This window comes from Parasediminibacterium paludis, from assembly GCF_042651445.1.
Lineage (GTDB): Bacteria > Bacteroidota > Bacteroidia > Chitinophagales > Chitinophagaceae > Parasediminibacterium > Parasediminibacterium paludis.
Window position 1 is genome coordinate 288,357 of the sequence record NZ_JBHSDC010000029.1, and the last position, 115,343, is coordinate 403,699.

At 37.7% G+C, this 115,343-nt stretch carries 93 protein-coding genes and 1 tRNA gene (2 of these 94 cut by a window edge); 49 read left to right on the forward strand and 45 right to left on the reverse strand.

The features are described 5' to 3' along the window. On the forward strand, positions 1-614 hold the 3' portion of the coding sequence (locus tag ACFOW1_RS15105; protein WP_379015423.1) for a glycosyltransferase. It extends 526 nt beyond the left edge of the window; 614 of the gene's 1,140 nt are visible here — the last part of the coding sequence; its start codon lies beyond the left edge, outside the window; its stop codon occupies positions 612-614. Between the two features lie 205 nt (positions 615-819). Further along, positions 820-1,899 carry an ABC transporter permease gene (locus tag ACFOW1_RS15110; protein ID WP_379015424.1) on the forward strand — a complete coding sequence of 360 codons (1,080 nt, stop codon included), beginning with the start codon at positions 820-822 and terminating at the stop codon, positions 1,897-1,899. Between the two features lie 100 nt (positions 1,900-1,999). Here the strand turns inward: ACFOW1_RS15110 and fabD are convergent, their stop codons facing one another. After that, positions 2,000-2,893: an ACP S-malonyltransferase gene (gene fabD / locus ACFOW1_RS15115; protein WP_379015425.1), complete on the reverse strand. Its 894-nt coding sequence runs from the start codon at positions 2,891-2,893 to the stop codon at positions 2,000-2,002. Between the two features lie 120 nt (positions 2,894-3,013). Here fabD and recO point away from each other — a divergent pair, with 120 nt between their 5' ends. After that, complete coding sequence (recO, locus tag ACFOW1_RS15120; protein ID WP_379015427.1) at positions 3,014-3,754, forward strand: DNA repair protein RecO; 741 nt, start codon at positions 3,014-3,016, stop codon at positions 3,752-3,754. Here recO and ACFOW1_RS15125 read toward each other — a convergent pair. From ACFOW1_RS15125 to rsfS, 8 genes are all read right to left on the reverse strand, one after another. Then, a complete protein-coding gene (locus ACFOW1_RS15125; protein WP_379015428.1) occupies positions 3,729-4,037 on the reverse strand; it encodes a hypothetical protein in 309 nt (102 codons plus the stop codon). The two genes, recO and ACFOW1_RS15125, sit on opposite strands and share 26 nt — an antisense overlap. A 113-nt stretch (positions 4,038-4,150) precedes the next feature. Next, positions 4,151-5,335, reverse strand: a complete 1,185-nt coding sequence (locus ACFOW1_RS15130; RefSeq protein WP_379015430.1) for an amidohydrolase family protein — start codon at positions 5,333-5,335, stop codon at positions 4,151-4,153. Between the two features lie 68 nt (positions 5,336-5,403). After that, positions 5,404-6,498 (reverse strand): mechanosensitive ion channel family protein, encoded by a 1,095-nt coding sequence (locus ACFOW1_RS15135; RefSeq protein ID WP_379015432.1) that lies wholly within the window; start codon positions 6,496-6,498, stop codon positions 5,404-5,406. Positions 6,499-6,507: 9 nt separating this feature from the next. After that, entirely contained in the window at positions 6,508-7,329 is an 822-nt protein-coding gene (locus ACFOW1_RS15140) for a hypothetical protein (RefSeq protein WP_379015434.1), read from the reverse strand. After that, complete coding sequence (locus ACFOW1_RS15145) at positions 7,317-8,075, reverse strand: UDP-2,3-diacylglucosamine diphosphatase (protein WP_379015435.1); 759 nt, start codon at positions 8,073-8,075, stop codon at positions 7,317-7,319. The genes ACFOW1_RS15140 and ACFOW1_RS15145 overlap by 13 nt, the downstream gene beginning before the upstream one ends. Before the next feature lie 28 nt (positions 8,076-8,103). Beyond that, positions 8,104-8,733 (reverse strand): LutC/YkgG family protein, encoded by a 630-nt coding sequence (locus tag ACFOW1_RS15150; RefSeq protein WP_379015436.1) that lies wholly within the window; start codon positions 8,731-8,733, stop codon positions 8,104-8,106. 6 nt (positions 8,734-8,739) lie between these two features. Then, entirely contained in the window at positions 8,740-10,797 is a 2,058-nt protein-coding gene (ftsH, locus tag ACFOW1_RS15155) for an ATP-dependent zinc metalloprotease FtsH (protein ID WP_379015437.1), read from the reverse strand. Between the two features lie 66 nt (positions 10,798-10,863). Beyond that, positions 10,864-11,265 carry a ribosome silencing factor gene (gene rsfS / locus ACFOW1_RS15160; RefSeq protein ID WP_379015438.1) on the reverse strand — a complete coding sequence of 134 codons (402 nt, stop codon included), beginning with the start codon at positions 11,263-11,265 and terminating at the stop codon, positions 10,864-10,866. Positions 11,266-11,281: 16 nt separating this feature from the next. On the opposite strand from rsfS, the gene ACFOW1_RS15165 reads away from it, so the two are divergent. After that, positions 11,282-12,154: a biotin--[acetyl-CoA-carboxylase] ligase gene (locus tag ACFOW1_RS15165; protein ID WP_379015440.1), complete on the forward strand. Its 873-nt coding sequence runs from the start codon at positions 11,282-11,284 to the stop codon at positions 12,152-12,154. A gap of 72 nt (positions 12,155-12,226) precedes the next feature. Here the strand turns inward: ACFOW1_RS15165 and ACFOW1_RS15170 are convergent, their stop codons facing one another. Continuing rightward, positions 12,227-13,129: an OmpA family protein gene (locus ACFOW1_RS15170; protein ID WP_379015441.1), complete on the reverse strand. Its 903-nt coding sequence runs from the start codon at positions 13,127-13,129 to the stop codon at positions 12,227-12,229. Positions 13,130-13,674: 545 nt separating this feature from the next. Here ACFOW1_RS15170 and ACFOW1_RS15175 point away from each other — a divergent pair. The 16 genes from ACFOW1_RS15175 (at position 13,675) to ACFOW1_RS15250 (ending at position 41,626) form a co-directional block, all read left to right on the forward strand. Next, on the forward strand, positions 13,675-14,289 hold the full coding sequence (locus ACFOW1_RS15175; RefSeq protein ID WP_379015442.1) for a Crp/Fnr family transcriptional regulator: 615 nt from the start codon (positions 13,675-13,677) through the stop codon (positions 14,287-14,289). A 771-nt stretch (positions 14,290-15,060) separates the two neighbouring features. Then, entirely contained in the window at positions 15,061-20,700 is a 5,640-nt protein-coding gene (locus ACFOW1_RS15180) for a beta strand repeat-containing protein (RefSeq protein WP_379015444.1), read from the forward strand. 60 nt (positions 20,701-20,760) lie between these two features. Continuing rightward, a complete protein-coding gene (locus ACFOW1_RS15185; RefSeq protein ID WP_379015445.1) occupies positions 20,761-22,494 on the forward strand; it encodes a hypothetical protein in 1,734 nt (577 codons plus the stop codon). Positions 22,495-22,496: 2 nt separating this feature from the next. Next, a complete protein-coding gene (locus ACFOW1_RS15190; RefSeq protein ID WP_379015446.1) occupies positions 22,497-23,942 on the forward strand; it encodes a fibronectin type III domain-containing protein in 1,446 nt (481 codons plus the stop codon). A 36-nt stretch (positions 23,943-23,978) separates the two neighbouring features. Continuing rightward, positions 23,979-27,521: a hypothetical protein gene (locus tag ACFOW1_RS15195; RefSeq protein ID WP_379015447.1), complete on the forward strand. Its 3,543-nt coding sequence runs from the start codon at positions 23,979-23,981 to the stop codon at positions 27,519-27,521. A gap of 95 nt (positions 27,522-27,616) precedes the next feature. Beyond that, on the forward strand, positions 27,617-28,528 hold the full coding sequence (locus ACFOW1_RS15200) for a hypothetical protein (protein ID WP_379015448.1): 912 nt from the start codon (positions 27,617-27,619) through the stop codon (positions 28,526-28,528). Between the two features lie 10 nt (positions 28,529-28,538). Next, the gene (locus ACFOW1_RS15205; protein ID WP_379015449.1) at positions 28,539-30,581 is read left to right on the forward strand and encodes a hypothetical protein; all 2,043 of its coding nucleotides are present in this window, start codon (positions 28,539-28,541) and stop codon (positions 30,579-30,581) included. A gap of 74 nt (positions 30,582-30,655) precedes the next feature. Continuing rightward, positions 30,656-31,186: a hypothetical protein gene (locus ACFOW1_RS15210; RefSeq protein WP_379015451.1), complete on the forward strand. Its 531-nt coding sequence runs from the start codon at positions 30,656-30,658 to the stop codon at positions 31,184-31,186. Between the two features lie 118 nt (positions 31,187-31,304). Further along, on the forward strand, positions 31,305-31,718 hold the full coding sequence (locus tag ACFOW1_RS15215) for a hypothetical protein (RefSeq protein WP_379015452.1): 414 nt from the start codon (positions 31,305-31,307) through the stop codon (positions 31,716-31,718). Next, positions 31,712-31,903 carry a hypothetical protein gene (locus tag ACFOW1_RS15220; RefSeq protein ID WP_379015454.1) on the forward strand — a complete coding sequence of 64 codons (192 nt, stop codon included), beginning with the start codon at positions 31,712-31,714 and terminating at the stop codon, positions 31,901-31,903. The genes ACFOW1_RS15215 and ACFOW1_RS15220 overlap by 7 nt, the downstream gene beginning before the upstream one ends. Before the next feature lie 708 nt (positions 31,904-32,611). Next, the gene (locus tag ACFOW1_RS15225) at positions 32,612-34,969 is read left to right on the forward strand and encodes an ATP-dependent helicase (RefSeq protein WP_379015456.1); all 2,358 of its coding nucleotides are present in this window, start codon (positions 32,612-32,614) and stop codon (positions 34,967-34,969) included. 35 nt (positions 34,970-35,004) lie between these two features. Next, positions 35,005-35,439, forward strand: a complete 435-nt coding sequence (locus ACFOW1_RS15230) for an IPExxxVDY family protein (RefSeq protein ID WP_379015458.1) — start codon at positions 35,005-35,007, stop codon at positions 35,437-35,439. An 85-nt stretch (positions 35,440-35,524) separates the two neighbouring features. Next, a complete protein-coding gene (locus tag ACFOW1_RS15235; protein WP_379015460.1) occupies positions 35,525-37,729 on the forward strand; it encodes a YhdP family protein in 2,205 nt (734 codons plus the stop codon). Next, positions 37,719-37,970 (forward strand): hypothetical protein, encoded by a 252-nt coding sequence (locus ACFOW1_RS15240; RefSeq protein ID WP_379015462.1) that lies wholly within the window; start codon positions 37,719-37,721, stop codon positions 37,968-37,970. Before ACFOW1_RS15235 ends, ACFOW1_RS15240 begins: the two co-directional genes overlap by 11 nt. Before the next feature lie 142 nt (positions 37,971-38,112). Continuing rightward, complete coding sequence (locus ACFOW1_RS15245) at positions 38,113-38,841, forward strand: carboxypeptidase-like regulatory domain-containing protein (RefSeq protein ID WP_379015464.1); 729 nt, start codon at positions 38,113-38,115, stop codon at positions 38,839-38,841. 364 nt (positions 38,842-39,205) lie between these two features. Next, complete coding sequence (locus tag ACFOW1_RS15250; RefSeq protein ID WP_379015465.1) at positions 39,206-41,626, forward strand: hypothetical protein; 2,421 nt, start codon at positions 39,206-39,208, stop codon at positions 41,624-41,626. 66 nt (positions 41,627-41,692) lie between these two features. On the opposite strand, the gene ACFOW1_RS15255 is transcribed toward ACFOW1_RS15250, so the two are convergent. Both ACFOW1_RS15255 and ACFOW1_RS15260 read right to left on the reverse strand, forming a co-directional pair. Beyond that, the gene (locus ACFOW1_RS15255) at positions 41,693-42,595 is read right to left on the reverse strand and encodes a diacylglycerol/lipid kinase family protein (protein WP_379015466.1); all 903 of its coding nucleotides are present in this window, start codon (positions 42,593-42,595) and stop codon (positions 41,693-41,695) included. A 107-nt stretch (positions 42,596-42,702) separates the two neighbouring features. Then, positions 42,703-43,005 carry a hypothetical protein gene (locus ACFOW1_RS15260; protein WP_379015468.1) on the reverse strand — a complete coding sequence of 101 codons (303 nt, stop codon included), beginning with the start codon at positions 43,003-43,005 and terminating at the stop codon, positions 42,703-42,705. Between the two features lie 154 nt (positions 43,006-43,159). Between ACFOW1_RS15260 and ACFOW1_RS15265 the strand changes: the two genes are divergently transcribed. From ACFOW1_RS15265 to pheS, 16 genes are all read left to right on the forward strand, one after another. Further along, on the forward strand, positions 43,160-43,537 hold the full coding sequence (locus tag ACFOW1_RS15265; RefSeq protein ID WP_379015469.1) for a hypothetical protein: 378 nt from the start codon (positions 43,160-43,162) through the stop codon (positions 43,535-43,537). 176 nt (positions 43,538-43,713) lie between these two features. Then, positions 43,714-44,598 carry a hypothetical protein gene (locus ACFOW1_RS15270; protein ID WP_379015471.1) on the forward strand — a complete coding sequence of 295 codons (885 nt, stop codon included), beginning with the start codon at positions 43,714-43,716 and terminating at the stop codon, positions 44,596-44,598. Positions 44,599-44,659: 61 nt separating this feature from the next. Further along, entirely contained in the window at positions 44,660-45,034 is a 375-nt protein-coding gene (locus ACFOW1_RS15275; protein ID WP_379015472.1) for a hypothetical protein, read from the forward strand. Between the two features lie 251 nt (positions 45,035-45,285). Continuing rightward, the gene (locus ACFOW1_RS15280; protein ID WP_379015473.1) at positions 45,286-47,559 is read left to right on the forward strand and encodes a TonB-dependent receptor domain-containing protein; all 2,274 of its coding nucleotides are present in this window, start codon (positions 45,286-45,288) and stop codon (positions 47,557-47,559) included. Between the two features lie 93 nt (positions 47,560-47,652). Continuing rightward, the gene (locus ACFOW1_RS15285) at positions 47,653-49,248 is read left to right on the forward strand and encodes a hypothetical protein (protein WP_379015475.1); all 1,596 of its coding nucleotides are present in this window, start codon (positions 47,653-47,655) and stop codon (positions 49,246-49,248) included. Between the two features lie 49 nt (positions 49,249-49,297). Further along, positions 49,298-49,708, forward strand: coding sequence for a hypothetical protein (locus ACFOW1_RS15290; RefSeq protein ID WP_379015476.1), 411 nt, complete (start codon positions 49,298-49,300; stop codon positions 49,706-49,708). 112 nt (positions 49,709-49,820) lie between these two features. Further along, positions 49,821-50,276 carry a MarR family winged helix-turn-helix transcriptional regulator gene (locus ACFOW1_RS15295; protein ID WP_379015477.1) on the forward strand — a complete coding sequence of 152 codons (456 nt, stop codon included), beginning with the start codon at positions 49,821-49,823 and terminating at the stop codon, positions 50,274-50,276. A gap of 51 nt (positions 50,277-50,327) precedes the next feature. Beyond that, entirely contained in the window at positions 50,328-51,041 is a 714-nt protein-coding gene (locus ACFOW1_RS15300; RefSeq protein WP_379015478.1) for a pirin family protein, read from the forward strand. 12 nt (positions 51,042-51,053) lie between these two features. Next, positions 51,054-51,914, forward strand: a complete 861-nt coding sequence (locus ACFOW1_RS15305; protein WP_379015479.1) for a pirin family protein — start codon at positions 51,054-51,056, stop codon at positions 51,912-51,914. A gap of 50 nt (positions 51,915-51,964) precedes the next feature. Beyond that, positions 51,965-52,492: a YceI family protein gene (locus ACFOW1_RS15310; protein WP_379015481.1), complete on the forward strand. Its 528-nt coding sequence runs from the start codon at positions 51,965-51,967 to the stop codon at positions 52,490-52,492. Between the two features lie 58 nt (positions 52,493-52,550). Beyond that, positions 52,551-52,916, forward strand: coding sequence for a hypothetical protein (locus ACFOW1_RS15315; protein ID WP_379015482.1), 366 nt, complete (start codon positions 52,551-52,553; stop codon positions 52,914-52,916). 28 nt (positions 52,917-52,944) lie between these two features. Further along, positions 52,945-53,655, forward strand: coding sequence for a pirin family protein (locus ACFOW1_RS15320; protein WP_379015484.1), 711 nt, complete (start codon positions 52,945-52,947; stop codon positions 53,653-53,655). A gap of 82 nt (positions 53,656-53,737) precedes the next feature. Then, positions 53,738-54,289: an NADPH-dependent FMN reductase gene (locus ACFOW1_RS15325; RefSeq protein ID WP_379015486.1), complete on the forward strand. Its 552-nt coding sequence runs from the start codon at positions 53,738-53,740 to the stop codon at positions 54,287-54,289. A 51-nt stretch (positions 54,290-54,340) separates the two neighbouring features. Continuing rightward, complete coding sequence (locus tag ACFOW1_RS15330) at positions 54,341-56,188, forward strand: amidophosphoribosyltransferase (RefSeq protein ID WP_379015487.1); 1,848 nt, start codon at positions 54,341-54,343, stop codon at positions 56,186-56,188. Positions 56,189-56,210: 22 nt separating this feature from the next. After that, the gene (locus ACFOW1_RS15335) at positions 56,211-56,705 is read left to right on the forward strand and encodes an FKBP-type peptidyl-prolyl cis-trans isomerase (RefSeq protein ID WP_379015488.1); all 495 of its coding nucleotides are present in this window, start codon (positions 56,211-56,213) and stop codon (positions 56,703-56,705) included. A gap of 81 nt (positions 56,706-56,786) precedes the next feature. Beyond that, positions 56,787-57,818 carry a phenylalanine--tRNA ligase subunit alpha gene (gene pheS / locus ACFOW1_RS15340; RefSeq protein ID WP_379015490.1) on the forward strand — a complete coding sequence of 344 codons (1,032 nt, stop codon included), beginning with the start codon at positions 56,787-56,789 and terminating at the stop codon, positions 57,816-57,818. A gap of 31 nt (positions 57,819-57,849) precedes the next feature. Here the strand turns inward: pheS and ACFOW1_RS15345 are convergent, their stop codons facing one another. Continuing rightward, positions 57,850-58,923 carry an acyloxyacyl hydrolase gene (locus ACFOW1_RS15345; protein WP_379015491.1) on the reverse strand — a complete coding sequence of 358 codons (1,074 nt, stop codon included), beginning with the start codon at positions 58,921-58,923 and terminating at the stop codon, positions 57,850-57,852. A gap of 667 nt (positions 58,924-59,590) precedes the next feature. Between ACFOW1_RS15345 and ACFOW1_RS15350 the strand changes: the two genes are divergently transcribed. Next, positions 59,591-60,364 carry a fatty acid desaturase gene (locus tag ACFOW1_RS15350; protein WP_379015493.1) on the forward strand — a complete coding sequence of 258 codons (774 nt, stop codon included), beginning with the start codon at positions 59,591-59,593 and terminating at the stop codon, positions 60,362-60,364. A 416-nt stretch (positions 60,365-60,780) separates the two neighbouring features. Continuing rightward, positions 60,781-62,373, forward strand: a complete 1,593-nt coding sequence (dnaB, locus tag ACFOW1_RS15355) for a replicative DNA helicase (protein ID WP_379015494.1) — start codon at positions 60,781-60,783, stop codon at positions 62,371-62,373. A 153-nt stretch (positions 62,374-62,526) separates the two neighbouring features. Here dnaB and ACFOW1_RS15360 read toward each other — a convergent pair whose 3' ends face one another. Next, positions 62,527-62,907 (reverse strand): DUF4783 domain-containing protein, encoded by a 381-nt coding sequence (locus tag ACFOW1_RS15360; RefSeq protein WP_379015495.1) that lies wholly within the window; start codon positions 62,905-62,907, stop codon positions 62,527-62,529. A gap of 102 nt (positions 62,908-63,009) precedes the next feature. Here ACFOW1_RS15360 and gpmI point away from each other — a divergent pair, with 102 nt between their 5' ends. The 3 genes from gpmI (at position 63,010) to ACFOW1_RS15375 (ending at position 65,778) form a co-directional block, all read left to right on the forward strand. Next, on the forward strand, positions 63,010-64,530 hold the full coding sequence (gene gpmI, locus ACFOW1_RS15365; RefSeq protein ID WP_379015496.1) for a 2,3-bisphosphoglycerate-independent phosphoglycerate mutase: 1,521 nt from the start codon (positions 63,010-63,012) through the stop codon (positions 64,528-64,530). Positions 64,531-64,541: 11 nt separating this feature from the next. Next, complete coding sequence (locus ACFOW1_RS15370) at positions 64,542-65,045, forward strand: heme-binding domain-containing protein (RefSeq protein ID WP_379015497.1); 504 nt, start codon at positions 64,542-64,544, stop codon at positions 65,043-65,045. Between the two features lie 103 nt (positions 65,046-65,148). After that, entirely contained in the window at positions 65,149-65,778 is a 630-nt protein-coding gene (locus ACFOW1_RS15375) for an RluA family pseudouridine synthase (protein ID WP_379015498.1), read from the forward strand. A gap of 18 nt (positions 65,779-65,796) precedes the next feature. Here the strand turns inward: ACFOW1_RS15375 and ACFOW1_RS15380 are convergent, their stop codons facing one another. From ACFOW1_RS15380 to ACFOW1_RS15415, 8 genes are all read right to left on the reverse strand, one after another. After that, positions 65,797-66,345, reverse strand: coding sequence for a thioredoxin family protein (locus ACFOW1_RS15380; RefSeq protein ID WP_379015500.1), 549 nt, complete (start codon positions 66,343-66,345; stop codon positions 65,797-65,799). Next, entirely contained in the window at positions 66,335-67,318 is a 984-nt protein-coding gene (locus ACFOW1_RS15385; RefSeq protein WP_379015501.1) for a MerR family transcriptional regulator, read from the reverse strand. The genes ACFOW1_RS15380 and ACFOW1_RS15385 overlap by 11 nt, the downstream gene beginning before the upstream one ends. 17 nt (positions 67,319-67,335) lie before the next feature. Next, positions 67,336-69,759 carry a penicillin-binding protein 1C gene (gene pbpC / locus ACFOW1_RS15390; RefSeq protein WP_379015503.1) on the reverse strand — a complete coding sequence of 808 codons (2,424 nt, stop codon included), beginning with the start codon at positions 69,757-69,759 and terminating at the stop codon, positions 67,336-67,338. A 75-nt stretch (positions 69,760-69,834) separates the two neighbouring features. Then, the gene (locus ACFOW1_RS15395) at positions 69,835-70,158 is read right to left on the reverse strand and encodes a hypothetical protein (protein ID WP_379015504.1); all 324 of its coding nucleotides are present in this window, start codon (positions 70,156-70,158) and stop codon (positions 69,835-69,837) included. A 515-nt stretch (positions 70,159-70,673) separates the two neighbouring features. Further along, the gene (locus ACFOW1_RS15400) at positions 70,674-71,051 is read right to left on the reverse strand and encodes a hypothetical protein (RefSeq protein ID WP_379015506.1); all 378 of its coding nucleotides are present in this window, start codon (positions 71,049-71,051) and stop codon (positions 70,674-70,676) included. A gap of 828 nt (positions 71,052-71,879) precedes the next feature. Further along, positions 71,880-72,743, reverse strand: coding sequence for a hypothetical protein (locus ACFOW1_RS15405; protein WP_379015508.1), 864 nt, complete (start codon positions 72,741-72,743; stop codon positions 71,880-71,882). A gap of 79 nt (positions 72,744-72,822) precedes the next feature. Beyond that, positions 72,823-78,384 carry an alpha-2-macroglobulin family protein gene (locus ACFOW1_RS15410; protein ID WP_379015509.1) on the reverse strand — a complete coding sequence of 1,854 codons (5,562 nt, stop codon included), beginning with the start codon at positions 78,382-78,384 and terminating at the stop codon, positions 72,823-72,825. Between the two features lie 114 nt (positions 78,385-78,498). Next, the gene (locus tag ACFOW1_RS15415) at positions 78,499-78,993 is read right to left on the reverse strand and encodes an Lrp/AsnC family transcriptional regulator (RefSeq protein ID WP_379015510.1); all 495 of its coding nucleotides are present in this window, start codon (positions 78,991-78,993) and stop codon (positions 78,499-78,501) included. A 217-nt stretch (positions 78,994-79,210) separates the two neighbouring features. Here ACFOW1_RS15415 and ACFOW1_RS15420 point away from each other — a divergent pair, with 217 nt between their 5' ends. Continuing rightward, positions 79,211-80,668, forward strand: coding sequence for a CoA-acylating methylmalonate-semialdehyde dehydrogenase (locus ACFOW1_RS15420; RefSeq protein ID WP_379015512.1), 1,458 nt, complete (start codon positions 79,211-79,213; stop codon positions 80,666-80,668). A 172-nt stretch (positions 80,669-80,840) separates the two neighbouring features. On the opposite strand, the gene ACFOW1_RS15425 is transcribed toward ACFOW1_RS15420, so the two are convergent. The 4 genes from ACFOW1_RS15425 to ACFOW1_RS15440 all read right to left on the reverse strand — a co-directional run bounded on the left by ACFOW1_RS15425 (position 80,841) and on the right by ACFOW1_RS15440 (position 86,727). Further along, on the reverse strand, positions 80,841-81,278 hold the full coding sequence (locus tag ACFOW1_RS15425; RefSeq protein WP_379015513.1) for a hypothetical protein: 438 nt from the start codon (positions 81,276-81,278) through the stop codon (positions 80,841-80,843). Between the two features lie 338 nt (positions 81,279-81,616). After that, positions 81,617-84,739, reverse strand: a complete 3,123-nt coding sequence (gene infB / locus ACFOW1_RS15430; RefSeq protein WP_379015514.1) for a translation initiation factor IF-2 — start codon at positions 84,737-84,739, stop codon at positions 81,617-81,619. Positions 84,740-84,937: 198 nt separating this feature from the next. Further along, a complete protein-coding gene (gene nusA, locus ACFOW1_RS15435; RefSeq protein WP_379015515.1) occupies positions 84,938-86,197 on the reverse strand; it encodes a transcription termination factor NusA in 1,260 nt (419 codons plus the stop codon). 59 nt (positions 86,198-86,256) lie between these two features. Then, on the reverse strand, positions 86,257-86,727 hold the full coding sequence (locus ACFOW1_RS15440; RefSeq protein WP_379015516.1) for a ribosome maturation factor: 471 nt from the start codon (positions 86,725-86,727) through the stop codon (positions 86,257-86,259). Positions 86,728-86,910: 183 nt separating this feature from the next. Between ACFOW1_RS15440 and ACFOW1_RS15445 the strand changes: the two genes are divergently transcribed. Beyond that, on the forward strand, positions 86,911-87,156 hold the full coding sequence (locus ACFOW1_RS15445; RefSeq protein ID WP_379015764.1) for a DUF4834 family protein: 246 nt from the start codon (positions 86,911-86,913) through the stop codon (positions 87,154-87,156). Positions 87,157-87,195: 39 nt separating this feature from the next. Here ACFOW1_RS15445 and ACFOW1_RS15450 read toward each other — a convergent pair whose 3' ends face one another. Then, a complete protein-coding gene (locus tag ACFOW1_RS15450; RefSeq protein WP_379015517.1) occupies positions 87,196-87,810 on the reverse strand; it encodes an HAD family hydrolase in 615 nt (204 codons plus the stop codon). Between the two features lie 124 nt (positions 87,811-87,934). On the opposite strand from ACFOW1_RS15450, the gene ACFOW1_RS15455 reads away from it, so the two are divergent. Beyond that, positions 87,935-88,008 (forward strand) — tRNA-Ile (locus ACFOW1_RS15455). A 214-nt stretch (positions 88,009-88,222) separates the two neighbouring features. Here the strand turns inward: ACFOW1_RS15455 and ACFOW1_RS15460 are convergent. From ACFOW1_RS15460 to ACFOW1_RS15545, 18 genes are all read right to left on the reverse strand, one after another. Beyond that, positions 88,223-88,549 carry a helix-turn-helix domain-containing protein gene (locus tag ACFOW1_RS15460; RefSeq protein WP_379015518.1) on the reverse strand — a complete coding sequence of 109 codons (327 nt, stop codon included), beginning with the start codon at positions 88,547-88,549 and terminating at the stop codon, positions 88,223-88,225. 30 nt (positions 88,550-88,579) lie between these two features. Further along, positions 88,580-88,873, reverse strand: a complete 294-nt coding sequence (locus ACFOW1_RS15465; protein ID WP_379015519.1) for a hypothetical protein — start codon at positions 88,871-88,873, stop codon at positions 88,580-88,582. 28 nt (positions 88,874-88,901) lie between these two features. Beyond that, on the reverse strand, positions 88,902-90,104 hold the full coding sequence (locus ACFOW1_RS15470; protein ID WP_379015521.1) for a hypothetical protein: 1,203 nt from the start codon (positions 90,102-90,104) through the stop codon (positions 88,902-88,904). Beyond that, complete coding sequence (traN, locus tag ACFOW1_RS15475) at positions 90,101-90,943, reverse strand: conjugative transposon protein TraN (protein ID WP_379015523.1); 843 nt, start codon at positions 90,941-90,943, stop codon at positions 90,101-90,103. Before traN ends, ACFOW1_RS15470 begins: the two co-directional genes overlap by 4 nt. Before the next feature lie 49 nt (positions 90,944-90,992). Continuing rightward, positions 90,993-92,312, reverse strand: coding sequence for a conjugative transposon protein TraM (gene traM, locus ACFOW1_RS15480; RefSeq protein ID WP_379015524.1), 1,320 nt, complete (start codon positions 92,310-92,312; stop codon positions 90,993-90,995). A gap of 11 nt (positions 92,313-92,323) precedes the next feature. Beyond that, a complete protein-coding gene (locus tag ACFOW1_RS15485) occupies positions 92,324-93,067 on the reverse strand; it encodes a DNA-methyltransferase (protein ID WP_379015525.1) in 744 nt (247 codons plus the stop codon). Positions 93,068-93,149: 82 nt separating this feature from the next. Further along, positions 93,150-93,527, reverse strand: coding sequence for a hypothetical protein (locus tag ACFOW1_RS15490; RefSeq protein WP_379015526.1), 378 nt, complete (start codon positions 93,525-93,527; stop codon positions 93,150-93,152). Between the two features lie 126 nt (positions 93,528-93,653). Continuing rightward, positions 93,654-94,271, reverse strand: a complete 618-nt coding sequence (gene traK / locus ACFOW1_RS15495) for a conjugative transposon protein TraK (RefSeq protein ID WP_379015527.1) — start codon at positions 94,269-94,271, stop codon at positions 93,654-93,656. Between the two features lie 39 nt (positions 94,272-94,310). After that, positions 94,311-95,525 carry a conjugative transposon protein TraJ gene (traJ, locus tag ACFOW1_RS15500; protein WP_379015529.1) on the reverse strand — a complete coding sequence of 405 codons (1,215 nt, stop codon included), beginning with the start codon at positions 95,523-95,525 and terminating at the stop codon, positions 94,311-94,313. Positions 95,526-95,536: 11 nt separating this feature from the next. Continuing rightward, a complete protein-coding gene (locus ACFOW1_RS15505; RefSeq protein ID WP_379015530.1) occupies positions 95,537-96,169 on the reverse strand; it encodes a tellurite resistance TerB family protein in 633 nt (210 codons plus the stop codon). A 5-nt stretch (positions 96,170-96,174) separates the two neighbouring features. Next, complete coding sequence (locus tag ACFOW1_RS15510) at positions 96,175-96,819, reverse strand: hypothetical protein (protein ID WP_379015532.1); 645 nt, start codon at positions 96,817-96,819, stop codon at positions 96,175-96,177. Between the two features lie 21 nt (positions 96,820-96,840). Further along, positions 96,841-97,518: a conjugal transfer protein TraI gene (locus tag ACFOW1_RS15515; protein ID WP_379015534.1), complete on the reverse strand. Its 678-nt coding sequence runs from the start codon at positions 97,516-97,518 to the stop codon at positions 96,841-96,843. 23 nt (positions 97,519-97,541) lie between these two features. Continuing rightward, positions 97,542-100,007 (reverse strand): TraG family conjugative transposon ATPase, encoded by a 2,466-nt coding sequence (locus ACFOW1_RS15520; RefSeq protein WP_379015535.1) that lies wholly within the window; start codon positions 100,005-100,007, stop codon positions 97,542-97,544. Between the two features lie 36 nt (positions 100,008-100,043). Next, positions 100,044-100,367 carry a DUF4133 domain-containing protein gene (locus ACFOW1_RS15525; RefSeq protein WP_379015536.1) on the reverse strand — a complete coding sequence of 108 codons (324 nt, stop codon included), beginning with the start codon at positions 100,365-100,367 and terminating at the stop codon, positions 100,044-100,046. Between the two features lie 11 nt (positions 100,368-100,378). After that, positions 100,379-105,976 (reverse strand): helicase-related protein, encoded by a 5,598-nt coding sequence (locus ACFOW1_RS15530; RefSeq protein ID WP_379015537.1) that lies wholly within the window; start codon positions 105,974-105,976, stop codon positions 100,379-100,381. 21 nt (positions 105,977-105,997) lie between these two features. Continuing rightward, the gene (locus ACFOW1_RS15535) at positions 105,998-106,432 is read right to left on the reverse strand and encodes a DUF1896 family protein (RefSeq protein WP_379015539.1); all 435 of its coding nucleotides are present in this window, start codon (positions 106,430-106,432) and stop codon (positions 105,998-106,000) included. A 46-nt stretch (positions 106,433-106,478) separates the two neighbouring features. After that, entirely contained in the window at positions 106,479-106,817 is a 339-nt protein-coding gene (locus ACFOW1_RS15540) for a DUF4134 domain-containing protein (RefSeq protein ID WP_379015541.1), read from the reverse strand. A gap of 91 nt (positions 106,818-106,908) precedes the next feature. Then, on the reverse strand, positions 106,909-107,400 hold the full coding sequence (locus ACFOW1_RS15545; RefSeq protein WP_379015542.1) for a hypothetical protein: 492 nt from the start codon (positions 107,398-107,400) through the stop codon (positions 106,909-106,911). Positions 107,401-107,945: 545 nt separating this feature from the next. On the opposite strand from ACFOW1_RS15545, the gene ACFOW1_RS15550 reads away from it, so the two are divergent. The 5 genes from ACFOW1_RS15550 to ACFOW1_RS15570 form a co-directional block, all read left to right on the forward strand. Next, complete coding sequence (locus ACFOW1_RS15550) at positions 107,946-108,266, forward strand: DUF6660 family protein (RefSeq protein ID WP_379015544.1); 321 nt, start codon at positions 107,946-107,948, stop codon at positions 108,264-108,266. 240 nt (positions 108,267-108,506) lie between these two features. Then, entirely contained in the window at positions 108,507-112,820 is a 4,314-nt protein-coding gene (locus ACFOW1_RS15555; RefSeq protein WP_379015545.1) for a CusA/CzcA family heavy metal efflux RND transporter, read from the forward strand. A gap of 11 nt (positions 112,821-112,831) precedes the next feature. Then, positions 112,832-114,049 (forward strand): efflux RND transporter periplasmic adaptor subunit, encoded by a 1,218-nt coding sequence (locus tag ACFOW1_RS15560; protein ID WP_379015546.1) that lies wholly within the window; start codon positions 112,832-112,834, stop codon positions 114,047-114,049. A gap of 15 nt (positions 114,050-114,064) precedes the next feature. Continuing rightward, positions 114,065-114,796 carry a ZIP family metal transporter gene (locus ACFOW1_RS15565; protein ID WP_379015547.1) on the forward strand — a complete coding sequence of 244 codons (732 nt, stop codon included), beginning with the start codon at positions 114,065-114,067 and terminating at the stop codon, positions 114,794-114,796. Between the two features lie 36 nt (positions 114,797-114,832). Further along, positions 114,833-115,343, forward strand: partial view of a DUF1345 domain-containing protein gene (locus ACFOW1_RS15570; RefSeq protein WP_379015548.1) — the 5' portion only. The gene runs 158 nt beyond the window's last position; 511 of the gene's 669 nt are visible here — the first part of the coding sequence; it begins with the start codon at positions 114,833-114,835; its stop codon lies beyond the right edge, outside the window.

Here is a 115,343-nt window from a genome sequence, read left to right on the forward strand (position 1 = left end):
TAGCTGCGTTTCAGTGTATAGATTTTATGGCCTTGCAAGGCATTACGGCTGCATCCGTATCGGCGGGCTTTCATGCAATGTGTAATGGTGCCAATTTAGCGTTTAAGAAAACCGTGTTTTACGAGGTAGAAGGGTATAAACACGTAGATAAAATAGCGAGTGGTGATGATATGTTTTTAATGAATAAGATACAAAACAAATACCCAAAACGTATTGGTTTCCTGTATCATCCGCAAGCGGTAATAGCTACTTTGCCGATGCCTACGGTACGTAGTTTTTTAAACCAGCGAATAAGATGGGCTAGTAAAACCAATAGCTATCAAGATATTCGTATTGTAGTAATACTATGGGCTATTTTAATATTAAATATAGGGCTAATGATGATGCCAATATTGGCATTCTGGCAACCAATGGTATTATGGTATTGGTTAGGGCTGCTTGCTACAAAAACCTTTGTAGAGGCTTTATTTGCTTTAGATATTGCGGCTTTTTTTAAAATAGAAATGCGCCCTTGGCACTTGCTATTACAATTTCCCCATATCGTATACACTGCTATGGCAGGTACATTTGGATTATTTGGCAATTATCAGTGGAAAGGGCGAACCGTGAAATAGTTAGGAACGGCTGAACCATTTTTTATCGCTTTCTGGCATCCATGCATAAATAATCATAGCAACCATTACAATCAATAAAATTGGTAGAAGTAGCATGTTTTTCATGTTATTTATTTTTATGTTTGACTTGTTCCGTGAATTATCGTTTAAATCATTCAAAAAAATTTGTTAGCGTAAATTTTTAATAAGCAATTATCTTCATCTTGTGCAAAAAATTAAAAATAATAGTGCTTTCAGTAAACGCCTTTTTAAAAAGAAAGGCGCTACAATTGGTTTGATACTAATCGTAATTAATTTGCTGCTTGCCGTATTCGCTTATTTTTTAGCCCCAGATAATTCTAGTAATGCTAACCGTATAATTCCTCAAATAGGTAGTAAACAACCTGGTTTTAGCATAGAATTTTTAAGAATACCCAAAGAGCAACAAGTGCATACCTCTTTTTTCACGCAATTGTTTAATGGTACTATCGATAATGTACAGTTTGTACCAGTAGCTAGCTATGCTATAAAAAGTGATAGTCTAGTGTACGAGCAATTTGTAGATGATGGTATTACAGAGCGCAAAACCATAAAAAATAGCATAATTATTAGTCAAAATATTACGAAACAAACCTATTTTTTAGGTACTGATAAATTTGGTAGAGATATTTTAAGCAGGCTAATTGTAGGTACAAGAGTGAGCCTTGGTGTGGGTTTAATTGCGGTGCTTATTTCCTTATCAATAGGTATTTTCTTAGGGGCAATAGCTGGCTATTTTAAAGGTTGGGTAGATGATACGGTGATGTGGTTTACCAATGTTATTTGGAGCATTCCTACGTTGTTATTGGTATTTGCCATTACCTTGGTATTGGGAAAAGGTTTTTGGCAAGTATTTATTGCTGTAGGTTTAACCATGTGGGTAAATGTGGCCCGTCTGGTACGTGGGCAAGTATTAGCCGTAAGAGAATTAGAATACATAGAAGCCACAAGGGCGCTTGGTTATAGCCATACAAGAACCATTGTAAAACATATTTTGCCCAATATTTTGGGTCCCGTAATGGTAATTGCGGCTAGTAATTTTGCCTCGGCCATAGTGATAGAAGCGGGGTTAAGTTTTTTAGGCGTAGGCGTACAGCCGCCACAGCCTAGTTGGGGGTTAATGATAAAAGAGAATTACAACTTTATTATTACACACAACCCTATGTTGGCTTTAGCCCCAGGCATTGCCATTATGCAACTAGTGCTAGCTTTTAACTTATTAGGCAATGGCCTAAGAGATGCTTTGAATGTAAAAGCTAAGTTATAGGGGCATCACATAAGTATATGCGTTTGTGCTAATGCAATAAAAAAGGTTACTTAACTGATAAAGTAACCTTTTTATTGATAATTATATAGATTTAATAAAATCAGTTTACACCAGCAACCACAGACTCTTTGTGTATTTTCTGCACCAAACCTTGTAATACTTTACCCGGACCTACTTCTGTAAAGTTAGTAGCACCGTCTGCCACCATGGCTTGTACACTTTGTGTCCAGCGAACAGCACCAGTCAATTGGTCAATTAGGTTTTGCTTGATTTCTAAAGGATTGGTAACGGCTTCTGCCACCACATTTTGATACACAGGGCAAGTAGGCATATTGAAAGTTGTTGCTTCAATAGCAGCGGCTAATTCGGCTTTTGCAGGTGCCATTAATGGGCTGTGAAACGCACCACCAACAGGTAATACCAACGCACGTTTTGCGCCAGCAGCTTTCAAACGTTCGCAAGCTATTTCTATGCCTTTTAATGAGCCACTAATTACCAATTGGCCAGGACAATTATAGTTAGCAGCTACTACTATTTCGCCAGTTTCTGCTTGTATTGCTGCGCAAATGTCTTCTACTTTATCATCGGCTAAAGCCAAAACTGCCGCCATGGTAGAAGGGTTTATTTCACAAGCTTTTTGCATGGCATTGGCACGAATACTTACGAGCTTTAAAGCATCTTCAAATGCTAGCGTACCATTTGCCACCAATGCCGAAAACTCACCTAAAGAGTGACCAGCTACCATATCGGGTGTAGCACCATCAATAGTTTTGTAGGCAATAACTGAATGTAAAAACACGGCAGGCTGTGTAACATTGGTTTGCTTAAGGGCTTCATCGGTACCAGTAAACATAATGTTGCTGATAGAAAAGCCTAAAATATCGTTTGCTTGTTCAAATAATGTTTTGGCTAAAGGGTTTGTCTCGAATAGATTTTTACCCATGCCACTGAACTGAGAACCTTGACCAGGGAAAATAAAAGCTTGTTTACTCATAAAAAAAATTGAGGAACAAAAGTAAGGGAGTAGCTTGCAATATTTGTGACTGAAATGATTTGAATGATAGCAATGATGGCTTGAATTTGCTCATTTACAAATAAGAAAGTATCGTTAATTATGCAACTACATAATACCAAAGGCATCGTGCTGCGCACTGTAAAATATGGCGATACAAGTGTCATTGCGACTGTTTACACTGAACTGTTTGGTGTGCAGAGTTATTTGGTAAAAGGCGTGCGTCAATCGTCTAAAAAGTCGCAAGGAAAAGCGAGTTATTTTCAACCTGCGTCTATGTTAGATATGACGGTTTATCATAATGTGCAAAAACATTTACAATTTGTAAAAGACTATTCTTGGGCTTATTTGTACGAAACAGTTTTATTTGACGTAGTAAAAAATACGGTAGCCTTGTACGTGGTAGAGTTGTTGCAACATAGCTTAAAAGAACCTGAAGCAAACCCCGAATTATTCTATTTAATTGAAGATACATTAAAGCAATTAGATAGAGGAAATGCCACACTTACGGCGAATTTGCCGCTCTATTTTACACTGCATTTGGCGGGCGAATTGGGCTTTGAATTGCAAGGTGCGTATAGCTTAGAAACACCTGTATTAGATCTTGTAGAGGGTAGATTTACTGAAGATATACCTGTACACCAGCACTATATTTCTGGTGAACTAGCTGCTATCACAAGCGAGCTAACTAACATTCTTTTTTACAATAGCCTTGAAGATATAAAGCTGAATAAAGTAGTTCGCAGACAGTTATCGGATGCGTATTTACTATTTTTATCGCTACATATTAGCGACTTTGGCGAGCTACGAAGTTTGCCTATTTTGCAGGAGATATTGCGTTAGTATTTAAGGTTTCTAAGGGTCTGCGTTTTACTTTCATGAATAAGAATAACAGCCTGATACAACCCACAATGGCTAAGCAAAAGCCGTAATTCATGAGCATATTCTGCCCATCAATATCAAAATTCGTGATGGCTGCTTTTTCGTAAGTGATGGTTAGAAATTTGTTTGGGAAGCCATAAGTGTCTTGTCTAAATAAGAAATCTGTGCCGATATTGGCAGAGAGGGCTGTAACAACAAAGAAGGCGATAGTGGCTAGCAGCACAACTATAGATACTTTCTTCATACAAATAGTTTTTCGTGTATTGGATATTAATCACAAAAATAGTAAAATAATTTACACATGCGCTAGCTTCCGATAATTGTTTAGCTTATTAACGGTTTTTTGACCATTTAATTTTACGCTGGTAAAATAAGTTTCGCTTGGCTATTTGTAGTAATCCCTCCGTTATTACTAAGACTATCTATTAATACAACACCAGGTTGTTTACCTGCATTAAAACTACCCAATTTGCTGGCCATATTCAATGCTTTAGCACCATTAATGGTTGCCCAACTTAATAATTCAGTCAACGGAATGTTTGGAAAATACTGCGAGATGGTTTGTATTTCGCTTAGTATAGACAACTGATGATTACTGGCTAAACTATCTGTGCCCAATACGATATTGCAATTATTTTGCCTGAATAAGTTGATGGGCGGTAGTTGATTTTCGATGTATTGGTTGGCATTGGCGCAAAGGCAAAACACATAGTCTTGCGCTTGTTGACGTAAAAAATCAATATCGGCTTGGCTTGTAAATGTATCGTGTACTAATAATAGTTTTTTGGGCGATTGGATTTGTGGAATAACTGTTTGTAAGCTATTTTGCCCTGATGGTTTGAAGAATGTACTAATATCTGAACCGATGGCTTGGTATAATTTATTAAACAAACCTTCGCCTGTTAAGAAAAATAGATTTTCATCTTTCGTTTCTTGGTTATGAATAGATGAAATATGCTGTGCGGTAACGCTATCAATTAATTGAAATAGTTGTGGTGAAACAGAATAAGGTGCATGAGGAACCATTACAGTACTTTCAGGAAAATGTGTTTTAAAGGCTTGATACACAGCCATAGCCGTTTCAAAACGTACCTGTGCGATGGCTGGCGAAAAGCCACTCACTTCAATAAAATTGTGGTACTGTAAGTTGCCCCTCAACTTTTGAGAAAGCGTTAATGCATTATTACTAATATCGCCCACAGCCACAATGCCATTGTCTTTCATAGCGGCTTCAGCGTTAGCAATTGCTTCTAAAATATCGACTTCGCTACTATGTCTAAGCTGTAAAATATTCAGAATAAAATCTACCAAACCAGTGTGTTCAGGTATCATACCTTTCATGTGGCTGAGTTCTAAATGGCAATGGCAATTAATAAACCCTGGGGTTAGTAAACCCCGAAATTGTTGAATATCATCGCCAGCTTCTGAGGCAGTAGTAATTGTTTCAACCATGCCTTTTTCGTTGGTAATTAATACGGCATCGCTGTTTAATATTTCTGTTCCAGAAAAAAGAAAATCTGCTTGGTATTTTAAAAAGGCCACATGAAAGTTTTTAGGCTGTAAAGTTGCACCGTAATTGGTGTACGATAGCTACTATTTTGGTAAAAGCATTAGGGTTGTTTAATATTGGTGATGCCAACATTTGTACCAGCTAGGATAATATTGTGGGTGCTAAGAAAACTGATAATTTCGAGGTTTATTTTTTCACGCAGCATATTAAAATCTGCCAAAGTTTGATTGATCCTTGTATAATAATTTACCTCGAAAATATGCGCATTTTTACCTGTCTCTTTAAAAAATACTGATATATTCTCAATTTCAGGTTTTCGAAGAATTTGCTGAATGCTCGGCGTAATTATTTGTAATTGTTCAGCGGTAGTCGTCAAGCTAATTTCCAATTGTAAAAAGCCTTTACGTTGGGTGCGAAGGCTGATATTATCTACAATGCTGTCAACCATTTGCTTGTTGGGTACAGATATATAGGTTTTTTCATCGGTTCTAATTCTAGTGCTACGTAAGCCTATTTTTTCGATAGTACCGCTGAATACATTTACTTTAACGTTGTCGCCCACAGTAAATGGCTTATCGAAAAAAATGATGAACGATGCGATTAAATTTTCTAAACTTTCTTTTGTGGCGAGTGCAATGGCTGCACCTGCAATGCTTAAACCAGTAATAAGGTTGCCAATATCTTTATTAAACGAAAAGCGTAGGATGAGTAATACACCCACAATAATGAGAATCGCTTTGAAAAAATCTTTAAAAAAGATGATTAATTGGTTGTCTGTTTGGTCGGCTGTTTGAATAGCTTTCTCGTGCAATACCATAGCCATAAAATCTATAACACGAAGGCATAGCCAAATAAATGATAGAATCAAAGCCATATTACACGCAGCATCTACAATTTGAAACAGCGATATTTTATAAACCTTCACGTTTAACTCAACAGGGTACTGCAATTTATCCAATGCTATAAAGGAAACAAGTAACAGTAAAAACAAATCTAGTGGCGGGATAATAAGATTGACGAAAGCTGCTTTTCGTAGATTTTTATTGCTACGAGATACTAATTTATTGTACAATAAAACAGCACAACGTTTAGAGATAAAACGCTTGAAAATGAGTGCTGCTACAATGCTAAACAGTACTTCTGAATATTGTAAAATGGTATTGCCTAAAAAGCTATAATTTAAAAAGTTGGGCATGGTTGCAATTTACTGAATGCTATAAATTTCTAGTCCTTCTTTAGTTAAAACATAGGCTTTGTTTTGGAGTAATAACAGTTTTATAGCATTTGTAAAGTTTGTGGGCAGCTTGAAATTGTTGTACTGGAGTTGCTTCGGGTTTGCCATATAGTAATAAATACTATCGTGCCCACGCAAATAATTGTCGGTGACTTGAACATCTTGCCAATCGGTAATTGGATATTGATTTTTAAGTCCGCCATAATAATCGAAAACGGTCCAACCTTTTTTGCTGTTATACAAGTACAACAGACCATTCATATCTATAATAGATTGCGGTGTAGCGTTGTCTTCAAAGAGTAATCTAAAATCACTGGTTTCTAACAATAGATTACCGCTTTCGTCTATTTTTTTGAGTGTATTATCTACCTCGTCAAACAGCCAAATATTGTTATCGTAGCTTTGTGCAATGGCTTTTACCTGAAAAATATTTTGTCCCCTTAGTTGAATACTATTTCTGTTGTTCAGTTGTTGACCTAGCATTACTATTGTTGCAAAATCTTTATAATATACCAATACTTTTAATGGGTTACTCACATCAATGGTATAAATGTTACCGTAGCGTTTTACGTCGTTAAATATGCCTACACTGTCAAAATTGTTGTTGAGTTTTTTAATTTGATTGGTGGCGGTAATGAGGAAAATATTACCCAAATTATCTACAGAGAAATTATTAAAACTACCATTAATACTTTTTATATGTTGTATACGCAAAGTGGTATCCGTTAAAGCTTTCAACTGAAAACTATAACCACAAAAAACAATTGCTAAAAATATGTTTAGTCTACCCATTTGTGAAGTTGTACATCAATACCATCAAACGATGCGTAGGTAAAGTTAGTAATCCAATCACCAATATTGATATAACGGCTTGTTTCAGATAATATATAATCGATAGGTAAATGTCTGTGGCCAAATACAAAGAAATTAAAGTGCTGTTTAGCCAACATTTCTTTACAGTAAATAAGTAGCCACTCTTTGTCTTCACCCATAAAAAAAGCTTCGCTAGTGCCTGTACGTTCTTTGCTTTTTAAGCTGAAATAATTGGCCAAACCCATGCCCCAAGAGGGATGTAACTGGCCGAATAACCAATTGCAAATAGGGTTACGAAATACTTTTTTTAAAAATTTATAGCCATGGTCGGCAGGGCCAAGACCATCGCCATGACCAATATAAAACGATTTACCATTGAAATGGTAGGTTTTAGGATGATGATGTACGGGAATATTAAACTCTTGTTCAAAATAGCCATTCATCCACATATCGTGGTTACCCACAAAAAATTCAATTTGAATACCGCTATCTGTTAACTCTGCAAGCTTCCCAAAAATACGAGAGTAACCTTTTGGAATGACTGTTTTGTACTCATACCAAAAGTCGAACATATCGCCAACGATAAAAATAATTTGTGCATCATGTTTAATCGCATCTAAGAAAGCGACAACTTTTTTTTCACGTACTAGGCTTGCAGCCACATTGGGTGCGCCTAAATGAAAATCTGATAAAAAGTAAATTTTTTTAGCGGGTTGTAAATCCATGTAATTTGTATAGGTATTTCAGTAGGTTTTATCCATCAATTAAAAAGCAAAATACTTCTTTTGGGCCATGCACACCTACCACCAATGTTTTTTCAATATCAGCAGTGCGGCTAGGGCCAGTTGCTAACGTTATTAAAGATGGCAAATTTGCCCCGTATTTGGTTTTAATGAGTTGTAAACCATCTTTGATGTCGTACACTAATTGGCTTGTGTAGGCAATGCAAATGTGAACAGGTGCGTATACACTTGTGCTTCTACCACTTTGCTGTGCAGCACTCAATATCATACTGCCGGTTCTTGCTACAAGGCTTTCGCAAGTGGTAATTGCCGCATCGCAACTGGCTAAATCTGTAGCAGTAAAGTTGGTAAAACCACTTGCAGATAATTGTTGCTTTAAGTTGTCTTCGTTACATAAAATATGGCTCCAATTTCTTGCAGTAGCGAGTATTTGTAAATTACTAGCCATTTCATTTAAATTGGCACAAAAAGAAAACTTACCTAGTAGTTTGGTAAAGTTTTCAGCAAACTCTATCTCTAATTCTTGAACTGATGGTAAAAATACGTTATCACTCGTATTACCACCAGCAAAAGGAACAGGCACTGGATTGACCAATGCCTGTCTTATTTTATTTAAAATGTTTTCTCTCGAATTAGTCATCTCAAGTTATGCAATTGTATTATCACCTTCAATAGGAATAATGGTAGATTCTGGTGGTGCTATAACAATTTCAGGTTCTGCTTCCAGAATTTTTTTAGATTCAAAAGGTCTTTTGCCAATTAACTCTTCTACATCGCTTTTGTGCAGTACTTCTTTTGAAAGTAGCGCTTTTGCTAGTATTTCAACTTGCTCTTTTTTATCAGTTAAAAGTTGCAATGTTTGCGTATAGGCTTTATCAATAATGTTTTTGACTTCTTCATCTATTATTTTACCAGTGCCTTCGCTGAAAGGTTTGGTAAATGAATTTTCGGTTGTAGGGTCGTAGAAACTTACGTTGCCAATTTTATCGCTCATACCGTAGGCTGTAACCATACCATAAGCCATACGAGTAATTTGCTGTAAGTCGTTACTTGCACCAGTTGATATTTTTCCGAAGAAAATTTGCTCACTTGCTCTACCGCCTAAAGTCATACAAATTTGATCCATCAATTGGTCTACATTGTACAAATATTGCTCAGTAGGTGTGTATTGTGCATAGCCTAAGGCAGCCGTGCCTCTTGGTACAATAGTTACTTTTAACAAAGGATATGCATGTTCTAAAAACCAACCACATACTGCATGACCTGCTTCGTGGTAAGCAATGATTTCTTTTTCGTGTGGGGCGATGATTTTGTTTTTCTTTTCGAGACCACCAATTACTCTATCAATGGCATCTTGAAAATCAATCATTTCAACAGATTGTTTGTCTTTACGAGCCGCAATTAACGCTGCTTCGTTACATACATTGGCAATATCGGCACCAGCAAAACCCGGTGTTTGTTCAGCCAGTTTTAATACATCTAGCGTTTCAGATACCTTGATAGGCAATAAGTGTACCTTAAAAATCGCTTCACGACCTTTTACATCTGGTTTGTCTATGGTAATTTGTCTATCAAAACGACCTGGACGTAATAATGCTGAATCTAATACATCAGGTCTATTAGTAGCCGCTAATATGATAATACCAGTATCGCCGCCAAAACCATCCATCTCAACAAGCAATTGGTTTAACGTGTTTTCGCGCTCATCATTACTCATCATCATGTTTTTACCACGCGCTCTACCGATGGCATCAATTTCATCTATAAAAATAATACAAGGTGCTTTTTCACGCGCTTGTTTAAACAAATCACGTACACGACTAGCGCCTACACCTACAAACATCTCAACAAAGTCGCTACCACTAAGGCTGAAGAAAGGCACTTGTGCTTCACCTGCCATTGCTTTTGCCAATAACGTTTTACCAGTACCAGGAGGGCCAATTAATAATGCGCCTTTTGGTATTTTACCACCAAGTGCGGTATATTTTTTTGGATTTTTTAGAAAATCTACAATTTCCATTACCTCTACTTTCGCTTCGTCTAGGCCAGCTACATCGGTAAATGTGATATTTACTTTGGTGCCGCCTTTTTCGAATAAAGTAGCTTTTGATTTACCGATATTAAAAATACCGCCAGGACCACCACCCCCGCCTGGGCCACCGCCCATTTTGCGCATTAACAACACCCAAAGCCCTACAAACATAATAACGCTAATTAAGATGTTTACAATGCCACTATTAAACCAATCTGGGTCTGTAATTGCATTCGCTGGTATAGGATCAATTTTATTGTCATCGTAAAATTTGGCGAGTCTTTGTTCAAAAGATGTCCAATCTGTTACCTTAAAAAAGAAAGCAGGCGCCGTTTTTGCTTTTTCGGCATCAAAACGTTTATTAATTTTATCTACATAAAATTTTTTGCCAATACTATCTGCTTTGATATAAATTTTTACAGTATTGGTGTTGGTTACTTTATCCAATTTAGCTACATCACCGTTTTTGAGCATACTGCTAAAAAATTCTTCTGGTGTAGTGGCTATTGCTTCAGGCTTCATACCAATAAATTGGAAGCCGATTAAAACTGCAAAAACAATTGCATAAATCCAATATAAACTAAACTTTGGTGTTTTGCGTTCTGGCTTTTCGTCATTACCATTTACTGGTTGAAAAGGGAATTTTGGTGGTTGTTTATCTTCTTTTGCCATAAATACTTGCTATAAGAATAAATAATGCTTTAACTATTAAAAATGTTTAAAAGGCTATGTGAAAGTTTAGTCATCATGGCCTTGAGCTATTGCATCGCTCCACATATCTTCTAAGTTGTAAAATTTACGTTGTTCGGGATGCATCACGTGTACTACAATGCTAATATAATCTACTAAAATCCATTGAGACGATGCTTTACCCTCATTTTTATAGGGTATTTCGCCACATATTTCTCTTACATTGTGTTCTATAAAATCTGCAATAGCTTTTACTTGTGTGGTAGAGGAAGCTTGACAAATAATAAAAAAATCTGCTACAGCTTCTGGTATTTTACGTAAATCGAGACTAACAATATGTTCGCCTTTTTTTTCTTTGATTGACGTAATAATTGCTTTGAAAAATTTTGAGTTGCGCGTAATGCGTGTTACACTTTTTGGACGGGTTTCTAATACTGACAACTGTGACAACAATAAATGAATTTAAATGAATGTAATTTGGGTGACGATTGAGCGGTTGTTTTATTCTAAAACTGCTGTAAAACTAAGCATCAACTTCTCAACTTCTCACTTCTATCTTTGCATCAAAAATAATACTTCTTTGTCACCCATCATCACTAAAAACAAAATAGGGCAACCCTTTGTACAATTTGAAGCAATTTATAGTACCAATAGTTATGCCATTGACAGTTTGCAAGCTAATTTGGCTGCACATGGTACCGCTTACTTTGCCCATCATCAAACTGCTGGCAAGGGGCAACGCGGTAAAGAATGGCATACACAACCGAGTAGTAACATCATTTTATCTGTAATTGTAGATAGTACAGCACTTGGCATACACCAACAATTTCAACTTAGTGTGGCTGTTGCGCTTGCTTGCCACGATTTTTTTAGCCAATATGCTGGCGATGAAACGACTGTAAAATGGCCGAATGATATTTATTGGCGTGACAGAAAGGCAGCAGGTATTTTAATAGAAAATATTATAAAAGGTAATGTGTGGCAATGGGCTGTGGTAGGAATTGGTATCAATATTAATCAAACAAGCTTTGGTGAATATGCTAAAAATCCTGTTTCACTAAAGCAGATAACAGGCGAACAATTTGATACCGTTAAGTTGGCAAAAGAACTTTGTAACGAGCTAGACCATCGTTATCAACAGTTATTGAATAGAGATTTTACTACTTTATTATCAGAATACAATCAATACTTATATAAAGCTGGGCAAGTTGTAAAACTAAAAAAAGACACGGCTACTTTTACTTGCACCATTAAACAAGTAAATAGCAATGGACAACTTGAAGTCATTGGTGCTGCAAAAGATTGTTTTGAATTTGGCGAAGTGGAATGGGTGATTTAATCTTTTACATTACTGAAACTAAAAACGCCTCACAAATTGTGTGGCGTTTTTAGTTCTACTTTATTTGTATAATTATTTTTTCTCTAATAGTTTAAAGAATTGGTCAAGTTGTGGTAAAATAACGATTCTTGTTCTTCTATTAGCGGCTCTTCCTTCGGCAGTGGTATTGTCGGTTACTGGTAAGTATTCGCTTCTACCGGCTGCTGTCATACGTTTAGGGTCTAAACCGTAACTAGTTTGTAATAATCGTACAATTGTGGTTGCACGCTTTACACTTAAGTCCCAATTGTCTTTTAATTCGCCAGTACCTTTATAAGTGACATTATCCGTATGACCTTCCACCATAAATTCAATAGTTGGTTGTGCATTTAATACTTTCGCTACTTTGCCAAGCACTACTTTCGCTTTATCTGTTACGTCATAACTACCACTTTTAAAAAGTAATTTGTCCGAAATATCGATAAATATTGCACTTTTATCTACTTTAATATTAATATCGCCATCATCTAGGTTGCCAATAGCGCCTTTCAAGTTCATCACTAAAGCCATGTTTAACGAATCTTTTTTAGCAATACTGCTTTGAAGATCTTGGATATACATGTCTTTCATACCAATGTTTTCCATCGATTTCTTAATGCTTTCTGCCTGAGCGCCAGTAATTACAGAAAGGTCTTTTAACTGACCAAGTACTTGATTGTTGTTTTGTTTCAAATAATCTACTTGTTTATTAAGGCCATCTATTTCTGTTTGTAGTTGTTTGTTTTTTGCTGTTAAATCATCGGCAAGTTGCCCTTTTTGTTTGCTAGCTTCAAGGCAAGCAGTAAGGTCAGATTCTTTTTTCAGATAGGCTTTGTTTAAATCGTCGTACTTAGCAGCAGCTTGTGCCTGCATCTCTTGTACTTTTTTCTTTCCTACACAAGAGAATAAAGTGGCCGAGCTTATAGCTACGGCAGTAATGGCTAGTTTATAATTCATGTTTAACGTTTTGATAAAGGCAGTAAAAATAATGCCAAAGTGGTTTCAATTATCATAAAATTCGCCTAAAAATTGTGCGTTATATTTTAACGGTAAAGCTTGGGTTTTACTGAGATAAAAATCTAATGATGAAGAAAATTGATTTTTCTATGGCTGTATCTAAAAAAATAATAGACCAATCGGTTGCCCATATTAGCCTTTTAAATAAAAAATTTGTTACATAGATATTTCAAGTATTTAAAGGCTTAGCTGTTGTATTTTTTCGATACCTTTTATCTAAAAATCTGTTTGCATTGAAAGCATAATGTGTTGAGGAATTTGCCTATCACTCCATTAAATAGTTTATTATTTTACAATGTAAATTTTAAAATATTTAATACATTTTTTTTGCTACAAAGAAATGTTTTGACACTTTTGTGTAAATCCTAAAAAATGGAGATGTTAAAAGCAACAATGCTGTCAATATCTTACTTCTAAATACATATTATAGAATATTTATTTAAAATATTTCATAAATAAGTTTTAGAACACTAACCCTGAGAAAAATGAGCCAACCAAAACACGCAACACCTGAACAAGCGCGCCCTTTTTTAGAAGCATTTAAATTTTTTTACCAAATTAACGATGCTTCGGCTAATTTTTTTATGCGAAATACGTACCCTATTTCTATCAAGAAGGGTACGATGCTGCACAAAGCTGGTGATATATGCAATCATATCTACTTCATTACAAAAGGCGCCGTAAGGGGTTATGTCAACGATAATGGTAAAGAAAAAATTACTTGGATATCTGTAGAAAATGAAATGGTCACTTCTATTTACAGTTATTATATGCAACAGCCTAGTTTGGAAAATATGGATGCCATTGAAGATTGTGAAATATTATCTATGAGTCATGAAAAATTGAATGAGTTATATAATTTAGAGCCGTCTGTCAATATATTGGTAAGGCGTATTCTAGAGAAGTATTATGCAGATGCCGAAGTAAGGGCGTTAACGAGTCGTTTTAGTGATGCGGATACCAAATACGAATTTTTCTTAAACACTTATAGCCATCTTGCGAATAGAATTCCATTAACTTATATCGCTTCATTTTTAGGTATCAACTTAGAAACATTAAGCAGGGTTCGCGCCAAAAAACGCAGTATTAAAAAATCATAACTTTTTTGACCTATTGGTATAAAATGACGAACCGCATTTAAACACAAGCTTTTTGAGGGTGACATTTTTTGTAATTTGTTAGACTTCATAGTTATAACAGCTCCTATTATTTAGGCTGATTGATATTTGATATTTTTATAAAGAAATGAATTCTGAGGCTGCTGAGGAATTATTCATATTAATTAATCGTTAAGCAGTAGAAGGTGTTCAAGCAATTTCTAGATAAATATTGGCCTCATTGTGGCATGCGCTACCAATCCTTTTTTAGTGATAAACATATAGCATTAAAATCTTTAACTGCCTTATCATAAATAAGTTTTCTGAACATTTAGTAGTGATAAGCTTTGGGAATTACCTTTTTAAGGATATCGCAAAGTATTTATTTACACCATCGGTTGTGCTATCTTATAACTTAAAATTCTAACAACACTTTAACACCATTTTTTTTGACAAAAGTCAAATAAAATTTATCGGCGCACTTTGAATACCTCACATTACTACTTTTAGGAAAGATTTAAAATATCAAACATTTTGGGGGTGTGGTTTGTATCAAACGCTTTTTTTAACGCAAAATGCTTCAAACACCACTTTTAAAATTTTAGTCTTGCTTTATTTAAAATCAAGGCCAACTGCCCAATTGATGTATTTTTTATCAGTAGAATAAATCCTAAGAACTAGTTACTCTAAAATCCTTCTCTCCTCATGCGAAGCCAATCATATAGATATTTGGCGAAATAATAATATATATTTTTAATTTTTAACTCTAAACCCATGTTAACTAAAAAGTTAACCCTCACACTTGTTGTATTACTGGCCATCGTTACTATTAGTTCAGCGCAAAGTAAAATCTATTGGCTTGTAAATAGTGGAAATGGCACCGTGAACTCTGCTTTTCAAGATGGTACATCGTCGAAAACACTTGTTTCTGGCGCTAGCAGCCCAGATGGTAGTTGTATTTCAACTGGTCTTGGGAAAATTTATTGGGTAGAAGGCGGCTCTAGGAAATTGCGACGAGCGAATTTTGATGGTTCTGCTGTGGTTGATTTAGCCGATTTGTCAAGTTTAAATCCTAGAGGCATCACGATAGATGAAGCTAGCAACAAGCTTTATATAATTGGTACATCAGGGTTTGGTTATTGCAATTTGGATGGTACTAATCTTGTTGTTCACCTAAACGGGACTCAGAATTATGGGCAAAGAGGAATAGCATACAATCCTTATACGAATAAATTATATATTACTGATCAGAGTAGCTCACTAAAATCAGTTGATACAAGTGGTGCTAATTTGAAAACACTATTTTCAAATCTAAGTGGCGCTTGGGGGGTAAAAATAGATGTGCCAGGACAAAAAATATATTTTTCGGATTATACAAAAGTTGACAGGTGTAATTTGGACGGCTCAGGTGATACAACAATTATTTCTATAAAAAATAATTATAATTTTGTTTCTCTATGTGTTGATGGTAGAAATAATAAACTTTTTTGGTTTGCCAAGGATACTATTTATAGCTCCGCACTTGATGGTAGTTCGCAAACTGCTATATTAACTGGTTTAAGCAATGTTTTTGACATGTCGGTACTGGGTGGTTCATCAGTACAATCTTACAATATCAATTTTAGCAATATTACACAAACCACTGCATCTGCTATTTGGAATAAAGGTAATGGTACAGGAAGAGCAGTATTTCTAACAGCTTCCAATACTGGTACACCTGTTCCACAAAACGGTACATCTTACACTGCCAATGCTGCATTTGGTAGTGGTTCGCAAATAGGTACTAGTGGTTGGTATTGTGTGTACAATGGAACTGATTCTGTGGTTAATATTACAGGATTAACTGCTGGTACTACTTATCGAATGATGGTGAACGAATATTCTGGTACTGGCGCAAATCAATCGTATAATGTCTCAGTAAGTACATTAAATCCTAATAATTTTACAACTGTAGCAGCGCCAGCAGGTCCTCCTACTATCACTTCTTTTGCACCCATTTTAGGTAAACCTGGGGATGTTATTACCATTACAGGTACTAATTTCAGTACTACACCAGCTAATAATATTGTATTTTTTGGTGCTACAAGAGCCGCTGTTACAGCAGCAACTACGACAAGTTTAACCGTAACGGTACCTAAAGGCGCTACATATGCACCTATTACTGAATTGAATACCGATGTTAGTTTAGCTTGTTATAGTTTGAGTAATTTTAATCCAATTTTTAGTCCAGCTAAATCTGGTATTACAACTGCTGATTTTTCACCAAAGCAAGATTTTGCTGGAGGGATAGACACACGGTCTGTTGCTGTTGGTGATTTGGATGGCGATGGTAAACCTGACTTAGTAGTAGCAAATTATAGCGCCAATACAATTTCAGTCTATTTTAATACAGCTACAAGTGGTAGTATTAAGGCTGGTAGTTTCGCAGGCAAGATAGATTTTGCGACAGGTACGAATCCTATTTCTGTTGCTATTGGCGACCTTGATGGTGATGGTAAGCCTGATTTAGCAGTTGGAAACAATGGGTCTAATACTATTTCTATATTTCGAAATACATCTACCGCTGGCAGCATCGATGCCAATAGTTTTGCAGCAGCCGTAAATATTCCAGCTAATAATTATTTATATTCACTTGCAATTGGTGATTTGGATGGTGATGGCAAACTAGATTTGGTTTCGGCTAATATTGGCAACCCAAGTGTTGTTTCGGTATTGCGTAATACATCTACAACAGGCAGTTTAAGTGCGAGCAGCTTTGCATCACCTGTTAGTTTTACTACGGGTTCATACCCCTATTCAGTTGCTATTGCTGATTTAGACGGTGACGGTAAGCTAGATTTGGCAGTAGCAAATAATAATGCTAGCACAGTTTCTATACTACGAAATACATCTACTGTTGGTAATATAGATGCAACTAGTTTTGCAACTAAAGTAGATTTTGCTGTAGGTGTAAGGCCATGGTCAATTAAAATTGGTGATCTAGACGGTGATGGCAAACCAGATTTGGCAGTTGTTAATGAGACAAGTAATACGGTATCTGTTTTTCGAAATACGTCTACAAGTGGGAGTATAAATTCAACAAGTTTTGCCTCTAAAGTTGATTTCGTGACTGGTAGCACGCTGCCTTTTTCAGTAGCCATCGGTGATCTAGATGGTGATGGTAAACCTGATTTAGCAGTTGCAAATACTAATGGAAATACTGTATCCATACTGCGTAATACCGCTACTCTCGGTAGTATTAGCGCGAGCAGCTTTGCACCAAAAGTAGATTTTCAAACAGCTACTGCACAAGATATTGCTATTGCAGATATTGATGGTGATGGTAAGCCAGATCTAGTATTAGCGAATTATGGGAATTCTATTAGTGGCGTATCGGTTCTACGCAATGCTGAGCTTGCAACGCTAAATGTAACAAGCACGCTGACTACTTTTACTACTTGTGTTGGTACAGCAAGTGCAAGCCAAAGTTTTACAGTAAGTGGTACTGCATTAACCGCTAATTTAGTGGTAACAGCACCTACAGGTTTTGAAGTTTCGTTAACCTCTGGATCGGGTTACGCTTCAAGTGTTAGTTTAACACCTAGTAGCAATACAGTAGCAAATGCAACGATATATGTTCGTTTAACTAGCATTGCTACAGGTACACCTATTGGAAATATTGCCATTACAAGTATAGGAGCAACTACTCAAAACATAGCAGTGAGTGGAACGGCTAATATCCCACCTGTGGCACCTACTGCAGTCACAGCAACGCCAAGTACAATAGTAATAGGAAATAATTCTAATTTGAATGCCACTTCATTTGGTAATGATATTAATTGGTGGACAGCAGCTTCAAATGGTACATTATTAACGACTACATCAAGTGGTATAAATTATTCGGTAGCGCCTACAACCACTACCACCTATTATGCTGAAGCGCAACAAGTAAATAATTTTTCTGACAATGCAGTTCATAAAATAAAACTTACTTCTCATGGTGGTGACGAAACTATTGGCTACAGTTTTACGCCAAGTTCTACAATTACTGTCACTGGGGTTCGAAGATATTCTGGTTCAAAAATTTCTATTTGGGATAATTCAGGTAATTTATTGTTGTCTCAGCCATGCAGTGGTACAGACGGCGTTTGGACAGATATTCCTATTACCCCGATAGTTTTAAATGCAGGTACAACTTATAAAATAGGCGCTTTTGTAGCAGCTAGTGACCCTATTTATGCGAGTTATAATGTATTACCTCTGAATAGGTCTTTTGGAACAACTGATACAATTGGTTTGGCAGTTAGCGGTGATGCTATTCCTAAATTTAATGATGGCAATGCTTTTTGGTTTGTTGATATCATAATTGGTGCAGCGAATTGTCCCAGCACAACAAGAACACCTGTAGTAGTAACTGTTAATCTATCTACCATTAATACTAGTGGCACAGTAAGTGGCTTATCAACCTGTGCTGGTACTGCTTCTGCAGCACAAAATTTCACGGTGAGTGGTACAGGTTTGACTGATAATTTAGTGGTGACAGCACCTGTAGGTTACGAAATATCATTAACTTCTGGCTCGGGTTATGCTTCAAGTGTGACACTAACACCAAGTAGCAACGCAGTGGCAAATACTACCATATATGTTCGTTTAACTGCTACAGCTTCAGGCACACCTGTGGGTAATATAACGGTTACATCAACTGGTGCGACTACTCAAAGCGTCCCTGTTAATGGTATTGTCAATTCACTTCCTACACCAACGATTACAGCAGGCGGCGCTACTACTTTCTGTGCAGGCGGTTCTGTTACTTTAACTGCTAGCTCAGGCAGTAGTTATTTGTGGAGCACAGGTGAAACAACTGCTTCTATCAATGTATCAACTAGTGGTAGTTATACAGTAACTGTTACAAATACAAATGGCTGCTCTGCAACATCATCGGCCACTACGGTTACTGTTAATCCACTCCCAACACCAACAATTACAACAGGTGGGGCTACTACATTCTGTGCAGGCGGTTCTGTTACTTTAACTGCTAGCTCTGGCAGTAGCTATCTATGGAGCACTGGTGCAACAACTGCATCTATTAATGTATCAAATAGCGGGAATTACTCTGTAACAGTAACCAATAGCAATGGTTGTTCAGCAATCTCATCTCCTACAATGGTTACTGTAAATTTACTACCTGTTGTTGCGCCTATTACAGGCGCTAATGCTGTATGTGTTGGTTCAACAATTACCCTGAATTCTAACACAACCAATGGGGTTTGGAGTAGCAGTAGTATAACCTTAGCTACTATTAATGGTGGTACTGGTTTGCTAACTGGTGTTGCTGCGGGTACACCAACGATTACATATACCATAACAGATATCAATGGTTGTGTAAATAGTGTAAATGCGCCAATAACCGTGAATGCTTTACCTATATTAACACCAATTACAGGTGCCTCTTCTGTTTGTCAATTAAATACTATCGCACTAAGTAATACGACCAACGGTGGTGTATGGAGTAGTGCTAATGCTGCAATAGCAACTGTTAATAATACTGGTGTGGTATCTGGTATTACTGCAGGTGTTGTAACCATTAGCTATCGCATTACAAATGCCAATAATTGCAGTAGTACAAATACAAAAAGTATCACTGTTTTATCTCAACCTGCTAGAACCCCTATTGTAAAAGATACGTTGATTTGTAAAGCCACCAATTTTATAGTTGATGCCACGGTATCTGGTACTGCAACTTATGCCTGGACTGCTTCTGCTGGTGGGTTTACGTCAACACTGCCTAAAGTGAGTATCTCTAATCCTGCGTTGTATCGACTTACAATTACCTTGGCTAATGGTTGTTTTTATAACGATAGTATTAATATACGGAATACCACCGACACTGCTATACGTGCTAAATTATTAGTAAGTGCCCAAGGATTTATAAATGATAATATTGTTGCAGTTAACTTAACTAGTCCTACACCTCAAACTGCTTTGTGGGTTATTCCAAGCGGTGCGCAAGTAGTATCTCAATCTACAAGTGATCTTATTTTGAAATTCTCAAATACCGGAAAGTACCAAATAGGACTAAACACAACATCACTAAACGTTTGTAATAGTAGCGATTCTGGTATTGTTATCATCAGTAATAAAGACTCGGCAGTTAATAATGTTAGCAATAATATCACAATAAGAGAGGTAAATGTTGGTCCTAATCCGAGCACAGGTATCTACAACTTTATGATTAAATTAAATCAGCCTGGAAAAATATCTATTCGGATTTATCGCACCAATGGTATAATGACATACAACACCATTATACCAGCATCAGTAGGTGTCACGAATATTAACCAGTTAATAGATATTACAAGTGCTCCTAAAGATACCTATGTGGCGGTTGTTCAGAGTGATGATAGTTATGAGGTTAGAACACTTATTAAAAACTAATCACAATAAAAGATACAAGCTCGTAAATCATATTTATATATTGTTCATCCTAAACTTATTATGAAAAAATACCTAATCCTTATATTGGTGTCGTTTCAGTTTTTTCAAATTGCAAATGCACAAGAATTTAACTTGGGAGGTCTCTTTGGAAAAGACAAGCTCTTTAAGTTGAATGGTGGTCTCAATACCTCTTTTTTATACAACTATTCTTCTGATCCTAATAACCAAAGAGATCCATTTACAATGGTTGTAGGTGGTAATCTCAACTTTTTTGTGGCTGGTATTAATTTGCCTGTTAGTTTTTCTTATAGTAACGCAACGCTTAGTGTAGTGCCGCCTATGAATTTTAATAAGTTCTCAATCAATCCTAACTACAAATGGGCAACCTTGCATTTAGGGACAAATACTGCAGTTTTTTCACCCTATTCCCTTAATGGATTTCAATACAATGGTGTAGGGTTTGATCTCGTACCTGGTAAATTTAAATTTAAGTTTATGACAGGTAGGCTTTTAAAAGGTACAGGTGATTACAATCTTAATCCAACCGCTACACCTTTTTATAACAGAAAAGCTATTGGGGTGGCTGCTGAGTATCAACTTCAACAAGGGATTACTATTGGTGGCTCTCTCTTCCATGCAAAAGATGACTCTACTACGGCTTACAATATCCCATTCGAATTGGCTATTAAACCAAAAGAAAACTTTGTAGCAACCCTTAATACTACAGTCACCATTTTGCAACAGCTTAAAGTATCAGCAGAAATAGCTAAAAACTTTATTACACAAGATTTAACATCTCCGCTAAATCCAGTAATTGGTAAAGATGTGTTTTCTGGTTTTTTAGGTGTCAATGGCACTACCGCCAGACAACTTGCACGAAATGTAAAACTTGGTTATACTTTGGGTACTGTAGATATGGGGTTAGAATATGAGAAAGTAGATTTAGGATATCAGTGTTTAGGGGCTTTTTATAACCAAAATGGGTTTGAGAATACATTAATGCGTTTTAGTTTTCCATTGTTTCATAATAAATTGTTCTTGTCGCCAAGCTTTGGAATTCAGAACGATTTATCGGATTCGGTATCTAGCCAAACAGGAAGTAGGTTTATTACTAGCATCAATGCCACCTATAACCCAACCAATAAATTGAGTATTAACGGAACGTTCAATAACAATAAGAGTATCACCAACTTTAGAAACTTAGATAATATTGCAACTTCCAATAATTTGATACCTTATTATTTAGATTCCATCAGATTGGTGTTACTCAATTTGAATTTATCGGTAAATGCCAATTATATCCTAAAAGCTACAAAAGAAATTAGACAATCCATTAGTGCTTCATACTCTTTACAAAAAGGAACCAAGAAAGCTGGTGATTTTTTCATCGATGAAGAAGCCAACCAATTTCATAATGGAAATATCACGATGACAACCCTCTATCCAAAAACAACCTTCCAGTGGAACATGAATTTCAATTATAATCTAGCAACCCAAGGTTCGACAACAAAAACTACTGCCTACGGTCCAGGCTTCACTATTGGTAAAAAATTCTTGAATAAGAAATTATTAACACAAATTGGCTCTTCTTATAACACTACATATACCAATACCACTGCCTTACGCGTAAATGTTGTTAATTTAAAAGCCAATGTAGGATATAATATAAAAAATAGACATGATTTTAAATTCTCAGGTATATTTCAAACTAAAGCGAGTAATAACGGCTTAACCAATACTGCAAGTAACACCACTAACGGCATCATTACATTGACTTACAATTATAATTTCTAGACATGCAAAAATATTTTATTCATATTTTATCGATTGCTGTAGTGTGTATCTTTACTATGCTAGGTACTACAGTTCAGGGGCAGATTTCTGGCAATTTTCCAGTAAGTATCACGCCTGTTATTTATCCGCCATATCCTAGTTCTATAAAATATTTAAATGCATCTACATCACCTAGTTTGGTATTAACCATCACTAATAAATCTGTAAATGCCCAAAATATTAATGTAAATCTGGCAGTTGTAATAAAGGGTAATAATTTTATAGCAACATCTAGATCTGTTGTATCTGGTTTAGCACCTATCACTTTGATGGGCGGCTCTCCAGTTCGACTAACCAATTTAGACATAGCACCACTTTTCGATTTTAATAATTTATCTGGTATCACCTTAAGTCAATACCAAAATCCTTTCCCGCAATCTAAAGTAGTATTTGGATTTGTATTATATGATGCTACTACTGGAAGACAAGTGAGTGATATCGTTAACTATTCGGTAACCTATTCAGTAAATTACCCACCAACTACCACCTTACCAGAAAATAAAGCAACAGTTATAGAAAAAGGTATTCAAAATGTTTTGTTCCAATGGCAGCCTAGGCAATCAGCACCTACAAATGGCGTACAATATACGATACAATTGATAGAATTATTAAATAATACACAAGATCCTAGTTCTGCTTTTTTAACCACTAAACCCTTTTTTACAGACAGTACTTTCAGTAATAGATATATCTATGGTGCGGATAATCCGCCACTTTTAACTGGTAAGGTATATGCTTGGCGTGTACAAGCAAAGGCCTACGACAATGGTGGCACGCTTATTTCTAATTTTCAAAATAATGGATATAGTAATTTTGCTTCATTTAACTACTTTGCATCGTGTAAAAGTCCTTCTGAGTTAAGTGCAGATAATATTACAAAGTCTACAGCAGATATTTCGTGGGCAGAAATGCCTGATTATTCAAACTTTACGGTTTCATATCGTAAAAAAGGTGATCAGGTTTGGACAGATGTATCTGTAAAAAGTGCTAATGAGCCGACTAAGTCGCTTTCAGGATTACAGCCCTTAACGAGTTATCAAGTAAAGGTTAAAACTTTATGTGATGATGGTACAAATGCCGAGTCAATCATAAAAGATTTTAAAACATCCGATCAGGATGCTGCAGCAGCAGTTCTCAAAAAAGTTAATGCCAATTGCGGCACAAGGCCACCAAAAAAAGACAAACAAAAAGATTTAATAGATGCCTTAAAAGAGCAGGATATCATCACTGCGGGCGATTATTCTATTATAATATCTGAAATATCTGGCCAAAGTGGTGTCTTTTCAGGCAAAGGTACTATCGAGGTTTGGTTAGGCAAGCCTTTCAAAATGACCGTTTCATTTACGAATATCAAGGTAAATAAAGATCGAGAAGTGATTGAAGGAAAAATTAATCCAAGTAATAATTAATATATTAATACTCTATAACCTACTAACTCTTTTTATATGCAATTGGTAATTTATAATTTGTCAAAATCTGCTCGGTATATATTATTATTATTTTCTTTTGTTTGCTGTGCAAGTATCGCAACTTATGCTAACAAGGAAGGTGACGGCGTTACTAAAACACGTAACGACGTAAAAAAAGGGGCTGTTAATGATGCTACCGACATTAAGAAAATTGAGCACTCGCCTGTCAGTCATCCATATGAAGATTTGTCTTACGAGTCTATTAGAGAAGAATTCGCACCAAATGATGCCTCTCAACAATTGCGAGATTCTGCGAAAAATATTTTAGATGAGATCAACAAATCTAGCACTTGGGTAAGTACAATCGCTGAAAATGCAAGTGTGCAACTTCCTTTTGGTGTCAAGAAAAAAATTGGAGGTTCAGAGTACCAAGTTGGTATTTCAAATATTGAATTTACTGGTAATGGTACTTTTGCAAGGGCTTTTGCAAGAATAGTATTGCCTGAAAGAGATGAAAATGGCAACAAAAAGGAATTATACTTTGCTGGTATTGTTGAATTAACAAGAGTTGGTGGTATTGTTTCGGATGGTAAGTTGGCTTTAATTGGTAATGAAGCAGTTAAAAGTTCAGGCGATTGGAGTTTATCTTTAAATGGAAATGATGCACAAGCGCCAGGAAAAATAGACAATCAAACTTATTTTAAATTTGATTGCTCTGGCTTTGTAGAAGTAGGTATTAGAGGTGATGTATTATTATCAAAAGATGTATATATTCCTATCGACAATAACTATTTGCCACTAACTGATCCTAAACAGAGAGCTTCGGCGCCTGTTAATGTTGTGGTTAATTCATTTAGCGATTTAATTATCAATAAACTACAGTTTAGCCATCCTTTTATGCTAAAAAAAGTAATAGGGTACGCCCTGTTAATTAAGGATGCAACACTAGACATGTCGGATACTAAAAATCCATCATCACTGCCTACAGGTTTTAGTACCTATTTAACGAGTGTGCAACCCGATGAACCGAATACCTGGGTAGGTCTTATTGTAAATGATTTACAAGTTTACTTACCTAAAGAGTTTAGACGGGTAAGCTCCAATAATAGGCTTACTATTTCTGCTCCTTTTGGTGTATTGGATGCTACTGGTTTTTCAACAACAATAGACGCTAAAAATATTATGTCGCTTGCCGAAGGCGCTGCAGACAAATGGCCATTTAGTGTAGACCAATTTGGTTTAAAGATTAAAGGTAGTGAATTAGGTGGCGGATCTTTAGCTGGTAATATTATACTGCCGATACAAACTAAAACTGGAAGTGATCATTTAACCTATAAAGGTACTATCAGTGACGCTGGCGATTATTCTATACAGGTAAGTTTTACCAATGGTTTAAAAGCAGATTTCTGGAAATCAACGTTGACGCTAGACCCTAGTTCTTCTATAACATTAGCGGTAGTGGATGGTGTTTTTAGGCCAAAAGCAGTATTAACAGGTAAATTATCTTTTGATACGGATGGTGGTAAAGATGAGAAAGTAGCGGATGGAAAGTCAGATAAAAAGAAAACATTTAGTTGTGATGGCATTACGTTTGAACAGCTTACACTTCAAACTGTAAAGCCTTATTTTTCCGTAAAAGCAATGGGTGCGGAAGGTGCTTTGCGTATTGCCTCTTTTGAAGCTGATTATAATATACAAGTCGCTAAGGGTACCTCATCAAATGGCTCTGCTGAAACTGCTTCTATGAAGTTGGGACTTGACATCAAATTAATGAATGAAAAAATTGAGGGTAAAACAGATTTTACTATCAATGCAGTTTATAACGAACAACAAAACGAATGGCAATACCAAAGTTTTCAGCTTGGACAAATAGGCGTTAGTGCTGATTTTGGAAAGACTAAATTCTCAGGTGTTGTAACCATCCTTAAAAATGACCCAATTTTTGGTAATGGGCTTGCAGGTGACTTTACTTTGGATGCGGATAAATTTGAATTAAAAGCAAAAGGTATATTTGGTGTTAAAGATGACTTCCGATATTGGTCTGTAGATGGCAGTATTGATGGTTTGCAAATTAAGGCTGGGGAAATTACATTTACTGGTTTCAGTGGTGGTGCATCTTATAAAATGAACACCTCTAACAAGGACAGTAAATTATTTCCAAGCGGTATTCTCTATGTACCAGATAATAATGCTTTTTTACGTGTGAGAGCGGGGATAATGTTTGATGTAGTTAAGAAAGATATTATGACTGCTGATGCAGGTTTTGAGATTGTGTTCAATACCAATTGGGGTGTGAATCAAGTACTAATTTCGGGTAATTTCAAAATGTATACTGGCGGTGATAGTAAAGATGATGCTTCAAGTATGAAGTCTAGTATGAAAGCATTTTCGTCAAGTTCGTCATCCACGCCTCAACAAAATGGTGCTGTAGTCTGGGGTAAAGTTTTAATCAATCTAGATTTCAAAAATGACACATATTCAGGATCAATGGATGTATATGTGAATGAGAAAAATAAGCTATATGGTGATCAAGGTTCCTACAAAGCGGGTACAGCTTCGTTTTTCATTGGAAACAATAATTGGGATATCAAAGTAGGATCTCCTGAAAGCCCAATTGCTTTGCGTTACAAAGAAGGACCTTTCGATTTAGGTGGAACTGGCTATTTTATGATTGGCAACGACCTTAAAACGAGTTTGGGCAATGCAGGTTTTGCCATAAGATGTGGTATGGGTGTTCAATATAATCTAGATTATTCAAAAGCCTTCTTGTATGCACATGTGGATGGCGGCGTAAAAATTGACATACAACTAGCGCATTTTGATAACCCTATTTGCAATGGCGAAAAAGCAGGCTTCAATGGCTGGGTAGGTGACGGTAATTTAAAAGCTTGGTTAAATGGTAGTGCTGGGGTTCAGTTCGAGTTTGATATTGCAGGAACACATTATAAAAAGCAATGGGAGGTTTTTAATGCTAGTATCAATGCGGACTTATATGTAAAAGGACCTAAACCATTATATTTTAAGGGTGAGTTTAACGGAAAGTATAAAGTGAGGTTTTTGATTTTTGAAAAAACTGGTGATTTTACTATAAATTTTGAAAAAGGAACGAATTGCGAATTCATAGATGATGCTACTGTAAAAAAAGTACAGGGTGAAATTCAGAGTGAAGCAGATTCATTGCTAAATCTTACGAAAGCAGCAGCCGATTCAGCGAAAAAAGCACAAGCAGCACAGCTATTAGCAGCACAGAAAGCAGAACAGCAAACAGCGCAATCCGCAATTGACCAAGCGAAACAATTAGCGGCACAAAAAGCGGCCGCAGATGCTGCGGCAGCCCAAAAAATTCAGGATGATGCAAAAAGATTAATTGATCAAGCGAAAGCAGCAGCTGCAGCCAAGGCAGCAGCAGATGCCGCAGCAGCCCAAGCAGCCCAGCAAGCAGCAGCACAAGCGGTGCAAAGAGCACTCGATGCTGCAAAAGCAAAGGCAGCAGCGGATGCCGCAGCAGCACAAAAAGCACAGCAGGATATACAAAATAAAGCATCACAGTTGATTTGTAAAGCGTTAAGAAGATGTTAGATATAAACTTTTATTAAATAAACAATTTTTGTTCAACAGGAAATTTAGATGAAACTATAGAATTCGTTCTCATAAATTAATAATAAAAATAGTATATGAAATATTTGTATAAACTGTTTATTCTAGCCTTTTTCTTGCTATCACTTAGTTCTTTAATGGCTCAAGCATCTGTTACAAAAATTGGAATTAAAACGATTGGCTTTCGCACAGAAAAAAAAATTGTTTTGCGTTGGGTATTAGATGATGCCAAACAATGGCGTTATGCACTTAAAAAGGGATTTGATGTTGAACGAGCAGAAGGTAACTCAAACAAATTTATTAAGCTAAATAAAAGTGTTATTCTCCCAATTTCAGCAGAGCAACTTTTTAAGTATGACACCAATAGTTTAGTTATTCAAGCCATGGGTTATTTACTAACGGAACCTAAGAGCGAGGACGATAGCGGTGTGCAAGATGATAAATTGTATAATGTATATTTCCTTAATGCTTCTTACGAAACAGAAGCAGCGGTTCAAACTGCTTCAGGTTTTATTGATACCACTATTGAGAAAGGTAAAAGCTATACATACCGTGTTAGAGTTGCCAATACAACTATTACGCAAACAATAGGCAAAACAATTGTTACTGCTGATATACCATTGATGCCCAAATCGCCAAAACTTAACGCTGTTTTTGGTGATGGAACAGTGGCGTTTAATTGGAATATTAAGGACGTTGATGATTACTATTTTGCAACCTTACTCGAACGTTCTACAGATTCTATCAATTTTAAACGCATAGGACAGCCCTATATTAAATATCCAAATGAAGGCGATAGCCCTATAGATTCCGTAACCCTAAGCGCTACCGATTCAATTCCAAACAATATCAAATTTTATTATCGAATTAAGTGTGTCAATTTATTTGGTCTTACTAGCAAACCAAATAATGTTGTCACTGGGATGGGTATGCCCAAATTGGAAGTAGTTCCTCAAATCAAAAGTGTAGACCCTACTAATAAAAATTAGAATTAAAATTATGAAATCACTTATGCGACATTTATATAAATTATTCATTGCTTTATTACTTTTATTATCTCAGAGTTCTCTTATGGCTCAAGCCCCAATAACAAAAATTGGTATTAAGGCACAGGGCTTTCGTACAGAAAAAAAAGTAGTTGTTCGTTGGTTGTTAGATAATGCCAAACAATGGCGTTACGCCCTTAAAAAAGGGTTCGATGTTGAAAGAGCGGAAGGCACTTCAAATAACTTTATTAAGCTTAATAAAAACGTTATTTTACCCATTTCAGAGGCGCAACTATCTAAGTACGACACCAATAGTTATGTTTTCCAAGCCATGGTTTTTTTATTAAGTAAACCAAATAGTGAAGAGGCAAGAGGTGCTCAAGATGACCAACTATATAGCTTATACTTTCTTAATTCATCTTATGAAACCGAAGCGGCTGTGCAATCGGCTTCTGCTTTTGTTGATACAACTATAGAAAAAGGTAAAACATATACTTATCGTGTAAAGGTTGCAAATACCAATATTAATCAAACTGTAGCTAATACATTTATTAGTGCTGAAAATTCTTTATTACCTAAGTCGCCTCAACTTAATGCGGTATTTGGCAATAGAACTGTAGCATTTGATTGGAACATAAAGGACGTAAGTGCTTATTATTTTGCTACACTGTTAGAACGTTCAACCGATTCTATTCAATTTAAACGTATAGGCTTACCTTATATTAAAATTCCTGGTGAAAATGAAAAGCCAGAAGACTCAACAGTTTTAAAAACAACAGATGCGATTCCAAATAAAATCAAGTTTTACTATCGACTAAAGGGTATTAATATTTTTGGACTTACTGGCGAATCAGCTAATGTAGTAAGTGGTGTAGGTGGACCCGATTTAAATGTTGCACCGCTGATTAAAAGTGTCGATTCTACTAATAGAAATAAGTTAACCATCGCTTGGACTTTACCAGATTCTTTAAATGATGTGGTAGATAGATACGAAATTTATAAATCTACTAAAGCGGATACACTTTTTGCTAAGGTTGATGAAGTTAAAGGGGGTAATACTAAGCAAAAGGAAATGTCGTTGATCATTAAAGATGAGTCTTCTTATTTTAAAGTAAAGGCAATTGGAAATAGAAACGGTCAAACTACCACATCTTCCCCGTTTTTTTACCAATTAATAGATTCTATTCCACCTGCTATTCCTGTTGGTATTACTGGTAAGGTAGATTCTTTGGGCGTGGTAACATTACAATGGGCTAATAATACCGAACCAGATCTTTTAGGATACAGAGTGTTGCGCGTATTAAAGAGGGACGGCGAGTTTGCTATACTTAATGCAACGCCGCAAGGGAAAAATATCTTTTTAGATACCCTTCCGTTAAATCAATTAAACTCAGCCATGTTTTATAAAGTAGTTGCTGTAGACCAACGATATAACGAATCAAAGGCATCAGACATTGTGGCTATTAAGCGACCTGATATCATCCCGCCAGCTCCACCTCGCTTGGCAGTAGTAGTAGAAAAGGATAAGCAGATGTATTTAGAATGGATTAAGAGCTTTAGTAAGGATGTAGCAAGCTATAATATTTACAAGTTAATATCGTCTGATACTTCTAAAACTTGGAATAAAATTGCTACAGCTAAAAATACCGATACAGCTTATATAGATAAAGCCGTAACTGCAGGTAATACCTACTATTATACCGTAGAAGCAGTCGATTCTAGTGCCTTATTAAGTCCACGTTCTGAACCTTTGTCTGCATCCATAAAAAAAGCAGAAGAGATTAAAAAAGGTGTCAAAAATATAGTAACTTATGTTTCTACGCTTTACAAGTACATCGAACTAAGCTGGCAAAATACAGAAGAGGATGCTAAGGAATATTGGGTTTATAGAAGTACATCAGGTGAAGCTTTATCATTAATAAGTGTTTTACCTGCCTCTAAAAAAAGATATGTGGATGAAGATGTAAAACCATCTACCGAGTATAAATATGCTATAAAAGTATTGTATAAGGATGGACGTAGTAGTAAAATGGAAAGAGCGGATGTTGTGTACTAATTTCTAATCAAAACAAGATACATCAAAAAATTTCATTTATAATCTGATTCTTAGGAATCAACAAAACAAACACCATGAAAAAAAATCTAATTAAATTAATGTTTGTTATGGCTTTGCTTGCTTATAACAACAAAAATTATGCGCAGACCGAAATTTCTGGTAATACCTATAAAGGTAAGACTATGCTAGTTTCAAATATTTCGGTCTATTGCACTTACAATCCTACTTGCCTTAATCCTTTTCAAGGTAACAATCCTCTAACGCTCAGTGGTTCATGGAATAATCAAGCCCCAATAAATTGGGTCCCTACAGGAACACAATATTCCTTAAATCTTGAACCTAAATCAGGCATATCATTTCCCTTAAAAGTGTTAGTTGTTGTGACGAGTAATATGAATTCTGATTTTTCGAATGGTAGCGGTAAAGTACTAATTGATGGTACCGTAGCAGCTTTTAATGTTCAAGCAGCACCAAACGTAGATGTTTATAATTCCGCGGGAAATTTTGTATCAGGTTTTATGAATGTAAGTCCAGGAAATACGAAATATATCACTGTTATTTCAGGAGATGGTCAAGCTAAAAAAACATATACATTACATTTTTAAAAAAGAATGTATTTTTTTTATTTGAAAAAAACCTAAACAACATGAAAAAAATCTCATTGCATTAATTTTCGTTATCACCCTACTTGGCTATAGCAATAATAACTATACACAAAACTGTGTGTTACAGTTGGATAATAGTAATAATGTAGTGATTCAAAATAATAGCTCATCTCAGCCTTATTTTGTTTTGTATACACTTAATGGCGCACAAAAAACAACGGTAATAAATCCAAGTACAACATTTCAATTGGGAACCGCCATTCCTACTTTTACTAACGCTGGTGTAAAGTCAAGCATGGCTTATCCAACAAATGCGTCAATTCTCAATCAATTACCTAGTGCAGCCTACAACGCTTCAGATGCAACGCTTAGCGCACTTTATATTTCACCTGCCACATCACCAAGTACCAAGTATAGTGTAAGTCCGGCGTTTTCTCCTAGTATTACCAGTTATACAGTTACTATTCCAAAAACTACAGGCCCTTTTATGTGTTTGCGCAACCTACTCAGGCTACTAGTGTACAAATGTTAGGTAGTATTAATAATAGTGCTTTTACAGCTATGGGTGTAACTGTAACTGCAAGCATGACTACTTTACCAATTGGGTCTTGGTACTTTATCGAAAACGGCACTACCTCTGGTACAATAAGTGTTAAATTGTCATCACCTGATAAATCATCTACAGAAACTTATACGATTAATTATACAGTACAATAAAAACATTTTATCATTAAGCGCCTCCCTACTGAGGCGCTTAATGTTTTAAGCTGATTCCAGATGGGAGGCTGGAGAAATGGTTGCTTGAACTATCAAGACAGTGCTAGTGAAATATGATACTTTGGTAGTCGCTAGCAATAACTTGTTGAAATTGAATAGTAATTATCCAATATTTTTAAACAGGTTGTATTAGATTATAACAGGGCATTGGCATCTAATCTTCCCAAAAGTTAAAAGGGGCTTCCCACTTTTTCAAAAAATCCACTTTAACCGATATTGGCTAAGCATTGTACTTATACAATAGGCTATTGCAAACCGCGATAACCCATTGTACCCATACAAAGGGCTGTTACTAACTGGGGGAGGGCTTTGTATAGGTACAACAGCTTGCTGCAAACTGCGGGAAGTCATTGTAGAGATACAAAAGGCTGCCGCAAACTGTAAGCGGCCATTGTACATATACAAGTTGCTGCTGCAAATGGCTATCTATTGTACAGATGCGCTAGTGTAAGCCGCTTTTAATGCTTCTGATAATAAGCACATAGCTATGAATGCTTTGTAAAAATAGTTTATATCAAATAGGGCTAACTTTGAAACCTGTTAGCACTTGGTTGAACAACAACACCCGTAACTTAAAAAATTCTCCACAACTGGCAATCTGATAGATAAACAAATTTTGTTTGCCAATTGAAGATTTATCTTCGCCCAATGCAGGATTATTTAAGTGGATTGAATGAACAACAGCGCGAAGCGGTACTACATGTGAACGGGCCGTTGATGATAGTGGCTGGCGCTGGCAGTGGTAAAACCAAAGTGTTAACCACACGTATTGCGCACCTTATGGCCAACGGGGTAGACGCGTTTAATATTTTGGCGCTAACTTTTACCAATAAGGCGGCGGCGGAGATGAAAGAGCGTATTCAGAGAATACTCAATAATAGCGAGGCAAGAAACCTATATATTGGTACTTTTCATAGTGTATTTGCCAAAATTTTGCGTGCAGAAGCGCACAGAATTGGTTACCCTAACAATTTCACCATTTACGATACAGACGATAGCAGAAGCGTTATTAAAGCCGTGATTAACGAGCTGCAAATGGATGATAAGCATTACAAGCCTAATATTGTTCATAACAGAATTTCAGCCGCAAAAAATGCCTTGGTTGGTCCTACAGAATATGCGCTTGACTACCATTTACAACAAGAAGATGCTAGGGCTAATAGACCCGCTATTGCACAGATTTATGCCGCTTACGCCCATAAGTGTTTTAAAAACGGGGCTATGGATTTTGATGATTTATTGCTTAAAATGTTTGAACTGTTAAGCACACAGCCAGCAGCATTGGCTAAGTACCAAAGCAAGTTTAAATACATCATGATAGATGAGTACCAAGATACTAATACGGTGCAATATCAGATTACTAAGTTACTAGCAGCTATGCATGAAAACATTTGTGTGGTGGGAGATGATGCACAAAGTATTTATAGTTTTCGGGGTGCTACTATAGAAAACATTTTACAGTTTCAGAAAGATTATGATGATGTAAAAGTGGTAAAGCTTGAGCAAAATTATCGCAGTACACAAAGCATTTTAAAAGTGGCCAATGAGGTAATTAATAATAACAAAGGCCAAATACCTAAAGAGCTTTGGACAGACAATAAACCCGGGGATAAAATAAAAGTGGTACGCACCATGACCGATAATGAAGAAGGCAAATTTGTAGCCGATAGCATTAAGGAACAGCAATTGCGTAACCATTATGCCAATAAAGATTTTGCCATTTTGTACCGCACCAACGCGCAAAGCCGTGCTTATGAAGAAAGCTTACGCAAAATGGGTATTGCTTACAAAATATATGGTGGGGTAAGCTTCTATCAACGCAAAGAGGTGAAAGATATGATTGCGTATTTGCGCATCATTGTGAACCAGCAAGATGAAGAAGCACTCAAGCGTATCATTAATTATCCTGTGCGTGGCATCGGTAAAACCTCTATCGAGAAATTGATAGTAGTGGCCAATGAGCAAAACATCACCATGTTTGAAGCGGTAACTAGGGCGGCAGAATTTGGCTTTAAAGGCGGCACGCTAGAAGCCTTGCAAAACTTCGCCACCATGATTAAGTATTTTAATACTTTATTGAATGATAAGAATGCTTATGATGTGGCGGTGCAAGTAGGCAAGCATACCAATTTGGTTAAAGAATTGTTTGGCGATAAAACACCCGAAGGGTTAGCACGTTACGAAAACGTGCAGGAATTGCTAAACTCCATCAAAGAGTGGACAGAAACGCCCGACAACTTTGAAGATGGGGAAGTAGGTAATAAAGGTTTGGGTGCATTTTTGCAAAACGTCTCCCTATTTACCGACAGCGATAAAGACAAAGAAAACGAGGATGTGGTAAAATTAATGACCATTCACGCTGCTAAAGGGCTAGAGTTTGGTTGTGTGTTTGTAGGGGGTATAGAAGAAACCTTGTTTCCGAGCGCCATGAGCATTAATACAAGAGAAGAACTAGAAGAAGAACGCAGATTATTTTACGTAGCTATAACGAGGGCAAAAGATAGATTGTGGCTAACCTATGCCAATGCAAGGTATCGCTTTGGTCAGCTAGTACAAAATGAGCCAAGTCGCTTTTTAGAAGAAATGCCAGAAGAGTTTTTAGATAAAACTTACGCTGGTGGCGGTGCGAGAAACCAAGGCATGAGCAACATGGGTACAGCGTTTGAACGTATGAACAGAGGCTTTGGAGGCGGTAGTAGTGGGCAAACAGATTTGCGCTATGGCGTCCCACCCGCTAAAAAGCCAGACAATGCCAGACCAAGTTATTTACAGCCCGCAGCTATTAGCAAGCCTGCGGTTACAGCCGTGCATATGCCATCAGAAAACTTTGTAGCTAGCGATACAAGTGGGCTAGAAGCAGGTATGCGTGTTGAGCATCAAAAATTTGGTTTTGGTACAGTAGCTAAAGTAGAAGGCTCAGCACACAACCCTATTGCCAATATCAATTTTGATAATAATGGTGAGAAGAAAATCATGCTGAATTATGCTAAATTGAGGATATTGTAAGATGATATTTGATATTATTTCAAAGGAAGCAAAGTATGAAACTACGCCTCAACATAGAAGAACTCAACGATGACTTTTTTGAAGATACAAGGCTACTTGGCATAATCGCGCCTTTAAAAAACTATCAGTTTTGTTGGCAATTAAACAGCTTGTTGGGCTTTGATTTTCGGTTAAATAACGATTACGAAATTCCCTTGCGCCGTAAGGATAGAACCTACCATTTTTCTATTTATCAATCGCAAGAAGCTAATAGTTTTTTAAGCCATTATTTGTACCACAACCATTGCGACGGCGAATATTTATTGCCAGAGTTTAAGCATATGGATTTTTTATGGTTGATGAAAGGCGATCTTGTAGATGACGATAAATGTAATTGGATTCGACAAGCTATTAAAAGTATTGCAGGTGTGCAATTGGTAGCAGAATTAACCAATGAGCAGATAAAAACCAAGGGTAATATGGTATTTTAATGGCATTACCTACTTGTATTACTTATTTTGTACTAAAACTATATAGAACCGGTATTTGCGGCATGTTTTTTATGTTTAAATAAGCATGCAAAAAAATAGAAAACGATTACTTTGGTCATTTGGTATTGTTTTTACTTGTTTACTATTAACCATCACCACTAGCTACGTCTATTTTTATACACACCAGAAAACTATACTACAAACCATTACAGCTCAGCTTAGTAGCAATATTTCGGGCGATGTAACGATTGGTGCTATTGATTTGAGCCCATTTAAAAATTTCCCCTCAGCAAGTATAGTGTTAAAAGATGTTAGTATAAAAGATAGTCAGTTTGCAAGCCACCATATACCACTACTTACAGCTAAGCAGGTATTTATAAAAATTGGTTGGGCTACTATTTTTTCAAATAGCGTTGCGGTGGATAGAATTCGGCTAGACCACGCAAATATTAATGTGTTTACATTGACAAATGGCTATACAAATAGCTATCTTTTAACCAAGAAAAAGCACACTGATTTAGACACAAGTGCCGTTGCTAAACAAAGTTTTCATTTGCAACAATTGGAATTAAACGATGTAACACTCAACTTCTCTGATGCTGTAAAACAGAAACAATATGGTTTTGCTGTAAAACACTTAGGTACTGTTTTTGAAAGGCTAGATAGCAGTATCAAAGTACACGTTAATGCGAATGTTTTCATTAAGGGTTTGGGCTTTTATGTTCCTAATGGCTTATTTGCAACCAACCAATTATTAGAAGGTAAATTCGATGTCCAATTTAATGAACAACAACCTGCTTTAAGTTTTCAAAATATTCAAGTAGTACTGTCAAAACAACCATTTATGTTTAGTGGTAAATTTATTTTTAGTACTATACCTAGTTTTTTTCTAGAAATACACAGCAAGCAAATTGATTACAATTTTGCCCGATCATTAGTAACAACAAACTTGGCTAAAGCAGTATTAATGGTAAGCGTAGAAAAGCCCATTGATATTAATGCCACTATTAGTGGTTTACTTAATAGTGGCGATCCTTTGGTAAATATAAATTGGATAGTTACAAACAATGTTCTGCACAACCAATTTATCGATTTTAAAAACTGTAGCTTTAATGGTTACTACACCAATGAAGTGGTTAAAAATTTACCCAAAAAAGATCCCAACTCAAAAGTGGTGGCTACCAATTTTTCTGGTACTTGGGAAGGGTTTGTATTTGCCGCACCGCAAATTGATATTACTAACCTTGCCGTACCCAATTTGGTATGCCATCTTACGTCATCGGTAGAAGTCACAGCTTTCAATAATTTGTTAGAAACCGATGCAATAGTGGCGCAGTCTGGCAAAGCGCGTTTAGATCTTAATTACAACGGGCCATTAGAAAACCACAATAGCATCAATACGGCTATAAGCGGTAAAGTTTCACTGCGCAATGCTAGCCTGCTTTATACACCAAAAAATATAGTATTGGCCAATTGCAACGGCGATATTGTTTTTACTGAAAATGATTTGGCCGTGAATAATTTAAACTGCGATGTAGCAAGTAATCATATTATTATGCAAGGTAGCGCTACCAATACGTTGAAGATTATCAATGCTGCTGCCGATAAAATGAACATACAATGGCGTATTTATAGTGCGTCACTCAATTTACAGCCATTAAAACGCTTGTTTTCTACTAACCTAGCTGTTAAAAAAATCACTCAAAAAAAGCCTGTATCCATAAAAGCTTCTCAAATAAACAATGTATTGACGAATAGCAATATTACACTATCGTTTGAGGCAGATAATTTGCGGTATCAAAATTTTCAGGCAACGAACATAAAAGCAACGCTATCATTGCTTGAAAATAAATGGCTGCTTAATGAAATAAGTCTTGAACATGCTGGCGGTACTATGACAATTAGTGGGTCTTTAACCACACTGTTAGATAATAACATCAATGCTTCTATAACATTAGCTATGGCTAACATGGATGTAAAAACAGTAATGAATAGCTTTAATAATTTTGGTTTAAAAGGTATTACCTCCAGTAACTTGTCTGGCAAATTTTATACCCATATGGTAGCCAATGCCACACTGAATAATGCACTTGATATTTATCCGAAAAGTATTGCAGCGACGATTTTTTTCTCTTTAAAAAATGGTGCTTTAATTAATTACGAGCCCATAAAAGCCATACAAAAATTTGCTTTTAAAAAGCGTGATTTTAGTAATATTGCTTTTGCCGAATTAGAAGATACTGTAATTGTAAAAAACGCAGCTATTGCTATAAAAAAGAATGGAGATTGAGAGTAGTGCGCTGCGTATGTATGTAGAAGGTTTGTATGATATGGATGGCAAAGCCACCGATTTGTCTTTTCAAGTACCGCTAAGTAATTTTAAAAAGCGAGACACGACTTATGCGCCAAGCAATAAAGGTATTGGTAGCGATGGTGGACCAAGTATTTTTATCAGAGCTAAGCAAAACAGTAATGGTACATTGAAATTTAGCTACGACCTTTTTAAACGATTTAGAAAAAGCAGAATTTAGAGCCATTTGTAGCCAGAATAATGCAAAAAACCGTTAATAATCTATTCAAATGCTTATCATAAGCACTTAGTGCTTTAATATTACAGGATAAATCATACACGTTTTGATACAACGGTTACACCTACTGCTACTTATTTTTATTATGACCTTGCTTTGGCAACCCATTGCGGCACAGTTTGTTACCATTAGTGGTACTGTTTACGATATTTCTGCTCGAAAACCCATTGAGGCCGTTGCTGTTATTAGCAAGTCTGGTCGCGGCACTCTCACCGATTCTACAGGTCGCTACCGCCTTACAGTGTATAAAAACGATACCATTTGGTTTTCGTTACTTAACAAAACCACGCAGCATTATGCGGTTGATACCATTCGCAATCAAGATAATTTCGATATTAGCATACACGTATATTCTGCGTTATTACCAGAGGTAAAAGTACGCAATAGCAATTACCATTTAGATTCATTGCAGAACCGTAAAGACTATCAAAAATACTTCGATTTTAAGAAGCCTGGCATTGCGCTTAGTCGCAATCAAGGCTTTAATCCGGGTGGTGTAACTGTTGGGCTCGATTTGGATGAATTTATTAATATGTTTCGCTTTAAGCGCAACCGAAACCTACAATATTTGCAAAATAGGCTTGTACAGCAAGAGCAAGATAAATACGTTAATTATCGTTTTAATAAATTGCTAGTACGCAAAATAACCAAGCTGCAAACCCCCGAAATAGATAGTTTTATGCGGCAATATCGCCCAAGTTACGAAGGGCTTCAGTTTTTAAACGACCTCGAATTTGGCTATTATATACAACAATGTTTTGAGCAATACAAAGCCGCCAAACAAAAAGGCAGCCTGCGCAAGCGAGACGATTAACAAGTCATATTACTAAAGTCAAATTTAAACTTTTTGAGCTAGTGGCTGTCTGCTTTATCTAATATTAGCAATTGTTGTGCTGCCTATTTGCTTGAATCCGCTAAAAAGCTCTTGTACAATGGCATAAGCGGAATTTTGCTTCTATAGCGTTGTCTTTTAGCGGTAACACTTTTAGCAGCTTTAATTTGCCATTGCGTCTAAAAAAATACCACCAATAAAAAAATCGTCATTGCAATCACTATTTAATAGAAGTTTGTAACACTTAACCAAGCAAAAAACGTTGATAAAATTTCAAGCATAATTTTTTAGAAGCTGCGAAATTATAGTAACGTTTGCTGTAGCAAAAGCTAACAAAAAAGAGCACATGAAAAAAATTAGCCTTGTATTGGCATTTATCACCATTAGTATTTGTAAGTTGTCTGCACAACAAATAGATTCAATGATGAATCTCTACGCAGAAAATTACCAACAAGAAAAAATTCACATTCACTTCGACAAAAGCATTTACAACAAGGGCGAAACCATTTGGTATAAAGCCTATGTAATGACAGGGACAGACCTGACAACCTATAGTAAAAATTTTTATGTTGATTGGTTTGACGACCAAGGTAAATTACTCAGCCATACGGCAGCTCCAATGTTCGAGTCTTCTGCACGTGGGCAGTTTGTAGTACCTGAAAAATATGCAGGTAAGCTCATTCATGCCAAAGCTTATACCAATTGGATGCTCAATTTTGATACTGCTTTTTTATACAATAAAGATTTGCGTATCGATCAATCGCAAGCGACTACTACTAATAAAACAGTGCCTGTAAAATCTATTACTACTGTTCAGTTTTTACCAGAAGCGGGTGATTTAGTTGGTGGTATTAACCAACGCATTGCTTTTTTGGCTACCAACCAGTTTGGCATTCCTGTTAATGTGGTAGGCGCTATTAAAAATACTAAAAATGAATTGATTGATTCATTTAGTACAGACCATGATGGGATGGGGGTTCTATCGTTAGATGTGAATGCAAAAGAAACCTATACTGCGGTATGGACCGATGAAAATAAACAAACGCACACCACGCCAATACCTGTAACTAGGGCTGCAGCTGCCACCATTCAGGTGCAGCCTTTACGCAACAAAGTATTGTTTGTAATAAAACGTAGTGCTGATGCACCAGACAATTTTAAAACCCTCAATGCTATTGCACATATAAACCAACATGAAATTTATAAGTCTCGTGTCAATCTATCTGTAAAAACTTCGGGTGTGGGCGAAATACCTACAGCAGATTTGCCTAGTGGCATTTTGCAAATAACCCTTTTTGACGCCAATTGGGTACCTATTGCTGAACGTGTGGTATTTGTAAACAATAATGATTATGAATTTTTTCCAGATGTGCGTGTGTTAGAAAAATCTACTAAGCCAAGAGGTAAAAACAAAATAGATGTATATGTATCAGATACAACTTTGTCAAATATGTCGATGGCAGTAACTGATGCAGGCCTACTAACTGATAATAGCAATACTATTATTTCGCAATTATTACTAGCTGGCGATATAAAAGGGTATTTGCATAATCCTGCTTACTACTTTTCAAGCGATGTAGATAGTGTGCGTCAGCATTTAGATTTAGTAATGCTAACACATGGCTGGCGTCGGTTTAACTGGGTAGATATTGCCAAATCGCAGCCACCAATTATTACGAACGCTAAAGATACAGATTTTTTACAAATTAAAGGTTCAGTATTTGGATTTAACAAAGTGAGTGGCGCACAACTACCGCCTTATATCAATCTTATTTTACAAGCAAAAGATAGTAGTAAGCAAATGGTGCCATTGGTTTCCGTAACCAAATCGGGTAACTTTCTAGTACGTGGCGTTACCTTTTACGATACCATTAGAGTGTATTATTCTTTCAATGGTGATAAAAAAATGACCGATCGTGCAGAAGTCCGTGTAAATTCTGGTCTTACGCCGGCACCGTCAAAATTATTTACAGCAATAGCTAGTTCACCTTTATTATGGGGTTTTAAATCAATAGATAGCATTGCACTTGCAAGAAGTAAATTTTTCTACAACGAAAAATTGCGCCTTGATAAATTATTAGCTGCTGCCAACTTGCAAGAGGTAATTGTAAAATCTACAACTAAAAGTGCTAAAGATATTTTGGATGAAAAATACGCATCTGGTTTATTCACAGGTGGTGACGCTACTCAGTTTGATGTTGTAAACGATCCATTTTCGCTGGGTGCCATTGATGTATTTAGCTATTTACAAGGTAGGGTGGCTGGCTTGCAAATTAATAATAACGGTGCAGAAACCTCTCTTAGCTGGCGTGGTGGCACACCTGAAGTATTTTTAAACGAAATACGTAGCGATATAGACCAAGTTAAAAGTCTTCCTATGAGTGATGTGGCTTATATTAAAGTATTTCGCCCACCATTTTTCGGTGCTTCTGGCGGTGGCGCGGGTGGTGCTATTGCAATTTACACACGTAAAGGCGGCGATGTTAAACAAGCACCTGGTCCTGGAAATGGTGGTTTAGGGTATCAAATATTGGCTGGTTATACACCGTATAAAGAGTTTTACAGCCCTAACTATAGCGTAAATAATAATAGTCAGCCAGATGTGCGTACTACTTTATATTGGAATCCTTATATATTAACTGATAAGAAGAATAAAACCTACAAAATTGAGTTTTACAATAATGATATTAGTAAAAGATTGCGGGTGGTACTTGAAGGTATTAATGCAGAAGGTAAACTAACAAGAATAGAGAAGATTTTGGAATAAATGCTAAATCAAGAAAACAAAATAGCCATCCAAAATTTTGGATGGCTATTTTGTTTGTGCAAAAAATCAATTAGGCTGTATCAGTTTAAAGCATTTTTTTATGATGCTAATATTGAAACTTGGTGAAGTAGTTTTGGGCTCTCCATCAATATGTAAAGGTGCGAGTTTTAGGTTATTGATTTTAATACGATCTGTTTGAAAATATAAAATATTTTTACTGCTTACATCTTCTAACAATGCTTCCAGTTTATTATTGCCACGGATTTGTTTTAGTATGGCAAAAGGCAGCTTGGCTTTATTCATTTTTTGTACAATCACAATGTCTAGAAGGCCGTCATTTAGGCTAGCATGGGGCGCAATAGTAACATTGTTACCAAACTGATTACTATTGGCAATACTAATAAAAAAAGCTTCCGTAAAAAATGTAAAGCCATCTACCGAAACCTCAAATTGGTATGGCTGTGCTTTAAAGAAGTTTTGCAGACTTTGCTTAGTGTAAGTAAGTAAGCCACGGCTATCTTGATTAGCAAAATCGTGGGCTACTTGCGCATCAAAACCAATACCACTCAGCATGCAGGAGAATTCATTATTAATTAAAAACGCATCTACATATTTGGCAGTGCCAGTAAACAACAATTCTATGGCATCTGTCGCTTTTTTTGGTATACCAGCCGCATAAGCAAGCCCATTGCCAGAGCCTACTGGTATAATGCCAAAATTGATATTAACGCCTTGCAGTGCATTGGCTATTTGGTTTACGGTACCATCGCCGCCTACCATTACTAAATCAGTAATACACTCGGCTTCTATTTTTTCCTTTAAAAAATCGTAATTGCCCGTAGCATTAGTAGGTACAATCTCAAAAGGGATACTTTTTGCAGTCGTTATCTGTTGAATTTGCTGCTTTATCTCGTCCTTTTTGGCTGTGCCCGAAATAGGATTGATGAGATAGACCATTTTTCTGCTCATGCTGTTCACTCTTTTGTCCAATCGTTAGATAAAGCGTGCAAGTTAGTGTAAAGCTTAGCAGATTGCTATTTGTAGCTATATTTTAACAAGTCGCTTTTTAGCAGTTGTTATTTCCATTCAACACTAGCCATTTTCTTTGCGGCATCTTTTGTAAAGTCAGCTTTACATTCTGCAGAGCAAAAACCAATTACTTTACCATTGTAATGTATTGTATCTAAAATACCCGCTCTTACTGGCATGCCGCAGCTTGGGTCTTTTTTATTGTTCACAATATTAGCGCTGTACTTTACTTCTTTAGGCATAGTAGTTGCGCTGTCAGCCACTTTTTCGGTAGACACTTTAGGTGCATTGGTGCAGCTAAAAACCAATGAGCTCAGTGAAATGCACGCTGCAATAGTTAATTGTTTCATGTATTTAATTTTTTAAATTAAAATGCAAAGTAAATAATAAGCTGGGCTATTGGCTTAAAATAATTTGCTTGCTATAAAAGATTCTCAAACATTCAAGGCGTCTTACACTAACAAACATTTTGAAATTCATTTTTTCACTGCTTAAATTTGTCCCATGTTTAAACAATCTATTGCAATACTATTTCTGATGGCTTTCATGGCACAGACCTTTAGTAAAGCGGTGATTATTTGCAGTTTTTATGCCAATCAAAGTTATATTGCTAAAAACCTTTGCGAAAACAGAACGAAGCCAAAAAGCTGTTGCGCTGGCAAATGTCAATTGAAGAAAAAGTTGAATAAAGATACCAATGAGGATAAGCAAAATACCGAGCGTAAAAGCAGTAAAGAAACAGAAGTAATCTCTTCAAAATCATTTTTCTGCGCCTATCAGCAATTATCTGCTCTTACTTTTAAACAAGCTTATTGTATTTCATCTAATAGTAATACTGTAAACAGGACCTACCCCATATTTCACCCTCCTGGTTGTTGCTAGTTTCATAACCTTTATTATTAATATGCCTCCTTTGGAGGCGATTTACGCTTTTTCGTGCATATTTCTATGTAGTGCCTTCAATACCTTAATTAAGGCTACTTAATCTAAGAAAATGCTCGTCTTTGCTGTACCTATAATGTTGCAGCTTTTATTAATACAATTTTAAAAACACTACAATGAAAAAAATAATCATTGCAATTGTATTTATATTTTCTATACAATTTGTCTCTGCTTGCGATATATGTGGATGCAGTACTGGTAATTATTTTGTGGGACCATTTCCAAGATTTCACAAACATTTTTTTGGTACTAGATATACTTTTAGAAGTTTTAGAAGTGAAGTAGCTAACGATCCTACTCAATTTAGTAAAGATTTTTATCAAACGGTTGAATTGTGGGGCGGTTGGAACATTGGTAAAAAATGGCAACTATTAGCTTTTTTACCATACAATTTTAATAAACAACATTCTGACGATACGTTATTAAAAAGTAATGGTTTTGGCGATGCTACCATTATGACTAATTACAATATTTTTTCAAACCGAAATGGTTTTACAAGTTCAGAATTATGGTTTGGTGGTGGTATTAAATTACCTGTTGGAAAATTTGCAGCAGACCCTAATGCCATTGTTGCATCAGCTAATAACCAAGCGGGTACAGGGTCTTACGACTTTTTATTAAATGCACTTTATGTACTTAGAATGCGTGAATGGAGTATTAATAGTAATATTAATTATAAATTAAATGGTAGTAAAAATGCCTACAAATTTGGTGATCGATTAAGTACCAATATTTTTATTTCTCGTATCGTGGGTACAAAATTCGCTTCTTTTAGTCCTAATATAGGGTTATTATTTGAGCACTTAAATGCTAATGAATTGAGCAATACCAAAGTAGCTTCAACTGGCGGAAATGGCTTACTAACTGCAGTAGGTACCGAAGTAAATTTTGGTAAAATTATTGTTGGTACCAATGTTCAATTGCCTATAAGTCAAAATTTATCTGACGGTCAAACTACAACGAAAGTGCGAGGCATGTTGCATCTATCATATGCGTTTTAACAGCAATCATTTATGTACTACAGAACGCAACATATTACACAACACAAATTTTATTCATTATATGTTTAAACAATCTATTGCAATACTATTTTTGGTGGCTTTTGTGGCACAGACGTTTAGTAAAGCGGTGATTGTTTGTAGCTTTTATGCCAATCAAAGTTATATCTCTAAAAACCTTTGCGAAAACAGAACAAAGCCTAGAAGCTGCTGCGCTGGTAAATGTCAACTTAAAAAGAAGTTGAACAAAGACACCAACGAGGATAAGCAAAACACCGAGCGTAAAAGCGGTAAAGAAACAGAAGTAATCTCTTCAAAATCATTTTTCTGCGCTTATCAACATCATAGTTTTGCTGTAAAGCAAGCATACTTTATTCAGTCTATCAACACTACAGTAGATAGAGCTTTCCCTATTTTCCATCCCCCTTGTAATTGCTAGCACTTACTTTTTTTCATCTTCAATTAATTAATTTTTTAGGGTACGCTCTGCTTTGGCAGGTCAGGCTATTCGTTGCTCGTTCTGGCATCGAGGGCAGTACTGTGTGTTATTATCTCGTCGCTTTTATTTTTTTAGTTTCGATGAGTGCTTCGCAATTCGCTGACCATCCCTCACGCAATAGTGCTTTGGCCTACTAAGTCAACACGTAGACTGCGGGGCTATACCTATAACCCAATCTTAAGTAATATTTCATGAAACGAATCATATACTTAGCCATACTACTATTGGCAATACAATTACATGCTCAAACCAATACCGTTATTACGGGAAAAATTATAGACGCTGCAAGTAAAGAAGCTTTGCAAGGCGTAACCATTACCGATAAACAACACATTGCTATTACCAACGCTTCAGGTAGCTTCTCCCTTACCAGTAATAGTAATACTATTGTAGTAAGCATGGCAGGTTATTTACCTCAAACAATCACCTTAAAGCAACGCGGCAATGTGATAATAAGCTTGCAACAAGCTGTAAACTTACTAGACCAAGTGGTTGTAAGTGCCAATAAAACCGCACAAAAACGTAGTGAAGCACCTGTAGCCATCACAACCATAAATAAGCAAACCATTGATGATACAAAAGCTAACCGTATTGATCATTTATTAAATAAAGTAAGTGGTGTTTTTGATGTGAACTTGGGTAATGAGCAACATGAAATGAGTATTCGTCAGCCATTAACTACCAAAAGTTTGTTTTTGTATCTAGAAGATGGCATTCCTATTCGCACTACAGGTGTTTACAACCACAATGCGTTATTAGAAATGAATACTACTGCGGCAAAAAGTATCGAAGTAATTAAAGGGCCATCAAGTTCGCTTTATGGTGCAGAAGCAATAGGCGGTGCAGTAAATGTACTTACGCAAGCACCACCATCTGTGGCTAATGGTTTGTTCAGTACACGAATCAATAATAATGGCTACAAAAGAATAGATGCACAAGCTGGAAACACCTTTGGCAAACTAGGCATATTAGTAAGTGGTTATTATGCAAATAGAATCAATGGCCCTGTTGAGCAAACCAATTTTCATAAAACAGCATTTACAGTAAGAGGCGATTATACCATTAACGAAAAAACGAAACTTACCAATACCTTAACCTATGTAGATTATTACAGCGATATGGGTGGTGGTAGCTTAGATAGTGCGCATTTTGCCAACAAAAATTATAGTACTCTCTATACTTTTAATTATCGTATTACAACTGCTTTACGCATTAAATCGCAATTAAGCCATGTTTGGAATAGCAATAGCGAATCGCAGATTACAGTTGCTTATAGAAATAACTCGGTAAAGCAAAACCCATCTTACTATGTTACCAATAACTTTAGTAATCCGTTATTAGCAAATGGACAAGTAAATAATAGTTCATTTAATAGCTATATGCTTATAGCCCAACATGCACAAAAAATGAACTGGTTGCAAAGCAAGTTAATAGTAGGTGTAAGTACAGACATTAGCCCTAGTACATATGTTGCCAACGATATTAAAATTCAAAGAAATGCTGCGGGTAAATATGCAAGTTTTAACACCACAGATTCTGTATTAAGTAACTACAAAACTGGCATTAGCAATGTAGCGTCATACGTTAATTATGATGCATTTTTGGCCAAAGGCTTAAAGTTGATAGCTGCTTTACGATATGATTTCTATCACTACAATTTTCAAAATTATTTAACCCCATCAGCTTCATCTGGCGCACCTTCAACAATTACTAATTTTTCAAGAGCTACGCCAAAAATTGGCTTAACCTACAATCATAAATCCATTGGTTTTTATGGTAATTATAGCGAAGGGTATGTACCACCTCAAGTTGGTGAACTGTTTAATATCGTAAAAGTGCCTTACTTACAACCACAAACATTTTTTAATTACGAAATGGGTGGTTGGTTATCGTTGGTTCAAAATACATTATATCTCGATTATAGTTTGTATTTGCTAAATGGTACTAATGAAATTATTTCTGTTCGTCAAACAGATGGTAGTTATCAAAATCAAAATTCTGGGCAAACTAGACATAAGGGTATTGAGTATGGCATTACATATAGACCTAATGATGAATGGATGATACGTTTTAGCGGCACAAATGCAACACACACTTTTGTTCAAGACATAGAAAAAGGTATTGACTATAGCGGAAACGAAATTGCAGGTGCACCTAAATTTATCGCTAATGGAGAAATTATGTATAAACCAATATGGGTAAAAGGCCTAAGATTAGGCGCTGAGTGGCAACATTTAAGTAACTATTTTTTAGATAACGCTAATACAGGTAAATATGCTGGGTTTGATGTGTTTAACATAAGAACTGGTTATAGTATTAAACATTTTGAAGTGTGGGTAAATGCGCTTAATGCTTTCAATAAATATTATTCAGTACTAGCTAGTAAATCAAGTTACGGCTACACCTATAATTTGGGCGACCCTAGAGAAATTACTTTGGGCGTAAGTGTCAAATTTGGCAAGTAGTTTATTACCACATAGGCCTATAGGTACTTAGCTTTAAGCTAAAAGCCTATGTGCCTATTTGCTTATTTGGTTCATTTTTCTAAATAAAAAATCATGAAAAAGAAAATATACCAGTGGCACCGTACCACATCGCTCATTATAGCAATTCCTGTAATTCTGTGGGCTTCAAGTGGTTTTATGCATCCTATAATGACTACCATAAGACCTAAAGTGGCTACACAGTTTTTACAAGCATCTGCAATAGATACAAGTAAAATTAAGATGCCATTGCAGGAGGTATTAAGCAATAATCATATCGATTCTATTACCAATTTTCGTTTTGTACATATTGATACCAATTGGTTTTATCAAATACAATTACCAAACAATAATGTACCAACGTATGTAAGTACCAAAACTGGTAAACGCTTAGCCAATGGTGATTGGTTATATGCACAATACCTTGCGAAACATTTTTTAGAAGGGCAAGAAAATAATAAAACCGAAAACAATAAAACTGAAGCATTAACTGCAACGGCTAGCAGTCACGATTGCTGCGATGCTGCTAGTGAATGTGTATTAAATAATACTAAGGGTGCTAAAGTAACAGATGCTACATCAGTTACTGCGTTTGATAATGAATACAAAAGTATTAATAGGTTATTGCCAGTATATAAAGTAGTTTTTGCAAGAGCCGACGGTATTCGCATTTATGTTGAAACTACGCAAGACCGATTTTCATTTGCCATGGATAATAAGCGAGCCATTTTTGATGCCATTTTTAGATGGTTTCACAATTGGGGCTGGTTATCTTTTTTGGGTAAAGCACAATTTGTTGTTGAGTTTATTTTGGTAAGCCTTGCTTTTTTAACTGCACTAATGGGTGTTTATATTTTCTTTATTAGCAAGAGTAAAAAAGTCGCAAGTAACACAGTAGTAAAAACAAGACGTAGCCATCGTTTTACGTCTATTGCAATCACTTTGTTTACGTTGATGTTTACATTCAGTGGCGCTTATCATGCATTTACTAAAATATTTCCTCCCAAAGAAAACCCAGAACCGCAAGTACCTGCTTTTGCTAGTAAACAACTTCATTTATCTATAGCACAATTACAGCAAATTGTACATGCGCCTATTGCCAATGTTAGCATTGTTATTATTAATGGACAAGCTTATTGGCAGGTAAATACAAAGAAAAACTATCAGGCAAAAGCTGATGCCAAAAAGCCTGTAAACGATTTAATGAAAGCTAAAGTTGTTCCACCGCCATCGGCTACTTACATAAATACTGCTAACAATGCTATATTACAAAATGGTGAGCTTGTATATGCTAGTTATTTGGCTAGCCAATACAGTGGACACAAGATTGGTGAGGTTGCAAAAATTGACACCATAGTAAAATTTGCAGATGAATATGGCTTTGTAAATAAAAGGCTTCCAGTATTTAAAGTGGCCTACAATGCTAACCATAACGAACGTTATTATATCGAAACATCTACTGGAAAATTAGCTTTACGTGTAGATGACATTGATGTAATTGAAGGTTACAGTTTTTCAATTTTACACAAACATGAATTTATGGCTTGGGCTGGCAAACCTGTAAAAGATTTTAGTACGATGTTTTGGGCTATGGCACAAATTGCGGTTGTTGTAATTGGCATGATACTTTATTTTAAAACAAAAGCAAAAAAGAAAATGTCGCAAACTTAAATATTAGTTTATTCATCGTTATATTCGACGAGTCAAAAAAACATAGAGTATGAAGTTTTTAAAAATGAGTTTATTGCCAGCATTTGCAGTTTTTGTATCAAGTAGCGTTAGTGCGCAATTTAAATTGGCACAATGGCCAGCTTTGCAAACATTCCATGGCGTAATGAGTGAAACCTTTCACCCAAGTGAAGAAGGTAAACTAGAACCTATAAAAGCACGCTCAACAGAAATGTATGAAAAAGCGGTAGCTCTTTCTAAATCTGCAATACCTGATGCATTAAAAGCCAAAAAAGGTATTAAAGAAGCCGTAGCAGAATTAGTAAAAGGTACTAAAGTGTTAGATGCTTTGGTTAAAGCAAAAGTTAGCGATGAAGTAATTAAAACTAAATTAGCTAGCTTGCACGACACGTTTCATAAAATAATTGAAACTTGCAATAAGGAGGACGACGAAAAGCACTAAATAGTTTGATAATCAATTCAATCCTGCATCTAGCGATGCGGGATTTTTTCCTTTATAGAAAAGAAAAAATAATTTTGCAAATTAGATGTATGTACATACATTTGTATTGGCAATGAAATTAGAACAAGCAATACAGAGTACAAAATTTAAGAATGAAGTGCAAAAAGCATCGTTAAATGTTTTGTATACTGCATGGTGGTTAAAAAACCTTGCGAGTAAAGAATTAAAGGAATTTGGATTAACACATGAGCAATATAATGTATTACGTATTTTAAAAGGTAAGTATCCAGATCAAATGTGCGTAAGAGATATTGCTTGCAGAATGATTGAGCAAAATTCAAACGTACCAAGGATTATAGACCGTTTAGTCATAAAAAAACTAGTTAAGCGTGCTACTTCTTTAGAAGATAAACGAGAAACAGTGATAACAATTACGCAAGCTGGTATTAGTATTTTAGAGTCAAGCACAATTGCTATTGATACAAAGTATGTGAACTGTGTTTCAATTACAGAAACTGATGCTATACTGCTGAATAGTTTACTTGAAAAAGTAAGAGAAAAAGAGTAAATTTTTTTTGAAAAAATAGATGTATATACATGCAATTAAAAAATAAGAATCATGAAAACGATATTACATAAAGCAAATACAAGAGGTCATGCAAATCATGGTTGGTTAAACAGTTACCACACATTCAGTTTTGCAGGTTATTACAATCCTGAGCGTATGCACTTTGGTGCATTACGAGTACTAAACGATGATACTGTTGCAGGCGGTATGGGTTTTGGCAAGCACCCACATGATAATATGGAAATAGTGTCTATACCTTTAAGTGGCGATTTAGAACATAATGATACCACGGGTAGACATGAAATCATCAAGCAAGGTGATGTACAAATAATGAGTGCTGGTAGCGGTATTGCACACAGCGAAAAAAATGCTAATCACAGTAAAGAAGTGAAATTCTTACAAATATGGATATTACCAAAAGAAAAAAATATTGCACCCCGCTACGAGCAAAAATCTTTTCCAATAGCAACGCGCAAAAATATTTTACAAACTGTATTGGCGCCAGATAATGCCGAGGCCGTTTGGATTAACCAAAACGCTTGGTTTACGCTTGGTAATTTTGAAGTTGCACAAAATACTAGCTATACCTTACACAATCCCCAAAGTGGTGTATATGTATTTGTGATAAAAGGTAATATTACCGTAAATGGCGTTGCTTTAGAAGAAAGAGACGGCTTAGGTATTACCGAGTCAGATGTACTAAACATAACAGCAGATACCGATACTGAATTTTTATTAATGGAAGTACCAATGCAGTTAAATTAAAAAAGGTAGACAATGCGAACAGTTAATAAAATTATTGGCGGCAGGCCTATTAATGTAGGCAGCATCAAAGTGCAAGAATTACTACCAAACAATGGCGAATTTTTTAGTCCATTTTTAGTATTCCATCATGGTATTGCTAAAATTGAAGAACATATACCTATTCATCAACAAGGTGTAGGGCCACATCCTCATCGTGGGTTTAGTGCTATCAGCTTTATTTACCGTGGCGGTGTGCATCACAGAGATAGCCGTGGCAATAACCATAAAGTATATGCGGGAGGTACGCAATGGACAAGTGCAGGTATGGGCATAATACATAGCGAACGTGTACCTGAAGATATTTTTGACCACGGTGGCGAACAAGAATTGTTACAAGTATGGGTAAATACACCAGCAGCGCACAAAATGGATCAGCCTGCTTATTATCCTGCAACAGCAGAAGAAACACCAACGATTGTTACAGAAGATGGCTTGACTATTGTAAGAGTGCCTGCTGGTAATGTAAACGGTACAAAAGGTATTATACCAACTTTTACTGATGTAACCACGGCAATGGTAGACATGAAAGCTGGTGGTCATTTTACGTTTAATTTTAATGCAAGTCATAACACGTTGGTTTATGTATTAAAGGGTAAAATAACTATTAATGCTACACATGTTGTTACTACTAAGCAACTTGCTTTAATGAATAACGATGGCGATAGTTTTACTATTACAGCTACAGAAGATACAATCCTATTTGTAGGTAGTGGCGAAATTATTAACGAACCTATTGCCTCTCATGGGCCTTTTGTAATGAATTATCAAACAGAAATTATGGAGGCTTTTAGAGATTATCAAATGGGAAAAATGGGTGTACTTATTGAAGAATAAGTATCAATTATAAAACAACAATTATCACAAACAACTAAAAATTTAAAACAATGGCAACTTACAAAATTGATGCAATGCACAGCGACGTAACATTTAAAGTAAAGCACTTAATGATTAGTACTGTAACCGGCAGCTTCACTGGTTTTGATGCAACTTTAGAAGCAGAGCAAGACGATTTAAGCGATGCGAAAATTAGCTTCACAGCAGACATTAACACCATTTCTACTGGTAACGAACAAAGAGATGGTCATTTAAAAAGCGAAGATTTTTTTGATGCAGCTAAGTATCCAACTTTAAGCTTTACTTCTACATCATTTACAAAAGTTGATGGTAGTGATTACGAATTGGCCGGTGATTTAACGATTAAGGATGTAACCAAACCTGTAGTATTAGCGGTAGAATATGGCGGTACAATGACCGATTTTTATGGCCAGTTTAAAGCAGGTTTTGATATTTCTGGTAAAATCAGCCGTTCAGAATTTGGCCTTACATGGAGCGCTGTTACAGAAGCTGGTGGTGTTGTAGTTAGCGACGAAGTGAAATTAAATTTCTCAATTCAAATGGTAAAACAAGCTTAATCAAATTCCCATCTGTTAGCTTAAACTTACAGATGGGTATCCCTTAAAACTAACAATCATGAATATTCTAAAGCAAATCCCTGTTCTATTATTGGCCTTAATATTTCTTGTATTTGGGTTAAACTTTTTCTTACATTTTTTACCAATGCCGCCCGCAACAGGCAATGCTGCTACATTCTTTGGTGTTATTTACAGTACGGGCTTTTTAACGGTGGTTAAGGTTTTAGAAATCATATTTGCGATTTTATTGGTGATAAAATCTACAAGAGCATTGGCTTTGTTGTTAATGGCGCCAATTGTGGTAAATATTTTACTATATGAACTATTAATTGCACATGCCCCTGGTATTGGAATTGTATTGGTATTGCTAAATGCAGTATCCATTTACCAATTAAAAGAAAAATATTTGCCAATTGTTCGCTAATCTTTGTATCCCTTAAACAACCTATTACATGCAACATACCATTTTTAAAGCTAGCGAGAGAGGACTGAAAGATATTGGCTGGCTAAAAAGCAATTTTAATTTTAGCTTTTCTAGCTACGCAAATCCTATACGCAACGGCTTTGGTTTGCTCAAAGTGTTTAATGATGATTTTGTAGAACAAGGCAAAGGCTTTGGCTTACACGCACACCAAAACATGGAAATAATTAGTGTGTTGCTGAATGGTAAAATGAACCACAAAGATAGCATGGGCTACAGCGATGTTGTAGAAAAAGGGTGGGTACAAATCATGAGTGCAGGAAGTGGCTTGCGCCATGAAGAATACAATGTTGGTGATGATGAAGTAAATTTTTTGCAAATATGGGTTGAGCCAAAATTGCAAAATATCAATCCACGTTACCAACGTAGATATTTTCCAAAGCAAAACCGTGTCAATAAACTTCAAACCATTGTAAGCAATGAAGAAGGTTTAGAACATTGCTGGATTAATCAAAATGCAAAGTTGAGTTTGGGTTATTTTACCCAAAAAACAGCGCTTACTTACACATTGAATCCAACTAATAAATGTGTTTTTATATTTATTATTGAAGGAAAAGCCAATATTTGCGGTCAAAATATCAATAAAAGAGACGCTATTGGAATTTGGGAAACAGATACTATTCAAGTAGATATTGAACAAGATACTGAGTTTATTGTCATTGAAGTACCTATTAATCACTAAACAAGATCAGTAAGTCACTCGTCATTCAGTCATTAAAAAAATCAATGACCAATGATTAATGACTTAATGACTATTTCATATCATGACCATCGAAATCGTTTCAGGAAGCCCTAGAGCAGCAAGCATTACCGTAAGAATAGCTAAGTATTTACAGCAATATATTCAGCAGCATCATGCAGAACATACGGTTGGTGTAATAGATGTAAGAGAATGGAAATTGGGCTTTTTAGAAACGGTTTTTAATTCGGTAGATAATACACCAGATCCATATAAGCTTTTAACACAGAGTATGTTTAATGCCGATGCATTTATCATAGTTACACCTGAATACAATGGTAGTTATACATCAGAAATTAAAAATCTATTTGATCATTTTCCTAAACAAGCACGCAAAGCTTTCGGACTTTGTACTGCTTCAACAGGCGCATTAGGTGGGGCAAGAGGCACCCAATCTTTACTACTACTAGTGCCAGCGCTATTTGGTATTGCGAGTCCGAGTTTATTAATAGTGCCGCAGGTGGACAAAAAATTTGACGCTGACAACCAATTAATCGATGCCTCTTTTGAAAAACAAATACACACTTTTGTAACTGAATTTTTGTGGTTGGCCAAACAATTGCAGCAGCAAGCATAAATAACATTTTTAAACAAGGGCGAGGTTGTAACTTTGCCCTTTATTTTTATTATGAGCGATGAAATTAAACACGAATGTGGCCTCGCCTATATTCGTCTCAGAAAGCCTTTCTCTTATTATTTACAAGAACATGGCAGTGTAATGTATGGCTTGAATAAGTTATACTTGTTAATGGAAAAGCAACATAACCGGGGCCAAGATGGTGCTGGTATTGCTTCTGTAAAGCTAAATGTAGAGCCGGGCTACCCTTTCCTTTCTAGAATGCGCAGCAATGCGCCGCAGCCAATTGCAGATATTTTTGCCAAAGTAGGCGCTGAAGTACAAGAGTTAAAAAAATACCAACATGATATAACGTCTCATCCAGGATTAATGAAAGGTCATGTACCTTATTTGGGCGAATTATTGTTGGGCCATTTGCGCTATGGCACACAAGGTAAAAATAACGTCGAATTTTGTCATCCATTTATCAAACGCGATACACAGCCAGGACGAAATATTGCCTTAGCGGGTAATTTTAACTTGGTAAATACAGAGGAATTATACGATTTACTCAACATTAATCCAGGTGAATTTCAAAAGCAAAGCGACCTTGCTGCAATGATGGAAGTGATTCATCATTTTTTGGTAAAAGAAGATGCGGAAAACCCAAATTGTGCCAACTTGGTGAATGTGCTGCAAAAAGCCATTCCATTATTTGATGGTGGCTATACCATTGGTGGTTTAATAGGTAATGGTCACAGCTTTGTAATGCGAGATGCACACGGTATCCGACCTGCGTATTATTACATCAACGATGAAGTAATTGTAGCTGCAAGCGAACGTGCTTCAATACGTACGGCATTTAACGTCGGCGAAAATGAGGTCCTTGAATTAATGCCAGGTATGGCCTTGATTGTAGATGACAAGGGCAATTACATGATACAGCAAATTGTAGAACCAAAAGAGCGCCGTGCTTGTAGTTTTGAGCGCATCTATTTTAGCCGCGGAAGCGACGAAAAAATATACAGAGAGCGTATTGCATTGGGTTACCACCTTAGCAAGCGTGTGCTAGAGGATATCAATTACGATTTAAAAAATGCCATATTTTCCTATATCCCCAATACTGCCGAAGTAGCTTTTTATGGTTTGGTAAAAGGGATGGAAGATTATTTAAATAAAATTAAAGTAGAGCGAATTTTAAGTTGGGGTAACGATTTTACAGAAGAGAAACTTACTGAAATGATTACACGTAAAATTCGTCAAGAAAAAATTGCAATTAAAGATGTAAAGCTCCGCACTTTTATTACCAATGATGATAGTAGAAACGAAATGGTACAACACGTGTACGACGTTACATATGGTACCGTTCGTAACCACCAAGATACGCTCATAGTAATAGATGATAGCATTGTACGAGGTACTACTTTAAAAGAAAGTATTGTAAGGATGTTAGCCCGTTTAAAGCCCAAGAAAATTATCGTTGTTTCTTCGGCACCGCAAATTCGCTATCCAGATTGTTACGGTATTGATATGAGCAAACTTGGCGACTTCATTGCGTTTCGTGCCGCTATCGAATTGTTGAAAGAACGTGGCTTAGAGCATATTTTAACAGAAGCACAAGAACGAATTAAAGAATTGCAACGCACCAATCAGTTACATACTGAAAATGTGGTGCGTCAAATTTACAAACCGTTTACTACGGAAGAGATTTCTATTAAAATTGCGCAGTTAATTACCCCAGAAGACATCACTTTCCCTACACAAGTCATCTATCAAACCATAGAAGACCTACATGATAGCTGTCCTACTAATACTGGCGACTGGTATTTCACGGGTAATTATCCAACACCAGGTGGCAATAAGGTTTGTAACAAAGCCTTTTTAAATTATATGGATGGTAAAAATGTAAGAGGTTATTAAGTTTTTATAAAGCAACCAAAAGATGATAAAGAAAATTATGTTTATCGCTGCTCTAGCAGTGGCTTCTCTTTATGTAGTTAGCTGCGGTAAAGGTTCAGATGCAGCAAGTACCATTTGTACCAATACGCCTGTAGCTACTGATTCTATGGCATTAGTTAATTTTGCGACAGCCAATAATATTACAACTACTAAAGATGCTTCGGGTATGTATTTTCAAATTGTATCTTCTGGTACGGGTGCAACCTCTCCAAATGGCAACTCATTGGTTGAAGTGACGTATAAAGGTACTTTATTAAATGGAACAGTGTTCGATTCTACAGCCGCCGGTAAAACAGCAAGTTTTTATTTGAATCAGTTAATTGGAGGTTGGCAAATTGGTTTGCCAAAAATTAAAGCAGGTGGTAGAATTAAGATGTTAATCCCTTCGGCTTTGGCTTATGGATGTCAGGGTGCAGGTACGTCTATTCCCTCCAATGCACCAATTTTCTTTGACGTAACATTGGTTAGTTTTCAGTGATCATTTATAAAAAATAATAATATAAGTAATGCTTTGCTGGCTTAACGCTTGCGATTGGCCTTTCACTATTATCTTCGCCACATGGAACAGTTGTTACAGCAGATAGAATTGTACAAGCAAGAAATTGCTGCCGCAGAAGCTACCAATGCAGACATGGTAGAAGCTTTTCGTATTAAATATCTTGGCACAAAAGGCTTAGTCAAAAGTGTGATGGGCGAAATGAAAAATGTGCCCAACGATCAAAAAAAGGCATTCGGGCAAATATTAAATGACTTTAAATTATTTGCCGAAAATAAATTTGAAATACTAAAACAGTCCATAGACGACAGCCAACAGTCAACAGCCAATTCAATTGATCTTTCTCTGCCTGGCAGTCCTGTTTCAGTTGGTACACGTCATCCTCTAAGTATTGTTCGAAATCAAATAGTAAGCATCTTTAAACGTTTGGGTTTTGCGGTATCTGAGGGACCAGAAATTGAAGACGATTGGCACAATTTCGGTGCCATGAACTTACCTGAAGATCATCCAGCACGAGACATGCAAGACACGTTTTACATAAGCCAAAACCCTGCATGGTTGTTACGCACTCACACTAGTAGTGTACAAGCAAGGGTGATGGAGCATCAAAAGCCACCTATCCGCGTTATTTGTCCTGGCCGTGTGTATCGCAATGAAACCATCAGTGCAAGAGCGCATTGCTTTTTTCATCAGGTAGAGGGCTTATATATTGATGAAAATGTAAGCTTTGCCGATTTAAAGCAAACGTTGTACTTTTTTGTGCAAGAAATGTTTGGCAAAGAAGTAAAAGTGCGTTTTCGTCCAAGTTATTTCCCGTTTACCGAGCCAAGCGCAGAAATGGATATTAGTTGCCTTATATGTGATAGCAAAGGCTGTAATGTGTGCAAACATACAGGTTGGGTAGAAATTTTGGGCAGTGGTATGGTACATCCAAAAGTGCTTGAGAATTTTGGTATTGATAGTAATAAATACACTGGTTTTGCATTTGGAATGGGGGTAGAACGTATTTGTCAGTTAAAATACCAAGTAAATGATTTGCGCTTGTATAGCCAAAACGATGTGCGTTTCTTAAAACAATTTACTGGTGCAATATAAATGCTGTATTATGTTAATATCGCCTTTTTCGTTATTTCAATCTATAAGTAAGCCTGAAATCAAAAAAATCTGCAATATTTAGTCTTGTAAGCAAGTTAAACCCAATTTTATAGCGCTGATTTATTTGATAACTCATGCCAAAACGTTCGTAAACGGTACCAATTTCTTTTTCTCCTCCCAAATACACTTTATTATAATAATTTGTATTTCTAATAAAATGTGCGCCGAGTTGTGCGCTTAATGTAATTCTTTTTAAATAGAACTCGTTACCCACTAGCATACTCGCATAATAACTATACGAAGGATCGCCTATAACACTTTTTGTAAGTGCAATACCGCCATCGTAATAAGCTTCTAGGCCTAGTGTAAGTGCATTTACATGGCTTATACGTTTTGAAGCGATAATATTTGCTCCAATCAGTAATTGTTTTTTGTACTTCTGAGCGAAGCCAGTCCAACCATTTTTACCAGTCCAAAAGCCACCAATTTCATAATGAATTGGATTATTTTTTTTCCAGCTATCATCTTTAATTCTTTTGTAATTGGGCAATTTATTCGTTGCTTGGTGATACAAAATGCCTAAGCCAATAGAAGGGTAGTTGATACCTAAATTTGGAATGGCAAAACCTGCGTTTGAGTTATGGCTAAAAGTACCGCGTATAAAAGTACTCACATGTTTAGATACGCTTATAGAGGCTGCAACGGATAATTGCAAAGAAGAATTGATATGCGTGCCATAATTAAAGTTTGCAGTAATGCTTGAGTCTTTTAGATTTTTATTAGGATTGGTGAGATAGCCTAAACCTATAGCACCCCTTACTCTAATTTGTACACGTTTATTTAACTGAGAAATAGGTTCTATAAAGTATGCGGCATTGTAGGCGCTTCCTAATATGGGGGTGTTTAAGTCAAAATAACTGAAGGTAAAGCCACTTCGACTAAAAAATCCCCAATTATCGTATGTTTTATAATTAGTATTTAATTGAGAGATCTCAAATTCATAGCCTCGTGGCCTTGCGCCACGAACGTTTTCCATTTTGGCAGTGTGTATAAGCATAGTTGCTTGCATATACGTTAGGCCATACACACACTGTTTGTTATTCATAGTGCTATCATTGGTTTGTCCTTTTACAGACAAGCAACAGAGATTAAAACACAAAATTGATAGTAAAAGCCTCATTAATCAAGATTTAAACAAAATGGCAACAATAATGCATTACAAAGAATCAGTTTTAATAAGTATTGTTGCTTTGTGCTTTATTTATTAGGTTAGAAACAAAAACGATAGTAAATATATTTAACTGCAATATTATACTATACAATGATATCATTTTGCGATTTCTTTGCTTTTTTAACTTATAATTTTTCTTTTTCGATGTCTTTTTTCTGGTGGCAGATTATCATACTTAGCTTTCTCAATTTGTGCTTTGAAGAGGTTGATAAATACTAGCAGTGCTATTGGCACTATTGATTTCATTTTTAAACGATTTTGTACGAAGAAAATATTGTATTAACTAAATTATTTGGTTTTAATAATACGGGAATCATCAACTTTAACATTAAATTTAATTCTTCAATTAAGTAGGTTACACCCTTGATTTAGTTATAAGCTTACCTTACGGCTTTCTACTGTATCATTAATGGCTTTGATGTAGAAAAGCTGCACTTCTACCCACGCTAAATTAAACAAGGGTAAAAAAAGTTGCATAATTAAATTCATATTGAGTAGAAACTTATATCTTTCTCGCCTACAATACTTTAACCCCTTTTTTATGCTTGTCATCTTATTGTTCTTTTTTACACATTGGTTCTTGTCTTTGTTTTTCCATTCATTCTTTTTACACCGTTTTGCATCTCACAAAATGTATGAGATTAGTAAAAACTGGGAGCGAATATTTTATGTTAGTACCTGGTTGGTACAAGGCTCATCGTTCTTAGTACCAAGGGCTTATGGGGTTATGCACCGTATGCACCATACTTATAGTGATACTGAGAAAGATCCTCACAGTCCACATTTTTTTAAAGATGTGTACCAAATGATGCGCAGTACCATCCTCATTTTCCGTAGTTTTTTAACTGGTAAAAACCTACCAGAACCTCAGTTTACAGCAGATTACTTGCCCGTTTGGGATAAGCTTGATAAACTTGGGCATAATTCTTTTACACGTTTCTTATTTATGGTTGCTTATACTAGCGTTTATGTTGCATTTGCGCCAAATTATTGGTGGTTTTTATTGTTGCCAATACATTTTTTAATGGGTCCTATTCAAGGTGCAATTGTAAATTGGTGTGGCCATAAATATGGTTACAGTAATTATGATAATGGCGATCATTCTAAAAATACATCACCTTGGGGCGTTTTATTGATGGGTGAATTGTTTCAAAACAACCACCACTTTGATAAGGAAGATGCCAACTTTGCAAAACGTTGGTATGAGTTTGATTTGACATATCAAGTAATGCGTGGTTTTAATGCTATCGGTATTATCAAATTAATCAACCATCATCCGCCAGTAGTTATAGACAAAGTGCCTTTAGCAGCTTAAAATACTTATAATTTATTTTCTATAAAGTGCGCCATCTAAGGGCGCACTTTTTTTGTTTTTAAGGGTAATAAATAGGTGATGAAGAGTGTGTTTGCTTCAGATTTATCAAAATCAATTATTACTTACAATTACATTATCAAGCAAATATTTTTTTAAAATTCTTCTTCACAGTTAATTGTGCAATAGCATGTGTAAAAAGCGTAAAACTTTTGTTTTTAGTGGATAAGCAATTGTGATTATGTGAATTAAGAAGGTTAACTTGTGCATACACTGTTAAACTGGTGTGCATTAATATTAACGGCAAAAATGTTTTTATTCTAGATTTTCTAATTCATATTCGCTCCCCCGTAACAATTTGGTAACATAGTTAGGGTTTTAGCAGCAACAATTTTTAAGAAAAAACTGACATCACAATAATGGATATCACCTCGCTTAATAAAGACCGTAAACGCAGAAAAACCACCGTTGATTTGGGTACGATGGCCTTTGGTAAAGTACCACCGCAAGCACGAGACCTAGAAGAAGCGGTTCTTGGGGCAATTATGCTTGAGAAAAGTGCTTTTGATACCGTAAGTGAAATTTTAAAGCCAGAATGTTTTTATGTAGAAGCACATGAACATATTTTTAGGTGTATGATGAGCTTGCAGCAAAAAAGTCAGCCCATAGATATTTTAACTGTGGTTGAAGAGCTGCGTTTTAAAGAACTATTGGAGGCAGTTGGTGGGCCTTATTTTGTAACCAAACTAACCAACACCGTTGTAAGTACAGCCAATATTGATGCGCACGCAAGAATTGTATTGCAAAAGTTTATTCAAAGAGAATTGATACGTATTAGCGGCGAAATTATTGGTGATGCTTATGAAGATAGCACCGATGTATTTGACTTACTCAATGAAAGTGAGGAGAAGATCTTTAATGTCACCAAGCACTTTTTAAAGGCGGACTATAAAGAGATGAGCACGGCTTTGGCACAAGCTGTAACGCGTATCGATGAAATGCGCACCAAAACAGAAGAATTGTCTGGTGTGCCAAGCGGTTTTCCTAGTTTAGACCGTATTACTTATGGTTGGCAACCTACAGATTTAATTATTTTGGCAGCTCGTCCTTCTGTGGGTAAAACAGCTTTTGCGCTTAACCTTACCCGCAATGCGGCGCTTAATAGTGTAAAGCCTACTGCTGTTGGTTTCTTTAGTTTAGAAATGAGTGCTGCACAGTTAGTACAGCGTATTTTAAGTGCTGAAAGCGAAATACCACTAGAAAAAATTACGCGTGGTAAAATGGAAGACTACGAGTACCAACAGTTACATACAAAGGGTATTAAGCGCTTAGAATCTGCACCCATTTATATTGATGATACAGCTGCCTTAAACATTTTTGAGTTTCGAGCAAAGGCAAGGCGTTTGGTAAATAAACATAATGTAGGCATTATTATTATTGACTATTTACAATTGATGAGTGGTAGTGCAGACAATAAAAATGGCAATCGTGAGCAGGAAATTAGTAATATTTCTAGAAATTTAAAGGCACTGGCAAAAGAGTTAAACATCCCAATTATAGCGCTAAGCCAGTTGAGCCGTGCGGTAGAAACCCGTAAAGAAAGTAAAATACCACAGTTGAGCGATTTGAGAGAATCTGGTGCGATAGAGCAAGATGCCGATATGGTAATGTTTATTTATCGCCCTGAATATCACGAAATTCACAATAATGAAAGTGGCGAAAGCACAAAAGGCGAAACGCATATTCGCATAGCGAAACACCGTAATGGTTCTTTGGATAATGTGATATTGCAAGCCCATCTACATATTCAACGATTTGAAGATGTAACTGATAGAAACAGTGGCATGATGACTGGTAGTGGTGGTAATTGGAAACCAATTACTCCTACGCCAAATTCGCCTACTAGTGGCAGCACGTCAAATAATGCTGGTGGTGGACGTTTTTTTGTGCAAGGCAGTAAAATGAATACGGGCAATTTTGATGATGGTATTGATGGTGATGCGCCTTTTTAAAACCGCTCAGATAAAGCTGAAAAGCGAATAATGCGTAGAAGTGTGCGACGCAACTGTAGCTAAATAGTAGTACAAAAGCTGGTTTACAAATACTTAATACAATAACAATGGCGATGAATTTCATCGCCATTGTTATTGTATATGCTCGTAAAATTAATTAATACGTACGGTAATAATTTGTCGATCACCATCTTTATTTTTTAATAAAATGGTGATATTATAACCTTTTCCAGCGTTTTGTAATTTACCAGCTAAGTACATGGTTGCGCCCATTTCGCGCTGGCTGGTAAGCTCAAATCCTTTAATACTATTATCTTTAAAAAAGCTCTGAAAAGTAAGTCCAGCTTGGGTTTTGCCCACATTTTTAATTTCGTCTTTTTCTGGTAATTTTAAGTCAATAAAGTTATCAAAGTATTTACTTACTTCTTCGGCATTACCAGTTTTTAATGCGTTAATGATGGCGGGTACATTATCGGCGGTTGTAAATGAAAACAGCACGAAGCACATGCTTATAAGGGGTAGAATCTTTTTCATTTTATATGATTTATTAGAGGTTTAGGGGCTAAAAACATGCCAAACTATCGGGTTTAAAAATAACAAAGGAAATTGAATAATCAAATGTCTTAGTTTTATGCCATGAGTACGAAAGCAATTTTAATTATTATGGACGGTTGGGGCTTAGGAAAGTCAAAAACCGCAGATGCCATTCAAAACGCAAAAACGCCGTTTGTTAGTTCTTTATATTCAAAATATCCGCATAGTACTTTGGTCACTTGTGGCGAAGAAGTGGGCTTGCCTGAAGGCCAAATGGGTAATAGCGAAGTAGGCCATTTAAACCTTGGTGCAGGTAGAATTGTGTATCAAGAATTACAAAGGATTAATGTCGCAATACGTAATAAAGAATTTCATACCAACCCAACTTTACTTGCAGCTATTAAATATGCGAAAGACAATGGCAAACCATTGCATTTATTGGGTTTGGTAAGTGATGGTGGTGTACACTCGCACACATCGCATGTAAAAGCCATTATTGATACTTGTAAAGAACAAGGCTTAACAGAAGTTTATATTCATGCGTTTACAGACGGGCGTGATTGTGACCCCAAAAGTGGGTTGGGTTTTGTAAGCAATTTACAAGCACATTTAGACAATACCGTAGGCGAAATAGCAACCATAACTGGTAGATATTATGCTATGGACAGAGATAAGCGTTGGGAACGTGTAAAACTTGCTTATGATGCGATAGTTCATAGTGTAGGCGAAGCGAGCGATGATATTCTTGGTTCTATAGAAAGTTCTTATGCTGCCGGTGTTACAGACGAATTTATTAAGCCAATTATTAACAGTAAAGTAGATGCGGCAAAGGCTAAAGTGAAAGCTGGAGACGCTGTTATATGCTTTAACTTTAGAACGGACCGTTGTAGAGAAATTACGGAAGTATTGTCTCAGAAAGACTTTGCGGAGTTTGGCATGGCTAAGTTGGATTTGCATTATACTACTATGACTGACTATGACAAGACTTTCGTAAAAGTTAATGTAATATTTGAGAACGATAATCTTAATAATACACTCGGCGAAGTATTGGCTGCGAATGGTAAACAGCAGATACGCATTGCAGAGACAGAAAAATACCCACATGTAACGTTCTTTTTTAGCGGTGGTAGAGAAGCTGTATTTGAAGGTGAAACACGCATAATGGCACAAAGCCCCAAAGTGGCTACTTACGACTTGCAACCCGAAATGAGCGCTTATGAACTAGCAGATAAATTGGTGCCAGAAATAGAAAAAGAGTATGCCGACTTCATTTGTTTAAACTTTGCTAACGCAGATATGGTAGGTCATACAGGTGTGTTTAGTGCGGTGGTAAAAGCAGTAGAAGCTGTAGACACTTGTGTAGAGAAAGTGGCAACAGCAGCACTTGCGCATGGCTACACCGTATTTTTAACGGCTGACCATGGTAATGCAGATAATATGATAAATGAAGATGGCTCGCCAAATACACAACACAGTGTAAACTTAGTGCCATTGTTTGTATTATCTAATACCTACAAGGGTGGTGTAAAATCTGGTAAGCTGGGCGATATTGCCCCAAGTATATTAACGATAATGGGCTTACCTATTCCTAAAGAAATGACTGGAAATATTCTAGTTAATTAATACGAAACATTATGAAAAAAGCGCTTAAGTACATCGGTATTGTATTGCTAGTAGTACTAGTAATGATACAATTTATCCACCCAGCTAAAAATATAGCTGCCACTCCTGCTGCACACCATATTAGCAAGCTATACGCAGTTCCAGCAGATGTAGAACAAACCTTGGTAAAAGCTTGTTATGATTGTCACAGTAACAATACCAAATATCCTTGGTATAGTAACGTACAACCAGTAGACTGGTGGTTAAATAGTCATATAAAAGATGGTAAAAGACATTTGAACTTTGATGAATTTACCATTTACAGTATCGCTAGGCAATATAAAAAGCTAGAAGAATGTATGGAAGAAACGAAAGAAGGTGAGATGCCTTTAGAAACTTATACTTTAATTCATAAAAATGCTGTGTTAACGGATGCCGAAAAGTTGTCTTTTACAACTTGGTGCGAAACTGTGAGAGATAGCATTAAAGCCAAATATCCTGCAGATAGTTTGGTACTACCTAAAAAGAAGAAGTAAGGGAAATTGTTATAGTTTCATCAAGCGCTATTATCGATAACTATAGATAATGGCGCTTGAAATTTTATACTAGATATACTCACAAAAAGCGCAGCTTGTTAATTTGAATGCAATAATATACGAAGACGCAGATATTGCCATAGTGCATAAGCCCGCTGGTTTGGCATCTCAAGCTACAGCGTCTAGCAAAAACAGTATTAGCAGTATACTTCCTGATATTTGGCAGCCTGTACACCGGCTAGACCAACGTGTAAGTGGGCTATTGTTATTTGCAAAAAATACAGCAAGTTTTACAGTATTGAGTAAAGCATTTGCCGAAAGGCAAGTCACTAAAAAATACCGCGCTGTTGTAGCTAATCAACCACCGCAAGCTAGCGCTACGCTAGTACATTGGTTATTAAAAGATGGGAAACAACAGAAGGTAAAAGCCTTTACTAAAGCGGTAGCGCATAGCACTGAGGCACAGTTAAGCTATGTGTTGCTTCAGTCGTCTTTAAAATATCATTTACTTGAGATTAGCTTGCATACAGGGCGCTTTCACCAAATAAGAGCGCAACTAGCGGCTATCAATTGTGCCATTGTGGGCGATGTGAAATATGGCTTCAAGCGCACCACACCTGATGGTAGTATTTTCTTACAATCTTATTATTTGGCATTTACCCATCCCGTTACACACGAACCTTTACATTTTGAAATAGCAATGCCTGAATTATGGCATAAGTATGGACTTTAAATAACTACTAATGAATAGTTATAGTTTGCTTATGATAGTACCTAATTCTTTTACCATGTCGCCATCTTTGCCATATTCTACCACACGGCCTATTTCTTTACCTGATTTTAGTACAATGAAAGTAGGCACATTGGTAATATGGTAGGTGATATGTAAATTATTGACGGTTGTTTTTTGTTTATCTACTGCTATTAGTGTTATACGACTTTCAGGAAAGCCACTTTTATCTACTAATTTATAAAATTTCGGTAGTAAATTCTGTGTGTCTTCGCACCAAGTACCACCAAAAATAACCATAGTAATGTCTGCCTTATGTTGTTGAAAAGCCACAATAGCCGCTGCATCTGGCTGGCCATATTGCATATTTTCTTTAAACCATGCGAAAGCGGTATCGCTTTCTATCAAGCTACGGTTAATAACACCTCTCAGCATTTTTTTACCTTGATAGTCTAATACCTGATAATTGGTACTAGCTTTTTTGCTAGCGCCACATGCTGTTAATAATACGATGGCTGAGAAGGCGATAATGACTGTTTTCATGCGTTGTTTGCTGGTATTAAGTGCCAAGGTTGGCTTTTAACTCTAATAAAAAAGACCGAAACTTAGTTAAAGATTGTGTGACTTTGAAATTGGTATCGGCAGCTTGCTTGTTATTTTTTAAATAAGCTTTTGCCCCCTCAATGCTAAACTTGCGCTGCCTGATAAGGTGATAAATGAGTTCAAGATTTTTAATATCTGCTACTCTAAAAAGGCGATCGCCTTTTTTGGTTTTGCGTGGTTGTAAAATGTCAAATTCGTTTTCCCAAAAGCGTATTTGTGATACGTTTACATTAAACCAACCTGCCACCTCAGTAATTCCATAGTACAATTTTTGATTGAGTGTTTCATCGTCAGGTATATTGGTAAGGTCTGCACTAGCTTCAAGGTCTTTGTGCGATTTTCTGCCACGCTTATGAAGGTTGGATACATATTCTGGCGCTGTACGTTTTGCAGGCATTGGTGTAGCCATCATCGTTTTTTCGGTAGCAACGAGTGTTTTATCTACTGGGGTAATATTATCAAGCGTGTCAACTATTTGCGGTTCAGGTATTAGGTCAATTGTAGGCGCTAATACTTTTTTGGGCTGTGGCTTGGCTTTTATTTTTACCCTTATATTATTGTCAGTATACACAAAAGGTTGTGGCGTAGGTTCTGTAACAGGTGCTTTTTCTGATACGATAATTTCAGTGATTGGTGTTACTGTTTCAATGGTAAATGCAGTTGATTTTACAGCAGTATCAATAGTTGCCGTTGTTGCTGCAACAGGTGTTATGTTGGTTGATGGTGGTGTTATGTCGTCGTTGAATTCAGCCTCAAACAATGGCTGTTGCACCAGTTTAGACTTCTCTTTTTTAGAAGTTTCTATTATTACTGGATTACCAAATAAATCTAATTGTTCTAATACCATTGCTGTAAAAATACAACAGAACTTGGTGCTACCTCGATAGCCAACACGCTTGGTGGAAAAGATGGGAATTACTACTTCAATAGATGCATGCAAAGCGCAAATTATTTGATTTAGTGCTTTTCTTTTTGTAAAATCTCGAAGTTTCTGCTCACACTGTTCCCTTGTTCATCGATAATGGTAATAAGGTGTGGGCCAGGTTTTGGGTTAAGCGATAATTGGTGAAACTGTTGTGTGGTACCTACAAATGCATCGTCTAAATGCCAAAACAGTTGGCTGCCTTTGTTGCGATGTGTGGCTGTAAATATGGTATTACCTTTTATGCCACTTGCTTCTATGGGTACATAAATTTTTGCTCCTTCTTCTGGATAAATAATATCTAACACCTTCGTTATGTCTGTATTACAGCCTGCTTTAAAATTGGGTAATGGCTTGTAGTCGGGATGTTTTTGTTGGTAATAATATTCAATAGTTGGTGGCAATACAAACCACGATGTATGTATCATCTCTGCAGGGCTTACGCAATTGTCTGTTACACGATAAGTACCTGTTTCATCTAAATTTATACGTTTGCAATAAGGACAAATGGGGGCATTTTTAGCTGAAGTGCTCACCATGATGGTATCCGTAGCGCCACAATCCATGCTAGCTTTAAAGCCAGATTGCTTGCAAACGCTGATATAATTAAAGCCACTTGTAGGCGGATTAAACCAAGGGCTTTTAGGTAGTAATCTAAATATGTCGAACAAAATAGGGCCTGCTGTATTAATACCTGTTAAGTCTGGCCTGCCTACACCAGTGGTATTGCCTACCCACACCAAAACACAATATTTAGGTGTAACACCAACAGCCCAACCATCTCTAAAACCAAAGCTAGTACCTGTTTTCCAGGCAATACGCTGCGCCGATGAAAACAAATTCCACAAGCCTTCTTCGCCAGGCCGCATCACTTCATTCATGGCGTTAAACGTATGCCAAATGGCCGTGTAATCGAATAGTGATTGGTCAATGGTCAACGCTCCATGGTCGACAGTGGTCTGAGGTCTATCTACTGTTGACCTAAAATAACGTGGCATCTGCCAATCTTTCGCATTCCACTTACCATTGTTTTGTTGTTGGTGATTGTACAGGCGTGCCATACTACTATACACACCTGCTAGTTCAAAAGGGGATATTTCGCAGCCGCCTAATATTAAACTCATACCGTAAAAATCTGCAGGTTTATTCAATGTGGTAATGCCCGCTTGCTTTAGTACATCGTAAAAGCGCTGGTATTTGTACATCTGTAATAAGCGTACAGCAGGTATGTTTAAACTTCTGCTCAATGCTTTATTGGCGGGTACTGCACCATCATAACCGAGGTCAAAATTTTCTGGGGCATAGCCACCTATTTGTGTGGGAATATCTGGTATCAATTGTTTGGGTAAAATAGCACCTTCGGTGAGTAAACTCGCATATAGCAAGGGTTTTAGCGTGCTGCCCGGGCTGCGTACAGCGCTTAACACATCTACATGGCTTTCTATTTCGGGGTTAGATGGCTCGTATACATTACCGATATAGGCTTTGATATTGCCCGTTTCAATCTCAACTACCATGGCTGCGGCATTGTTTATTTGATTGCCTTTTAGATGCTCGTGGTGTTGTAAAATAATACCATTCACCTGTGCTTGCAAATTACCATCAATGGTTGTTTGAATGCTAGTAGTAGTTAGTGTTGTTTTATTGAGACTTGCATAGTCTCTTTTAAATCTATCTAACAAGTGCGGTGCTAATTGCGGCAATGCTTTTGGCTCGCTAGGCAGAGGCTCTAGCTTGGCCAAATTAGCGGTTGTAAGGGTGATGGTTTTATTAGCCACCAACTTGTCTAGTAATTCATTGCGCTTGCGTAATAGTGTGTTTTGGTTTTTACCAGGATGCACCAAGGCGGGGGCATTTGGTAATACTGCCAATGCTGCCATCTCGCCCCAGGTTAATTGATTGGCATCTCTACCATAGTAGCGCCATGCTGCTGCATCTAGGCCTATTACATTGCTACCAAAAGGCGCATTGCTTGCATACAAAGCTATGATACTGCTTTTTTTATAACTACATTCAAGCCTAATGGCTGCTATCATTTCAGTAAGCTTATGCCAAAAACTGCGTTGGGTGTGTTGCTTATATAAGCGCACCACCTGCATGGTTACGGTGCTGCCACCACTAACCGTTTTTCTGTTGCTACTGTTTTGCCAAATAGCCCTACACATGGCGATAGGGTCTACACCGGGATGATAATAAAAGCGTTTATCCTCGAAAGTGGTGATGCATTTGATAAATTTTTCTGGTACTTGCTCGTTGTAAGGAAACCGCCACTGACCATCTGTGGCAATACTCGCATTGAGCAAATTGCCATTGGCATCGGTAATCACAAAAGAAGTGGGCGCAATAAAAAGTTGTGAAGGAAGCGAGAGGTAGAACCATAACAGACATACCATACCGATACACCATTTTATTTTAGCCGAAATAGATAATTGTTGTATGTAAGTCTTAATTTTTTTCAATGGTGGTTGACGTTTAGAAGCCTGTAACCAATAGGTAGCATGCCGCTTTTTTAAAGAACAATATAGGTAAAAAACCTATACCATCGATTTGTTAGGTAGGGATAAGCTATTTAGTAAATGGTAGTTTGGCTTTGCACAATTGCCCGCCAAATAAGCAATACAAACCCTTGTTTTTGTAAAATGCACTATTGCTTTTTGAGACGCAACCAAGCCATTTATAATTAATACATTAGGATCTGCAAAAATATCTGAGCAATTTGTAACAAATACATAGCAATCTGCAAAAATGTCTATGCAATTAGCAACAAATACATAGCGATATGTAAAAATATCTACACTATTTTGAACGAATACATTAGGGTATGCTAAAATATCTGCCCAATATGTAAGTATTACCAAGCTTTTTGTAAATAGGTAGTTGGCTTTTGCAAACCAATACTAAGCATTTATAACACCCCGGTCTGCGACCATCCCTCTGTTGAGGGGAATTTGATGCCGTTTTATTCCCTTCTTGTAGAGGGGTGGCAGCTTTGCTGACGGGGTGTGATTCCTAGCGAAATTCTCTTGACTTTTGCTAAATGTTACTTATTTATTAACCAATTATCTATGAAAAATAAGCAAGAATTTAACTTTGGTTGGGGAAAATAGGAACAAGGATAACACAGACCCGATAGCTATCAGGTGATTGGATTGGCACTGATTTTTATAGTAATACTTGTCCAGGTTTCTTGGATTGTGCTATAGGCCTACGTAAGAGGGAAAGTCGAAAAGCGAGCTGCTGATTTTAAGTGGTATGTAGTGTATGGCAGATGAAACATCTGCATTATCTTTACTTAGAGATGCCGCAAAAGAACATTTCGAAGAGCGGGGCATCCAGAAGAGCGAAGGGGGTTAATGCCTACACTAGCAAACAACTAAATAAGTGCCAAAATAAAAAAACCAAAAATAGGTGCCCCCACCAACAATAATATTGCAATTATATAACCAACGACTTTTGCTAGCTTCGATTCATTACAATGAACCAAAAGCAAATGTGGTACATCAATTTCTTTTTTTATAAATTTTAAGTTGAAGTAGTGGATGCCTCCTCCAAACAACAAGGCCGAAAGAAGATAAAATATTTCACCGCCTTTACCAACAATCTTGAATACAAAAAATGACAGTAGCGGAAAAAAAATTGCAAACACTATCCATGATGCATATAATGTAGCTGATTCTTCAGGATCACGCCCTCCCAATTTCTTTGTAAAATCATATAAAAAATAGTATATGTAATTTAAAAAGTGCTTCATAATTTATATCTTTTTAGTGCTTAAACAAAACTGTATCATCAATTCCAAAATGTTCTTTCACCCTATCGCTCTTTGTGATGTTAGTCTGCACATTTCGAAGAGTGGGTTTGGCACAGTGAAAAGTAGTTATTTAAATAATATGCAGTATACGGTTTTTAGTTATTGAAAATGCTACGATTAGTAAAACGGCGTAGGCAAAGCCTTACGCCGAGTGCGAAGATGGCACACCTACGCTTAGATGGTGTTTGTTCGTTTACGGCATCTTGAAGAGCGAATGCTTTTTATTCGCTGCATTTACATTTTATTTTATTACGCTCAAAATATTGGAGGGGTCTATTCTTATTAGGCATTTTTGGCCAGTAAACAACACAGACACTATCTCCAATTTTTACATTGAACTCTTTGCCCATAATACCATCGTAATCACTACCGTCGACGTGAAACTTGTACTTAAAGTTGGATGCAGTTTTGCCTGGTGACGTAACTGTATATATATATGCATATGTACATTTCCCAAAGGATTTCAATAATAATTCAACTATAAACGAGTTGAAAATTATATACAAAATTGCTATTATTATTGCTATTGATACAATTTTAGAAATTTGCATTTTATAACTTTTTATTCCCCTGATGTTCTCTCTCTTCGGGATGTTCGCTTGCGTATCTAGAAGTAAAGATAATGAAGATGTTTCTTCTGCCTAAGCTACCTATCACAAATAGCAGCGTTTCTTGGTTTGTGCTAACCATTATTTACTTACAAACCTGCTATTTTTAATACAAAAAGCATAGTTGTAAACTACACTTAGTTGATGATGATGATACATTTTAGTAGCCTGTAACCAATAAGTTACCAGCCGCTTTTACAGAACAATGTTGATACTTACTATAAGCAGTAGCAGCCCTTAAATGAATTTGTGCATCTGTTTCCTTTTTCAGCCAGCCGTTTAAAGCTGCATCTAAAGTATACGCTTCTGGACACATGAGTTGGGTGGTCCAAATCAAAGGTTTAGCGCCAGTTTTTTGTATGATGTTTGCAAAATACCATTTGCTTTTGCAAGCCAATATAATGGCTTCTCTTTCTTGTTTATCTTGCTTAGCGGGTGTATTGGTGAGTTTGAAATCCATCAATCCATCATGACCAATATAGGCTAGTACACTTGCGTTGCCTGCAATGCCTAGCGTATCTTTTAAAATGGTTGTATCTTTTTTAGCACCTGCACAAGCTCCTATAAAATCAATGGTACATTGTTTAATACAAGCACCATCGTAAGCATCTGCTACTAGGTAGCTATTGTTGTTTTTATGTTTGAAAATGCAACGTTCAAGTATGTAGTTATTTAGGTTTTTTCTAGTAGTTATTAACTGCCATTCAGTTTTATTTTTAAAGAATGATTTAACACCATAATCACAACCCCAATATAAATTATTAGGAGGGTCTTGACCATTACCAATGGCTTTAGGCACTGGTATAATACCTTGATGTTCATTATCGCAAAGTGCAACAAATACGTGTATTACAGCAGCTTTATTTTTAAAGATGACATTACTATCAATAGCTAGTTGCTGTTGTTGTATTATAGGGGTTGCATTGTTGCTTACTTGCTTGCAGCATACTAATACTGTAAGTATTGTACATACTAGTACAAGGCGATATAGCGGTACAAGTGTACGGCGCAACGTAAGATTCATTTTGACTTCAAAAGTTGGTATTATACAAATAAAAAAAGCCATTGCGCATTGTACAATGCGCAATGGCTTGGTTAAATTATTACTCTACAATCTCTACCCATTTACCACTGACGCCACCGCTAATGGTATTGTCGTACATGGCTTCGCAGTATACGCCTGGCCAGAAATATTTGCCTAGGTAGGCAGCATTTAACTGCACATAATACGTAAGGGTTTCACCTGCTTTCATGTTGAAATATTGGTACACTCTGTCGTCTCTAATATCCATATAATCGCTAGCAGAAGATTTAAATTGCCCCTCGCTATTGAATAATCTGGTGTTGAGAATTTCCCAACCACTTGGGAAGATTTGCGACAAAGCCATTTGTTGATACGCCCCTCTTGTACCAGGGTTTTTCACGGTTACTTTGGCTATAAAATCACTGCCCTGTTTAAGTTTGGTAATATCGATGCTTTGCCCACTCGTGCTTAGATAGTTAACAGCTACCAATAAGACGTTGGGATTATTGGTAACAGGTATAGGTACGGTACTTACTGGTTTACCTTCGTTAATTACTCTTACATACAGCACGTTACTACCCTTATTGGTAATTAGAACATCTCCCTTACCATTTTGCCATGAAATACTGTTTTGCGCAATGGTACTATTGCTGCTAATTGTGGCTGATTTGCCATTGATATTGGTGGTGTATGATAGCTTTTTACCACCACTCGTTACCCCACTATATTTTGCAATAGCCATAAGTGCATAGGCGGTGGTTTGTGTGCTGTACCATTGGTCTTGCGATAATTTACTAGCTACAGTTCGCACTAATTGTTCTGCCTCTGAGCGTCTACCCATAATGGTTAAGGTTTCCAAAACCATGGCTTGGTCGCGTACATCGCTACCGTAAGTGATGCCAGGAAAAGGCCTATTAGTAAAGGTGGTAGGCAAGCCACTGATTAATTGTAATGCCACTTGCTGCTGACCAACCAAGTAGTAAGCTGCTGCCAAGCGCCATTTGCCTTCTGGTGTTAAAAATTGCCATTCTTTTAAGCGGTTCATCGCACCAATTTCTGGTGATTTGGCTAGCGCTAATAAGTATAGGCGATAAGCTTGGGTTAAATCGGTGCCATAATACGGCGCTGATTTGACATTCCAAGCCAATGCTTTATTACGCTGAAAGGCTTTCCATTGTTGCAATAAATAGGTAGGTACAACATAACCTTTAGCAGCGGCTTCTAGCAAGAAATGACCAGCATAGTTGGTGCCCCATTCATCGCTGGCATCCACACCCGGCCAATAACTAAAGCCCCCATCGTTTTGCTGGAAGTTTTGCATTTTGGCAATGGCTGTGCGAATATTATTGTCTATGGTTCGTTGGCGATCTTCTGGTACATCCATCAGCAGATTTAACGCTAACTGCGGAAATACCGCAGAAGTTGTTTGTTCAATACAACCATGCGGGTAATTGATGAGGTAGCCTAATCTTTTTTGCAAGTTGATAGCAGGTATGGCAGATACCTCAAGCGTTGCTTTGCTACTTTTATCATCCCCAATAATCCCTACGACTGTTTTATAGCTAGTGCCTGGTTGTAAGGTTGCTTCGGCTACTTGCGTAACCACTGGATTAGGATTGCGCACATCAATTTCGGTTTCGTACACTGCTTGTTCTTTACCGCTACTGGCTATTATTTTTACTTTGCCAATACCTGTGTTGGCTTTTACCTTAGCATTAAAGTACACTGTTTGCTCACCTGTTTTGGTAAAGTTGATGTTTTGTGAACCTGCACTCTCAATAAATGGGTTGCCTTGTATACTAAGATTTACATTTTTGATAGAATTTTCTGTTGCAAAAATGGTAACGGGAATTTTAAATTCTTCTGTTGGGCCCAGCACTCTTGGTAAGCTAGCCAACATCATCAAAGGTTTTTTTACAGTAACAGTTTTTTCTGCCATACCATAAGCTCCATTACCAGCGGCAATAACCATGGCGCGAACACTACCCATGTATTGTGGCAAAGTAAAGTTGTGTGCATGGCTACCACCACTTGTTGTAAATGGTCCAAGAAAACGTACTACAGGCTTAAAGCGGTTAGCTTTCCTTGTTTTTGAAGCGGCGCCATCCGCATCACCGCCAATGGTAAGAATGCGTTCAAGCTCGCCGCTGAATGCGCCAATAACATAATCGTATACATCCCAACTTTTAACACCTAAAGCCTCTTTAGCATAAAAATACTCGTGCGGGTCTGGCGTTTTAAAATGTGTTAAATCTAATAGGCCATCGTCAACTAAAGCAATCACATAGGTCATTGGCTTACCATTGGTTTCGCTTACGTTGATAGTGGTATTTTGTTCTGGTCGTATTATATCAGCCATTTTAATAACTGGCTTTAAAATGGTGTTTTTGTCTTCTACCAAAATAGGTACTACACCATACATTCTTATTGGCAAGTCGTTAATGGTTTGTGCATGAGGTTGTATTAGACTGACATTGATGTACACATTCGGGCTCATGTCTTTGTCAACGGTAAAGTCGAACTTCGTTTGACCAGTTTCTGTATTTGTCCAAAATGTTTTAAGCACTTTGCTGCCTGTTTCTATGCTGATTAACGCTTTACCACCTTTGCCAGAAGGAATGGTGAGCGTGCATTTTTCACCCACATTGTATTTTTCTTTATCTGTACTAAAAGATAGCATCGTAGCTGCAGAAGCATCGTCATTGTTGCCACGGCTGCGCCAGCTATCATTATCTACATAAAAGGTTTTGCCAGTGGTGTGGCCGCTTCTTGTATCTTTTACTAGAATTAAATATCTACCCCAATCGTCATCGTTAAAGTTAGCTGTGTAAATAGCTTTACCATTAGCCGCTGTAACGGTTTGTTTATTGATGAGCTTGTTATAATTATCCTGTGTAAAATTGCTTAACCCATCACCACTGTTATCCCACCACCAGCGCCATTGAATTTTGTATAAAGTTACTTCTAAGCTAGTAGCACCATTGGTAAGCTGACCATCCGTATTGACATCTACCAAATCAAAGCGTTGTTGTTTACCACTTTCTATATAGCCCCAATTATCTTTACTTTCTGGCACATGCACACCCGCATAGGATGTGTAAGGATGATAAGGCAATGCAATATTATCAATGCTAAAATTACCACCAGGCTCAAACACTTTTACTACCAAATTAGCCAATAACATACCTGGTGCATCCGTACCAGCTTCAAATGAAGGGCTAATGGCAGCAGTACCTTCAGCATTTAAACTTCCATCAAAAATGGTTTTGCTTTGTGTAGTGAAGGCTGTGGTAGGATTATCAAACACATAGTCTTTAAACTTATCGAACGTTGTTGTTTTTTTATACAACTGCGCATCTACTTTGGCTTTTAAGTTCTGTGCTTTTGCACCAAATAGCCATGCTGCTGATAGTGTGCCGGTGGTGGTGGTATTTTTACCAAGTGCAGTAAGCCCATTGAAGTTTAAGTTGATTTTTAAACGGTTTGGCATCACCGTTTCTATCTTCAATTTTTTATCAAAAGTGGCAGCGCCTACTTTTACTTTACAGGTCCAGTTGCCAGTTGGCGCATCTGCATCTGTTGCCAATTTAAATACATTAAAACCACCTTCGGCATTCGGTTTTACAATGCGTTTATACAATTGCCCCCTTGGCGAGATTAGCTGTAATTCAATAGGATGATCTTTAGGTAGTTTGTTGGTTTTATCTTCAATAATGCAGCTTAAAAACAAGCTATCGCCCGGCCGCCACACGCCACGCTCACCAAATATAAAACCCTTAATACCGTTCTTAATTTCTGCACCCGAAACATCAAATTTCGATAACATTAATGAGCTACCATCATCTAGTTTTAAATAACTTTTTTCGGTACCCTTTTTGGCAATTAATAAAAATGGTTTACGCTTAATGTCAATAAGGGCAATACCTTCAGCACTAGTTTTACCTTTGCCAATGATTTGCTGTTGATAATCTAGCACTTCCAGTTCTACATCTTGCATTGGGTCAGTTGTGATAATATTACTAACTGCTACAAATAAGCTATTATCGTTTCCACGCTTTGCTGTTAGCCCAATATTGGTAGATAAGATATTTCTGCTAGCAAACCGTTCGCGATTATAATAACCTTTGCTACAAGGATTATTGCGTTGTTCCCAATTATAACCATAGGGATAGCTATCATTGTAACGTTGCCAAAACTCATCATCGTCATCTACTTTACCATCTTCATTGTCATAATAATTCTCGTTTTCTTCATCGTCTTTCGCTTTCTCGGTGGTTGCACAAGCGTATAGTGAATATTCAGGCCTAAACGCAATATGAACGCGATAAATAGCACCTGGTTCTGTATGAATGTATTTATCCAAGCTTAGTGAGAATCTGTTTTTTTTGTGAAGATTCATGCTTTTGTCTTCATCTAATTTTACAGTCGCTTGTACAATTGGTTTGGCTACTTTTCGGAGTTCGTAACCGTCACCATCTAGTTTATTGCTTTGTAAAAATTGGCCAATATTGTTTTCATAAATTTTAATGATTGAAATATCTACTGCTTTAAGGTTAATAGCATCAAATGGCAATACAATTTTACCACCACTATTAGGCAATATCACGCCTTTGCCAGCAAGGCTTACAGAAGGTAATCTGTTTTCGTAAAACACATTGGCTGTATAGCCTTTAGCCAATTTATCTTCCCATTGATTTTGAATGCCTTCATTAATCGAAACAGTGTAGTTCCCATCTAATTTTGTGGGTGCATACACTTTGACTTCACTGCCCAAAATAGTATAGCTTAAAGCTTCTTGTCCACTTATACCAATTAAACCTTCTAGCGATTGACCAATAGACAATGGATCGCTAAATTGCACCAAGGCATATTGTTCATCATCTTGAATAACACGAACGTCAAGTACTTTAAAATCGCCAATAGCTGGGATAGCAATGTCTTTACTATCTTTTAGTGCAATGTTCAATGGTTGGCCATCCCAACTAAGCGATAGCGACTGAGCAGCGCTAGTTCTAACAATATTTTCAACCGTATAGGCGTGGGTTTTATTTCCCTCATTATGCTGCCAAGTAATTTTTTGAACATTACCATTGATGGTTGCTTTTAACAATTGCTCCACTGAAGCACTCGCTTCTACGTCGGCAGTTGTTATTTGGCCAGTTAGTGCCATGGTATTTTTGCCTGCAGCTTTTAAACCATATTCTTCAACTTGAAAAGAGGGTTTAATGGTTTCTACGTTGAAGGTAAAACTGTTGTATCTGCTAGGTACATCAATTACACCATCAAGTTTAAATGTAACTTCATACATGGTATTAACGCTCAAATCCTTATCAGGCTTAAATTCTATGGTTCTTGCATCTATCCAATAAGCTTTACCTTCTACCGCTGGTGAGAATGAAAAGAGCTTCTTGCTGATGGGTTCGTTGACAGCATGGGTGACGTTTGCATCGGTAGCAAGCTGTATGCGAATACTTGTTTTTTTAGATACTGTACCAGATGTATAGGCTTCGATGTATTTGCTAAAAGCAGGGTCAATTTGTACAAGCTTTTTAGTACGGTGGCAAGCAGTTGTAAATAAGATAGCTGCAAGTAAGAAGTACCAAGTTACGCATGTAATTTGCTTTTGGGTGTGGGCTTCCATAAATGTGGTTTGACTTTGTAATTGAAGTGAAGTATTTGAGGAGTCAAGATATGAAATAATTCCTCATATTACAAAGACAAAAATTTGTTTGGCCCTAAATAATTTTTGTGTGTTTTAGTAAAGGTCTAGTAAGCTAAGTTCGGGTTGTGCGTATTTATAAACTTTAAAGTAGATGGTTGTTTTGGTTTGGAAAATACCCTCTATTTTAGATATTTCATTGATAACCTGTTCAAGATGATCATTGTCTCGGCACATGACATCTACGATTAAATCATAATCACCTGAAGTGCCTGCTAAAAAACTTACTTCAGGCATAGCGGCTATGGTTTGCGCAATCTGCTCTTTTAAAGTAGCAGGTCTTATGAATACAGCTATTTGTGCATAGCATTTAAAACCAATTTTTGCTGGATCTACTCTGCCGATGATATTAATTACTTTTTCGTCAAGTAATCTATTAAATCTTGTACGAATGGTGCCAATAGATACATTGAGCTTTTCAGCAATTACTGTAAACGATGTTCTACCGTCAGCCTGTAAATAATTTAAGATGGCAAAATCCATCTCGTCCAAATGCATGTCATGTTTAGATTTACTTTTATTTTTTTCCATAAGTAGGGTTTTATGAGGGTAAGTAAATGTACAAAAAACTATTACGCTCTATTTTAGATATTCTTAAATCATATACTAAAAAAACTCAATTACTTTATGAATTTTAAAATTTAAACACTAAATTGAAGTTTTTAAAAACCAATTGTTGTTAGTGTTTAATCAAACAACTATTAGCAATGTTTGTCATGCTGCATGAACTAAGACAATAAACTAACCAATGAAGTATCCTAAAATTAGAAATTATGTTGGCGGCAAATTTGTAGATGCCTCATCTACTAAAAGAATACCGCTGATATCGCCTGTTAATGGCGACTTATTATCAGAAATGACATGTTCAACAGATGGGGATTTGAATGCAGCAGTAGCTGCAGCAAAAGCCGCTTTTCCAGCATGGAGCCAAACACCTATCAAAGAACGTGTGCAAGTATTTTTCAAGTACAAAAACCTGCTTGAAAAACATCAGCTAGAATTGTCAGAATTGTGTAGCGAAGAGAATGGTAAAATCTATAGCGAATCTGTAGCTGAGATAGAAAAATGTATTGAATTAGTAGAATTTGCGACATCACTACCGCAATTGGTTACTGGCGAGGTATTGGAAGTAAGCCGAGGTGTAGAATGCAAAACAGAGAGAGTACCACTTGGTGTGGTAGCCTCTATTGTACCTTTTAATTTTCCTGCAATGATTCCGCATTGGACTATCCCTAATGCGATTGTTTTGGGTAATTGTATGATTATGAAGCCATCAGAAAAAGTACCCTTAAGCTGTGGTCGAATTGCAGCTTTATTAAAAGAAGCTGGCTTGCCCGACGGTGTATTTAATGTGGTGCATGGAGATACCGATATTGTGGAAGCTATTTGTAATCATCCTGATATAGCGGCTGTTTCTTTTGTAGGTTCCACCAAAGTGGCAAAGATTGTGTATCAAAGAGCCACCCAAAATCTTAAGCGTTGCCTTGCTCTAGGTGGCGCCAAAAATCACCTGATAGTATTACCAGATGCGATATCTAGTATGACGGCACAAAATGTGGTTGCCTCTATGAGTGGCTGTGCAGGTCAGCGTTGTATGGCTGCTTCGGCGATGATTGCCGTGGGAAATGTCGACCATATTATAGAGAAGATTTGTGAAGAGGCTAGAAAAATAGTTGCGGGTAAAAATTTAGGGGCTGTTATTAATAAAGCATCACAAGAGCGTATTGAAAAATACATAACTGAGGCAGTGGAACAAGGTGGTAAAATATTGGTAGATGGTCGGAATACGATAGTAGCAGGGAAAGAAGGTGGTACTTATGTAGGCCCTACGGTTATTGACTTTGTAACCCCCGATATGAACATAGCTAAAGAAGAGGTATTTGGGCCGGTTATTGGTATTATGCGTGCCAAAACACTTGATGAAGCCATATTGATTGAAAACGCAAATCCATATGGTAATGCTGCAAGTGTTTTTACGCAAAGTGGTAGTGCGGCGCGTTATATCATGGAGCACGCTAGTGCAGGTATGATAGGCGTAAATGTTGGCGTGCCTGTACCAAGAGAGCCATTTAGTTTTGGTGGTTGGAATGAGAGTAAGTTTGGTGTGGGAGATATTACGGGTAAAAGTTCCATTGAGTTTTGGACTAAATTAAAAAAGTCAACCATTAAATGGAATCCTGAAGCTACAGTGAATTGGATGTCATAATATATTTTGTTATTACACTAAAGAAGTTTTTTTGAAAATAGTTACTAACAAATTTTGGGAAATGATTTTTCTGCAACATATTAGTTGTTTCGTAAACGCTATTATAGAAATATAGTCTAAATAATTGCACAAGTTTGGTGATTAGTGCAATTATTTAGACTATAGCTAAGATTTACGATTGCAGTTTGTATTTTTCATATATCTCAAAGGCGATACCGTTGCTAGTTTTAAGCGTCCACCAATTTTTGTCATCTTGCATTTTGATATAATAGGTGGTAGTGCCTTCTGCATCAGATGTTTCAGTTACGCCAGTCACCTTTTTATCAGCATATCTTTTTTGAATGGCAAATAAGATATTGGTTGGCAACTCTTTCTCTGTGTAGTAGCGCATTGAACGAAGAAAATTACCTTCCTTGTCAAAACTTACTCTTGTTTGAATATTGTTCATTTTAAAATAAGCAGTTGGCGTTTCGTTTGTACCGCTCCATTCTACTTTCGCAATGTTTGGAAAAGCGGTACCAAAGGCTTTTAAAACCTTTTCGTTAGGCTCCGCAAATGAGGTTATTACTAAGGTCATCAAGATTGCCATCAAGGCTGTTACTTTTTTCATAATAAATAAGGTTTGTTGTTTTTAATTTGATGTTTAACGCACCAAAACTAAAAATGTAACAAGCCTTTACAGGTAGATATGGATTAATGGTTGTTAAATTTTTGCTAACCGTGTTACAACATTATTTTTTGGCTAGAAATAGATAAAAATGCTGCAAAAGACGGGATAAAAGCCTGGTATTATTTGCTTTTGGTTGGAATACAATTGGTTAACCTTTTGTTAAGCAGGAAGAATGGTTTAGGCTTCGGGCTTATCGTAATATTTATGACCGTTGTATCCAAAAAAAGGGCTGCTATATTAGCAACCCTTTTTAAAAACTATCTCTTAGTAAGTATTATTTATAAAGTACGTTTTACTTCTTCTTCTTCGTAAGCTACAATAGTATCATTTACGTTTAAGTCAGCAAAACCTTTTACTGTTAAACCACACTCATAACCATTGTTTACTTCTTTCATATCGTCTTTAAAACGTTTTAAGCTGCCCAATTCTGCGAATCCGCCTTCATGTCTTGGGTACACCAAAATACCATCTCTAAATACGCGAATTTTGTGGTCACGTTTAATTTTACCTTCTTGTACATAACAACCTGCAACGGTGGCTTTATCAAATTTGTACACTTCACGTATTTCTACAGTGGCCACTTCTTTTTCTTCCACTTTTGGTTCCAACATACCCTCCATGGCACTTCTAATTTCGTCAATAGCAGTGTAAATGATAGAGTATAATTTCACCTGAACACCTTCGTTTTCAGCTAATTTATTCGCTTGAGATGAAGGACGAACATTAAAGCCAACGATGATGGCATCAGAAGCAGCAGCTAATAAGATATCACTTTCTGAAATTTGACCTACTGCCTTATGTACAACTCGAATAGCAATTTCTTGATTAGATAGTTTTTGTAATGAGTCGCTTAATGCCTCTACTGAACCATCCACATCGCCTTTAATAATAATGTTTAATTCTTTAAAGTTACCAAGTGCTAAACGACGACCAATTTCATCCAATGTAATGTGTTTTCTAGCACGCAAGCCTTGTTCACGAGAAATCTGTGCACGTTTGGTAGCTACTTCCTTGGCTTCAGCCTCTTCTTGGTAAACCTTAAATTTCTCTCCTGCTTGTGGAGCGCCGTTTAAACCTAGTATCACCACTGGTGTAGATGGTGGTGCTTCTTGAATACGTTGGTTACGTTCGTTGAACATCGCTTTTACGCGACCATAATATTGACCAGAAACCATTAAATCGCCTTGGCGTAATGTACCGTTTTGTACTAATATGGTAGCCACATAACCACGACCTTTATCTAAGGATGCTTCAATGATAGAACCAGTTGCATCTTTTGCTGAATTGGCTTTAACATCTAATAATTCTGCTTCCAATAAAATCTTTTCTAATAACAAATCAACATTTAACCCTTGTTTAGCAGATAATTCTTGGCTTTGGTATTTACCACCCCAGCTCTCTACTAAAATATTCATACCAGCTAGTTGCTCGTATATTTTTTGAGGATTTGCACCGTCTCTATCAATTTTATTGACAGCAAAAATCATTGGTACGCCTGCAGCTTGCGAGTGACTGATGGCCTCTTTCGTTTGTGGCATCACCGCATCATCAGCAGCTACTACAATGACAGAAATATCAGTAACCTTAGCACCTCTAGCACGCATCGCTGTAAACGCTTCGTGACCAGGTGTATCTAAGAAAGTAATGGCTTTACCATTAGGTAATGTTACCTCATAGGCACCAATGTGTTGTGTAATACCACCTGCTTCACCAGCTACCACATTCGCATTACGAATATAATCTAGTAATGATGTTTTACCATGGTCAACGTGACCCATGATGGTTACAATTGGTGGACGACTTTCATTATCTTCAAGAGCATCTTCTTCATTAGTATCATCTTCATCTATATCATCTACACCTATAAATTCAACTTCAAAGTCAAACTCACTAGCTACTAGCTCAATTACTTCAGCATCTAGGCGTTGGTTAATACTTACCATAATACCTAAGCCCATACATTTACCAATAACATCGGCAAAACTAACATCCATTAAATTAGCTAACTCACTTACCGTTACAAACTCTGTCACTTGCAGTTTGTTATCGTCGCCGCCCATTTCGTTTTGCGCATCTGCTGCCTCCTCACGTTTAGCACGGCGATATTTAGCTTTCAGGCTCTTACCTCTACCACCACCACCACTTAATTTGGCTTGTGTTTCCTTAATCTTATCCTGAATTTCTTTTGCGTCTATCTCTTTATCGTCTCTACGAGTTATGGGACGATTATTACCACTAGGGCGGTTATTATTATTGTCACGATTGAAACCACCACCTGGTCTGTTATTTCCACCGCCTTGTTGTGGACCTCGGTTGAAACCACCTTGGTTGTTACGATTGTTGGCTGGTACAATTGGTCTGCTACTACCAGTGCCAGGCGCTTGTGGAGGAGGTGCTTGGCCTTGACCACCACCTCTATTATCTCTATTAAAACCGCCACCTTGTTGAGGACCACGGTTTTGAAAATTACCACCACCTTGTTGGCTGTTATAAGGCTGTGCACCACCTACGCGTCTGTTATCTACAGGTATACGTTTGCGTATTTTGCGTTCTTCAGCACTTAAAGGTTTAGGTCTTGTGTCACTATCTACTGGCAACTCGATTTTACCTAAAATCTTCGGCCCTGTTAATTTTTCAACTTCGATATTTTCAATTAACGGGGCTGCATCTTCAGCGGGTGTAGTAGGCAGAACAGTCTCCTGTATTGGTATTTTTGGTATTGGTGAAGGTTCTGCTATCGGTTTTGGGATATCAACTAGCTGTGCGACTACTGGTTCAGCTTTTTCAACTATAGGTGTTACTATTACTGGCTCCTCTTTCTTTTTGATGCCTTTTTTAGGTCTTGTAGAATTATCAATCGCAGAAAGATCTACTGTACCAAGAATTTTTGGTCCTTCAAGTTCAGGGGCTCCTATGCGTACGATATCGTTTGTATCTTCTACTTCTATAGGTTTCGTCTCTACAATTACTGGCGGCGGGGGTGCTACCTCTACTTTTGGCGCCTCCACTACTATTGGTGCAGGTGGCGGTGCTATTTCTACTACTGGTGGCGGTGGCGCAGGTGCTACAATTGGTGCAACTACTGGCTCTTCTTTAGGTGCAGCCACCACAGGAGCTGGTTTTACAACGTCTTTTCTAAAAGAGATTTCTTCCTCATCTCTTCTTTTGCGCTCACTTTGCTGACCTTTTGGTATTTCTACCTGATCTGCTTTGTTTTTTGCCTGCTTATCGCTTTGAAACTCAGCTTGTAAGGCACGGTACATGTCTTCGGTAAGCTTCGTTGTTGCAGTAAGGCCATCCTTGTTAAAGCCACGTTTCGCCAAAGCATCTACAAGGGTATCTTGACCCACGTTAAATTCTTTAGCTGCGGCTAATAACCTTGGTAATTTCAGTTCTGACATTCAGTGTTTTTAATTTGTCTTAAGTTTTAAGATATGTTCTCTTAAAAACCATTTTATATTTCTGTGAGACTAACATTTGCACTATTATGTTGCTTTTGTTTCGCCGCACCCTTGTACGTTCTTTTTTTACGCCCCTACTTATATAAGCCTTTCATTTACGTTTCCTGTCACTACAAACCCACCAAATTCGCCCACAAATTATGAGGCTTCTTCTTCTCTTTCAAATTCTTCTCTTACAATACGTAATACGTCGTTAATTGTTTCTATTTCTAGATCTGTTCTACGTTCAAGTTCTTCAGCCGTTAAGCCTAATACGCTCTTAGCAGTATCACAACCTACACGCTTAAACTCGTCAATAATCCACATTTCAATCTCATCGCTAAATTCATCTAAGTCAATATCAAATTCGTTGCTCACTTCCTCATCTTTTCTAAACACGTCAATTTCATAGCCCGTTAATTCGCAAGCTAGTTTAATATTCACCCCACGACGACCAATGGCAAGTGATACTTGGTCTTGTTCTAAATAGGCATCCACTTGTTTTTTATCCTCATCAATTTTCATATAGCTAATTTTTGCCGGCGTTAAGGAACGCTGAATTAGCAATTGATTATTGGTGGTATAGTTGATAATATCAATATTTTCATTTTTCAATTCACGCACAATACCATGAATACGGCTACCCTTCATGCCTACGCATGCGCCCACTGGGTCTATTCGATCATCATAGCTTTCTACAGCTACTTTTGCTCTTTCACCTGGGTCGCGTACTATTTTCTTAATAGAAATTAAGCCATCCATAATTTCTGGTACTTCTATTTCTAATAATTTAGCTAAAAATAAAGGGCTAGTTCTTGATAAAATGATAACAGGATTATTGTTTTTCAGGTCTACACGCTCAATTACAGCGCGTGCATTTTCACCTTTTTTAAAGTAATCTTGTGGTATTTGCTCAGATTTAGGTAAAATCAATTCATTACCTTCTTCATCTAGTAACAGCACTTCTTTTTTCCAAACTTGGTACACTTCTGCAGAGATAATTTCGCCTATTCTATCGTTATATTTTTTAATTAATTCAGTTTTCTTCAAATCACCAATGCGGCTTGCCAAAGTTTGTTTTGCAGCTAAAATAGCTCTACGGCCGAAGTCTAGCATATCCATTTCTTCGTACAATTCTTCGCCCACCTCAAAGTCGGGTTCAATTTTAATCGCTTGTGTATAAGCTACTTCAGCCAAAGGATCTATTACTTCACCGTCTTCTACAATCATTCTTCTACGAATAATTTCAAGGTCACCTTTTTCTGAGTTTACAATAACGTCAAAATTATCGTCGCTACCATATTTTTTACGCAATAAGGTTTTAAAAACATCTTCTACCACCTTCATTAACGTAGGTCTGTCAAGGTTTTCTGCTTCCTTAAAATCCTGAAAGGCATCTACTAAATTGATACTTGCCATACTGTTATATTTACAATGTGCGATGCATGATTGACGGCTATAATGCCGTATTATCGCTATTAAAATTTAATTTGTACCGTTGTTGATTTAATATTTACAAATGGTATTACCAATTGTGCTACCACTAACTTTTTACCTTTCCCCTCGCTTGTTTCTATTGTAATACTGTCTTCTGCAACTTCTTGTAATACACCTTCTTTTACGGAAGTGTCTGTTAAGACGACCTCCACATTTCTACCAATATTTTTTTGGTATTGGCGGTGCATTTTCAAAGGCTCTGTTATACCGGGGCTAGACACTTCTAAGCTAAAATCGCCTTCAGGATACATGCCTGCTTCTTCTATAAATTTATATAATTGTCTGTTTATTTTTACGCATCTATCTATCGGTAAACCCGTATCTGCATCTAAAAAAACTTTAATATTGTTAGTAGGTTTTATTTTCAGTGATACTAAAAATATTTCAGGGTCATTAGCAATTACGCTATTGATAAATGACTCTAATACCTGTATTTGCTCTGCTGCTGCCATAATTAAAAAGAAGAAGGGAACGACCTCGTTCCCTTCTGTTATTCGTTCTTTCGGTGCAAATGTAGTGTGTTAGTGCAATAAGTGCCAAATTATACTGCAAATATTTAAAGATAATCTACTGATTGGTATATAATAACGTGAAGCATTTGTGAAAATAGCGAGCGAAATCTATTAGCATGCTACATTTGCATTATTATGATAAAGTTAATTTTTTGGTGCTTTTTAGTATATTTTTTGTATCGTTTCATATTCGATTTAGTAATACCTATAAGCCGTACAGTTTCTAAAATGAAAGAAACGGTACAGAATATGCAAGATCAGCAAAGGTCTCAGCAACATACTGCGACCCAACAGCCTACAGCCGAGGCAACCAAAAAACCTACCACTACTACAAATGATGAGTATATAGATTTTGAGGAGGTAAAATAAATAGATATCTATGCATTTAGTTTTAAGCTATCCTTACAACTACAATTCTAAATCCAACACCGTTTTCGGTGCTACTAAGTGAATGGTTTTTATGCCCAATGCGTCTGCTGCTTCTATATTTTTGATAGTATCGTCAATAAACAATGTTTCTTCTGCTCTTAAATTTTGCTCTTTTAAAATAGCTAAAAACGATGCTGCATAAGGCTTGCGCAATCCTAAATACTGCGAATAATAAGCTTTTGTAAAATGGCTGTTAAAATCTGTCCTGCCTGTATTCGATTTATAAATAGCCATAAAAGCATCGTAATGAATTTGATTTGTATTTGAAAATAAAAAAATATTATATTTACTTTTAATTGCCTTCAACCATTCTATGCGGTCTAAAGGAAAATTACCAAGCATAGCATTCCAGGCATCTTTTATTTCCGCATTGGTAAAGTTTACTTTGCCATCCTTCCTAAAACGTTCGTAAAATTCTGGCTCGGATATTTTGCCTGTTTCTAATTCCTCGAACAAACGATTAGCATGGTGTTGTGTAAATAAGGCATCAAAATCTTCAATACCTAAATTGGTAAAGGCATCTTTCGTTTTTTGGTAATCAATTTCAAGAAAAATGCCGCCTAAATCGAATATGATATTTTTAATTTGTTGCATTCTACAAAAATAATAGCCAAAACTTAAAAATAGAATTGGATAATGTTTTCAAATCTTTATTTTTGCCGCCTCAAAACAAAAAATAGTTCTCAAAATATTGTGTTGAGCCAACCACTCAACATTAGGGCCTATAGCTCAGTTGGTTAGAGCACCTGACTCATAATCAGGGGGTCCCTGGATCATGCCCAGGTGGGCCCACGTTGAAAATCAAGCAGTTACGAACATATAGTTTGTAGCTGCTTTTTTATTTTTCCGGAATTTGCACAAAATTTGCACAAACCTCATTTTAACCGACAAATACTGGATGCAACATTGTTGTAAAGAGCTACTTCAAAGGTACTAAATTTTTTGCCATAAAAAAAGAGGTTGCCAATAATTTTAGCAACCTCTTTAACGCCCACAACCCCTACTATTATTGCTGCCGCTGCAATAATTCCTGAATATCGTTCAGCAAGAAATACACCCTTGAACTTACTTTTAACGGTTTCAGTTTTCCTTTCTTAATCCAGTCATAAAGTGTCGGTTTGGAAATATGGAATAGGCTACAAACTTCTTTGGAACGGTACAATGGCTTGTAGGTAAACTCGGAAGGCAATGCAGCAGTTGCATCTTTCTTTTCTTTCTCCATGATGCCCATTTCTTCACGGATGACCTGCCTAATCTGTTCCAAAAAAATGTCAGGCTCATACGGGAACAACATGGGGGCAGCGGTCTTTCCATTTTTATCTTCCCATCCCATAACGACACTTTTTTACTTTTTTGCTAATAATTATAATTCAGCTACCAATAAATAAACCTTGCTACCTTGGTTCTTTTTGAAGGAAGGCACATACTTGATATAACCATAATCGCTCAAGTCTTTCACACATTTGTGGTAAGTCGTAGCTGCTGAGATTTTTGCAATAAGCATAATCTCATGGCTAAACGCATTGACCGGGTTCTGGTACTGATGCTCTTTCCAATATTGCAATAGGGCAGCATATATACCAATATGGGTAATGCTAATGCGAGGGTCACTCGCAATAGCATTAAAAAAGTCCGATAGTGGTTGTAACTGTTCCATTAAAGATGATTAATCCTGTTTATTTCCTTTAGCTGATGGTTTGCTTGTTTTTTCTTTTGTTCGAAGCCTTTGGTGCAGCATCGCTATCATCCGAACCACTTTGTTTCTCTTTGGCATTTTGCTTTGATGATTGCCTTTCACCATTTCCCTGTTTTTCATCTTGCCCTTGTTTATTGCCGATGCGTTGCATATTGCTGTCATAGATATTGATGGTCTTGAACTGAGGGTTGGCTTCAATGAACTGCTTTTGCTCGCTACCGTTCTGCATAAACGTTACGGATTGGCGGTTGCCTTTTTGCAGTGATTCTATCAGCCTTGTTTTATCCTGCTCGGTGTCCAGTTCCTTAATGGGATGTTTATTAAGTGCTGCATTGATGTCGTACCCGTAGTTCTCATGGAACTGTTTGAACTTGTAGTTCGCATTTGCATCTGTCTGTTTAAAATCAAGCTGCACCCAAGCATTATAAACCTGGTCTTCCTTGTTCGTGAGGTCTTTGTTCACCGCACGACCGTTCATAAGGTTGTAGGCTTCTTTCAATGTAATGTTACTGCCCTTGTTGATATAGAAGGTCTGCGACATATCTTCCTTAGATTGTTCGGGCTTCAATGAAACATCGTAACGGTTAAAGAAATACATATCCGTCTCTGCCGATTTTTTAAAGTGCAAGACAGCCGATACATCATCGTTGCCAAATTTTGCTTTATGGGCAATCTGAAAATCTGGTGACTGTTTTTCGATTTTTGTCTTTAGCTCATTTTCAAGACCTTCACCAAAGCCTGTGTACTTTACCTGATCTTTCAGGAAGTCAAAATTTTTCTGGTTCATGATTTTTTGATTTGATAATGATAAAATATTTGTTTGTTGCTGTTCTTCGATATGGTCAATCAATGCATCCGTGAATGCATTCCCTTCCCTGTTGAAGAGTGGATTAGCATCAGCATCCTTTTGGGTCAATTGGTGCTGTTCCGTTTCTGCTGCCAGTGCTTTGCCATAGGGCACTTGTTTTAGGACATCTTCTATGCCATTGAAATGCAATACCTGAAAACTGTCGCTGTCACTGATGTTGTTCTTTGCAAACCCATAAGCATCGCTTCGCTGTTTGAAAAAATACACATCCGTTTTGTCTATAAAGTACAGTGAACGGTTGTACGCCATCCAATGTTCGTCCTTCGATAGTGCAATGTTCACGAGGTCAAGCACTTCATCTGCTATTGCATGGCCACCTGTCATATAATTGGTTTTGCCTTCATGATATGCCTGTTCTTGAGTTTCAGTTGCAGGTCTCTACCACCGCCCTTTTCGATGATATGTACATCAAGGTATTTGTTATCGGGTAAGGTGAGTTTTGGAACGACAACAACAAAATACTGCTGGTGCTTTCCGGGTACAGTTTCTGTTTCGCCATAATAATACAGTGGCTGTAGTTCTGTTTCCTGCGAGGCGGTACGTTTTGCTTTTTGCTTGTCCTTTACTGCAAACCTTATGGCATCCATATCATAACTAACATTGGATTTGTTGTTGATAAAGAACTTGAAATAGAAAACGTCATTGGATATGTAAAGGCTAACCAATTTTAGCTTCATGTCATCATGTTTGTCTTTTCGGTGCAGGAATGTTTTCTTTTTTTCAATGACTTTTTTCGAGAGGTCATCCAGTTCCTTGGTATGGTCTTTCTGTTCGCTGAATTCTATTTTCGTAGTGCCCTGTTTCTCGAAAACAATAGTCAGTTGCGTGGGCATATTACTGTAGCCAACTGTGAATGAATAGAGGTTGCCATCGGTAGTGATGACTGTGAGGTTGGTCTCGGTAAAGCTGTCAATGGCTGCCTTTACCTGAAGGATATTTTCAACGCCCTTTGCTTTTTGTACAAGGATGTCCTTGCTGCCCCTGTCCACGCTTTTGATGGCATAGGGAAAAACAAGATTGGTTGTTTTGTAATAGGTGACCGCTATTGTGTAAGGTGCAATTACCGAATCTTTTGTTATAGGCATTTCTGTTTGTGCGGATGCCTGAATGTTCATTAGTAAAATGATGATCCCTGTTATCATTACTGCACATATCTTTTTCATACTTGGGAATTTTTAAAATGATTGATTTTTATTTGAGATTGTTTTTGGTTTAAGTTTTCTGCTTTTGCTTTTCATCTTGCAGCAATACTTTGTAACCTGCTTTTACGGATACTTTGATAAGTTTTACTTTTTTGCTGAACAGCGTTTTGGCGGCTTCTATACCTGCACTGGCTGCCTGTGCACCTATGGATGGATCCAAAGAAGTGTAGCCGATGCCCTGCAATGAACGGTCGGCAGACTCCTTGGCCACATCACGGGAAATGGCACCGGGTATATAAATGCCATCCATACCGTCAAGGTCATATACCTGAAGCTGAACCGGGAAAAGGGAACTGCCGTAACGGATACTGCTGACCTTGATGCCAAGCCTTTCTCCATTCAATTGTGCCGTGCCGTAAACAAAATTGTTCTTGGGTATCAGTACACCATTAATGTAGATGTCGTTGACTAACCGCAGCTTGACAGTGGAGCCGTTTACCAAGGCCTGTGTTTCATGGATGACTGCTTCAATTGCATTTTGGTTATTGCTTGCATCCATCATATTATCCAATGAATAGAAGCCGTTCTGCCTTATACCACCATGATTGTTCGTGTCTGATAATGGTTGGTTAACGGTCTGATTGTCCAATAGGGAAACAGCATCGTTATATGGGTTTACCACAACAGGAAAGACTTGGCCTTTATTGGATTCAGAGTTTTGTTTGATGCGTTCCTGTACACGGTCAGGGTACTGGATGTCCAGTATCTTTTCAAGCATACCACCCAGTTGCTGCATTTCAGGGTCTGTACCATCCTTCTGGTTCATGGCAACCATCATTTGTTCCAACCTGTCAATATCGCTGCTGTTCACGTTGTTATTGTTTGTACGATAAGGGACTCCAATGCTGCTCTCGGTACTTGTTGACTGGCTGGTCGATTTATTGAGGGCATTATTCAATTCTGCCAATTTACGGTACACTTTAGCTTCGTTAGGGTCTGTCTTGCCAATACCAGTGTTGATGTGGCTGTTCCTTTTTGTTATACCATAATTGCCCCTGAATATCGAAGTATCCAATTCATCCAAAACCATACTCGTATCAAACTTTGTACGATAGTTAGGGTCGTTTTTCAATAGCTGCTGTAGCTTGAGCGAATCCGATGCGGCTTTCTCATAATAGCTGAGTTTGTCCAATGGTTTGTCATCCTTTAGGTTGGCACCTGGCAATTGCATGTTGAACCCTTTTTTAATATCCTGTGCCGAGGCGTTATCTGTTTTTCCACCACCCAATGACCAGAACATAAGAGTCATAAAGGGCAGTACCAAAAGCGGCAGTACCAAAAAGAATTTACGCTGCCGCAGGAATTTTTGTGAATGTGTTTTCTGTTCCATGATTTTATTTTTTATTGTTTAAAATTTAGTTGCAAAGCATTGGCTGCATGGTTACATGCGGATGCTTCTTTTAACCGTTCGTTGCAGATGCTGATATAATCCACTGGCTCATTGAACTGTGATGCGTACTCGTTTTTCTCTATCCCTATAAAACGCCTTTTTTCAAGTACAGCAGCAACAAGGAAACTACCACTGCCACAAGCATTGTCAAGTATAATATCCCCTTCATTTGAGTAGGTTCTGATGAGGTAACGCCCCAACGACACAGGTTTCTGATTTGGGTGAGAAACCCTGCCTTCAGAAACTGCTGTGTTGCTGTATAGATGGTCTTCTTCATGGCATACCACATCATTTGGATACCTCAAACCATTACTTCTGCTTGTGGTGGAAGCATGGGTGCCATAACTATTGTTGGGCTTGCTATGCCGTGTTGCTGTGTAGGCTTTCCCATTGGACATTTGGGGGTTATAAACCGGCTGTTTCCTGTAGAAAATGCAGATGTCCTCATGCCGCCTCAATGGTTGCTTTTTTGCGTTCAAGTAATTAGTGGCGACCGATTTTATCCATACAATTTTGTACTTGAAGATGTGCGGGTTGCTCATGATTAAACTGGCAGTAAAAAGCCCTTGCGAGGTCAATGCAAACACACCGTTGTCCACTGTTACCCTTTCGTATTCTTGCCATAATCTCTCTAGGTCTATTGGCTTGTCCCACGGGTTTGCAGTAGTGCCATAGGGCAGGTCGGCAAGTACCATACGGATACTCTTGCTTGGGATGTCCTTCAATATTTCAAGGCAGTCCCCCTCAATTACCCTGTTCACATAATCCTTCATTGCCCTACTGTTTTCTTGATTGTAACTGATAGATTTTTTCAACGAGTGCAACACTGTCCATCAACCCCGGACGTTGTGCTATAATATCTTGATAAATCAATTTACCAGAAGGGCTTCTCGCAAGGCTGTCCATATAGTCCCTAAAACTTTTTATTCGTTGGTATTCATGCTTGGTGATACTTACTGAGGACTTTGTGTTTTCATCGCCCGATTTTCCTGAAGACAAAGCGGTTTTGATTCGTGTTACAGGGATGGCTGTTGAAGGCTTGCTTATCAGGTTACTGGTAAATAGGTAGATGCTGAGGCTACCTGTAACAAGGCAGAACAATACCAACATGACCATCTTGCCATTGCCCGATAAACGTTCCGTTTGTCGTTGCATAAAGTTTGCCCAACGTTGTTGCCAATGGATGCACCATGCAACAATATTCTTTGCTATCCTATCCTGGGCCACATTGTCCCCGACAGGTTCTTGTTTCTTTTTATTTCTGAAGATGGAAAACATGACTTATCGGTTTTCGGTTTTTAAATCTTTGTTGTCAATGGTCGTCCAGCGTTCAATCAGGAAACCGTGGGGGTTATTGTCAGAACGGCCAACATTGCGTAAGTACCCTTCTGTAATAAGGCTGCGTGTAACCGTGCTGGTGGTACGGATGATATGTTGGGTAGCATAGCAGCGGAAATAGAAAGGGTATGAATCAATGTTCAGACTGGTGCTGTCCACTTTGATTTCTTGGCTGATATTGCCAGCTATTACATTGGCATAGTAACCTTGTTCTTTAAGGTTATCATATTCACGTTTTGCCGAGCCATCTGCGAGATATAGTGCCTTGGTAATATTTGCCTGTATCACTTTTTCATCGGGGTCAAGCGTGAAGAAATACTGGTGGAAGTTTTTGATATGGTCTTTTGCCTCTACAGGGATATTATCCTTACGGTCAGATGCGTAAGCTTCCAATGCTTTGCCGTTGGCCAGTATATAAACCTTGCTTTGCATCTCATATACCAGCCTAAAACTCTTGAATATTGCAAAGCAACTGATGATTGCACATGCGATTACCACAACAAGCGTGAATATGCGTATATGCCTGAATGAGGTATCTATATTTTGCATTTTTTTGAACATGGGTTATGTTTTTGTATTGTTAGTAGATAATTGAAGGGTTCAAGATTTGCCCGATAGCTTGTCCTGCATGTACCCAGATTTTCCTGAAGGATTCCCTTCATTGAAATACCCAGAATTTGCACCGTAGCTGCCCATGCTACTGCTCATCCTTCCTGCTGAACTGCCCATTGCATCCACGGCCATGCCAGCACCGGAAGACATGGTATTGATAGCACCCATTGAAGTATTGCTGAAAAGGCTGGTCACTTTCTGTACCATGGCACTGCCCCCACCTGCATTGACAATGTAGTTGGCGACTGATGGCACTGTGAAATACCCAACGATACCAATAATCATGAAGACGAGATAGGCGACATCCGTTGAACTGAAAAAAGTATCACCAGAAGACTGTACCTGACCAATATCGAGTTGCAGCATCTTCTCCTGTATTTTACCAATAATGGAACCGAAAATATTGGCAACGGGCAACCAGAGGAAGTAATTGATATAACGTGCCATCCATACCGTTAACGTGTGCTGGAAACCATCGAACACAGCTATCCCGAATACCAATGGCCCCAATATGGCAAGCACAATCAAATTGAATGTCCGCAGTGTATTGATGCAGAGAGCTGCTGCTTCGTACAATACCCTCAATACTTCACTCATCCATTCCTTTACGGAATTACGGAAGTTGTAAGAGGCTTTTGACATGGCGAACTTGATGTCGTTGCCCACACTTTCAAACATGCCCTCATTGCTTCCAGTAGGGTCATCGGGGTGGGTGTACTTGTACCATTTATCCCTATCACCACTACCGGATTCGCCCACATACATCTGCCATGTATCTGTCTTCTTGATAGCTGCTTCTTTTTGTTTGAGCAGTTCTGTAATGGCCTTATCGGAATCCTTGACCATTTCAGCAGTGGCCGTTACGGTTGGTTTCATGATGCCATTGATTAGCCCCAGTACCGATGGAAATATCATTACCGCAAAGCCTATCACGAAGGGACGGAACAATGGGTAGAAGTCTATTGGTTCGGCGTTCGCAATATGCCGCCATACACGGGAAGCAATGTACCATGTGGCCGCAAAACCTGCAATGCCCTGACCCACACCAATCAACCTGCTGCACAAAGGCATCATCTCGTCATACAACTGGTCGAGTACACCATGCAGGCTATTCATTTCATTTGCCAAACCCTGTGCCCACAGGAACTGGGGCAGTGCCATCATCACTACTGCAATACATGCAGCTCTTTTCCACTTTTCCATTTTGATTGGTTTTAATTGTTTATGCCATAGATTTTTTTCATGGTAACGGCATCGTTCCTTTCCCTTGCCCGCTGCACGGCCAGTACCGTTGTGTTGTTATTGAAGTGCCGCAGGAACAGCAACTTGTCCTGCATGTTGCCATGTATCCTGTCCACCGCTTCTAGCCGTTCATCATCCGACATCCGCAACTTGCTATCGGTCATTACCATCGTCAGTTCATCAAGATCATCCAAGCTTTTATTGAATAGGTTGCTGTACACCTTGCCCAGATAATCTATTTCCTTTGGGTCGAAATTGCCGTCCTGCTTGTAGCGGTTGAAGGCAGTCTTGTATTCCTTTACCAACAATATCTGGTTGTTGATAATATCCGCCACCCGTTTGTATTTCCTGACCGTTGGGCTGACCAGCATCAGCCCATCCAAAAATGTTTTGTGCAGGCTGAAATTACCTTGGGACAAATCCTTGATAGTGGAATACCCCGAACTGATTATCTGGTAGCCCTTTTTCATATCCGTAAGTATCTGTTTGAACTGTGCCAATTTTTCAACGTTCAATAGCAACTGCTGCACTTCTTGGCTCTGTGCTGAAATCTTGGTTACTAATCCCATTGTTATGAATGCAGCGAGGATGATTATTTTTTTCATGGTGGTTATTTTTTGATGCCGTTGATACCACGGCTGGTTTCTATATCATTTTGTTCACGGGTACGGGAAACAGCCAGCATTTTTGCTTCATTGGAAAAAGCCTGTACAAACGTGTACTTGCCCTGCATATCAGCATATAGGTCATCGATACGCTTCAGGCGTTCATCATCTTTCATCTCCAGTTTGTTGCTGGTAACAACATCAATTAGCTCATCAATCGTCTTGTTACAATCATCCATCAACCTGGCAAATACACCATTCAGGTAAGTGGTTTCGTTACTGGTGAAAGCCCCGCTTTGTTGTATCTGCCCCGAAGCATTTTTATAGACTTTTACAATCCTTACCTGCAACGCAATGATGGCTGCAACTTTTGCGTAGCCCTTGATGGACGGGTTAACCGTTTTTAATGAGTTGTAGTAATTGGTATGTAGGTTGAATTCGCCATGCTTGATATTGCTGATGGTATTCAGCCCCTGCTTTGCAATGGAATACCCTTTTTGAGCGTAACCGATATATACCTGCAATGCGGCTATCTGCTGCAACAGGTATTTCTTCTGTGTCGATCCCTGATTAAAGAAACCGCCTAATATTTGTGCCTTTGCACCCATTGAAAGGGTGTTTAGTAATATGATAACGAACAGTTTTTTCATGATTGCGTATTTTATGGATGATTATTGGATGCCGTAGAGTTTTTTGGTAATGTCCACATCGTTCTGTGCCTTCGCCCTTTGCAGGCTGAGTAGGATGCCCTGCTGGTTGAATGCTTTGAGGTCATTGTAATTAACATCCACACGGTCAGACGCTTCGTTGATGAGTTCTAATCTTTTGGCATCGCTCATCTGTGTCTGGAAAGAATTGATGACAAGAAATACCTGATCCATATTCTTGATACTTTCATCAAGGATGCCCGAATACACATCGCCCATGTAGGAAATTTCATCGGGTGTAAAATGCTTGTCCTGTTGGAAAAGCCCCCATGCTCGTTTGTATTCATTGACCAGATGCACCTGCTTTTCGGTGATGTCCTTTATACGTTTGTAATAGGCAATAACAGCTTTCACTTTCCTCAATTCATCATAGTAGCCCTTATACAACTCCTTCTGTTTGTCCACCCAATCGGTTATCTCATCCAACTTTAGTTTGGACATGGTGTTCTCCAAAGTCTTCTGTGCGTTCTGCAACCAGATGACTTTGTTCTGTTGTTTTTGGATTTGTAGGTCGATGGCCTTGATGACCTTTTTGATAGCATTCTTGATAATGTCAACAATTGGTATCTGTGCTTTCACTTGTTGGACGGGTGCCATTGTTGCCAGTCCCGTAATTGCCAGTATGAGCAATAATTTTTTCATGGTGCATTTATTTAAATGATTGTTTATTTACCTGCTTTCATATCTGCTACCAATGCAGCGATACCTTTCTTTACGTCCCCATATTTTTTAGCGTACTGTGCCACTTTTACCTTTTCTGTTTCTTCTGTTGTGTAAGCAAAATATTCTTCTGGCGACACTTCTGTTCGGTACACTTTGGATTGCATACCACCAAGGCTGATAAACACTTCCTTGTATTTTTTGGTGGGGTCATTGGCCTTGTTGACGGATAGTACCAATGCCTTTTCTTTTTCTGTCAAACCAAGCAGTTCCTGTATCTGGTCGAACTTGTTCTGGTACTTCGATTGGTCGAGCAATATCTTGCAGTCGCTGTTGTTGATGATGGCCTGTTTCACAACCGGGGAACTGATAATGTCCTCCACCTCCTGCGTTACCACAATGGCTTCACCAAAAAACTTGCGGACAGTTTTAAAGAGGTACTTGATATATTCTGCCATGCCTTCTTTGGCAATGGCTTTCCACGCTTCTTCAATGAGTATCATTTTGCGGATGCCTTTCAGCTTCCGCATCTTGCTGATGAACACTTCCATGATAATGATGGTCACAACAGGAAATAAAATCGGGTGATCCTTGATATTGTCCAGTTCAAACACGATAAAACGCTCGGTAAGCAGTTCAAGGTTTTCTTTGGCATTGAGCAGGTAATCGAACTCACCACCATTGTAATAAGGACGCAATACGTACAGGAAATTATTCACGTCAAAATCCTTCTCCTTTACCTTGTCATTGATAAGTATAGACACAAATTCATCCCGTAAAAAGTCATAGAAAGTATTGAAGCAGGGGAAGAGTTTATCATCCTTGCCCAGCTTTTCATAATAGAGTTGCAGGGCATTGGACAGGGCAACATATTCCGAACGGTTGAAGGTCTCGTTGTCCTTTTTCCATAATGCCAATAAGAGTGTTTTGATGCTTTCCTTTTTCTCCGTGTCAAGGCTGTCGCCTTCACCGATATAAAAGGGGTTGAAGCGGATAGGGTTCTTTTCGTCATAGGTGAAATAGTACCCGTTCACCATATCGCACAACCCTTTGTAGCTATGCCCTACATCTACCAAAACGATATGTGTCCCTTGTTCATAATAGCTTCGTACCATGTGGTTCGTGAAGAAGGATTTGCCACTTCCAGATGGGCCAAGTATGAACTTGTTCCTATTGGTGCAGATACCTTTTTTGATGGGTTCATCTGATATGTCCACATGGACTGGTTTGCCAGTAAGCCTATCACCGAGCCTAATGCCGATAGGGCTTACAGAGGAACGGTAATTGGTCTCAAGATTGAGGAAACAGGTGGCCTGTTCCGCAAAAGTGTCGAAGGTGTCGTTCATGGGAAAGTCCGCTTCATTGCCAGGGATACCTGCCCAGAATACTTGTGGGGCACCGATGGTTTCCTGCTTGGCAACTGCATCCATTTGAGCCAATGCAGAGGATACAAGGTTCTTCAGGTCTTTCAGTTCTTCTTTGTTACCTGTCCATACCTGTACATTGAAATGTGCTTTTACAGGAAGCCGTTGCTGGCCAATGGCTTCGTTCAGGAAATCATTGGTAGCATCCCTTGCAATGGTATTCTCACGGGAATAGGCAGACAGGGATTGCAGCCTTAAACGTTTGCTCTCCAGCTTCTGGATGGTCTTTTGTGCATCCTCGATAAATATGTATTGGTTGTATATATGGTTGCAGGGCAATAGTTGCCCAAGCGTAGAAGCAAAGCCGATACTGAACTTTGTCTTGTCCGTAGAGTACCTGTCAAAGTTGATCCTAGAACCGCACAATGCTGGAAGGTCCGCCGCATCCCCCAATGTATAAATCTGGCTATGCTGGTTGCCAATCTGTAGCCCATCCTGAAAACTGATGTCCTTCAACAACAATTCATCATTTTTTTCTGATAGGTAGCAATAACGTTCTACCAGTCCCATTTGTCTAGCATGGCTTTGCAGTTCATTATTTTTGAGTCGTTGAAGTTGCACAAAACCACTGTCTTCCAATATGCGTTTGAACTGCCCGGCACTGTCAAGAAAGTCCTGTAACAATTGTGGTTTCAATGTTTGTTCCGGCACGATGGATTTACGGAGCAGATTGGAAAACAAAGAAGTGGCGGTTTTCCTTCCTGAAGGTTTTTGGGTGAGCATGATGTAACAATCATGTTCCAAAAAAGGGCGTTCATTGAAGAAGCGTTCACTGCTGAGCGTCAAAAATGTGGTATCATCCTTTGTGAAATCAGGTTGGTACCTGCTATCAATGAACCAGTCCTGTTTATGGAAAACGGAAGATTTTGGTAATACTTTGATGGCTTTAATCCATGCTTGATGGAAAGCCTCGTACTCCTGGTCTGAGAGCGTGAATATCTCGGGTAGGGCCACTTTAAAAGCCAATGTAATGTCCCCTTGTTTGGAGAGTATGCAATCATGCTCTACGCCGAGTATAGGCAAAATATCTTCCAACTGCTTTTCCATGTCCACTGTTTTACCTTGTTGATAATATGTTTGTTTTTATTGTATTTCTTTTTGCAGGAACACCGCCCTACTTTTTGATTTAATGGTGTTGGGGACACTATGCCTTGCCAATTTCTTCATCATGCCATATTCACCATAAGTATTGCTCATCGCATACAACTTGACCACCAGTACCGTACCCGCTATGAGTATGATACCGATGCACACAAAGGCATTGATGCCGATTATGTACAGGATGGCGAAAATTATCAGCAGGGCAATCACACCGCCCCCGAAATACCAGATATACTGGGCTTTCAGCCCTTTGAACTCAATACTTTTATTAATGCCCTTGTTGATTTGATAGACACTGTTTCCCATTTTGATTTGTTTTATAACCGCATACGGTTGCTACGTTTATTGGTTTGAACTACCTCTTGATTTACTGCCTGCTGATGCCCCCTTCCGTTCACTGTAACACCGTTGACCTTAGCCATTGCAACCTGTAAGGGTGTGCCATTCTTAGGGTTCATTTGCACCACTGGTGCATCTGTTGTTTTGGCTACCTGTTGTTCTTTTTGTTCAGCAGGTTTTTCATCCAACAGTCCGTTCTGCTTCATCTGATTCTCCTGTATCTTAGTAGCAATTTCCCTTTCGAGTTTCGATAGTTCCCCTTTCATCTGCACCAGTTCCTTTTCTTTCTCAAATGGCTTGTCAACGAATGCCTTGACCATGGGAATATTGGTGTCGAGTTCTTTTAGTTCCTTCTGGTATTTTTCTTTCAACGACCCTACACGGTCAATGGCATTGAGGAAATACCTTGCGGCCAGTTTCGGGTTGTCGGTATTGGGATGCCCTTGGTTATAAGTGTACTTGATGTCTGTTTTTGGGTTTACCGCATATAGCGTGTTATAGTACCTGTGGCCGAAATGCCCACCCTCATCAAATGCCTCTTGCTGCTGGCGAACGCATAGGTCAAACCCGTACAACGTGCCAATCTTGTTGTCATCGGTTGGTTGCCAATGCTTATAGAGTTTAATGAGTTGGTTACCGATTGCTTCTGGGTCAGAGGTTTGCAATCCTTTTAACTGTATTGGATTGGCCTTCGTGCCATCAGGCTCATGCTTCAGCTTGCTTTTATAAAGGGTTTCATCTTTGGATAGTTTGCCCAATATCCCCAATGTGTTTTCCTTTTCATGTTGCAGGTTTTCCAGTTGGTACTTTGAACGGGATACTTCCCTGAAATGTGCCGTTTTGAGACTTTCCAGTACAGCCACTTTCTTTTCCATTTTGGACTTTTCCAATAGCGAGGTATCACCTGATAGTATGGCGATATATTCAGAGAAATTCATCCCTGTTTTCTCATCAATGGCCCCTTCATCAATGGTGCGGATATTCAACTCGCAGTTCTTCATCTGGCTGATGAATGTCTGCTTGTTCTTCAACAGGTTGAACTTGTAATTATCCAATGATTGCTCCACAGCATAGATGAAATTTTGCACCTTGTTGTCGTAATGGTTCCTTGCTACAAGATTGCCCTGCCTTGCACCCCGGCCGTTGCGTTGTTCCAATTCAGCAGGTTTCCAGGGGATGTCCAGATGGTGCATGGCAACAATCCGTTGCTGCACATTGAGTCCCGTACCTGCTTTTTCCGTACTGCCGATAAGGATGCGGATTTCCCCATTATTCATTTTACGGAACAGTTCGGGTTTACGCTTATCCGTCCAGTCATGGATAAAAGTGACCTCAGCAGCAGGGATATTGAAATCCATTACCAGTTTTTCCTTTAGGGCATCATAGATATTGAAGGCATCTGGTTTGGGGGTACCAATGTCACTGAAAATAATCTGTGTGCCCCTATATGGTTGGCTTTGGTCATAGAGTTCCGCTACTTTTCTGGCACAGGTGCTTACCTTGTTTTCGGGATGGTCGCCATAAGTGTTGCTGTCAATCAACCGCATGTCTGCGGCCATTTTTTTGGCGTAGTTGGTGGCAATGAGCATCCTGCCTTTATCCTCTTCACGACTCAATGGTGCCCTGCCAATCAATCTGCCATCACCTGTTTTGGCAAACTGCATTAATTGTTGAATGAAGGCCGTTTGCTCTGGTGTAGGCTTGATGTTCACCAATGTCTCTACCAGTTCGGGCTTGTCAAGCTGTATATGTTTTGCCGTTTTATAGTCGGTTATCTCATTGTAGAACAAAGCGAGTTCTGGTACTTTGATAAAATGCCTGAAACGTTCCTTGGCAATAATTTCATTGGTAACGGAAAATTCAAAGTCCGTGGTCTTCCTTGCGAACACCGCAGCCCAGCCATCGAAATTCTCGATGTGCTGCCGTTCCATTTCTTTTGGTCTCAGGTACTTGAACAACAAGTACATTTCCGTCAAGCTGTTAGAAATAGGTGTCCCAGATAAGAAGGTCACACACTGGTCGGCATTGAATTTTTCCTGCAACGTGCGGACAGCAAACAGCATATTCAGTGCCTTCTGGCTACCTTCCATATTACCTATCCCCGCTACACGGTCGTGGCGTGTGGTGAAGGTGAGGTTCTTGAATTTGTGTGCCTCATCAATGAACAAATGGTCAACACCCAACTCTTTGAAGTTGATACCAGCATCCTTCTTTTGTTCGATGTCACTGATGATAGTTTTCAGTTTATCCTCCAAATTGTTCTTCCTTACTTCTAGCCCCTTGAGCATTTTTTTAGAGACATCGCCGCCAAGGTCTTTCAGTGTATCAAGGTCACGTTCCACATTGTCCAGTTCCATTTGAAATATCTGCTTTTGTATCTCTGGCGACTGTGGTATTTTACCGAACTGGTCATGTGTTAAGATGATGCAGTCCCAATTGTTGTTCTTGATTTCATTGAACAACCGCATTCTTTTAGCTGGCGTAAAATCGTTCTCCCCCGGTGCCAGTACCCTTGCATGGGGGTAGGCTTTTTTATAGGTTTCCGTTATCTGGTTGATATTGGATTTCAATGCCAGTATCATTGGCTTATTGATTGTGCCAAGCCTTTTCATTTCGTTGGCTGCCACTATCATGGTCAACGTTTTGCCAAGGCCTACTTCATGGTCAACCAATGCACCCCTGTTCTGGATAATACGCCAGGCAGCATTCTTTTGTGAACTGTACAGGTCATCAATCCCAAGGTTCTTTTTCTCCAGTCCAGGAAAGGTCAGATGTTCCCCATTGTATTCCCTTAGCACATAGCAGTTGAATGTGTCGTTGTAAAGCTTTTCCAAGTGCTTCTTATCTGCGTCAGGCAGTTCCTGCAACCAGTTGATAAAACCGTTACGTATGGATTCTATTTTCTGGTGGGCAAGCTGTATGGCATCATTGTCAGGTAAGCGTATCGTTTTACCATCACCAACAGGTACTTCATAAGTGAAAAATGGTGTGGTATTTTCCAGTGCATGTTCCAGCATGGTATTGCCATAAGATGTCCTGCCGCTTTTGGGGGTTACCGCATATTCCTGTGAGACCTTGGCATTATTGCCTGATATGCTGACCTTGAACGTATCCAAGGATTGGAAATAGTTGATACTGGTATCCAGTTCGAACAACTTGCTGGCATAGCGGTCATAATAAGTGGTAGGTATCCACCGTTCACCCAAGTTGAAATCCAAGAGTTCAAAAGGGATTTTTTCAGGTTGTACCTTTTGGATGGCTTCAAGGCTGTGATGCAATTGCACATCGTTTGGATATAAGGCAGCTTGCTCTTTTGCTACCGCTAGTTTATCGACCACATTGCCTGATAGGTACTGGTCAACTGTTTCCCATTCCCTGCCTTGTGGGTCAAGGTAGATATGCCCTTCTAGTTTACTGATTATCTCTATTTCAGGCAACCCTGTTGCTGCCCCAACAAAGCCAAGATTTACATTGCCAAATTCGTTTAAGGAACGGGCAAGGGCTTCGATTGGGTCATCCGTTCTGAACTGTTCCTCTTTGGGTGTCAGCGATTGTGCCAGTATATCGGATTTCACAAAGCGTTCACCTTGCTTGCGTTCCAATGACGACAATATAGTAAACCCAAAAGCCGCATCATTTGTGATAAGTTTCTTATTGACAGGATGGTTCAACAGGCCGTATTGCGATACAAACTGCTCATAATCCTGATTGAGTTTCGTCCTGAGCGGTTCATGTTCGTCATTGCCAGCCAGTTCTTTTTCTGAGAGTTCCAAGTAGTTGTCCCTGATGGTAACGTAGCGTTCATAAAAACCAATTTCCCTTTGCCCCGAAAGGAAGGGCTGGAACATGGCTTGTTTGTATTCGGCATCAGGCTTCTGGATGCTGCCAACAATACCATTGTTGATGACCAATGTGCCTTCTTTGTAATAGGGTTTGAGATTGGTGAACAATGTTGGCTGGTTGCGTTCCAATGCAAAAGCTGGTTCCAATATTTTGTCGCCTTCGTATGTATAGTGGTGGTTATATTCTTGTAGTTCTCTTGACAGCCCTTGTATTTCGTGCATCAATGCCCCTGCTGTTTTCCAGTTGGCTGAAAGCGTGATTTCTGCTGTGTTGGAATATAGCTTGTACACGTACTGTTTGAAATCCTTTGCCTTTGCGGTAACGAGAACAAAGCTTTCATGTTCGGGGCTTGTAGTAGTGCGTACCATGCCGATAATCCTAGCTGTTTGTTTCTGCACAACAGTTTCATCCAATGGATTGACATAGGCCATTGCCCTGTTGATGCTTTCCACAGGTGTGGTATCGAACAATCCCAATTGCACATTTGCGTTACCAGCTTTGTCTTCTGGCATAGGAAGTAATGTCAGTTGTTTGCCCTCTGTTGCTTCATGTACATTGGCAATTGTTTGTCCATCTTGGAACAGCTTGCTATTAAAATTTTGCTGAAAACCTTGGGATAAGGTTGCTGACAACTTCTCTGCTATATCGTTGATATTGCCTTGCTGCCAAATGGTTTGATGGGCATACCCATACTGGTTCCTACCTGCTTGTATGTCATTGCCGACAATGGTTTCTGGGTGTTCATGGATATAGCTATTATAATGGTATTTACCATATTCATTTTCAAGTTGCACATCTTGTAATAACAATTCTTCTGCTTCGGAAAGGGACTGCTTGCCATCATTTTTTTGAACAATCAATAAATGGCTTGGGGCTTCGGTATTGCCAGTGTCCTTCATGAGGTTATCGGGCATAACAGCAAGGCTGATAAACTCTGCTTTATTGAACAGGTATTCCCTTGCTGTTTGGTTGGAAGGGCTGTTCAGAAAACTGTCGGTTGTAAGAAAAGCAAGCACCCCACCATTGCTTAACTTATCCAATCCTTTTGCAAAAAAGTAGTTGTGTATTTTTCCCGAAATAGCTTTATCAGGAAAAGCTCCGTCATGAACAGAAAAATTACCAAAAGGGATATTACTGGTGATAAGGTCGTAGCTGTTATTGTCATCGGTTGGTGCTTCTTCAAACCCTGTGATATGCACTGTTGGATTGACTGTTAATGAACTGGCTAATGCAGAAAGTGCCTTACCTGTGAGCATATCTTTTTCAACTGCGGTTATGGTTTTTAAAGAAGGAAATATATTGGCCGCTTCTGTAATGAACACACCTGCACCGCTACTTGGTTCGTACATTTTTTGTGGTGCGATACCTTGTTCCTTGAACACGTTGAACAGGGTTTGAGGAACGACCTGTGGTGTATAGAATGCAGACAGGACGCTGTTCTTTAGTGACTGAACGGTTTGCTTGTATGCTTGCGGTGTTAGCTTTTCCTGCAACAGTTGGTGCAGTTCCATCATCTTTGGATAGAGCCGTAAGTCTTCTTCTGTTGCATTCAATTTTATCCATTCTTTCCTGTCCATATTTGGGTAAAGGATGGATTTGATGCCCCCGAATCCTGCATATTTTTGTAGTGCTTTTATCTCATCTTCACTAAGGGTCTTACTCTTGTCCCATGAAAGTGCGATGCGGATGGCCGCTATATTGTCATTGAGCTTTTGTAATTGATTGTAGGCCATGTCTGCACGTTTTCATTCTCACTATTGTTTGTCCAAATATTGCTTCACCGTCCCTGTGATAGCATAGCGTAACTGTTTGTCATCTTCATTGTCGGTAGTGAATCCAAGTGCTTCAAAGACGGGGTTACAGGCTGCTATGAGATTGATGGTTTCATAGGTCAGTATACCTGCTTCCCTGAATTGTTGGTATTGCTTTTCAAAATCCTCTTCCAGTACCCTCAAGACATAGTTGAACTTGGATGGCCGTAGGTCTTTTGTCAGTAAGTCAAGGCATTGTTCTTCGATGATATAGGAAGGGGTATTGTCTGATTGCAACTGGCTAATTAGTTCATCAGCCGTTGCTACTTTTTCTTGTAGGTAGGTGTCAACTTTACCCTCTTGTTGTAGCTCAATAAGCAGATTCAAATTGTTATTGATAATATACTCGTGTAGCTTTTCCGTTAATATCTCTTGCATTATAATTGAGTTTTAAGCCCCTCTTTTGGAGGGGTTGGGGAGGCCATTAAACACCGAAGAAGGATTTGATAACAGTTGCCACTATTACAAGGAAGACACAACTGCCAAACCATGCGGCAGCCACTTTGCCAGTATCAGGGTCACCTGCATTCCATTTTTGGTAAACTTTCACTGCACCGATCAGACCGAGTAATGCACCTACAGCATACATGAGGCTGGTGCCTGAATTAAAATAGCCACGCACTTTTTGGTTGGCTTCATTGATACCAGCATTGCCATCCTGTGCCAATGCCGTGATATTGGTGGCAACAAGTATTACTGCTGCCATAAGGGTTGCCCTTATTTTGAAAGCGGCAGCCTTGAATGTCTTTTTGTACTTTTTCATGTTTCAGTATTTAAAAATTGAAGAATGTTTTCTTGAATCCTTCCATTGCCCCCGCCACTTTGGGCGGAGGGGCAGGAAGGCGGCTTGATCCTCATATCCCTATCCACAACCTATCTAACTCTTCACTGCTTGGGTGGATGAAGCCATGCTTGTCACATTCTGAAATAATAAGGTTATTGATGGCTGTTTGAAAGGGGATGCCCTTTAATTGAGGGTAGGCTTTTAGCGTTATTTCGAGTAGGAAGAAAAATTCTTCTTTGTTGTAGTCTTTGGAAGAAGCATCGCTTACAGCCTCTTTTATTTTTGCAGATAGCGTTTCTACATCCTCAAAAAGATGGTCGGTTTGTGCTTCGTTTAAAGAAGCCGCATTATTGATATTTTCTTCTAAGGCTGCTGTTTTTGTTCCTGCATATTGGGTTGCTTGTAGTTCATTACCACTGTCTGTTTTTTGGGTTTTCGTTTTGCTGGAAATAAAATTGAGGATGTCGCTTGAGTAGAACCGAAGACAAATAATAATGTACCATGCAGATAAAAAGAGGGCTACAAAAGTTAAGTAGGTCGTCCAAGAGATGTTTGTAAACATGTGGTTTTATTTTTTATTTTGAGTGATACATCACGGTCATTTTCCCGATGACTTTGATTGCTTGATTTCTGTACAAAGGAACGGTCGCAGAAAGACCGTTATCAAGTCCAACATTTGTTGTACGCTTGATTGTACCCGTTGTACCCTATTGATAATCAATGAGAAAAAACATAAAAAAAGCCCAAAATAATTTTTGGGCTATATGAAAACAATGATGGATTGGAACAATTGGGGCGTGCCTTTCAGGTCGGGCTTTCCACTTCAAGTCCTCGCCATCGTGGTTCATGGCTGTGGGCTATCCATTGCAATCCCTTACGTTTTGAAAAGGTTTTCTAAAATTATTATAAGCTTAGAGATCCGATGAAATATTGGCATACCAACAACTGTGAAAAATGGGGTGCTGATAAATAATACTTATGAGAATACATATTTATGCGTGTATAGATATTTTGTTCCTATTGGCTCTATATCGTACACCCATTTTTGCAACGTCATTGTATTTTAATAAACCAGTGTTTTTCAGATTTTGAACTAAGTTTGCAACGATGAAATTTTTAACACTCATATTTAGCATCTACCTCTTGGTGCTTTCTTGTGTTCCTTGTGCAGACAAGGACGAGTGTAATATAAATATGGACATTAAAACAACAATCTCATCAACTACTAAAGAAAATCCTAAAAAATCTGATGAAGCTTGTACACCTTTTTGTACTTGTTCCCATTGTTCTGCATCGGCTTATTATCAACCTTTGAATAGTTATAAAATCCCTAAAAGGATTTTCCCAACTACAAAATATCCAGTGTACGATGTTTCGTACAATTCCCAAGTTTTCTTTTCTATTTGGCAGCCGCCAAAAAAAGCTTAGTCATCATTTTTAATGAATTTGTTGTACCACCATTTAACAGTGGCAGGTATTGCATTTTGTTATCCATTCATTTTTTCATTCTCAAAGTCGAGCGGTAAACAGCTCAAAAAAGCCCAACAACTTTTGGCGACAACAGTAATCAAGTTGATTGTTATAGCCGTGGGTTGTGCCATTCTTTTAGCAGTTATTGCCGAAAGATTATGGCATTATTATAAGCACATAAACAAATAGATATTCGATATGATCAATAAAATCATTCAATTTTCAGTACATAATAAACTGATAACGGGTGCATTGTTGGGCATCTTCATGCTCTGGGGGATTTATTCCTTTACCCAGTTAAGTGTGGATGCCTTGCCAGATGTTACCAATAACCAAGTACAGGTTATTACCAACAGCCCCAACCTTGCTACACAGGAAGTGGAACAATTTATCACGTTCCCGTTGGAAACAGAATTCAAATCGCTGCAAGGTTTGGTTGAATTACGTAGCACCAGCCGAAGCGGTTTATCTGTTATCACCATTGTTTTTAAATACAATATGCCATTGAATATTACAAGGCAATTGGTAGCAGAGAAAATAAAAGTAGCACAGGAAAATATTCCAAAAGAATATGGCAGTCCTGATTTAATTCCACCCACCACAGGCTTAGGCGAAATCTATCAGTATGCTATTGTTCCCAAAAAAGGATATGAAGATAAGTTTACTGCAATGGATTTGCGGACTATACAGGATTGGATTGTAAAGCGTCAACTCTTAGGCACAGCAGGTGTGGTAGAAGTCAGCAGCTTTGGTGGTAAACTAAAACAATATGAAGTATGTGTAAAACCTGAAAGATTAGCGGCAATGAACCTTACTTTAATTGATGTATATAATGCCTTGCAAAAAAACAATTCAAATACAGGCGGTAGCTACATTGATAAAGGACCAAACATTTATTTTATCCGTGGCGAAGGCTTAATTGAAAAGTTAGACGACATCAATAACATTGTTGTTGCCAATGCAAATGGAATACCTGTTTTAATTAAAGATATTGGCACAGTTGATTTTGGCTTTGCCCCACGGTATGGGGCGATGACAAGAAATGGAAATGGTGAAACAGTTGGTGGTGTAGTGCTGATGCAAAAAGGTGAAAACGCAGTAAATGTTATTAAACAGGTTAAAGAAAGAATGGCAACTATTGAAAAATATTTGCCCGAAGGTTTAACTATTAATGTGTTTATTGACAGAACTAAATTAATTGAAAGGGCAACACACACAGTAAGCACCAATTTATTAGAAGGTGCATTGATTGTAATTTTTGTGCTGGTACTTTTCTTAGGCAATTTCAGGGCAGGTTTAATTGTAGCAAGTGTCATTCCGTTGTCCATGCTTTTTGCGGTAGCTATGATGAAATTGTTTGGCGTAAGTGCAAACTTAATGTCAATGGGTGCCTTAGATTTTGGTTTGATTGTGGACGGTGCAGTAATCATCGTAGAAAGTCTAACGCATAAATTCTTCCACGATTTTAAAGGGCAAAAATTAGGGCAAACAAAAATGGATGAAGAAGTAACCGAAGGCAGCAGCAAAATAATGAGCAGTGCAGTTTTTGGTCAAATCATTATCCTTATTGTTTACATCCCAATTTTTGCATTAAGCGGTATTGAAGGAAAAATGTTTATGCCAATGGCACAAACAGTAAGTTTCGCCATCATCGGTGCAATGATTTTATCAATCACTTATGTACCGCTTATCAGCAGCCTTTTCTTAAATAAAAAAATTGCCAGCAAAGAAAACATTACAGATAAAGTAATGAAATGGTTAGTGAGCAGATACCAGCCATTTCTGCAAAGAATAATAAAACACAGAATACCAGTTTTAGTAACAGCATTACTATTGTTTGTCGGTTCATTATTCGTTTTTAATTCTTTAGGCGGAGAGTTTATACCAGAATTAGATGAAGGCGATTTTGCAACAACCTTTGCAATTCGTCAGGGAAGCAGTTTGCCCCAGTCTATTGAAACAGCCACGCAGTTAGAAAAAATTGTAAAGCAATTTTCCGAAGTAAAAGAGGTAGTAACCAAAATAGGCAGCAGCGAAATTCCCACCGACCCCATGCCTATTGAAAGCGGTGATATGATAATGGTATTGAAAGATAAAAAAGAATGGACATCAGCAAAAGACAAAGAAGAATTGGCAGAAAAAATGAATGAAAAAATGAGCATTATCCCTGGCGTTAATCTTTCTTTTCAGCAGCCCATTCAAATGCGTTTTAATGAATTGATTGCCGGAGTAAAAAGTGATATAGCTATAAAAATTTTCGGAAGCAACTTGGATAAGCTATTTGCAAAAGCCAATGAAATAAAAAGCCTGGTAAAAGGAATTGATGGATTGGTTGATGTAAAAGTAGAACAAATTGTAGGGATGCCGCAGTTGGTGGTAAAATACAACCGTAATAAAATTGCTCAATATGGCTTAAACATTGGCGATGTAAACACCATTTTAAACACAGCTTATGCAGGTGGCTACACAGGTGTAGTGTACGAAAGCGAAAAGAAATTTGATTTGGTGGTAAGGATTAAGAAAGACCCCAATACCGATGCCGATGTTTTAAAAGGGTTACTAATTCCATTACCAAGTGGTAAGCAAGTGCCATTAAGTGAAATCGCCGATGTCAGTTTCATTCCCAGCCCAGCCCAGATAAGCCGTGAGGATGCACAAAGAAGAATTGTTATTGAAGCAAATACAAGGGGCAGAGATGTAGAAAGTGTGGTAAAAGAAATTCAGCAAACATTAGATGCAAAATTAAAACTGCCCGAAGGTTATTACATTACTTATGGCGGGCAGTTTCAAAATTTACAGGAAGCAAAAGGACGGCTGCAATTAGCAGTACCTGTTTCGCTATTACTTATTTTCTTCTTATTGTTCCTCACCTTCCGTTCTGCAAAGGAAGCCACCATTATTTTTTCTGCAATACCATTGGCAGCCATTGGCGGCATCATTGCATTATGGATTAGGGGAATGAATTTTAGCATTTCTGCAGGTGTCGGTTTCATTGCATTATTTGGTGTTGCCGTTTTAAACGGTATCGTATTAATAAGCTATTACAACCGCTTAAAAGAAGAAGGCGAAGAAGATATAACCAAACGCATTTTAAAAGGCAGTGCAGCAAGGTTACGACCAGTATTAGCAACCGCAGCCGTAGCCTCATTAGGTTTCTTACCAATGGCATTCAGCACCAGTGCAGGGGCAGAAGTTCAAAAACCTTTGGCAACTGTTGTTATTGGCGGCTTGTTTTCTTCCACAATTTTAACACTGTTCGTGTTGCCAGTATTGTATAGTTTATTCTATCTAAAAAGAAAAAAAGCAATGAAAATTAATACAACTATTGCAACTGTATTGATACTCGTTTTTTGCTCAATTGGTTTTAACGTAACAGCACAAACGCAAAAATTGACCTTGCAAAATGCCATTGATTTAGCTGTGAAAAATTACCCTACCATTCAGCAAGCATCTTTGCAAACCCAGCAACAACAAGTACTCACAGGTACAGCAACTATTTTAGACCCCTTCAATATCAATACAGGGTTAGGACAAATAAATAGTAAGGTGTTTGATTACAATGTAGGTGTGGCACAGGGGTTTAAACTGCCCAATGCTTATAAGGCAGAGCAAAACCTATTGAAACAAAATGTAACGGTAGCACAATCGTATGAAGCTGTTACAAAAAATGAATTGGTACGCAACGTATCCAATGCTTACTACAATTGGCTGTTCAGTTGGCAGCAATATAACCTGCTATTGCAAACAGACAGTATTTATGCCGACTATGAAAAGTACGCTAACAAAAAATACCAAGTTGGCGAGAGCAATAAACTTGAAAAAATAAATGCGACCCTGCAACGTAAGGATTTGATACTGCAATTGGCACAAGCCAATACGCAGGTTTCTTTTTATTTAACCGACCTGCAAAGATGGATGCGTACAAACCAGCAATACCAAGCACCAACGCAGTTTACAGCTTTGCCAGAAATTAATTTAAGTGATAGCAATTTGTTAAACAAACATCCAGTGCTGCAATTTTTGCAGCAACAAATTATAGCAAAAGAACTAGCCATCAAAGCCGAACAGTCAAAGGCTAAGCCCTCTTTTAATTTGGGTGTAAATGCACAGAGCCTAGATAAGGAAAGGCAATTTTATTATGGTAGTGTTGGCATCAACATCCCTTTGTTCAAAAATGGCATTAAAGCAAGGACGCAAGCTGCAAGATTAGAAACTGAAATTGCCAAAAAGGAACTGGACAAAAATCAACAGGAAATTGTAACCATCTTTTTGCAACAAAACCAATTACAGCAGCAAAGTTTGCAACAGCTAAGCTATTACAGAACCGAAGGTTTGCCAATGGCTGAAAGCATTATCAATGCTGCACAGCGTAGCTACAAGGCTGGTGATATTGGCTACATCGAATACATCCAGAATATTAAGGATGCCATCAAAATAAAAACGGATTATTTGGCTGCTGTCAACAATTACAACCAAACCATTATCCAACTTAATTATTTGCTTAACCGATAAAAATTTCAATCATGAAATCGAAGATTCACGAATACCGAAATAAAAATATAAATGTCATGAGTAAAAATATATTTCTTGTAATGCTCAGCTTGTTTATTGCAATTACATCTTGCAAAAACAAAGCAAATGAAACTAAAGCTGAACCAACAATAAAAGATACCACTGCCAATAAAGAAGAACACCATGAAACAGAAGTAACACTTACTGATGACCAAATAAAAGCCATTGGATTACAAACGGGCAGCATTGAACAACGTAACCTTAAATCAACATTAAAAGTAAATGGCAAACTAACACTGCCACCGCAGAACCAGGCACAGGTAAGCATGTTAACAGGTGGCATTGTAAAAACCATCAACGTAACTGAAGGCACTTTTGTAAAGCAAGGGCAAACATTGGCGACGATTGTAAACAATGAAGTGATACAATTGCAGCAGGATTATTTAGAAAACAACTCGCAGCTTACTTATTTACAAGCGGAATTTAAACGCCAAACAGCGTTGCAGGAAGACCGCATTAACGCTACAAAAACTTTGCAGCAAGTACAAAACGAATTGGGCGTTGCACAGGCCAAGCAAAGGGGCTTGCAGACAAAATTGCAAGTGTTGGGTATCAATGCTGCCAATATCAGTACTGCGAATTTTACCAACCATATTGCCGTAACAGCACCTATCAGTGGGTTTATACACCATATCAATTTAACCATGGGAAAATTTGCCGATGCCAATAGCATTCTCTTTGACATTGTTGACAACCGTTTCCTTCATTTGGATTTGACACTTTTTGAAAAAGATATTTCCAAAGTAAAAATTGGCGACAAAATAATGTTTACAGATGCCAACGATGCAAGCCATACGCATCCGGCAACCATATTTGCTTTGAACAAATCTTTTGAGGATAAACAGCAAGCCATTATTGCCCATGCCAAAATTGAAGAGCAAACAGAAACACTTTTGCCTGGCATGTATGTGGAAGCAAGGATTCAGATAGATAATTACAAGGCAAATGCTTTACCTGATGATGCAGTAGTGAGCAATGGTGATGAACATTATATTTATGTAGAAATAAAGAAGAACCATTACAAGCAAATAGCTGTTGCTAAAGGTGTAAGCGATTTAGGATTTACCGAAATAAAACCGTTGGAAGAAATACCAGCTAAAGCAATAGTGGTAATTAAGGGTGCATACTATTTATTGTCGCAACTTACAAAAGGTAGTGGTGAAGAATAAAAACCAAGTATAATAATGACAAAAATTTGGGAAGTATATCTATATGCCTTAATTCCTGTAATCTCTATCCTTTTGGGTGGGATTACGGGAATATTTAAAAAACCAAGCGGTGCTTTCCGTAGTTCAGTTTTGCATTTCGCCGCAGGGGTGGTTTTCTCTGTTGTGGTAGTAGAATTGTTGCCCGATATTATTAAAAACCATAAGCCCATTGAAGTAGCCATAGGTTTTAGTCTAGGCATTATTACAATGCTTGTGGTAAAGTTTTTTGCAGAAAAATTTGAAATCAAAGCCGAAGAAAATAAAAAGGAAAGTGTTTTACCTATGGGCTTATTAATTGCGTTGGGTATTGATTTGGCAATTGATGGCTTGCTGTTAGGCGTAGGCTTTGCAGCCGGTAATACAGAAGGTATTCTACTATCCGTGGCTTTAGCTTTAGAAACCTTTTCTTTAGGTTTAGCAGTAGTTTTAGCTTGTGCCGATGCCAACCTTACCAAACAAAAAAATCTGCTCATTTTACTTGTATTGGGATTAACCTTTTTCATTGGGGCAATCATAGGCATTACTATGTTGGCAGGTTTATCGCAAGAAATTTTAGAATTAGTTTTGTCATTTGGTTTGGCAGCATTACTTTTTTTGGTAACAGAAGAATTACTAACTGAAGCCCATGAAGAAAAAGAAACCTTGCTGCAAACAAGTATGTTTTTCGTAGGGTTTCTGATTTTTCTTTTAATTGGCATGATTGTATAGTTAATCAAAATAGTTTCAAATAATATAATCAAACGCATGAAAGGAAATTTGCTTAAAAAGTCGAGTGGGGTTAAAAAATTAGTATTTTCTATTTTGCTTGCAATTTTTATCTATACCCTATTGGTGTTATTGAAAGTTGATATTAAGAGTAGGGTTATATTAGGGTGGGATACATTTTGCCTTTCGCTAATTGTATTGAGTTGGATATTATTTTTTACAACAACCAATGACGAACTATGTGTAGTTGTAGAGCAGCAAGATGATGGGCTAAAGGTGATTTTTATGATTGTTTTAGTAGCAATTTGTTTTAGCTTATTTGGCACTTTACTACTTTTAAACAGCAAGGCCGAATCAACATTTAATAAAATATTCCACACCGCTGTGTCTCTTTCACCAATTGTACTATCATGGATATTGCTGCATACAATTTTTGCAATCCGTTATGCTCATTTATACCACGACCATAACAAATTAAATACTGGAAGCCGTATTGGCGGTATTGATTTCCCTACTAAGGAAAAGCCTGATTATATCGATTTCGCCTATT

Coding starts and splice junctions, on each gene's coding strand:
- fabD (WP_379015425.1), bottom strand. CDS start 2,893: ATGAGTAAACAAGCTTTTATTTTCCCTGGTCAAGGTTCTCAGTTCAGT.
- recO (WP_379015427.1), top strand. CDS start 3,014: ATGCAACTACATAATACCAAAGGCATCGTGCTGCGCACTGTAAAATAT.
- ACFOW1_RS15125 (WP_379015428.1), bottom strand. CDS start 4,037: ATGAAGAAAGTATCTATAGTTGTGCTGCTAGCCACTATCGCCTTCTTT.
- ACFOW1_RS15135 (WP_379015432.1), bottom strand. CDS start 6,498: ATGCCCAACTTTTTAAATTATAGCTTTTTAGGCAATACCATTTTACAA.
- ACFOW1_RS15140 (WP_379015434.1), bottom strand. CDS start 7,329: ATGGGTAGACTAAACATATTTTTAGCAATTGTTTTTTGTGGTTATAGT.
- ACFOW1_RS15145 (WP_379015435.1), bottom strand. CDS start 8,075: ATGGATTTACAACCCGCTAAAAAAATTTACTTTTTATCAGATTTTCAT.
- ACFOW1_RS15150 (WP_379015436.1), bottom strand. CDS start 8,733: ATGACTAATTCGAGAGAAAACATTTTAAATAAAATAAGACAGGCATTG.
- ftsH (WP_379015437.1), bottom strand. CDS start 10,797: ATGGCAAAAGAAGATAAACAACCACCAAAATTCCCTTTTCAACCAGTA.
- ACFOW1_RS15165 (WP_379015440.1), top strand. CDS start 11,282: ATGAATGTAATTTGGGTGACGATTGAGCGGTTGTTTTATTCTAAAACT.
- ACFOW1_RS15170 (WP_379015441.1), bottom strand. CDS start 13,129: ATGAATTATAAACTAGCCATTACTGCCGTAGCTATAAGCTCGGCCACT.
- ACFOW1_RS15175 (WP_379015442.1), top strand. CDS start 13,675: ATGAGCCAACCAAAACACGCAACACCTGAACAAGCGCGCCCTTTTTTA.
- ACFOW1_RS15180 (WP_379015444.1), top strand. CDS start 15,061: ATGTTAACTAAAAAGTTAACCCTCACACTTGTTGTATTACTGGCCATC.
- ACFOW1_RS15185 (WP_379015445.1), top strand. CDS start 20,761: ATGAAAAAATACCTAATCCTTATATTGGTGTCGTTTCAGTTTTTTCAA.
- ACFOW1_RS15190 (WP_379015446.1), top strand. CDS start 22,497: ATGCAAAAATATTTTATTCATATTTTATCGATTGCTGTAGTGTGTATC.
- ACFOW1_RS15195 (WP_379015447.1), top strand. CDS start 23,979: ATGCAATTGGTAATTTATAATTTGTCAAAATCTGCTCGGTATATATTA.
- ACFOW1_RS15200 (WP_379015448.1), top strand. CDS start 27,617: ATGAAATATTTGTATAAACTGTTTATTCTAGCCTTTTTCTTGCTATCA.
- ACFOW1_RS15205 (WP_379015449.1), top strand. CDS start 28,539: ATGAAATCACTTATGCGACATTTATATAAATTATTCATTGCTTTATTA.
- ACFOW1_RS15210 (WP_379015451.1), top strand. CDS start 30,656: ATGAAAAAAAATCTAATTAAATTAATGTTTGTTATGGCTTTGCTTGCT.
- ACFOW1_RS15220 (WP_379015454.1), top strand. CDS start 31,712: ATGTTAGGTAGTATTAATAATAGTGCTTTTACAGCTATGGGTGTAACT.
- ACFOW1_RS15225 (WP_379015456.1), top strand. CDS start 32,612: ATGCAGGATTATTTAAGTGGATTGAATGAACAACAGCGCGAAGCGGTA.
- ACFOW1_RS15230 (WP_379015458.1), top strand. CDS start 35,005: ATGAAACTACGCCTCAACATAGAAGAACTCAACGATGACTTTTTTGAA.
- ACFOW1_RS15235 (WP_379015460.1), top strand. CDS start 35,525: ATGCAAAAAAATAGAAAACGATTACTTTGGTCATTTGGTATTGTTTTT.
- ACFOW1_RS15240 (WP_379015462.1), top strand. CDS start 37,719: ATGGAGATTGAGAGTAGTGCGCTGCGTATGTATGTAGAAGGTTTGTAT.
- ACFOW1_RS15245 (WP_379015464.1), top strand. CDS start 38,113: ATGACCTTGCTTTGGCAACCCATTGCGGCACAGTTTGTTACCATTAGT.
- ACFOW1_RS15250 (WP_379015465.1), top strand. CDS start 39,206: ATGAAAAAAATTAGCCTTGTATTGGCATTTATCACCATTAGTATTTGT.
- ACFOW1_RS15255 (WP_379015466.1), bottom strand. CDS start 42,595: ATGAGCAGAAAAATGGTCTATCTCATCAATCCTATTTCGGGCACAGCC.
- ACFOW1_RS15260 (WP_379015468.1), bottom strand. CDS start 43,005: ATGAAACAATTAACTATTGCAGCGTGCATTTCACTGAGCTCATTGGTT.
- ACFOW1_RS15265 (WP_379015469.1), top strand. CDS start 43,160: ATGTTTAAACAATCTATTGCAATACTATTTCTGATGGCTTTCATGGCA.
- ACFOW1_RS15270 (WP_379015471.1), top strand. CDS start 43,714: ATGAAAAAAATAATCATTGCAATTGTATTTATATTTTCTATACAATTT.
- ACFOW1_RS15275 (WP_379015472.1), top strand. CDS start 44,660: ATGTTTAAACAATCTATTGCAATACTATTTTTGGTGGCTTTTGTGGCA.
- ACFOW1_RS15280 (WP_379015473.1), top strand. CDS start 45,286: ATGAAACGAATCATATACTTAGCCATACTACTATTGGCAATACAATTA.
- ACFOW1_RS15285 (WP_379015475.1), top strand. CDS start 47,653: ATGAAAAAGAAAATATACCAGTGGCACCGTACCACATCGCTCATTATA.
- ACFOW1_RS15290 (WP_379015476.1), top strand. CDS start 49,298: ATGAAGTTTTTAAAAATGAGTTTATTGCCAGCATTTGCAGTTTTTGTA.
- ACFOW1_RS15295 (WP_379015477.1), top strand. CDS start 49,821: ATGAAATTAGAACAAGCAATACAGAGTACAAAATTTAAGAATGAAGTG.
- ACFOW1_RS15300 (WP_379015478.1), top strand. CDS start 50,328: ATGAAAACGATATTACATAAAGCAAATACAAGAGGTCATGCAAATCAT.
- ACFOW1_RS15305 (WP_379015479.1), top strand. CDS start 51,054: ATGCGAACAGTTAATAAAATTATTGGCGGCAGGCCTATTAATGTAGGC.
- ACFOW1_RS15310 (WP_379015481.1), top strand. CDS start 51,965: ATGGCAACTTACAAAATTGATGCAATGCACAGCGACGTAACATTTAAA.
- ACFOW1_RS15315 (WP_379015482.1), top strand. CDS start 52,551: ATGAATATTCTAAAGCAAATCCCTGTTCTATTATTGGCCTTAATATTT.
- ACFOW1_RS15320 (WP_379015484.1), top strand. CDS start 52,945: ATGCAACATACCATTTTTAAAGCTAGCGAGAGAGGACTGAAAGATATT.
- ACFOW1_RS15325 (WP_379015486.1), top strand. CDS start 53,738: ATGACCATCGAAATCGTTTCAGGAAGCCCTAGAGCAGCAAGCATTACC.
- ACFOW1_RS15330 (WP_379015487.1), top strand. CDS start 54,341: ATGAGCGATGAAATTAAACACGAATGTGGCCTCGCCTATATTCGTCTC.
- ACFOW1_RS15335 (WP_379015488.1), top strand. CDS start 56,211: ATGATAAAGAAAATTATGTTTATCGCTGCTCTAGCAGTGGCTTCTCTT.
- pheS (WP_379015490.1), top strand. CDS start 56,787: ATGGAACAGTTGTTACAGCAGATAGAATTGTACAAGCAAGAAATTGCT.
- ACFOW1_RS15345 (WP_379015491.1), bottom strand. CDS start 58,923: ATGAATAACAAACAGTGTGTGTATGGCCTAACGTATATGCAAGCAACT.
- ACFOW1_RS15350 (WP_379015493.1), top strand. CDS start 59,591: ATGCTTGTCATCTTATTGTTCTTTTTTACACATTGGTTCTTGTCTTTG.
- dnaB (WP_379015494.1), top strand. CDS start 60,781: ATGGATATCACCTCGCTTAATAAAGACCGTAAACGCAGAAAAACCACC.
- ACFOW1_RS15360 (WP_379015495.1), bottom strand. CDS start 62,907: ATGAAAAAGATTCTACCCCTTATAAGCATGTGCTTCGTGCTGTTTTCA.
- gpmI (WP_379015496.1), top strand. CDS start 63,010: ATGAGTACGAAAGCAATTTTAATTATTATGGACGGTTGGGGCTTAGGA.
- ACFOW1_RS15370 (WP_379015497.1), top strand. CDS start 64,542: ATGAAAAAAGCGCTTAAGTACATCGGTATTGTATTGCTAGTAGTACTA.
- ACFOW1_RS15400 (WP_379015506.1), bottom strand. CDS start 71,051: ATGAAGCACTTTTTAAATTACATATACTATTTTTTATATGATTTTACA.
- ACFOW1_RS15405 (WP_379015508.1), bottom strand. CDS start 72,743: ATGAATCTTACGTTGCGCCGTACACTTGTACCGCTATATCGCCTTGTA.
- ACFOW1_RS15410 (WP_379015509.1), bottom strand. CDS start 78,384: ATGGAAGCCCACACCCAAAAGCAAATTACATGCGTAACTTGGTACTTC.
- ACFOW1_RS15415 (WP_379015510.1), bottom strand. CDS start 78,993: ATGGAAAAAAATAAAAGTAAATCTAAACATGACATGCATTTGGACGAG.
- ACFOW1_RS15420 (WP_379015512.1), top strand. CDS start 79,211: ATGAAGTATCCTAAAATTAGAAATTATGTTGGCGGCAAATTTGTAGAT.
- ACFOW1_RS15425 (WP_379015513.1), bottom strand. CDS start 81,278: ATGAAAAAAGTAACAGCCTTGATGGCAATCTTGATGACCTTAGTAATA.
- infB (WP_379015514.1), bottom strand. CDS start 84,739: ATGTCAGAACTGAAATTACCAAGGTTATTAGCCGCAGCTAAAGAATTT.
- nusA (WP_379015515.1), bottom strand. CDS start 86,197: ATGGCAAGTATCAATTTAGTAGATGCCTTTCAGGATTTTAAGGAAGCA.
- ACFOW1_RS15440 (WP_379015516.1), bottom strand. CDS start 86,727: ATGGCAGCAGCAGAGCAAATACAGGTATTAGAGTCATTTATCAATAGC.
- ACFOW1_RS15450 (WP_379015517.1), bottom strand. CDS start 87,810: ATGCAACAAATTAAAAATATCATATTCGATTTAGGCGGCATTTTTCTT.
- ACFOW1_RS15460 (WP_379015518.1), bottom strand. CDS start 88,549: ATGGGATGGGAAGATAAAAATGGAAAGACCGCTGCCCCCATGTTGTTC.
- ACFOW1_RS15465 (WP_379015519.1), bottom strand. CDS start 88,873: ATGGAACAGTTACAACCACTATCGGACTTTTTTAATGCTATTGCGAGT.
- ACFOW1_RS15470 (WP_379015521.1), bottom strand. CDS start 90,104: ATGACAGGTGGCCATGCAATAGCAGATGAAGTGCTTGACCTCGTGAAC.
- traN (WP_379015523.1), bottom strand. CDS start 90,943: ATGAAAAAGATATGTGCAGTAATGATAACAGGGATCATCATTTTACTA.
- traM (WP_379015524.1), bottom strand. CDS start 92,312: ATGGAACAGAAAACACATTCACAAAAATTCCTGCGGCAGCGTAAATTC.
- ACFOW1_RS15485 (WP_379015525.1), bottom strand. CDS start 93,067: ATGGTACTTGCCGACCTGCCCTATGGCACTACTGCAAACCCGTGGGAC.
- ACFOW1_RS15490 (WP_379015526.1), bottom strand. CDS start 93,527: ATGCAACGACAAACGGAACGTTTATCGGGCAATGGCAAGATGGTCATG.
- traK (WP_379015527.1), bottom strand. CDS start 94,271: ATGTTCAAAAAAATGCAAAATATAGATACCTCATTCAGGCATATACGC.
- traJ (WP_379015529.1), bottom strand. CDS start 95,525: ATGGAAAAGTGGAAAAGAGCTGCATGTATTGCAGTAGTGATGATGGCA.
- ACFOW1_RS15505 (WP_379015530.1), bottom strand. CDS start 96,169: ATGAAAAAAATAATCATCCTCGCTGCATTCATAACAATGGGATTAGTA.
- ACFOW1_RS15510 (WP_379015532.1), bottom strand. CDS start 96,819: ATGAAAAAACTGTTCGTTATCATATTACTAAACACCCTTTCAATGGGT.
- ACFOW1_RS15515 (WP_379015534.1), bottom strand. CDS start 97,518: ATGAAAAAATTATTGCTCATACTGGCAATTACGGGACTGGCAACAATG.
- ACFOW1_RS15520 (WP_379015535.1), bottom strand. CDS start 100,007: ATGGAAAAGCAGTTGGAAGATATTTTGCCTATACTCGGCGTAGAGCAT.
- ACFOW1_RS15525 (WP_379015536.1), bottom strand. CDS start 100,367: ATGGGAAACAGTGTCTATCAAATCAACAAGGGCATTAATAAAAGTATT.
- ACFOW1_RS15530 (WP_379015537.1), bottom strand. CDS start 105,976: ATGGCCTACAATCAATTACAAAAGCTCAATGACAATATAGCGGCCATC.
- ACFOW1_RS15535 (WP_379015539.1), bottom strand. CDS start 106,432: ATGCAAGAGATATTAACGGAAAAGCTACACGAGTATATTATCAATAAC.
- ACFOW1_RS15540 (WP_379015541.1), bottom strand. CDS start 106,817: ATGAAAAAGTACAAAAAGACATTCAAGGCTGCCGCTTTCAAAATAAGG.
- ACFOW1_RS15545 (WP_379015542.1), bottom strand. CDS start 107,400: ATGTTTACAAACATCTCTTGGACGACCTACTTAACTTTTGTAGCCCTC.
- ACFOW1_RS15550 (WP_379015544.1), top strand. CDS start 107,946: ATGAAATTTTTAACACTCATATTTAGCATCTACCTCTTGGTGCTTTCT.
- ACFOW1_RS15555 (WP_379015545.1), top strand. CDS start 108,507: ATGATCAATAAAATCATTCAATTTTCAGTACATAATAAACTGATAACG.
- ACFOW1_RS15560 (WP_379015546.1), top strand. CDS start 112,832: ATGAAATCGAAGATTCACGAATACCGAAATAAAAATATAAATGTCATG.
- ACFOW1_RS15565 (WP_379015547.1), top strand. CDS start 114,065: ATGACAAAAATTTGGGAAGTATATCTATATGCCTTAATTCCTGTAATC.